A 115,343-nucleotide genomic window follows, 5' to 3' on the forward strand; every position below is an offset into this window, starting at 1 on the left:
TGACAACTTTTAAGATACAGGAAAGGGGTCTTCAGGTGGTCAACTTTTTTTTGAGCGTTGTACCACTAAGTGGTCAATAATTAGATTAGCATTTACAGGATTTTTCCTTCAAAAGAGTTATGCAACAACCTCAAATATATTTAAAGTAGAAGAAATAGACTTTATTAGATTTGCTCATACAGTTTTCCTTGCAACCGCCGATTTTCATCCTTTAATCGCTTATTTTCACTTTCTAGCTCCTTAATGCGATCCCGTAACAATTGTATCATTGCATCTTTGCTTTCATCGCTCATTTGACGTTTAAGACCTTTGGAGACTTTACCCGCTGCTGTTGTGCAACTGATCCAATATTTCTGTAGTTTTTTCTGTCATAACCTTTGGTTGGCAGGCAAGGCTACTTGTTAAGGTTTCTGTTCCTGATGTTGAAACAAGCATCAATCAATGTTTGCACCTGATCAGATGACAATATCTTTAATCTCTCTTTTGAAACCTTGAGTTTGAGTATCTTGATGTTTTTCGTCTTATTCTTGAGTGTATGATGAAGGAAACTCTTGAACCTCCCCTTGAAGCAGCTTGTTTTTTGAGTCGTTCTGACAAATTCATGGAGCAATCTTCATGTCTCATTATGTAGTCGTAAAACGCATATATCTTGTCCAAGTAGATATTGATTGTTCTAGCTTTGCGCTTCTTTGAAGTGCTATCAATACTTGTCACTTTAACATTCTGGAATGGATTTTGAAGCCATCGAACAAACAAAAGTCCAGCTTTGTAACAGCTGAACTTTAGAGTGTAACCTTTGTGAGAGCCATGGAAGTTACGACAGTTGATTGACTTGCTGTGCAGATTGACGGTCTACTTGTACCTGTTTGCTGAAGTCCTTTGCATTATAAAGACCTTTGTTTTCCATATAGGTGTAAACATCTGCATGGAATTGAATGGCTTTTTCCAACTGTTGATGAAGAACACGGCGAACCTCGGGCGAGGAAGCCTCCGTCAGTGCAAAGGCTAAATCGCGAACCCCCGTTTTTGCGCTTAATAATAGGTCAGTCGCAATGATATTGTCATTCATTGCGGGAGTTGTTCCTGCTCCTGGCACATTATCCAAAATGCTCATTTCTCCATACCTCCTTATTGTGCATAGTTTGAGTTGGTCAAAAATCTCTGGTATTCACTAATCGCCTCGCGGGAACTATTCAGTTCCCTTTGAATAAGGGATTTCAGCTGTTCATCTTGTGCCATATTGACCAGCATGGAACATTTCGCAACGGTGCAAGTCTTTGCCATCGATAATTCATGGAGATCGGCGGCTTCATGCATTCCTAACTGCATCTTGGTCACCTCCTAGCTTGTGCGAAAAAGGAAAAAATATCCCTGTCAACAATTTTGTTGCTTATCAGCCCGGTTCGTGACAATTTGCGTCTACAGTTCTGCATGAGAATTGTACTGCAGCTTCTTCGTGTGGAAAAACATTGGATCACTCCTTCAGGGTTTGCATCTCATTCCACCTGTTTACTATACTCTCTTTTTAATACGAATCTGTCTCATGCCCCTTGTTTTCAGCTTGTTTGACGGCCTCTCCGGTACCGGTTGCCCCGATGGGTCCATGGCTTGATTCATCCTTTTCATGATGCTGCTTCAACCCCTCAGCCACACGCCGGCCATAATCCTCATCACACTTTGTAAACATCTCAATCATCTTCTCCTGAATCCGGGGGCGGCAGGTTTTGAGGGAGTTCACCAGGTTCAAGATCAGGTCATCACGCTCAAAGCCACTAAATGCCCGGTACGTTTCGCCGGCTTGTTTAAAGTTGCTGGTCCGGTCTATGCTCTCGCGTACAAGTTTTCCTTCCACATGAGGAGTATATTCTTTTCCGGATGGCCGCGCTTCCTTGAGACCGTTTAAGGATGAAGGCTCGTAGTTCACATGCGGGTTCTGTCCAGGTGCAAGATCAACGTAATAGGTCATTTGACCGTCACGCTGGTTCGTGGCCACATGCTTTTTCGGTGCATTGATCGGCAACTGCAAATAGTTAGCTCCAACCCGGTAACGCTGTGTATCTGAATATGAGAATGTCCGTCCCTGGAGCATCTTGTCATCCGAAAAATCCAATCCGTCGACAAGGACACCTGTTCCAAAGGCAGCTTGTTCCACTTCTGCAAAGTAATTTTCCGGGTTTTTGTTCAGGACCATCCGTCCGACAGGCAGCCACGGAAATTGATCCCTCGGCCAAATCTTCGTATCGTCCAGCGGATCAAAGTCAAGTTCGGGATGTTCGCCGTCACTCATAATCTGAACGTACAGCTCCCATTCGGGATAATCACCGCGCTCTATCGCTTCATACAGGTCCTGTGTCGCGTGATTAAAGTTCTTTGCCTGGACTTCCTCTGCTTCTTTTTGCGTCAGATTTTTAATTCCTTGTTTTGGTTCCCAATGGTATTTGACAAGCACAGCCTCTCCATCTTTATTTACCCACTTGTATGTATTGACACCTGACCCCTGCATTTGCCTGTAGTTTGCCGGGATTCCCCACGGTGAGAACAGAAAAGTAATCATATGCATGGCTTCCGGCGTATTGCTGATGAAATCAAATATCCGTTCGCTGTCTTGTATATTGGTCACCGGATCGGGCTTGAAAGCATGAATCAGATCCGGAAACTTCATGGCATCCCGGATAAAGAAAATTTTAAGATTGTTTCCGACAAGATCCCAATTGCCGTCCTCAGTATAAAATTTAACGGCAAAACCGCGGGGATCCCGCAATGTTTCCGGAGAGTGAATCCCGTGAGTGACAGTTGAAAACCGTACAAAAACAGGCGTCCTTTTTCCCGCATCCTGAAATACTTTGGCGCGGGTATATTTGGATATCGGTTCATCCCCCACTTTGCCGTACGTTTCAAAAAATCCATGGGCACCCGCACCGCGGGCATGAACCACCCGCTCGGGAACGCGTTCACGGTCAAAGTGGGAGATTTTTTCAATAAAATGATAGTTCTCAAGCGTAGCCGGTCCGCGATTTCCTACAGTCCGAATGTTTTGGTTGTATTTTACCGGATGGCCCTGGCGGGTCGTCAGTGTCCGCTCATCTTCACCTTCTGCCATTCGTTTATCAAGTGAATCACCGGCTCCTGTTACTGATATGCCATGCTCCATGGCATCCTGGCGGTTTTTTTGTTCTTCATTCATGTTTGTGCTGCACTCCTATAATTCAAATCTCTTTGCTAACGGTATTTTTCCCATCATTCACCATTTCATTCATAAAAAATTGTACCTGTTGCCAGTGGAAGATTTTTGACGCCCGTGTCCCGGTTATGCCCATTCATATAATCAATCACAGCGTATGCAAGAACAAGGATCGTCACAACCACGATCAGAGCCTTTTTCGTCATATTCATTCTTCCAGCTTACGGGATGATCACTTGCCAATATTTTTTCTCCAGCTTGGACTTTATTATGCAGTCACCCGTGTACCATCCCCCACGATTTGGCAGATCATCCTGTATCAAAAGGCCGGAAAAGCCGATTTCCCAATATCTACGGGGCAAAGTCCCCGGTGATGATCGGGAAACCGGCTTTTAAATGATCAGGGGGTTCAGCATTTATATTTTTGAAAAAAGCTTGCCCGGTCCATAGGGAGCGCCCTCTTTCTCCCCCTATAATTGCAGATTTAATCGCCGAAACGGTTAATATCCAAATCCAAATCCCCCAATAAATATAAAGATTGTTGCAATGACCAGGAGGTAGATTAAGAGAGTTCTCCAACTGAAACCAATTCCGTAACCACCACCGCCAAAGATAGCCATGATACTCACCTCCCTGTTTTTTTTCATCAACAATATATGCAACATGTTTGTTTATGAAAGGACTGTTAACTACCATTTCAAAAAATGTTTGATTGTCCCTATGCGGCTGTTTGGTTGCCGGATCATCGGGTTTCCGCTGGAACATCCCCCAAAACCTTTTTAATCTTTTACATGGGTAACAATTGCTCTTTCGATTCGGGGGATCAAAAATTGGATCAGGGGCCCGCTTAAAAAGGTATAAATCACTGTCCCAAGGCCAATTGGTCCGTCAAGCACCAGCGCAAAGGCCAGTGCACAGGAATCTCCGATCGTTTTTGAGGCGGTCAGGCTTAAACCTAATCGCCGGCAAAGAGCAATCATCAGTTGATCAGCGGGAGTAAGGGCAAATTCACCCTGCAGATACATCCCGGTACCCGCAGATGTAATGATCAGCCCCAGCCAAAAAGTGAACACCTGCATCTCTGCACCCTTTTGTTCCGGATGGATCACATACAGCCAAACATCAATGCACAGCCCCAGAATGATCACCGTGATGAGCGAAAGAAAGTCCGGCCTCCTCTTCATCAGATAAGAACTGCAAAAAATAAAGATAACCCCGAAGATAATCAGCCAGAAGCCCACGGTTAAGCCAAAATGGCTGCACATCCCTACATAAAATCCGTCCCACGGCCCGGTCCCCAAGTCAGAACGAATCATCAGCGCCAGACCCAGTGCTTGTATAATCAGTCCTGCTATGTAAGCAATGATTCTGATGATGGTTTTGTTCGTCATAAAATGAACCAACCTTAAAAGAAGAAGTTATCCATAAATATATGTACAAGTTCCGGGAAATAGGCATTGGGATTTTCAGCTTGTGGTTTCATCCGAAAAAATAACAAATCCAGCCGTTAAGGGGTGGTGGTAGCGAACATCGATTTTGGGTTCATTTGCCCAATAAATGAAAAAATGACTTGAGATGCCACGTCCAGGCCTCAAGTCATTTCGTGTTTATACAGGAAACTCAGAGATGACACGTTCATAAAAACCTAGCATTATTAGGACCAATTCCAAATGGCAATATACGCTAGGAGTACAAGTATTACGATGGCAAAGCTAATCAAAATCATGATCCGGCACTGCATCTTTTCGGGAAAATTGTACGTATAGACATATTTATTAATAACAGCGAACAAGCTCACTGCGAGGACAGTAAGCCTGTCAACAGATGATCAACACCACATTGATATCAACAATTTACTACATTTAGGCTTAAAGTGAGCCATGTTTCGTTTAAAGAGCTTATACTTGCAATTCAAACTGCTTGGAATACAGGTGTGCATACGCTCCATCGTGTGCAAGTAACGCATCATGTGTACCTTGTTCCACAATACCGTCCTCGGTTAATACGATAATCCGCCCTGCATTGCGGATAGTGGAAAGGCGATGGGCAATAACGATGGTTGTACGCCCATTAGCTAACGATTCCAGTGATTCCTTGACGATACTTTCACTCTCGTTATCTAGCGCGCTCGTTGCCTCATCGAAAATGAGAATGGGTGGATTTTTTAAGAATACGCGAGCGATACTTAATCGCTGCTTTTGGCCGCCGGACAGTTTGACACCTCGCTGTCCGATCTCGGAGTGGTAGCCGTTTGGCAAGCTCATGATGAAGTCATGGGCATTGGCTCGCTTGGCTGCCTCGATAATTTCTTCATCGCTTGCTGCCGGATTTCCGTAGCGGATATTTTCCATTACCGTTCCCGCAAAAAGATAAACATCTTGCTGTACAATACCAATGTTATTTCTTAATGACTGCAGGTCGATATCACGGACGTTGATCCCGTCTAGTAACACCTCCCCATCTGTCACATCATAAAAGCGAGGGATGAGCGAGCATAATGTAGTTTTCCCCGCACCAGACGGACCAACCAACGCAACGTACTCCCCCGGTTGTACATGAAGCGACAGGTTTCCTAATACATTGTCTAAATGGTTCTCGTAGCGGAAGGAAACTTGCTTGAACTCAATTTCGCCATGTACCTCTCGCAGGGTCACGGCATTCGGTTTGTTTTCGATTGCCGGCTTCACATTCATGATTTCCATAAAGCGCTGGAAGCCAGTGATTCCTTCTTGAAACTGCGTGCTCATATGAGTTAAGCGTTGAATTGGCTCAATCATAAAGCGGATATACAGTAAAAAAGTAATTAAATCAGCTAACGCTAAAGTGTCGTTGACGATACTGGCACTGCCAAAGATAATCACCGTGATCGTCATCAGTTGCAGAAACGTTTCAACTCCATTGAAAAAGTACGCTTCAGCCCTGTACGTTTTCTTTCGGCTATCGAGGAAACGATTATTCTCTCGGTTAAACTTCTTAATCTCTACCTGCTCATTGGCAAACGATTTTACCACGCGAATTCCTGATAGACTATCCTCTACCTGTGCATTAACGTCCGCAATTCGCTCTTTGTTTCTTCTTAATGCCTGGTTCAATTTCCTATTAAAGTACAATGTAAAGACACCCAAGAATGGTAAGAAACAGAATACGGTGATCGTTAATGGAGCGTTAATAAAATACAAAATGACAAACGCTCCAATAAAGCGGACGAGATATTTAATGTAGTCTTCTGGACCGTGATGGTACAGTTCGGAAAGCAGTAACAGGTCGTTCGTTATTCTAGACATGAGCTGACCTGTCTTTTCCTTATCGTAAAAACTAAAGGAAAGCTTTTGCATGTGCTCAAACAGCTCGCTGCGCATATCACTTTCCATACGAGCACCGACTTCATGACCTTTATAGTCCACAAAGTAGTTCCCGATATTCTGGATCGCGGCTAAAACAAGCATCAGCCCACCAATCCAATACACTTCACTTAGCGCAGTGGACAAGTCTCCTTCCAGAACATCTTTCGTAATATACCGAACGAGCAACGGAAAAACCAAAGTCACAGCAGATACGATAAAGGAGCACGCCAATACAGAAAGAAACAACGTTAAATACGGTTTATAATATGAGAAAAATTTTTTTACTGGAAAACAACGCATGATTTACCCCTTTTTTTGTGTTATTAAATAAACACATATAAGGGGTACACCGTTTACAATTAAGAAAGTGTTCCGCCCTTATATGTTTGTGCGATTGGGATCGTTATGTTTTTCATGTGAATTGCCTCCTTGTTCGTTAATACTTTCAGTATAAATGATTTTATGTAGGAGTAAACAGTATATCCCATAAAATTGACACTACACAAAATTATCAATAAAATATTGTTTTACTTTATGGGAATCTATCACACTACACCTATTTTTATACATGCACATCTTCAAGAAGTATTCCGATCTGGCATGGTCCAATCTATTTCACCGCATAAGTTACGCCACTTCTTGTTAACATGGCTAAAGAAACAGGACATTGACGATGCACTCATCCAGCCTTATTCTGGACATGCAAGCGGTAAGCCGCTTGAAGTGTATTCTAAATTGGCCATTACCGATGCTCAGGATGAATATGAGCGTTGTCATTTCTGAGTTTCCTGTATTAAACGAAATGACTCGAGTCTGCATGCGTAGCAACTCGAGTCATTTTTCCATTTGTTGGGCAAATGACCCCAAAATTTGACGTTCTCTACCACCACCCCGTTAAGACAGGTTTCTGTCCAGCTGGATGGTCAAAAAAATATAAAAGAGGTTGAATCCATAGACGGTTATACCGTTACATTTTAATCTTTTGGCTCTCGTTTTTTTCCCACAGAGCCGCCAGTAATTCCCACTTGCCCCCATGATTCCAAAATTGTGTCTGTCAGCGGAGTACTCACTTCAACGCCATACAGGTCAAACTTGTTAACGGCCGGATTTTGACGTCTCTGCACCTTTTCTTCGTTCTTTTTTTCTTTTTTTCCCATTCTGCATCCCTCCAGTGTCGGGGAATTACAGGTTAGTATACCTTTATGGCCGATCATGCATGTACGGGCTAGTTGGCCGTTTTTTGCGATAAGTATGTGTAACCAAAAGAGTGAGATTTCATAAATAATCCTTCCCTTACCAAAAAAAAACGGAATGATTCTAATCCCCCGCTTCCACCCGGTATCTTATTTAAACATGATGTATTCTTTCCTTTTGTTCCTGCCCTGTCGGGGAAGGAGCGGCACGGTGATTCACCAGCCAGACTCCGAGAAGCATAAGGGCGGAGCCGATCAATTGAACCGGTGTCGGCACATCATTTAAAATCAGCCCGGCCAACACCAATCCGGAAACTGGCACAAAGTACATAAATACGGCGGCTCTTGGTGCCCCGATTCCTTTAACGCCAATATAATAGAACCAATTTGCGATCACCGTGGGAAACAGAGCGAGGTAGAACTGATTGGCCCAAAAACCGGCACTGAGCCCGGACCACTGGACCTTACTCAGATCGGAGATTGCAAAAAATCCGAGTGCGATTGAGCCGAAAAGCATCGCATAGGCTGTTGCAGGCATGGGATCGACCTTATGCAGCAACTTTCTGCCAAGAAGTGTATAGACCGACCAGCACACGGCAGCGGCTAAGAACAGCAGGTCACCCGTCATGCGGCGGATGTTCACAACTTCCCCCAGACCGATGGCAGAAAAGAAAACAAGTGATCCGATTAAAGCGAGGCATAGTCCGCCCACTTGTTTTCTGCCCAGTTTTTCCTTGAGAAAAAGAGCTGCCAGCAACACGGTAACCGCCGGGCTCAAAGTGGGAATAATCATGGTTCCGTCCGATGCCCGTGAAAAGGCTAGCCCCCAAAAGAAAAGAAGATTATAGACGGCAACACCCAGAAGCCCGAGGATGGCAAGGCCAAACCAGCTTTCACGGGGGACTGTGCGGATCTCTTTCCGGCGGGTGCGGAGAAATAACAACATGAAAAGGGCTGCAAGACCAAATCGGATCAGAGCCGCTACCGATGGCGGAACCGAATCGATGGCGACTTTGGATGATACAAAGGCACTGCCCCAAAAAACCATGGTAGTGATTAGCACAAAGTAAGACATTCGGTGTCCCGGATCGGATGGATGAGTGGCGGAGCCTTTTGTCATAGGGAGCACCTCCTTTTTATCTTTAGCGGGGGAGAAAATCAGGCTAAATCAATTTGTAGATTTCTTCCATCGGGCGTAACCAGTTTTGCTTCATCACTGCCGCGGCTGTATCTTTATCTCCCCGTTCAAGTGCCTCAATCATCGCAGCATGTTCTGCAACAGACTCATGCCCGGCCGAGGCAGGTTGTTGCAGAAAAACGTACTTGAGCCGGCGGATATGCATTTGCAAATTGGAGATAAAGGAAACAAGGTACGGATTGGCAGCCGCTTCAACGATGATATTGTGAAACTGCTCATCCAGTTCCATCGCCTGAAACGGCTGATGCTGGCCGAGAATCCGGGCAAACTTTTCATTTACCTCCCGCAAGCGTTCAATCTGTTCCGGCAAAATCTTGGACGCCGCCAGTTCGGCTGCCAGAGCTTGCAAAGAAGCGAGAGGCGGATAAACCTTCAAAATATCTTCTTTTTCTATGGTTGTCACCCGCGTATCCCTTCCCCGGTGCATTTCGACAAACCCTTGCATTTCGAGAAGCTGCAATGCTTCGCGAACCGGAGTTCTGCTCATTCCCAATGCTTCTGCCAGCTCGGCATCATTCAGTTTTTCACCCGGTTGAAGCGTTCCGTCTATAATCCAGTGTTGCACCTGGGCAAAAGCGCGTTCTTTTGCAGACACTTGAATCGGCTTAGAGAAGCCTTTCGGTATCGGCATCAGTCATCACCCCTTAACGAAGAACTCCCATACGTCCCTATAAGGTAAGTCACCGTTTATTTGCTTCTTCAAAATTAATATATTACATATGAATGTGATATTCAAGAATAGTGATATAACTATTTTCATTTTTTTGCTGCATACAGACATAATTAAACCGACTCCCTGTATGCCGGGGAGCCGGCTCCTTCGATAAATAAAACTATACATATACATGAACATTTGCTGGCTATAGATCCTGTTCCAAACGACAGGCTAACACTATTTAAAATATTGCCAAACAGTCCCTTTGCCGCCTTCTGCTTCTACTTCGGCATAAGCTCCGTTGATCAAAGTGATTTGCGGAGGGACATGGCCACAATCAATGTCATAAATAATGGGTATTTGCAGCTCGTCAGAAAGTTCTTGATAAATGTCTTCAATTGTATAGTTCTCTACCGGATGATTGGCAGGACTCCGGCCAAACATAATTCCTGAACATTGTTCAAACCAGCCCGCTAACTTCATTTGCACAAGTGACCTGCGTAAATCCGTTGTTGTCATATCACAATTTTCAAAATACCATAAAACAGATTCCCCGTTGGTAAACTGTTTTCTGAAGCCTTGTACATCACCGAATGGTGTACCGATTAAGTGTCGAATGACATCTATACACCCGCCTAGCAAACGTCCTTGTATTTTCACAGGATTACTGGAAGCGGTTTTCCAGCAGGTTTGTTCCGTTAAATGAAAAACACATGGTGTAGGGTTATGGTGCTGCCATTCTCTTTGATATTTTGCTGAGGAATGTTGCCGTACGGACCCTCCGGCTTCAGTTGATAATACCGTCTGCCACATCGCTGTCGTATCGTCCCAATACTCTCCTCTTAAATCGACGAAATTAGGTCCATGGGCAGTTGCGACCCCCGTCTTTAAAGTGATTGCCAATAACAATACACTTGTATCCGAGTAGCCTAATAACCACTTTTTATTTATATTTTCAAAATCTACATATTCCAGCATCTCAATCAATAAATGCCCGCCCCAGGGAGGAATGATGAGATTGACCTGTTCGTCTTGCATCATTTGATTAAATTCATCGGCACGTTTTTGGGCAGGCGATGATTTCGCCTTGTTTTGCGTCCAGACCGTATCTCCGCAAACAACTTTAAATCCTCTCTTTTCCATGCGGCTTAACGCAAGTTTAAACATATCATGCAACTCAGCCTGTACCCCGGATGAGGGGGCTGTTACTCCAATTGTTGCCCCTTTTTGCAAAAGCGGATATATGATCATCCTTCTACCCCCCAAACATTTTCTATGATTTTATCAAGCCAAAGTTATTTGAACAATAGTTCTTTCATAATTCTTACTCAACAAATCGCCCTTAATAGGAAGGATCATCCCTCTCATTTAAACATTTCAAGCTGTTGTATTACGCATACTTTTTATTCGGCAATGTCTTGTTTTCCTTGAATCCGGCGTTATAGTGCGATGACGGATGATTTGTCGAACTTGACTAATGGGATGAATAGTGTAAAATAAACTGAAATAACCGAATATAGTGGGAACAGGTACTTCAGGAAGAGTTCCTGAAGTTTAAAAGGGAAACCGGTGAGATTCCGGTGCGGTCCCGCCACTGTCACAGGGGAATCAGCTAAAGGGTAAAGCCACTTATGTTACATAGGGAAGGCATTTAGCTGATGTTGATCCTGGAGCCAGGAGACCTGCCTGTTCTGACAACACTGTCAGACCTACGGTAGATAGGAAGGTGTTGAAATGTAAGAGCTGAAGTCTTGCCCATCACTTGACTTTGATCACAAAGGCATTTCCACTTTTTTACTATTGCGTGGAAGTGCCTTTTTGTTTACGGAGGGAAACCATTTGAAAAAGATGAAAGTGAGCAATCTGGGATATCCGCGAATCGGGGCAAAACGAGAATGGAAAAAAGCACTGGAATCTTTCTGGGACGGGAAATTGGATGCACCCGGGCTTGAAAAAAGAATGAAAGAAATCCGGCTGGATCACCTTCAAACGCAACGATTAAAAGGGGTCGACCTCATTCCGGTCAATGACTTTACCTGCTATGACCACATGTTGGACATGGCAACCATGTTTGGCTGGGTTCCAAAACGTTTTAACCATCAGGGAGGGCCTGTCCCACTCCAGGACTATTTTGCTATGGCACGCGGGAAACAGGATGCCGTTGCATGTGAGATGACCAAATGGTTTAATACCAACTACCATTACATTGTTCCCGAATATGAAGAAGAGATGGAATTCAGCCTTTTGGAGAACCGGCCTCTCAAAGCTTTCAGGGAAGCGAAGGAGGAACTCGGGATCGATGGCAAACCGGTGATCATTGGTCCTTACACTTTTTTAAAACTGTCTAAAGGTTATTCTTCAGGACAATTTGAAAATCTGTTAAACAGGCTGATTCCTCTCTATATACAAATGCTTGGAGAATTGGCGGAGGCGGGCTGTAGTTGGGTTCAGATGGACGAGCCTGTCTTCGTTGCTGATCTTTCCAAAGAAGATATGAAACTTGCCAAAGAGATATATAACCAGTTCAAACGTGCGGTCCCTGAGATTCATTTGATCATTCAAACTTATTTTGACTCGGTTGAGCATTATGAGGATTTAATATCCTTTCCCGCAGCCGGCATTGGCCTTGATTTTGTGCACGGGAAAACAGGAAACTTAGATTCAATTCGCAAATACGGTTTCCCTGCTGACAAATGTTTAGGGATTGGTTGCATTGACGGAAGAAACATATGGCGGAATCATTTACAAGAGACGATCCGGTTTATTCAAGAATTGGACGATTTTATTTCCCCGAGAGAATGGTTTTTACAGCCTTCTTGCAGCTTATTGCATGTTCCGGTACGGAAGGATCAGGAAACCGATCTGGATTCGGTTCTCTATCGCTCTTTGTCCTTTGCCGATGAGAAACTGGAAGAATTACATTTGCTCAAACAGGCACTCTCCCATGGCAGTGAATCGATCTCCGAACAGCTGAATGCCGCAGCCGAAGCACTGGATGACCTCTCCACCCATGAAATGCGCCATCGCCCTTCGGTGCGAAAACATTTGAAACATTTAAGAGAAGAAGAATTTAACCGCAAGAGCCCTTTTCAAATCCGCCAGCAGATCCAACGGGAATATTTACAATTGCCACTGTTGCCAACAACCACAATCGGCAGTTTTCCGCAAACGCCGGAAGTAAGAAAGGCACGGAGAAAATGGAGGATCAAGGAGTGGACACAGGAACAGTACGATGAATTTATGCAAACAGAAATTCAAAAATGGATGCAAATCCAGGAAGAAATCGGATTAGATGTGCTTGTACACGGAGAATTTGAGCGTAATGATATGGTGGAGTTTTTTGGCGAACGGTTAGGCGGGTTTGCTTTCACGAAACACGGTTGGGTACAGTCTTACGGTTCAAGATGTGTAAAACCTCCTATTATCTATGGAGATATAGAGTTCAGGTCTCCGATGACGGTGAAAGAAAGCAAATTTGCCCAGTCTTGCACAGAGAAGCCGGTGAAGGGAATGTTGACCGGTCCTGTCACCATCCTTCACTGGTCCTTTGTGAGAAATGATCTGTCCAAAAAAGAGGTTGCCGCGCAGATTGCACTTGCCTTACGTCAAGAGGTACAATCACTCGAAGCAAATGGAATCCGCATCATTCAGGTAGATGAGCCGGCCCTCCGTGAAGGATTACCTTTAAAGAAAAAGAATTGGAACCATTATTTAGAGTGGGCGGTTCGATCGTTTCGTCTAGCCACTTCAGCGGTTGATGACCGGACCCAGATTCATACCCATATGTGTTACAGCCAATTTGACGATATCATGGAATCGATTCAACAACTGGATGCTGATGTGATTTCCATTGAAGCTTCGCGAAGCCACGGGGAACTGATTCAGACGCTCAGAAATCATTCCTATAAAAAAGGAATCGGTCTCGGTGTCTATGATATTCACAGTCCCAGAATTCCCTCAGCAGATGAGATAAAAACGCAGATCGAACATGCTTTGCTGGTCTGTGACAGGCAATTATTCTGGGTTAATCCTGATTGCGGGCTAAAAACAAGAAAACAAGAGGAAGTGATCCATTCTTTAACCCACATGGTTACAGCAGCGAAACTTGTCAGGAGCGAAATTGCCCGGAATGTATGATGTTAACAAATCATGAATCCCGTCCCCGCCTTCATTGGCGGGGATTAAAGGTCTTGAGATTACTCTTTTTTGATTAAACGGGCGATGAAAAAGCCATCACTGTGAAAATGATGCGGCAGGATTTGGACCCAGCCTTCTCCCGTCAGAGCTGTCTCCCGCACAATCGGCGGCAACAGCCGGTTCATCTCGGGATCAGGTTCAAATTCCGGGTGGCGCTGCAAAAACTGCCCCACTTGTTCACTATTCTCCCGGAGTTCCCAGGTGCATGTACTGTAAAGCAGGGTTCCTCCGGGACGCAGCAGGGAAGCCACTGTGTCCAGGAGTTCTTTTTGCAGCCTGACCAGGGAATCTATTTGTTGCGCTTCTTTGCTCCATTTGATATCCGGTTTGCGGCGGATCACCCCCAGGCCTGAACAGGGGGCATCCAATAAAATAGCATCAAATAGAAATCCCTGTTCCAATCGGGCAGGCAATTCCCTGGTATCAAGAGCTTTCGTCTCCACAATGGCTGTTCCCAGACGATCCGCGTTGGAGCGAATCAGGTCTATTTTATGGGGGTGCAGGTCACACGCAATAATCAAACCTTGATTGTTCATCTGTTCGGCCAGATGGGTGGTTTTCCCCCCGGGAGCAGCACAGGCATCCAGCACGGTCATGCCTGGTTGGGGGGCCAGCAGACGTCCGACGAGCATGGAGCTTTCGTCTTGCACCGTACAAAACCCTTGCTGGTACAAAGAGCTGTAAGCAGGGTTTCCCCCGCCCTGGATAATCACTCCATCCGGCACCACTTCTGAAGGAACTGCTTCTCCTTCCTGCTTTTCTTTCCACTTGCGGATGAAAGAGTCGCGGTCCGTTTTTAAAGTATTGACGCGGACAGATATTTTGGGCGGGGTATTATCGGCTTCCATGATTTGTTTTGCCGCCTGGGCACCCACCATTTGCTCCAGGCGTTTGACCAGCCATTCGGGATGAGAATAAGCAATTGCTTTTTCCGAGGTTGTTTGCGGGTCAGCGGGTAGTGCCAGCTGTTCTTTTTGCCGCAAATACGAACGCAAAACACCATTGACTAAACTGGTGATTCCTTTGTGCCCCCTTTTTTTGGCGATATGTACTGTTTCGTGAACAGCGGCACGCACTGGTATCTTATCCAGATAAACAAGCTGATAGATTCCCAGTCTGAGAAGTTGTCTGACCCAGGGTTGCAGGGAAGCAATCCCTTTTTTAACAAGTTGGTTTAAGATCCAGTCCAATGTGTTTAACCGTTGGATTGATCCGTAAACCAATTCGGTGACCAGCCGCTTGTCCCTCTGGTCGAGACGGCTGATCTGTAATGCCCGGTTTAACAAGAGATTGCTGTAAGATTGGTTTTGTTCCACTTGCAAAAGAATATCCAACGCCCACTCACGGGCCGTTTTACCAGCCATCATTCATCACCCAGCCGTTCTCCTGCCTCCATCTGGCGTCCACGCGCAAACTCCTCCACCGCCATCCGTTTTTTACCCGCCGGTTGAACTTCTGTGAGCAGCAGTGACCCTTCGCCGGTTGCCACAACGATCCCGTCTGTCCCGATCCTTTTGACGGTTCCCGGTACTTCCCGGGCCGGTTCATCCAGCGGCTCTGCCCACCAGACTTTAAATGGCTTCCCTTTCCAGAGGGTAAAGGCGACAGGCCAGGGGTGAAGTCCCCGGACCTGTTGAGCGATCGCTTTCGCGGAACGGGACCAGTCAATTTTTTCATCCTCGCGGCGGATATTGGGGGCATAGGTTACTTTGCTCTCATCCTGGGGGACAGCGGTAATCTCCCCTTTAACCAGACGCGGCAGTACTTCTTTCAGCAAGTCTGCCCCTGTCCGGCTCAATTTATCATGCATGGTGCCTGTGTGGTCTTGTTCGGTAATCGGTACCGACCGCTGGGCAATCATATCCCCTGCGTCCAAGGCTTTCACCATGTACATGATCGTAATCCCTGTCTCTTTTTCACCGTCGATGATTGCCTTGTGAATCGGCGCTCCCCCGCGATATTTCGGCAATAGGGAAGCATGTACATTGATACAGCCCAAGCGGGGAACATTTAAAATCTCCTCTGGTACGATCTGTCCATATGCCGCTGTAACGATCAGATCTGGCTTATATTCCAGAACTTTTTTGATGGCCTCCGGATCGCGTAATTTTTCCGGCTGATAGACAGGAATACCATAATTCTGTGCCGCCACTTTTACCGGGGGCGGTGTCAACTCTTTTTTTCTGCCCTTGGGCCGGTCGGGTTGGGTAACAACCGCAACCACCTGATATTTTTCTTCCACCAGTGCCCGCAAAGAGGGCACCGCAAAATCAGGGGTGCCCATAAAAACAATTCTCACTTGATCACTCATCGCTGTCCTCCTCATTCTCTTCCGGTCGGAACACTCGTTCAGCGATATCGATAAATAAAACTCCATTCAAATGATCGATTTCATGCTGAAAGGCCCGGGCCAGATAACCGTCAGCCTCAATTTCGATCGGCTCGCCATTACGATCTTGCCCGACAACTTTAATGCGGTTGTACCGGCGCACCTCTCCCAATAAGTTTGGGATGCTTAAACATCCCTCCGGCGGTGAGATTTGCTCTCCGGATTTCTCTGTGATTTCGGGATTAATCATCTCAATCAATCCATCTCCAACATCGACAACGATCGCTCTTTTTAAAATCCCGACTTGCGGTGCAGCCAACCCGACACCCTGCGCGTCATACATGGTTTCTGCCATATCATCGAGCAATTTGTGCAAACGGGCATGAAATTTCGTGACTGGTTTTGCTTTTTCTCTCAAAACAGGATCGGGATACTGGACAATCTTCCGTATCGCCATCTTTATTTCCTCCCTTTATTCAGTCATCAATTCCGGAGTTCCAATCCTTCCCGGTCAATGCTTATGCGCAACTCTTTATCATCAAAAAGGGTGTCCATCTGTTTCAAAGCGCTTTTTACCTGTGCCAGCCGTTCTGAAGAGGGTTGCAGCTTGATCAGCATCTGGATCCGAAACCGGTCTTTGATCCTGGGAACCGCTGCCGGAACCGGCCCAAGCAGCTGACAGTCGGCCGGGAGATGCCTGCGGATAAACTGAGCCGCGTCCTGAACAGCCTTCATCAGCAACACACGATCCGGATGGCTGAACAGTAAAGTAAACATACCACAAAACGGTGGATACCGGTGCTGTTTGCGGATGGAGCATTCCTGGCGGTAAAACTCATCCACTTGCAGGGTTGCCGCCATTTCCACACTGTAATGGTCCGCGCTGTAAGTTTGGATCACCACTTTTCCCGGTTGCTCATGGCGGCCTGCCCGCCCGCTCACCTGTGTAAGGAGCTGAAAGGTACGCTCCGCAGCCCGGAAATCAGGCAGATGCAGCATGGTATCGGCGGCAATCACACCCACTAAGGTGACTTTGGGAAAATCCAATCCTTTGGCAATCATCTGGGTTCCCAGCAAAACATCGGCCTTCCCCTGGCCAAAGGCGGTGAGCAGCTTTTCGTGTGCCCCTTTCCGGCTGGTTGTATCCACATCCATGCGAATCACCCGTAAGCCGGGAAAACGGCGGACCAACTCTTCTTCGACCCGCTGTGTCCCGGTGCCGAAATGGCGAATATGCCTGCTCCGGCAATGCGGGCATTCTGACGGCACCTTCTCGGCATAGCCGCAATAGTGGCAGCGGACAGTACGGTTGGTCTGATGGTAGGTGAGTGAAATATCGCAGTGCGGGCACATTAATGATTCTCCGCATTCACGGCACATCACAAAGGTGGAAAACCCGCGCCTGTTTAAAAACAAGACCGCCTGCTCCCCCCGATTCACGCACTGGATCAGGGCGTCTCGCAGTGAGGTGCTGAACATAGTACGGTTTCCTTTGCGCAGTTCCCGGCGCATATCAACGATTTCAACCTGCGGGAAGGGGCGACCGTGAACGCGTTCTTTTAATGTAACCCATTCATGGACACCAGTACGGGCAAGGTAATAGGTGTCAATAGCCGGAGTGGCCGATCCCAGTACAAGGGTTGCTCCATGCATCTCCGCTCTCCATGCCGCAATTTCCCTGGCGTGGTATTTGGGGTTCTCTTCCTGTTTATAGGATGATTCATGTTCCTCGTCAATAATGATCAAGCCCAGATTTTGAAAGGGGGCAAAAATGGCCGACCGCGCACCAATTGCCACTTTCACCTGTCCTGAACGGATTTTCCTCCATTCATCATAACGCTCTCCATCTGATAACCCGCTGTGCAAAACAGCTACTTTGGCCCCGAAACGCCCTTTAAATCTCTGCACCATCTGCGGAGTGAGCGAAATCTCGGGAACCAGTACGATCGCTTCTCGCTCCAGGTGCAACACTTCTTCAATCGCCTGCAAGTAGATCTCCGTTTTTCCGCTTCCTGTGACCCCGTGAAGAAGAATCGATTGATAACGACGGTCGCGCAGAGGAGCGAGAATTGAAGTGAAAGCCTGTTGCTGTTCCGCGGTCAGCGGCAAAGGTTGCGTGGATTGAAACTGGTGATGCCCGTAAGGATCACGGTATTGTTCTCTCTCTTCCCACTCCAGCCACCCCTGCTCGACCAGTTTTTTTACCGTGGAACGGGCCGTTTGCATCTGTGCCAGTAAGGAAGGGAGCATGATTTCTTCGGGATGGTCGATAAAAAAACGGATGATTTCCCGTTGGCGGGTGGCCCGTCCCGGAAGCTGTTCCAGGACTTCCGGGAGTAAATCCGGATCTTTTGGCCAAACCCAGGTGCTTTTTTGCCGGGTCACACGGTCTCCCACACGCTCCTCCACCAGGATTCTCTTTTCCTCTGCCAGCTGTCTGAGGAGAGAGCGGTTGATGTGAGGCATTTGAAGTGCTTCCTCCCAGTCGCACTCTCCATGCTCCTGCAAATACCGAAACAATGCCTGTGCCGAAATGCTTAACAGGGTTTCGGGCTGTTCCAAAGCGGAGGGATGAAGCCGAACGATCTTCCTGTATTTGCCCTTAAGCACAGCCGGAACCATTGACTGTAATGAGGTAATGGTATGGCACAGATATTCATTGGCCATAAACAGCCCTAATTGAATCAATTCAGGAGTCAGCGGCGGAACCAGATCCATCACATCGAGAACAGTCTTTAACCGCCCGGCGGAGGAATTTTCTTTTATGTCCACCACGTAGCCTATCAGTTTTCTCGGCCCAAACGGTACTTGTACCCGGCTGCCCACCTGCACTTCACCCGCCAACTCAGGGGGAATGAAATAATCAAAGGGGCGGTCAGCCGTGCTTGAAGGAACATCGACAATCACTTCGGCGACCAGGTTCTGTTCATTGGACATGAAGTCGTTCTCCGATCAGGGCAATGATCCGCCGGGCCACATCTATTTTATTCATCTCCGGAAGGGAGAGCACTTCTCCTTCCCGATCATAGACGGTTACAATATTGGTATCTGTTCCGAACCCGGCTCCCGGCAGAGAAACATTATTGGCAACAATCAAGTCCATTCCCTTGCGCTCCAATTTGGACCTGGCGTGCCGCTCGATCTCTTCCGTTTCTGCCGCAAAACCGACAAAAAACTGGTGCGGCTCTTTTCTTTTTCCCACTTCTAAAGCGATATCGGGCGTTTTTTCCAGTTCGATCGTCCATGCATCAACTGTTTTCTTCATCTTCCGGTCAAGCATCTGACTGGGGCGATAATCAGCTACCGCGGCTGCCTTGATAATCACATCCATTTGCGGCAGATAATGGAGAACTGCCTCCCTCATCTCTTCCGTCCGCTTTACATCAATCCGCTTCACCTGCTCCGGGGTCGGAAGCGAAACCGGTCCGCTCACCAGGGTGACTTCCGCTCCGGCTTCCCGGGCTGCCGCTGCCATCGCATATCCCATTTTTCCTGAGGAATAATTAGAGAAAAAACGAACCGGATCAAGCGGTTCTACCGTTGGTCCTGCCGTAACCAGCACTTTTTTCCCGGCCAACGGCTGCTCCTGTGAGAAAAACGCCTCCACCCATTCTACAATTTGCTCAGGCTCCGCCATCCGCCCACGACCAACATATCCGCAGGCGAGCTGGCCTTCTCCCGGCTCAATAAAAGAAACACCCCGTTCTCTTAAACTCATGATGTTCTTTTGGACCACAGGGTTTTCATACATATGTACATTCATTGCCGGTGCGATCACAATCGGGGCGCGGGTCGCGAGCAGGGTTGTCGATAACATATCATCTCCCAAACCGAGTGCCAATTTGCCGATCAAGTTCGCCGTGGCCGGAGCCAGAACAAATAAATCGGCATGATCGGCTAAATCGATATGGGAAACAACAGCCGGGTCACGTTCTTCAAAAGTGTCAACCGCAACATGGTGGCGGGATAACGTTTGTAATGTAAGCGGGGTAATAAACTTGGTTGCCGAGGCAGTCATAATAACCCTCACATCTGCCCCGCGCTGTGACAATTGGCTCACAATCGTTGCTGCCTTAAAAGCGGCTATCCCCCCTGAAATTCCAACCACCACACGTTTGCCTCTCATATTTGGACCCCCTCCCTCTGATTGAAAAGTTTACAGTTAAAGCTGGCTGAAAGACAGCGTTGCTCGGCATCCCTTTTGAGGGATGGTAAGAGCAACCAATTTGATGGATAATCGAACGTATGAGCGGTGCTCATCCCACTGGTAGTGGGTTTGTTCCTGTACGTCATGGTATGAGGTTCCAGTGGCGAATTAGTCTCTCCCACCGGTTGAAACCATGAGAGTGAGTGAATATAGACCAGCACGCTGGTAACAGGCGTTCCGCCCATGCGGGTACATGCAACATGAGTTGTAGAACTGCATGGGAAGGGCTGAGGAGACAGTCCTGAACTTGGGAGTTGTCCAAAGCAGAAATGAGTGGCGGGCGTTAACTACCCAGGAATCCTACGGCGACCATCGGAAGTGCCTATGGTGCTTCAGCCGTGCGGAGTCTCAACACATAGAAAAATAACAACCTTTCAGAGGTTGTTATGAAAGCAGATGACAAACATGCTTTTGAGGGATGTTTCCGACACGTCTACCTTTTGGCTCAGACATTCCCGTGAAACATCCCTCTCTTCGAGAAAACTTGTCAACAAGCTGAACAAACAACCTGCAGGAGGTTGTTATTTTTCAAGATTGACGCGATGGTGTGACAAGGATATCTGCTGCGATTTCTTCCAGAGCAACTCCTACATATTTTTTTGAGTTGGGGTTTAATTGAGCCTCTTTCCCGTCTAACAGCTGTCTGGCCCGTTTCGCCGCCATAACCACCAGTGAGTATTTGCTGTCTGCTTTCTTCATTAACTGATCAATAGATGGATAAAGCACCAAAATCCCTCCTACCCTTGACTGAGAATCAATCTGTCTTTGCGACAGTGCTCGGCCATGATAATCGCCTCGATCCGGTCACAGGCCCGTTCCACTTCATCATTAATGACAACATAATCGTAATGATGGATCTGCTTAAATTCATCAATGGCTACACCTAACCGGTCTGCAAGCGATTCTTCCGTTTCTGTTCCGCGATGGAGAATACGTTTTTTCAAATCTTCCATGGTCGGAGGTAATAAAAAGATAAAAATGCCCTTGGGAAAACGCTGCTTTACCTGGAGTGCCCCCTGAACTTCAACCTCCAGGACAATATCTTTGCCCGACTTCAGGGTTTCCTCCACAAACCGCCGAGGCGTACCGTAATAATTCCCCACATATTGAGCCCATTCAATCAGCTCATCATGTTCAATCATTTTTTTGAACTCAGGAACCGTTTTAAAGAAATAGTTGACCCCCTCTTTTTCCCCTTCGCGCGGAGCACGGGTCGTTGCGGAAACGGAATAGGTCAACTCCGGCAACCTCTGGCGCAGTGCCGAGCAGATGGTACCTTTTCCTACACCTGACGGCCCTGAGATTACGATTAACAAACCATCTTTTTGGTAATCAGCTCTCATGATATCCTTCCTATTCCATCATCTCTTCCGGCTGCTCCTTGCTTGCCAGGCGGTGGGCAACGGTTTCCGGCTGGACGGCAGACAAAATGACATGGTCGCTGTCAGTAATAATTACGGCTCTGGTTCGACGACCATAAGTAGCATCAATTAAAACACCGCGATCCCGTGCTTCCTGAATAATGCGTTTGATCGGGGCAGAGTCTGGGCTGACAATGGAAACGATGCGATTTGCAGAAACAATATTGCCAAATCCGATATTTATTAATTTGATACCCAAACCTGAGTACCTCCTCGCCCTTTAGCTTCTGAATGGTATAAATTTCCCCAGCTTGCTGTTTTATTTTCACCCTACTACGCTATTTTAGACGGTTTTCCCCAATGAATCAATGATTTACTCGATATTTTGCACCTGTTCTTTCATTTTTTCTAATTCACTCTTGCAATCAACAACAAGGGAACTGATGGATTGTATATTTGCTTTTGAACCGATCGTGTTTGCCTCGCGGTTCATTTCTTGAATAAGAAAATCAAGCCTGCGCCCTACCGGTTCTGTTGAAGAGAGGGCCAGCAAAAATTGGCGGGCGTGGCTCTCCAGCCTTATCAACTCTTCCGTGATATCAGCTTTATCGGCAAAAACAGCCACTTCCGTCAACAGCCTGTTTTCATCGAACTCTCTTCCTGCCAATAATTCCTGCATGCGAGCGTGCAAGCGATTTTGTATATGTTCCACGGCAAGAGGCGCTTTTTGCTTCATTTTGTCCACCAGCCTGACGATCGTCTGTACACGCCCGGACAGATCCCCGGCCAAATGCCTGCCTTCCCTTTGTCTCATCTTTTTTAAGTCCTGACAGGCCTCCTCCACGGACTGGAGCAATGCCTCCCGGTATTCATCCACATCCCATTCGGGCTCTTCGATGATCCAACACTCAGGTTTGTTGATCAGATCAGCGATGGTGAGGCTGCCACTGATTCCCAAACGCTCTTCCACCTGCTTGCCCACCTGTACAAAGCTTTCCACGATCCCCCAATCAACTTCCACTTTTCTCTCCGATTGCAGGTTTCCTTCCGCTGTGATAAAAACATCGACCCGCCCACGCCTAATCACTTGCTGGACCTGTTTGCGTATTGCTTCTTCCAGCGACAACCATCCATGCGGCAGCCGGACAACGATCTCCAAAAAACGATGATTGACAGAGCGGATCTCTGTCAAAAAGCGAATTCCGTTGTTATCAATTTCTCCACGGCCATAGCCTGTCATACTCATTAAACGACTGTTTTTTTCCATACTATTATTTTGTTCCTCTCCATAAGAAATTTCAAGTTGGCGTTTTTTTGGGGAACATTCCTGGCCCAAACCCCTGTTTTTTCTATAAATTGGAGTTTCTGAGGTGGGATTTACTCTGGGAACCTGATAGAATAGAGAATGTTGCAATATTCATGACTGTCACTTTTACAGATAAAAAACGAATCTTTTTGCAAAGGAAGTTGTCTTCATGGCAAACAAACTGGTGAAAGGCACTCTGATACTCAGTGTTGCCACTTTATTTACAAAAGTGATCGGGAGTTTATTCTGGGCTCCTTTTCAAAATATCGCCGGTGACGAAACAGTAGGCCTGTACCGCATTTCTTTTCCTTTTTATTCTATATTGCTTATGGTGGCTTCTGCCGGAATCCCCATTACAGTATCCAAATTTGTCGCGGAAAGGCTGTCCCGGGGAGACCGGATGGGAGCCCGGCAAGTGTTGAAAGCCGCTTCACTCATTCTTACCATCAGCGGCTTATGTGCTTTTTCCCTGCTTTTCTTTGGGGCTGATTTTATTTCCCGCGTTTTGCTGGAAAATCCGCCTACCAAGCCCTCTTTGCAAATGCTGGCTTTTGCCATTCTGATCGTCCCGGTCATGGGAGTTTACCGCGGCTATTTTCAAGGCCATCAACAGATGATGCCAACAGGGATCTCCCAGGTTGTGGAACAAATCATCCGGGTGGGAACAGTGATCGGATTAACCTACTGGATGGTACAAGCCCACTTTTCAAAGGAGATCGTGGCGGCCGGTGCAACGTCAGGGGCTTTCGCAGGTGCGATCGGCGGACTCTTTATTGTGCTCTGGTATAACCATCGTGATCGTAAACAAGCGCTGATTTCGGACAGGCAGCAGGAAACATTCAAGCCTGAGCCGCTGCGGCCTTTAGCAAAAGAGATTATCCGCTATGCAATTCCTATTTCACTGGCCACACTGGTACTGCCGCTCATCGGACTCATTGATTCTTTCTCTGTTCCCAGACTTTTGATGGCCCGGGGATTTGACGAAGAGATGACCAATACATTGTTTGGCATCTACAGCCGCGGAGAGCCTTTTGTCAATGTCATCTCCACTTTTTCGTCTGCGCTGACGCTGGCACTGATCCCGGCGATCTCCGCCCATGTGGCCAAACAGGAGATGGAAGCGGTAGAACGGAAAATCTCGCAAGCATGGTTGATGACTCTGGTCATCGGACTTCCTTGCAGTGTAGGTTTAGCCATTCTGGCACGTCCGCTCAATATTATGATGTACAAAAACGGGGACGGTACGACTACACTCGCTGTGCTTGCCTTCTCAGCCATCTTTAGCACATTGGCGGTGACCAGTTCGGGAATTCTCCAGGGACTGGGCTACAACAAACTTCCGGTGCGCCATCTTTTAATCGGTGCGGCGGTCAAAATTACAGCAAATATCATCTTTATCCCTGTTTTCGGCATTGCCGGTTCCGCGTTGGCCATGGTTATCGCTTATCTTGTGGTTTGCTGTCTCAATATGTGGATGGTTATGCGCAAAACGAAAGTTCGCGTCCATATCACCGGGAATTTTATCAAGCCGCTGTTCTGTACCCTGATTATGGCAGGCGCCCTTTTCTGTATTAACACCGGAATCCACCACTGGATGGACCTGAATGGCGCCACCCGGTTAACCTATACATTCTTGAGCCTCCTTTTATGCGGCTTTGGGGCGGTCATCTATGGAATTGCTCTCTTACTCACCGGCACCATCGGGGAAAACGAACTCCGTCTGTTACCGATGGGAACCCGCCTGGTGCAACTGTTTAAGAAACTGAAATTAATGAGACCTGCTGAGAATACCATTTCCTCATAACCTATATGTGGAAGTCAACTGCACGGAGCTATCTTGGATCACAGATAGCTTCTTTTTTCTGTGAAAGTGTGTGTCTAATGGGGAAGGCAGAATTCTACCTATCATCCCCCGGTTGGTTGGTAAGTCATAAAATTATTTTGCTTCTCTCTAACACTTCCTCCTGAAAAGAATAAGTTGAGAATAAAAAGAAGATAATATATACCTGTAAATATCTTCTAAACGGAGCTATCCAAATGGAAATCAAGAAAATAGAGACATTTCCTTTACTGTACAGACTGAAGCGGCCTTACGGAGATGCCAATGGTTACAAAAACTATCGGTCCTGTTATTTGTTCCGTGTGACCACAAAATCGGGCATTGAGGGATGGGGGGAAGTAATTGATTGGCTGCCTACGCTGGATAAAGGATTTCAAGAACGGGTGATTCCTTTTTTAATCGGGAAACAGGCGACCCAAAGAACTGAGCTTGTCAAAGTATTGAAAAAGTGGAACCAACGGGCGACAGCGGGAGTGAGTATGGCTTTAACGGAGATTATTGCCAAAGCGTCCGGCTTGTCCGTATGTGACCTGTGGGGAGGCAGATGGCGGGACACTGTACCGGTCTATGCCTCCTTTCAATCCTACAGCGAAGGAGAAGATTGGGTTAAGCATTCCCTGCAACTGGTTGAACAAGCGAGCCTTGCAGGATTTCATCAGATGAAAGTAAAGGTTGGCGGCCGATCCTTGCAGGAAGATCAAAAACATATCCGGCTGCTGCAACAGAAGTTTGAAGAAGAAATCCTGTTGGCAATCGATGCCAATCAAAGCTACGATTATGCTACCTCTTACAAGTGGGAACGCTTATTTGCAAACTGGAGCAATCTTCTCTGGTTTGAAGAGCCCCTTCCTCTTTATCAGATCAAGGAGTATAAGATGCTGCGGGCAAATCTGTCTGTTCCGCTCGCAGGCGGAGAAAATCTGCAAACTACCAGGGAATTTCTCACATTGTTATATGAAGGGGCCCTTGACATCATTCAACCGGATGTCAGCCACCAGCCCGGAATTGACGGGTACAGGGAAACATTACAATTGACCCGCACTCTGGGGTTGCAGGGGTCGCCCCATGCTTTTGACGGGGCTCTTTCCCGCTTATATGCTTTGTTTGCCCAGGCATGCCTGCCTCCCTGGACGAAGATGGAGGAGAATTGCATTGAGCCGGTAGAATGGGATGTAATGGAAAATCCCTTTACAAATCTGGTGCCGCTGCAACCGGTGAAAGGTTTGGTTTCTCTACCAAAAGGAAATGGGATTGGAATCGAAATCAATCACGAATTAATCAAGAAATATTTATGGGATGGGAGTGTCTACTAACGTTTACAAACCTGGTTTAGAACCCTTTCCATTGCAAATGAACATCAAAGAGAGACACTTTCCATTGCATCTCGCACAAAAACCCCGTCCTTCAACGGGACTGTTTTTCAAAAACCGGTCACTCAACTCAGAAAGCTGAGGGAGACCGGTTTTTAGCCTTTAATTGTAAGGATTCACTGTTAATGTTCTGCCTGATTTAAAACAGCATGTTTTCTTGAATAGCTGAAATAGACCACAAGTCCGATGGCCATCCAGATGAGGAAAGCAACCCAGGTAATCAGTTGCAGCCGCGACATCAAGTATAAATTGATGAATACTGACAGAATGGGTACAACCGGCACTCCCGGAGTACGGAATACCCGTGGCAGATCGGGCCTTGTTTTGCGGAGGACAAGTACACCGACCGAGACCAGTGTAAAGGCAAACAAGGTTCCAATGTTAACTAATTCGGCCAGATCACTCAGCGGGATCAGGGCACCAACCAGTGCAGCAACTGTTCCCAGAAACCAGGTGGTGGAAAACGGTGTCTTATATTTTGGATGAACTTTGGAAAAAGCCTTCGGTAACAATCCGTCACGTGACATAGCAAAGGAAATTCGCGTTTGTCCGTACAACATAACAAGCATCACCGTCATCATTCCCAGGATGGCACCCAGGTCAACAATGCCGGCAGCCCAATTTTGCCCCGCTTTTTGCAGGGCAAGAGAAACCGGATGGGCAAGATCAGCCTTAAATTCCCAGTATGGAACAACTCCTGTCATCACCAGCGTGACAACGATATAGAGCAAAGTACAAACTCCAAGCGAGAACAACAGGCCTATGGGCAAATCTTTTTTCGGGTTCCGTGTTTCCTCGGCCGCAGCGGCTACGGCATCAAAGCCGACATAAGCGAAAAAGACAGTGGCCGCTGCTGTAATCACGCCATTAAATCCGAAGGGAGAAAACGGAGTCCAGTGATCCGGTTTTACGTAGCCGACTCCCACTGAAATGAACAACAGAATAACAAGAACTTTGATCAGGACCATGATATTATTTACACGTTTCGACTGAGTGATTCCACGGGAGAGCAAGAAGGTGATGGCAATAACGATCAGAAATGACGGAAGATTAAAGTAGGTAATCATTCCTGCCTTTGCTCCGGGTGCCCCTCGCAAGGCGGTGGGCAAATGAATGCCCAATCCGTCAAGCAGGGATTGGAAGTATCCCGACCACCCGACTGAAACTGAACTAACGGCAAATAAATATTCCAAAACAAGGTCCCAACCGATAATCCATGCGACAAATTCACCTAATGTCGCGTAGCTGTAAGTATAAACAGAACCGGCTACCGGAACGAGAGAAGCATACTCCGCATAGGCCAATGCAGCCAGCGCAGCAGCAAGCCCCGCAATGATAAAGGAGATCACAAGTGCCGGCCCGGCTGTAACGGATCCCGTACCGGTCAGCACGAATATTCCCGTGCCAATAACGGCTCCAATCCCCAGCAGAGTTAAATCCCAAGAGGTGAGCTCTCTTTTCAATTTATTTTTGCCTTTCGTTTCCCGGATTAAATCAGCGATATTTTTTGTGCGAAACAACCCCACAAATTCCCACTTCCTTGAGTAAAATGGATTTAGTCAGATATTTTATATAAATTCAAAAAATAGATACCTACTCTTTATTTCCCGATCCTTCAGTCTGTCCTTAAAGTTAGATTTAAACAAACGGTTAAAAGATATGCAGAAAAAAATAGTATATATTTACCATTTAAGTAGACAAGCAAAAAAATGAACCCACCTTCCGGATGAATCGGGTGGGTTCATCAATTCTCTTCGGTAGAAGGGTTACACAAAAATACCCTGCCTTCAGGCATCGGGAGTGGTCAGCAGATAGCTAAAAAGCATTTCTTCTGCTTCGCGCCAGACGTTTTGGTACATTTGTTCATCCCCTATGACAGAAAAATGCAATAGACTCCCGTCACGCAAGATCCAAAATAATGAACCAACAAACTGGTCATTTACATCCCGGCGAAACTCACCGTTTCTCTGTCCTTCCGCAATCACTTCACCGATCTGGGAGATGGCATGCTGGTAACGATGATCCATCAATCTTTGCAATTCATCTTTACGGGAGGAATACAACCAGAATTCATAGTAAACCTTGCCCAGTTGCCGCATACAGTTAAAGGAACGTTGACGAAAATACCGAAAGAGAAAGTGCAGCTTCTCCTCCGCCGTAGGAAGGGTTTGAAACTGTCCGCGAATCTCATTGTTAGAATGGCGGGTTTGTTCTTCCATAAGCTGAATATATATCTCTTCTTTACTGGAAAAATAAGTATATATGGCCCCTTTACTCAAATTCAGATACTGTGCGATATCATTGATTGTCGTTGCCTGATACCCCTTCAGAGCAAAACAATGGAGAGCTCCCTCTAAAATCTGACTGCGTTTCTCTTCTTTATATTCGTCAGTGACTTTTGGAGACAAATCGTGATCCTCCTCTGCAAAGCATTAATGTGCAAATAACTTTTGCACTGTATCATGATCAAGCTTTTTGATCAAGGCTGTGAGCAGGGTGGCGGCTTGCTCAAAGTCGCTGCGTGACATGAGAGAATTATGGCTGTGAATATAACGGGTTGGAAATCCGATCGCAACGGTAGGGCAACCGATTCCGTTCAGATGGAATCTTCCGCCATCCGTTCCTCCCTGCATCAAGGCATCATATTGCAATGAAATCTCCAACTCATCGGCGGTATCAATCACTAAATCCCGCAGCCCGATATGCGGAACCATGGTAAAATCCATCAACATAAGAAGAGGTCCCTTTCCAATATCAGCCTTTGCCTGATAAGATTCAAAACCCGGAGTGTCATAAGCAGCCCCCACATCCAGAGCAAAAGCGATATCCGGTTTCACCAGGTTAGCGACGGTTGCCGCTCCCCGTAAACCTACTTCCTCTTGAACCGTGGCTCCACTGAAAACGATATTTGGATGGTCTTCCCCTTGCAACCGTTTTAACACCTCTACTGCAAGCGCACATCCGGCACGGTTATCCAGCGCTTTTCCTCCCCATAACTCCCCGTTGCGCATGGTGAAAAAGTCAGATAACGGCGTCACCGGGTCTCCAAGACGGATTCCCATCTCTTCCACTTCTTCCCGGCTCCCGGCCCCTACATCAATAAACAGTTGTGTGAGAGGGATTAATTTGTTTTGTTCTTCTTTCGTTAACACATGGGGAGCCTTACAGCCGATAATTCCCAGGCGCTCTCCTTTTCGTGTTTTAATCATGACGCGCTGGGAAGGCAGAGTATGGGTCCACCACCCGCCCAATTGCTGGAAGCGAAGGAAACCCTGATCGGTAATATGGGTAACCATAAATCCAATTTCATCCAGATGACCGGCAATCAAGACGCGCGGCCCGTTTACATCTCCCGTTTTCCTGGCAATCACACTACCGAGGCGGTCTTTTAAGATTTCTTCTGTCAACGGTTCCAAATATTCTTCCATCTTTCTGCGCACTTCACTCTCAAACCCTGACGCTCCATGGATTTCCGTTAACTCTTTCATCATTTGCGCCATTGAATCCATCCGGCATTCTCCTCTTCTTTTATGTACTCTTACAGATCCAGCTCTTCACACAAACAGGAAAAAAACCATTATACGGTATCCCATCACCTCCTTTATATCCAATCATTTTGCATTTGATTGCACCGGCGGTCCCTTTACCAGCCCGAACCGTTTTCTCCGTTCAATCACTACTGAAAAAGCTGTATGAAAGCCCACCGGTTTCCAAACGCGGGATGAAAGCAAACATCAGCTTTAGAATGTAGTTGTGCACACCGGCTTTTCCTGTTTGGAAAATATCTGCTCCAGCCGGCTTAGACAGGCGGGATCAGACAATTTTACCAAACCATAGCCGACCAGGCTTTTAAAGGAGACAGATCCCATCATGAGAGAGGAAAAATCAGAAATATCCAGATCAACTTCCACCTCTGCCTCTGAATGATCCATAACCCGCGGAAAGCCGTCCCTAAAGCTGACCACGCAACTTTTTTCATTTTCCGGGAGAAAACTGTCACGAATCTTAAAGTTCACTGTACAGCTCTGATTGCCAAATCGGCGCAAAGTTAATTGGGAAAACAGATTTTTGAGGTTAATCACCCGGTACATCAGTCCGACACCTGACACATAACTTTCATGAAAAAGAGAGGGGATCATGCGGTTGGATCCATTCCGGGGATCGGTCAGCAAATGATAAAAATCTTCATCCTGGGTGTTAAACACAATTCTTTGGAACTGATCGAGCTGGCTGTGTAAAAAGGTAAGCAACTCGCTCAGAGACTCGGGCGATTCGTAAATCATTTCTTTCACATGTAAATCATTAAAAAACCGGTTTTCCTCATGAGCGCTTTGAGCTTCCAGCACAAGGTAGCCCCGGATTTGCCCGTCCTGTTTAAAAGCTGCAATCCAGTGACGCTTATTTTCAAATAAAGCATCCAGCTCTCCCTGGGTTTTATCGATCATTCCGTGGGTTTTTTCCATAAAACGCCGGTAACAGGCAAGGAGATTTTCTTTTTCCGCCTCTGTGACAAAAAAGACATTCTCCTTGGACTTTCCTCTGGGTAAACAATCCGGCAAAACCCGGTATTGATTTACCTTTGTTCCATACCCAAATCCCATCTTTTTATAAAAATCGGGCCGAAATGGATACAGTAATGCCAGGCAAGCCCCTTTTTCCCGGCAATACTGTAAAAAGAAGGTGACCAGCTCTTTGGCGATCTTTTCTTTTTTATGTAAAAGGTGTACGGCAACCGTTCCCAGCCCGCCTGCTAAAACTTTGGTTCCATACAAATTCATGGAAAAATCATAAATTTTCATACAACCCAGCAATTGGTTTCCCCTGTAGTATCCGTAAAAATCTGAAAAAAGATCCTCTGTTTGTGTTTTTAAAAAAGCTTCCCGCACTTTTTCTTCAGACATATTTAAACCCGGATATGCATTGGCCACCAGAGGAACAAAATGCTTCACATCTTCAACCGGTATTTTCTTTATGAAGCTCATCATTGTCTCTCCATTCTTGTCATCTCTTTAAAAAATGACCAGTCAGTCTTTTTTATTATGGCATAGTCATTATATAATTTCAAGTAGTCCGAAAATTATTTTTAATATTCATTCTCATAGACCCCTAGTTAAGTGAAAAAAAAACACTCTATTCTCTTTAAAAGAAAAGGAGTGTATCAATGATCTTAAATAATATCATTAAGTAGTTAAATTTATAGGATTCTTTTTTTAATATAATTATTTTTAAATATATAAAATTATTCTATACCCATAGATTATCGCTCATCGTCAAGTCTTATATGAAAGAAGGATTACTGACCGATTTTGGCGTGACTTCATTTTTCCTTCTGCTTCCACAGAATTAACAACTCCCGCTCCTGCTCTCGAGACACTCCTGTTTTCCATTCTCTTTTTTGCTCTTCCCGCAACCACTTGAGCAGATCGTCAACTGTTTCCGACAATGGACGAAAGACAAGCCCCTTTGCAACGGCCCGGGATGCATCCACCCGAAAAAAGCCGAGAAACGGCTTTTCCTCTTCCGTTAAACCTGTCCTCTCAGGCAACCACAACGGCAAATCTGTCCATGGCTGCACATGATTTTGCAATAAAAACTTTTCATCCACCCATGTGAAAAATGCATCACTTTCGCTCACCTGCTGGCATTCGGCTAAGAATTCCTTCATTGTCAAAGGTTTATCAGGTCCCGTGGCGTTGAAAATACCTGTTTGTCTTTGCTCAGCCATGTCTACTACCCAACGGGCCAGATCCCGGACATCGATAAATTGAATCGGTTGTTCCGGCCGGCCCGGAGCCAGGATTTCCCCTCCCTCTGCTACTCGCTGCACCCAGTAGGAGAAGCGGTCGGTATAATCATGAGGACCCACGATTAAACCGGCACGAACATGTAACACACGTCCGGGCATTTCTTTTTCTAGCAACTGCTCGCACAAAAATTTCATCGCCCCATAATGTTCCCCGTAGGGTCCGTAACCATGTTGCTCAAGATCTCTTACTTTTTCCGGCGGGAGAGTTGCAGCAGGAGTTTGTTCATCCACTCCGGGAGAACTGAGATCCTGGTAGACCGACTGACTGGAGATATAAGCATAATGCCCGGTTTTCCCCGACAAAAATTGTATGGAAGGCTTTATTGCCCAGGGAACAAACCCACAAGTATCAATAACCGAATCAAAGTTCCTGCCTCCCAGCCGTTCAATCTCTTTGACACGATCCCCATAAATCGTTTCAACCTGATCAAACAATCCACGATTTGTCAGCCCGCGATTAAACAGAGTAACTTCGTGGTTTCGCCTTAACGCCTCTTCCGTTATAAATCGTCCCAGAAACCGGGTTCCGCCGATTACAAGCATTTTCATCCATGTCTACCTCCATGTAAAGGATTTACCAATCAGGGCATTGATTGTAGGCCAGTTTTCACAAAAATTATTTATATCGTAAAAATATATTATTATGAAAATGTACTATTGTCAATAGTCCTGGTATAACATGCCGATCTGTTTCACTTCGTTTTTTGAAATAAAAAAACCGCTACCTGATTCCAGATAACGGGTGTACAAAGTAATATCCGCATCACTTGTAGATCCCGCATGTCCATTTATGAAGGAGCGGGGGTAAATAACTTTTTTAATACAAGGGTAAAAGCACCGATTACCGTTGCCTGTTTCCCCAGGTTGGAGGAAACGATGGACACTTGCCGGGCAGGTACTTCCAGGGAGCGTGCGTTCACTACCTCTTTCAACGGTTCCGTGATAAACGAACCGGCCCGGGAAACTCCTCCGTGCAAAATGATCCGTGAAGGGTTCAGGGTGTTGATCAAATTGGCTAAACCGATTCCCAGATAGCGCCCGGTCTCTTTTAATAATTCAATTGCCAGGGGGTCCCCTTTCCGAGCAGCCTGATAGATGATTTCCCCGGTCAGCTGTTCCAAGTCTCCGTGTACCATCTCTGACAATGTTGTTTCCTTGCCCGAATGAATCGCCTGTCTGGCCCGCAACACAAGGCCGGACCCGCTGGCAAACGCCTCTAAACAACCAATATTCCCACAGCTGCAGAGAGGGCCGTTGGCATCAATAGTTGTATGTCCAATTTCACCGGCTGAATAGGAGGTTCCGTGATAAAGCTGATGATCGATCATAATTCCGGCACCAACCCCTGTTCCAACATTTACACAGATGAAATTGGACAGATTCCGCCCTTGTCCAAACCAGCTTTCTCCGAGAGCGATCGCCCGTACATCGTTTTCTACTTCAACAGAAATTTTAAATTCTTGTTCAAGAAATTCTTTAATCGGAATTTGCCGCAATTTCAGATGGGGAGCATAGACGGATTCCCCTTTTTGCGGATCGACCAGTCCGTGCATGCCCACTCCGATTCCCAGAACGGGCTGGTTGTCTGCTTCAGCCAACTTTAAACAGTCTCCCACAAGGCTCTTAAGTGTTTGCAAGAACTCTTCCATCGTGGGGAAAGGCGGAACCTTGCTCCCCAGCTGATGGATGATCTTTCCATCCAGGTTGGCAATGGCGGCATTTATTTTTTTCGCCCGTGCGTACACTCCCACTACGTAAAACCGGGAAGAGTTGATTCTCAACATGATGGGTTTGCGGCCGCCTGTGGAAACTCCCAGGTCACTTTCCACTATAAGCTGTGATTCCAGCAGTTCTGCGACGATATTGGTAACCGTCGGAGGGGTTAATTTCGTCATTTTGGCAATTTCCGCCCGGGAAATCGGACCATGGAGGCGAACCATATTTAGGATTGTTGACTTATTGAGAGACTTCATCCATTGAAAACTGCCTGTTTGCAAGCCTGAGACCTCCTTTCCTTTCCGGGAATTTGCCCATTCATTCACTGCACATTGCTACCGAATAAGGATATCGGGACGTTTAAATTCTTGTCCATCCTTTTTAATTGTAATATATATCCACTCATCGGTGTGAGTAAGAATTTCATTGTGTTCTTCTTTGACTAAGATGGTATCCTCTGATTTTAAACCACGAATGGAAGGATTCCATGCAAATGCCTGGTTTAGTTGAACCACTCCTTCACAATCCGGCGTCGCCAAAAATTCGCGCGTCGCATATCCGGTTGGCCCGCCCTGATGCAAATAGTGCCAATCTTCTCCATGACCGGCTTCTTGATAAGCCCGGATTCCTGATTGAAATACCTGTTTAATCTCTGTGCCTGGGCGGGTAGCGCTATTCATCGCCACATCAATCTGTGCCAATTTGTATCGATTTTCGCTCAACTCCGGGGACAAGGGACCGAAGTGGACAAAACGGGTCATGTTGGCGATCAGTCCGCTCTGCTCTGCGCACAATACCAGCATCGCATATGTTTGCAAGCGCTTCGATGTAGGGATCGGATGGCGAAAGCGGTAGATCCTTTCATCGGTGGCTACAAGCATGACAACAGGCCGCATCCCTCTGGTAAAAACTTTTTTCGCCAGTGTAGCCTGAATCTCAAATTCAGTCATATCGGGTTCAATTTCCCGGCAGGTTGACTCCAGGGCTTTTGCTGCGTTTAAACAGATGTTCCGGTATCTGGCCGCTTCCTCATCCGTGAGGGCATAACTTAGCCGGGCGATCTCTCTATCCAGACAGATCCCCTGATCCAGCCCTATTAATTCCGGAGAAACATCAGTGGCAATTTTTTTACCCCGGCACAGATGCTGAATTGTTTTTTCTCTACCTTCGATCCATTCGGAAACCACCATTTCAAAACCTAAACCGTCCAGCTCCTCACTCGCAATTCGCTCCGCTTCCATCCGGGTGGTAATACAGATAGCGCGGTTTTGAGTGATCAGCAGATCAGCCACACCCTGCTCGGTATTTAACTCAATATGATTGGCCTTTCCACAGGTCAGCCAGGAAAAGTTTCGTTTTTTACACAATAAAACACCGTCCAACCCCTTCTGGCCAAGCCAGTGCCGAATTCGGTCCAGCTTCTGATTCACCCATTTTTGTTCACTCATGCAGTTTCTCCCCCTGTTATTTTTTAGTAAGAACTGTAACATCCTGATAGCCATCCGGGTGGGATTGATGCCATTCCCAGGCACTTCGGATGATCTCCTCCAGCTTTTCATATTGCGGATGCCATCCCAATTCACGTTTCGCTTTGCCGGAAGATGCAATTAATACGGCAGGGTCACCTCCCCGGCGCGGGACCATAATAGCAGGAATCGCATGCCCGGTCACTTTTCTGGCGGTGTCGATCACTTCTTTAACCGAATAACCGTTCCCATTGCCTAAATTATAAATAGCACTCCCTTTCCCCCGGCGCAAGTGATCAACGGCCAGCCAATGTGCTTGTGCCAGATCCGTTACGTGAATATAATCACGGATACAAGTTCCATCCGGAGTGGGATAATCGTCACCAAAAATGGAAATGGCCTCTCTTTTTCCAAGAGCCACCTGTAAAACTAAAGGGATTAAATGGGTTTCGGGATCATGGTCTTCTCCGATATGGCCCTTTGGATGCGCTCCTGCGGCGTTGAAGTAACGAAGGGAGATATACTCCAATCCGTATGCTTTTTCAGACCACTCCATCATTTTTTCAATCACCCGTTTGGTTTCTCCGTAAGGACTGGCTGGTCTGGTCGGGGAGTGTTCCTCAATCGGTACTTGTTCAGGTTCGCCATAAACGGCTGCTGTGGACGAAAAGACGATTTTCTTGACCCCGTGTTCAACCATTGCAGTAAGAAGCCGTTGTGCTGACACAACATTGTTGTCATAGTACTTCAGCGGATCCTGGACGCTTTCTCCAACTAATGAATCAGCAGCAAAGTGAAGAACCGCATCCACTTCATGTTCACTGAAAATGCGTTTCAGCAGGTCCTGGTCCCTCACATCCCCCTGATAGAATGGTTCAGCCAGAACTGCCGCATGATGCCCTTTTTTCAATGAATCGAGAATGATCACTTTTTCTCCGCGGTCCAATAATTCGGCCACGGTATGGCTGCCGATATACCCGGCTCCGCCCGTTACCAAGATCGCCATCCCGCATCCCCCTCGCTTAATTCTCTTGCGCCCGCACCGATCTCGGCGACATAAAATGCCGGAGCCAATCCTGTCTCCCGGCTGTAACCCACCTGAACCTGCTGTCGGAATAAATTCAGGACATCCTGATGAACCAGACTGACTGTGCATCCCCCAAATCCTGCCCCGGTCATGCGTGAACCAATACATCCTTCCGTTTGACGGGCAAGGTCTGCCAGTGTATCTAATTCATGGCCTGTCACTTCATATAAATCACGCAAAGATTGGTGAGACTGGTTCATCAATTGCCCAAAACGACTCAGATCCCCCGCCCGCAATGCTTTTGACGATTGCCGCACTCTGTCATTCTCCTTCACCACATGTTCGACCCGTTTCGCAATTGTTGGATCAGTAATCGCATGGCGTACTTGTTCCCATTCCTTCAGCGTTACCTGCCCCAGACACTCCGGTCCGGCCAAATAAGGGGACATCATACGAAATCCTTCTTCCACTTCCGCCCGGCGCTCGTTATACTTAGACTCAGCCAGGTTGCGAGGCTTGTTCGTATTGGTAATCACAAGCTTATATTCTCTCAGATCCAAATTTGTATATGAATATTGCAAATTCTGGCAATTTAATAAAATCGCATGCTTTTCCTTTCCCATCCCGACAGCAAATTGATCCATAATTCCACAGTTAACTCCTACAAACTGATTCTCTGCCTGTTGAGCGATTTGAACCAGTTCAATCATCGAAAATCCGGTCTGATAAATCAGATTCAAAGCGACAGCCGTCACTAGTTCGATGGAAGCCGAAGAAGATAAACCAGCTCCGGTGGGAATATTTCCGTCATATAAGATATCTAACCCCTGCAGGGGTACTCCTTTATTGATAAATCCTTTCAACACACCCTTGGGGTAATTGGCCCAACTGTCTTCATCATGGTACGTGATATCATCAGCATGGCATTCAAACCGGCCGGCAAAAGAAGTAGAGGCAAAGCGAAACAGCCTGTCATTTCTCACCCGAACCCTGGCCCATGTACCAAAGCTGAGTGCTGCCGGGAAAACCCATCCGCCAGTATAGTCCGTATGCTCTCCAATCAGGTTCACCCGGCCGGGAGCAAAAAAGAGTCTCGTTTCCCAGGCGCCTTTTCCGAAGATCTTTTCAAACAGTTGCCGGGTCAAGTTTTTCATTCCCTTCTTTCTCCAGATAACGCTTATAAGCTTCGCGCAGGTGCCCGGCAGTTTCTTCCACGGAATGTGGATTACAGGCAGCCCAGGCCCCCATCTCGGAGGAAGCGTAATATTTGATGCGGTTCCGTTCTCTGAGCGGAGGATAAAACTCAATATGAAACCGATAGTAATCTTCAACCTTTTCTCCGTTAACCGGACGCTGGTGCAGTACCATCATATAGGGGAACTGCCGGTCAAACAAATGATCCATCGCACCCGTCATCTCTTTTAAGATTTCTGCCAAACTGCGCTTTTCACGGCTGGTAAAATCACTGAGAGCGGTTTTCCCGCTTTTACTGACAATAAAAAGACCGTAAGGATAATCAGTGAAAAAGGGGATAAAGGCGATAAAATGTTTATTTTGGGTGATGACCCGCTGTTTAAAACGTAATTCTTCGCGGATTATCTCTTCAAACAGATTTTTGCCAGTCTTTCTAAAATACTTTTTACAGTTAGCCAGCTCAGTGCGAATTTTGAGGGGCATCCGGGAATAAGCATAAATCTGCCCATGCGGATGGGGCATGGTTACTCCGCATTCCTCACCCCGATTTTCAAAGATCATCACGTATTGATGCTCAGGGTTTTTACTCAATTCCACAAACCGCTCCGTCCACAAATCAACCAGTTTTTCGATATGATCCACGGAAAGCTCGGGCAGGGTCTTTGTATGCTCAGAAGAATATAAAATCACTTCGCATTTCCCGTAAGCCTTTTTAACCTGATACAGTTCGGAACCGACCGGGTCCGGTTCAGGCGGTTCTTCCATTAACGTTGGAAAATCATTATCATATTTATAAACATCATAATGGTCAGGAACTTTGCCCGAGCCCGGACAGAATGGACAGAAATCTTTTGGCAGATTGGGACGATGCTGCCGGTTTGAGGCAACCATTGTCCAATCATCCAGTAATGGATTGTATCTTAATTCCACTTGATATCCCCTCTATCTTAAATTATTTAATTATGTATCATCTTAATATTAAATCGTTTTCCTCTCCTTGTAAACCGGTTATTGCCAATGAATCTCAAGGAAAAATTAGAACATTTCATATTTATTGCCAATATTCTGGTATAATCAATTTAGTTTTGTTCTTACCGGAGTATGTCACCAAAAATCATATTGAACCCATCAATCATGGAGGGACCAACTATGAAATAAAGATTACCGGCGCTGGATCCGTCCCTCTCCTTGTGCTGGGACTGGTCCGGTAATGGATCAAAATAGGCAGGAAATCCAACTCCCTGCCTCTATCTGCTTGTATTGATTTATGGGTTCAGGCGTTTCAGCAATTGTTCTCTTTCCGCATCAAATCCCGGCTTTCCTAGCAGTGCAAACATATTTTTCTTATATGCCTCTACTCCCGGCTGGTCAAACGGGTTGACTCCCAGCAGGTATCCGCTGATTCCGCAAGCTTTTTCAAAAAAGTAAACCAACTGTCCGAACGTATGGGGAGAAAGTTCTTTCACTTTGACTGACAAATTGGGGACACCGCCATCCGTATGGGCGAGCATCGTACCTTCAAAAGCTTTGGTGTTAACAAAGTCCAGATCTTTCCCGGCCAGATAGTTAAGTCCGTCTAAGTCCGCGGGTTCCGGCCGGATCGTGACTTGTTTTTGGGAGCGCTCGACAAACACAACCGTTTCAAAGATATTGCGTAATCCCTCTTGAATGTATTGCCCCATTGAATGCAGATCGGTGGTAAAATTAACGGATGCCGGGAAGATTCCTTTTTGATCTTTGCCTTCACTTTCGCCAAATAACTGTTTCCACCATTCGGAGAAATAATGGAGAGCCGGATCATAGTTAACCAGCAATTCTGTTGTTTTTCCCTTCCGATAAAGGGCATTGCGCACCGCAGCATACTGGTAGCTCGGATTTTCGCTCAATCCGGGAAGGCGATAGGCTTGAGAAGCTGCCCGAGCCCCTGCCATCATCTCATCAATATCGATCCCGGCTGCAGCGATTGGCAATAAACCCACAGCAGTGAGAACGGAATACCGCCCTCCCACATCATCGGGGATGACAAAGGTTTCATATCCTTCTTCGTCAGCCAGCTTTTTAAGTGCCCCTTTCTCTCTGTCCGTGGTGGCATAAATGCGGCGGCGAGCCTCTTCTTTACCATAACGCTTCTCCATGTAATCGCGAAAAATCCGGAAGGCGATGGCTGGTTCGGTAGTGGTACCCGACTTGGAAATAACATTTATACTAAAATCTTTATCTTCAAGCAAGTCGAGCAAGTTGGCTGTATAGTTGGAGCTGATATGATTTCCGGCAAAGTAAATCACCGGCGTTTTGCGTTTTGTCTTTGGAAGTTGATTGTAGAAGGAATGAGTCAGCATCTCGATGGCGGCACGCGCTCCCAGATAAGATCCTCCTATTCCGATCACAATCAGGGCATCTGAATCGGACTGAATCTTCTGAGCTGCTTTTTTGATGCGGGCAAATTCCTCCTGGTCATATTGGGACGGGAGATCGATCCAGCCCAGAAAATCAGATCCTGAACCTGTTTTGTTATGTAACATATCATGCGCCAGGCGTACCGCGGGCTCTAATTGTGCCACTTCATGTTCCTGCAGAAACTCTTTTGCATTGGAATAGTCAAATTGGATATCGTTGCTCATAATTCCCTCCGTCATGGCGCTGCAAACAAGCACCGTAAAATGTAATAGGCATCTCAAAAAGCATTCACCCATCGAGGTTAAACATCATTTTAAACCAATTAAATCACGATTTCAAAGTAACAGGTTTTTTTCTGTCAAAGAATGAACCTTTTTGAGGAGAATGTGATTGAAAAGACAATCTCCATTTTCCAAGTCCATCCTGTTGCTAATTAACCTCCTGAATTGACTTAATTTTTGCTGTAATGATGTGAGAAAGAAAAACATAGCCTTGTTCGCTGATATGAAGCCCGTCCTCCACCAGCAACTCACTATAATCAGGTAAATCTTTCATTTCCGTAAACAGATCGATAAAATGGCTGCCCGTCTCCCGGGCTACTTTTTGCACAATTTGTGCATACTTTGCCAGGGTGGCATTATCCCGGTTATTGATCTGGGCAGCCTCTACAACCGGGGGCGGACTGATTAAAATCGTTTTTTCAGGTGAAAGTTGTTCAACGATCAATCGCAGATTTTTTTCGTACTCTTCCAATGATACATCCCGATTTCGAGCCGAATCGTTAGAGCCAAACAGGACGGTAACGAGTGAAGGATAGTAATCTGCAACATCTTTTTTAATTCGGGCTAAGGCGTCCCGGGTGGTTTCACCGGATATTCCTGCGTTGATCACTTTCCAGCCGTTTAATGAATCGGCAATCCGGGGAGTTAATCGAGGGGTTCCATTTGCATCATATGAATCCGCAGTATTACTGTCTCCAAAGCAAACAAGTGTTGGCATCTGATCATCTCCTGTGCAAATATTATATAATTCCAAAAAAAGGGTTGTTTCTATTGTAAGGATTCAATATAAGAAGCGTCAATAAGACTGATTTACGAATGCGCAAACCCAGTACAGCCGGCAGGGGCTAAACTATCTTATCTCCTGACCATGATTTTGTTTTATACTAGTAGAGAAAAAAAGGTACTTTTTAAAGGAGTTAGTTCGCAATGAAAAAAAAGAAAACAGTTAAGATTCTGCTTGTCGCAATAGCGATGGCATTGATCCTGACCGGCTGTGTAGACGCTCATATGCATGTGACGATTAACCTGGACGGCTCCGGTACATACGAGGTAAAAATTCTTTCCAATAAGATGATTGCCTCCCAATTTGATGATTTAAAACAGCGTCTCGCACAGTATGGTTATCAGGTGAAAGAGCTGGATGAAGGCAATAAGAAAGGGTGGGTTGCCACCAAAATTGTGGACAATGTGGTTGAAGAACCACCAGGCAAGGAATTTCAAGATGGAGCCAATGCGGCGCTGGAGTTCTTCAGCAAGCGGACAGCATCAGCCAACACAACGGATCTGCAGTACGCCACTCCTTCCATCTCCGGATTGGGAAAAGAGTTTAAAGTGGAAAACAGCTTATTTACTACTACTTTGATCTTCGATACAAACGTTGATTTGACTGACCTAAACGAAGGGTCAGATACTTTGGGCAGTCTGAATCAGATGATCTTAGATCAGATAAACCTCAACTTTATTCTGACTCTCCCGGTAGAAGTGGATAAGCATAATGCCACCTCTGTCTCGGATGATGGTAAAACGCTTACCTGGAAGATCAAACCCGGCGAGAAAAATCCGATCTATATGGCGATTGATATTCCTAACTTTCTTACCTGGGGGATTATCATCGTTCTCGGGATCATTGTACTTATCATCGTGATCATCGTGTTGGTCAGCCGCAGAAAGAAAAAGAAGCGGTCCGATGATGACAATCGTTTCCCACCCGGCAGCGGTGATTCTCATCAACCCACAACAGCCTTTACATCACCGTCCAACCATTCCGACTCTTCCTCTTCACCCGATTCATTCAGATGGGATTAAGATTGTACATGTTCCTGCCTGCGCAAAGAGGCTGGCCATTATGTTCAGCCTCTTTGCTTTGTTTTGCGTTTTTCAAAAAAGTTAATTTTCTTTTGGTATGAGTTCTGTGACTAATTCCTGCAAAAAAATGGGTCAATCGAGATAGGCGCGATATCATGCTATTTACTTCTTGTGCGGCGGAATCAGGCAAAAAAACATTCCCTGCAATTAATGGATCACCGTCACTGTTTTTTTATATGGATATTGGACAGATCAGGCCCTGATCAGAGCCGTCCCTGCCCAATCCCCTTTTTAGCAGCAAAGCTCTTTTTCCTGTCGGTCACCGGTTGCCCGTTCCGTCCGAAAATGTTTAGCTCTCATCCCATTTCCCTTCAAATACAAATGTTGCCGGTCCGGTCATGTATACATGGTTATCGTCAGCATTCCAGTCAATGTGAAGATCGCCGCCTTTAAGGTGGACGGTGGCTTGACGGGAGCATTTTCCCCGGAGCACTCCGGCCACCACCACAGCACAGGCACCTGAACCGCAGGCCATGGTTTGCCCCACTCCCCGCTCCCATACTCTCATGGTGATCTCTCCAGGGGAGTGAATGGTGATAAACTCTACATTTGCTTTGCGCGGGAACAGTTCATGGTTTTCCAGCAGAGGCCCCCATGTCTCAACCGGGAAGGAGACTGCATCTTCCACTTCAATGACCACGTGTGGATTCCCCATGGAGACACCGGTAAAGTGAAAGGTTTTTCCTTCAGTTTGAACCTTTTGATTCACCACTTTATCTGCTGTCACGTTGATCGGGATTTGCGCCGGATTGAGGATAGGTTCATCCATGTCAACACACACCTGAGAGACTTCACCCTGATCCACCCGGTTCCAAACCATCTGTATACCTCTTTTGGTTTCAATGGTGATTGCCTCTTTTTTCGCTGAAATCCGTTCATAGTAATACTTCGCCACACAGCGGACGGCATTGCCACACTGATCAGCCACCGTTCCGTCGGCATTGATAATGCGCATCGCAATATCTGCATGGTCGGAAGGGTACACCCAGACCAGCCCGTCAGCTCCGACTCCTGTATGTCTGTCACACATTTGCATGGCTAAACGGGAGCTTTCGCTGTCCGGCGGCTCAGTATTTCGATAAATAAGAATAAAATCGTTCCCTAAGCCGTGCATCTTCGTAAATCGCATTGTCTGTCCTCTTTTCTGTAAAAATGTGTACCAGTGGGGGGAAGACAGAATTCTGTCTCGCTCCAGATCGGCACCCTGCAAGGAGGTAAAAGTGGCCGCTCCAAAAACTCCACAAGGGGCTCGGCAAAAAGCAGGGAAGTAGATTCAATGAAAAGTTGCCTCGCATTTTCCCTTGTTCCGTTTTTTCCGCTCGATCGGGCGCCAAAAGGTCGCTCCCCAGATTTCTGCTTCCCCGGCGTGCTTTCATCCCCAGGGTTGTGTCGCTCAGGTCATGGGTTTTCTGTGAAAATGCTTTTGTCAGTCCGAAGGCCGGGCCAGTCATCCGTTTTCCCGCCTTACCCCTGCACTGCTTTTTTCAGACTGGCCGGCCGGATTTGATCCAGGAGTCCTGCTATCAATACGGGCAAGGTAGATGTAACCAACACCAGAATCCACTCTCTAAAGCCGAGGGGAACCGTGTGGAAAATCGGCTGCAACGGCGGATAGTAGATCACTCCCAACAGCAGGAGCGCGGAAGAGATCACCGCCAGTACCAACGCTCTATTGTCAAATGGAGTACGGTTAAAAATCGAGCCGGTTGAGCGGCAGTCAAATACATAAATCAATTGGGCGAAAACCAGAGTCGAAAAAGCAACGGTTTGCGCTTTGACGAGGTCATCGGGAAATTCACTATAAGTAACCCAGAAAGCGGCTAAAGAACAAAGGCCGATCAGCAAGCCGCGGGTGACAATCTTCCATCCCACGCCTCGGGCAAAGACACTTTCCCGGCTGTTCCGCGGGGGCCGGTCCATGCTGTTTACCTGTGCCGGGTCTACTCCTAGCGCCATTGCGGGCAATCCGTCCGTCACCAGATTGACCCACAAGATTTGTATCGGGACCAGAGGCAAAGGAAGCCCGGCCAGCATAGCGAGGAACATGACCAATATCTCCCCCACATTACTGGCTAACAGGTAACTGATAAACTTACGGATATTATCATAAATGCTTCTTCCTTCTTCAATCGCGGCAACAATCGTTGCAAAGTTATCATCTGCCAGGACGAGAGAAGAAGCTTCTTTTGACACATCTGTACCGGAAATGCCCATTGCGATTCCAATATCCGCCGCTTTAATCGCCGGGGCATCATTGACCCCGTCTCCGGTCATAGCCACTACATGTCCTGTCTTTTGCAAAGCCTTCACGATCCGCAATTTGTGTTCTGGCGAAACGCGGGCGTACACGTCGATATCATTTACTTTTTTCAGAAATTCCTCATCGTTCATATTGTAAAGATCCCGCCCGTTCAATGTCAATCCGCCGGGGCGCAGGATCCCCAGTTCTGTGGCAATCGCCATCGCTGTTGCCTGGTGGTCTCCGGTAATCATGGCTGTTTTAATCCCGGCCCGGTGGCAGATACGAATCGCCTCTTTCACTTCCTCCCTCGGCGGATCAATCATCCCTGCCAAACCGACAAATGTCAGCTGGCTCTCCGCGGAAAGATCACTGTGAACATCCCTTTCTTTACCCGTGATCTCCCGATACGCGAAAGCGAGGTTACGGAGAGCCATTCCGGCAAACTCTTCATTCAGCCTGAGGATTTCCGCACGCAGGGAATCGGTAAGCGGCACAGTTTTTTCCTGGTAAACGATCCGGGTACACTTGGCCAGCAAAATATCCGGAGCCCCTTTGGTATATAGCACTTGCCGGCCGTCTTTTCTTTCCAGCAACACAGACATCATCTTTCGTTCTGAGTCAAACGGAAACTCCTTTACCCGTTTCCATTCCTCACTGAGGTATTCTGACGTAAGACCCGCTTTGGCACCTGCAACCAGCAAAGCCCCTTCAGTAGGGTCCCCGTCAATCAACCAGTTCACCTGTTTTTTTATTTTCAGAAGACCCCCTTTTTCTTTCTCCTGAAGCAAAGAGGCGTTATTACAGAGGACGGAAATCTCCAAAATCCTGCGCAGGGGTTGGAAATCAGACGGATTTATTTCCCTTCCCTGACAGGCAAACGCGCCCTCGGGAATGTATCCGTTTCCTGATACTGTTACTTTCCGTCCGTCAGCCCAGATGCGGGTAACCATCATTTTATTCTGTGTCAATGTCCCCGTCTTATCGGAACAGATCACTGTTGCACAGCCAAGTGTTTCCACAGACGGCAGTTTACGCACAATCGCTTTGCGTTTAATCATGCGCTGGACGCCGAGTGCCAATGCAATTGTAACAATCGCCGGAAGCCCTTCAGGAATAGCTGCCACCGCTAAACTGACCCCGGCCAGGAACATTTTGTACACATCGTGGCCGTGCAAAATCCCTGTGATCACAACAACCGCAGTCAGGATTAAGGCGACGACAATCAATACCTTCCCCAGTTGTTCCAGACGGCGTTGCAGCGGGGTTTCCGCTGTATCCGTACTTTCGATCAAATGGGCGATTTTCCCCATCTCTGTATCCATTCCTGTATGTACAACCACTCCCACTCCTTTTCCGCGAACAGCCATTGTCCCCATATAACCCATATTTTTACGGTCACCCAAGGAAACATCCTGCCGGGGCAATCGAGCCGGGTTTTTGGCAACCGGAACAGATTCACCAGTAAGGGCAGACTCCTCCACATACAGATTTTCCGTTTTGAGAAAACGAACATCGGCAGGGAGACGGTCCCCGCTTTCCATATGGACAATATCCCCCGGAACCAGCTTTGATGCATCAAGACGCAACCATTTTCCATTTCTCAGCACCCGCGCCGTAGGGGCAGATAATTTTTTCAGCGCGGACAATGATTTTTCCGCACGAACTTCCTGTACAAAGCCCAGGATGGCATTGAGCAACACAATGGCAATAATCGCAATGGCATCTGTATACTCACCCAGAAGCCCGGAGATTAGTGTGGCAGCCAGTAAAACCAGTACCATAAAATCTTTAAACTGATCGACAAACAAGGCGAGCAAAGATATTTTTTCTCCTTCGGAGAGTTGATTGGTCCCCACCTGTTTGAGACGCTTCTGTGCTTCTTCCTCACTTAAGCCGACAGAGGGGTCCACCCGAAAATGAGCGGTAACCTTTTCCGCCTCCCAGTCAATCCAACGAGCTGAATCCGACAAGTTTCTTTCCTCCCTTTGTCCCAACTGTCTGTTGTAAATGTATTCAGACGAGCCTGCAAACATGCGAGAAAGAAACTGCCAGGAAAAAAGACGGACTGTCTCAATTCCGCAAACTGCCCCTTTTGGTGTAAGATGAATGAGTGGAAAATGCTTTAAATCGTTACTTAGAAAAGGATGAAATAAATTATGTCATTTGATGGAATTGTCACCCGTGCCATCGTGCGTGAACTTGACCAAACATGTACCGGCGGACGGATTACGAAAATATATCAGCCGAGTGATCTTGAGCTTATTCTTCATATTCGTTTCCGCGGCCAAAACCATAAATTGCTCCTATCTGCCCATCCTGCCTACCCGCGGGTACAGCTCACTGATACACCTGCAGATAATCCCAAAGAGCCGCCCATGTTTTGCATGCTTTTACGTAAACACGGGGAAGGGGCCATTATTCAATCAATTCAACAAGTCGGTCTGGAACGAATCATTCATCTTGACTTTCTCACCCGTAATGATCTCGGCGATGAAGTCCCGCGCAGACTGGTAATTGAAATTATGGGGCGGCATAGCAATATTATTCTTGTCAATCCCGAAACAGGAGCCATTTTTGACGGTATTCGGCGGGTCACCCATGCAATCAGCCAGTATCGGCAAGTCTTGCCGGGAATCACTTACATGGCGCCCCCGAAACAAAACAAGCTGAATCCCATGGAAGTGGATCCAAAGACATTTATCGCCGGATTCGACTACAATAGCGGCCGTCTGGATAAACAGATCATGAATCGCTTTACAGGTATCGGCCCTCTGGTGGCCAGAGAAATTGTTCATCAGGCCGGCCTGGGCAGCCGGGAGCGATTGTGGGAGTCCTTTCATGATGTGATCACCAAAGTTCGCCTGCATCAATACCAGCCGTCAATCATCCGGAGTAAAGGCAAAAGTGTTTTCTCCGTCTGGCCGCTCACCCATTTGAAAGGAGAAATCCGAACCTTTGCATCAATGAGTGACTGCCTGGAAACCTTCTTTCGTGGCAAAGCCGAACGGGACCGTGTCCGGCAACAGACACATGACCTTATCCGGAAGCTGAAAAATGAGATTGAGAAAAACCGGAAAAAAATAGACATCTTAAGCAAAGAATTAGCTGAATCGGAGCGTGCGGAAGAGTACCGTATCCGCGGCGAACTGCTCACCGCCTATCTCCACCAGATTCGCCGCGGGGATCAAGAGGTACAGGTGACCAATTATTACGACCCGGAAAGTCCGCAATTAACGATCCGATTGGATCCGACATTAACTCCTTCCGAAAATGCGCAGCGCTATTTTAAAAAGTATAACAAGATGAAAGCTGCTAAAAAATGGAATATCGAACAGATTCAAAGAGCCGGAGAAGAAAATCAGTATTTGGAATCCGTGCTGGTACAGTTGGAAAACTCCTCACTCCGTGAAGTAGAACAGATTCGGGAAGAATTAGAGGAAGAAGGCTGGCTCAAGGCCCGTCCGCAAAAGCATAGGCGCAAGAAAAAAGGAATCCCTTCGCCCACGACCGTTTATTCCTCAGACGGTACAATTATTTTAGTGGGCAGAAACAATAAGCAGAATGATTATCTTACTCACCAGCTGGCATCACCGACCGATACCTGGCTGCACACCAAAGACATACCGGGTTCGCACGTGGTTATACGGACCAGGAACGTTAGTGAAACCACTCTTAAAGAGGCAGCCATGCTTTCCGCTTATTTCAGCAAAGCCCGCGATTCCAGCCAGGTACCCGTTGACTTCACTTTAATTAAACATGTAAAAAAACCGTCAGGTGCCCGTCCCGGATTTGTTATCTACGAAAATCAACAAACTTTGTTTGTCACTCCTGACGAAGAGGTCATACAGGAATTGTTAAACAGAAAGAATCTGGAAGAATAAGGAGAGGCAACCCCGGCATTTAAACCATCACAAAAGATCCGCAAAAATGAAAGCGAAGAAAGTAGAAGGAGCTGATGTTGAAATTGGAGAATTCAGTAGAGGACACTACCGAGGAGGGGAAAAGGATGCTCGAAATGACAAAAGTTCGTGAGGAATTGTGGGATGCTGTCTCCGGCTTGTCTGACGAGGAGTTAAACCAGCGGGTATCAGCGGAGAAGTGGACCATTGCCCAGGTTTTAGAGCATCTGTATCTGGTGGAGAGAGCGGTCGCTTCACAAATAAAACATGGTTTATATGATGAAAGTGACCAGCCGTATGAAGTGAAACCCATTGACAGGGTTTTGAATCGCTCTGTCAAAATAAAGGTACCCAATCCCGCCCTGGAACCGAAAACCAACTTTCAGTCCCTGGAAAGCTTAAAAGTAAAACTGGATAAGTCCCGCCACCAACTGCTTGAAGCAATGGAAAACCTTGACCCCGAACTGTCGGAAAAGAGAGCCCTCCCCCACCCGGGCTTTGGGCGCTTAAGCATAAAGCAATGGACCGAATTCATTCCTTTGCATGAAAAAAGACATATCCATCAGATCAAGGAAACGAGAAAAGAATTGAAATTGCCCTAAAAAAGGAAGAAAACTCTCCCCCCCATCCGCACAGACAGAGCCGGAGGGCACAAAATGGTTTATCTGTCACCAAGCATAAGATTCAAATTTAATAATTTGGAAAAATACACCTTTCCAACATCCCTTTCATCTGCTGAGATCTTGTGTAAAACCTGATTTCATATACAAAACCCGGCTGTATTTACTGGCTGGGTTTATTTTAGGATCCTAAGATGATTGCCGGGGGAATATTTATCTTTGGTAAGTGTAAAAGTTTCGCCAATCATTACATTAATGATCGGGGTCGCAAATTGCAGCACATGTGCAACCGCTTCCTGCCCTTCCGGAGATAACATAGCCTGCTGAAAGTTCTCGGCATCTTTAAAAATCAGGTCTACTTGTAAATAGTACGGAGGCGTAAAGTCACCGCCCTGCAATGCCAGTAAAGGTGATGAGGATAACCGTGTGAACTCGGCTTTTTGCAAGCCTGGTATTTTCATGATTTTAGGTACATGCTCATTAAAATAGATATCATCAAACGCTTCAGGGTCCTCAGGCTGGCTAAATAAAACAAGCATTTTAACCATTCTTTCCCCTCTTTCCAGTTGTGTGCTAAAACTATTTTAATAATTCTCTATTAAAGTGTGTTTCACCTACTTCTAAATGAAATTTTTTGTAGCATAATTATTAACTTTTGTTTTCATACAGTAATTAACCCGTTACAACAGAATAAGCTATGATAATATTCTCTTCGCAATAAAACTACAATTATCATATCTATTAAGTTTAGAACTTAAACTAACCAGATGAGGAGATTATATTCATGACAACCAATCTCTATCTCGTTCAAACAATTCCCATTCAGTTTATACAACGGATGATCTGGGCAGGCGTTATCCGCTAGCGGTTTGATAGATGCATAAAAAGTGACTGACCTGCTGCAAAAAGAATCAATAGAAAGAGTTTGAGGAAAAGCTATTATTTAATAAACAATAAGCCCCCATTCCATTCGGGGACCTATTCTTTTACAGTCTTTATCAGATTAACCGTTTACCGTTGCACGGCTGCCTGGTTTTACTGCCGGCAAACCTTCCTTGCAGAGCGGACAATCCTCAGATGTGTAACTTTGAATCTCTATAGCGGTTAAGGCACGGTAGGGATATTGAAACGGAGTTTTTCCGCCACTGCGGTCCACGATGGAACCGATTCCGGCTATTTTAGCGCCCTTTGCCTCAAGTAAGTTTACGACCTCCTGAACGGAGCCACCGGTGGTGACTACATCTTCGATCACCAGGACACGTTCGCCTGGTTGGACGGCAAAGCCGCGGCGCAGTTCCATTTTGCCTTCTTTGCGTTCGGCGAAAAGACAGCGGACGCCTAAAGCGCGCGCTACTTCGTGCGCAATGATGACACCCCCGAGTGCAGGACCGACGACCACATCCACCTGCTCATCGCGGAAAAGAGCAGCTAAAGCTTGTCCGGCTGCTTCAGCATCGCCGGGATATTGCAGAAGTTGTGCGCACTGCATATATTGGGCGCTATGGCGGCCGGAGGTGAGAAGAAAATGCCCTTCCTTTAATACACCGGTACGTCTGATCGCCTCGTCTAAATTCCACTCTTTATTCATCAAATCCCACTCCTAGCTGTTGGATTTCTTCTACAATCGCCCAAAATGATTTCACGGGATCAGCGGACCGGGTAATGGGGCGGCCTACCACAAGATAGTCGGCCCCATCCCTGATCGCTCTCGCTGGAGTTACCACTCTTTTTTGATCCTGGACATCCTTGCCCAAGGGCCGAATGCCCGGAGTGACCGCAAGGAAAGACGGAGATGTTGCCTGTTTGACACGGGATACTTCCTGTCCTGAACAAATCACTCCGTCCGCTCCGGCCTTTTGGGCAAACTGAGCATAACGGCTGACACACTCCTCTACCGTACCCGGGATTCCAATCTCTTCATTTAACATTTGCTGATCTGTACTGGTCAGTTGAGTCACCGCCAGCAGCTTCATTCTCTCCCGGCCGGCTGTTGCTTCAGCTGCCAACCGGGCCGCTTCGATCATGGTTCTTCCCCCGCTGGCATGAATGGTGAGGAAGTCAATCCCCAGGCGTCCGAGGGACTCAATTCCTTTTGCGACTGTGTTGGGAATATCGTGCAATTTTAGATCTAGAAAGATAGGGTATCCTTCTTCTTTCCGTTTCGCAATCCACTGGGGGCCTGCCGAATAAAAGAGCTGATAGCCTACCTTAATAAAAGGCTTCTGTTCTCCACGCCAATGATCAAGAAACTGCTCTGCCATTTGAGCAGCCGGAAAATCAAGGGCAATGATTACCCGGTTATGCATGTCAACATTTGTTCTCTCCATCCGTATCCTCCTGAGCCATCCGAATCAGATAAACACCGGTTCACCCATTTTTTTGCGGCGGGGAACAGAAGGCTTGTTGATCGGCTCCGCATTCATGTGAATCGATTCCAGTGTGGTCAGCAATGCGTCCACTGTATCCAGAGAGGTTAAGCAAGCGATACCGTGTTCCACAGCTTCACGGCGGATGCGGAAGCCGTCCCGCTGAGGTGTTTTGCCGCGGGTCCAAGTGTTCACTACCAGATCAGCTTCTCCCTGGCGAATTAAATCAAGGATATGTGGCGAGCCTTCTTTCAGCTTATTGATCCGCTCCACCGGCAACCCGGCTTCTTCCAGAACCTTCGCCGTCCCGCTGGTGGAGATGATGCGGTAACCGAGTTGATAGAAGCGGCGCATGAGCGGAATCGCTTCTTCTTTCTCCTTATCTCCCAAAGTAGCCACAACCGTACCAAAACGGGGCAGGGAAATGCCGGCTGCCAGCAAACCTTTGTAAACAGCACGTGCATAGTCGCGGTCGCGGCCCATCACTTCACCGGTTGATTTCATTTCAGGTCCAAGGGTGATATCCACGCTGCGCAATTTGGCAAAAGAGAAGACCGGTACTTTTACCGCCACTTCCGGGCTTTCCGGCCATAAGCCGCCCTCATAGCCCTGTTCTTTCAGCGAGTCCCCCAGCATGATATTGGTTGCCACTTGCGCCATCGGAATACCAGTCACTTTACTCAGAAACGGTACAGTCCGTGAAGCACGCGGATTTACTTCCAGTACATAAACTTCACCTTTATGAAGAACGAACTGAATGTTTATCAGCCCTCTGGTATCAAGGGACTTGGCAATTTTCGCAGTGATCTCCACCAAGCGCTGTTTTTGCTCGTTCGCGATCGTCTGTGGCGGATAGACGGCAATGGAGTCTCCCGAGTGAACCCCGGCCCGCTCAATATGCTCCATAATTCCCGGAATCAATACCTCTTCTCCATCGCAGATTGCGTCCACTTCCAGTTCTTTTCCCAGAAGATAGCGGTCGATCAGTACAGGGTGTTCCGGGTTTACTTTTACTGCTGCTTCCATATAGGAACGCAGTTCTTTTTCTGAATAGACGATCTCCATCGCCCGTCCACCCAGAACATAAGAAGGGCGAACCAGAACCGGATATCCCAATCGGGAAGCTGTTTCAACTGCTGCTTCAACAGAAGTGACCGCGGCACCCGGAGGTTGGGCGATTTTGTTTTCGCTCAGCAACTTTTCAAATTTTTCCCGATCCTCAGCCCGATCAATCTGTTCCAGGGAGGTGCCGAGAATTTGAATCCCTTCTTCACGCAAGTCGCGCGCCAGATTAAGTGCTGTTTGTCCGCCAAACTGGACGATCACCCCAAAAGGATTTTCTTTCTCAATGATGTTCATGACATCTTCTTTATACAGCGGTTCAAAGTACAAACGGTCGGAGGTGTTAAAGTCAGTGGATACGGTCTCAGGGTTATTATTGATAATGACTGCTTCCAGGCCCGCCTGGCGAATCGCCCAGATCGCATGAACCGTTGCGTAGTCAAACTCTACCCCCTGCCCGATGCGGATCGGCCCTGATCCCAGTACCAGAACTGTTTTCTTACCGGTTTTGACCACTTCATCTTCTTGTTCATAAGTGGAGTAGTAATAAGGAGTTTCTGCTTCAAACTCCGCCGCACAAGTATCTACAATTTTATAAACCGGTTTGATGCCAAATTGCCGGCGGAGGGCTGCAACTTCTTTCTCTGAAAGCCCGCTCAGGCGCCCGATCGTCCGATCAGTCAAGCCCATTCGTTTTGCTTCCAGCAACAATTCTTCGCTCCATTCACCCACTTCTTGCAATACCTGTTCAAACTTGATGATACGCTCGATTTTGTACAGGAAAAAGCGGTCAATGCTGGTCAACTGATACGCTTCCTCCAGCGAATGTCCGCGGCGGAACCATTCTCCGAGCAAGAAGAGACGTTCATCATCCGCACGAGACAGTCGTTCCCTGATCTGTTCATCTGACAGGCTGGCTGCCTCCGGTAGATCAAAATAATCCAACCCGATTTCCAGTGAGCGAATCGCTTTCAGCAGGGATTCTTCCAGCGTACGTCCGATCGCCATTACTTCTCCGGTCGCTTTCATCTGGGTGCCCAGCCTGCGGTTGGCAGAAACAAATTTGTCAAAGGGCCAGCGTGGAATTTTGCTCACCACATAATCCAGCGTCGGTTCAAAACAGGAATATGTTTGACCTGTAACCGGATTTTTTAATTCATCCAGGGTATAGCCAATCGCAATCTTCGCAGCAATCCGGGCAATCGGATAACCTGTCGCTTTCGATGCCAGAGCACTGGAACGGCTCACCCTCGGGTTTACTTCAATCACATGATATTCAAAACTGTAAGGGTTCAGGGCATACTGGACATTACATCCGCCGCGGATATCCAGCGCACGAATAATTTTCAGTGCCGATGAGCGCAGCATGTGATACTCGCGATCAGATAAAGTCTGGCTTGGCGCAAAAACAATACTGTCTCCCGTGTGTACACCAACCGGGTCAAAGTTTTCCATGTTGCAGACGACGATGCAATTATCGGCAGCATCCCGCATCACTTCATACTCAATCTCTTTGTAGCCGGCGATGCTTTGTTCAATCAGGCACTGGGTAATCGGGCTGTAGCGGAGACCATTCTCCACGATCTCCTTCAGTTCATCTTCATTGTTCGCAATGCCGCCGCCTGTTCCCCCCAGGGTATAAGCCGGGCGAACAATCACCGGGTAACCGTTCCGACCGGCAAAGTCAACTGCCTCTTCTACGGTGTTGACAATGGCACTGTTCGGCACGGGCTCTCCAATCTCTTTCATCAAACTGCGAAATTGCTCACGGTCTTCAGCGCAGGTAATCGCACGCAAATCGGTTCCCAGGAGGCGTACCCCTTCTCTTTCCAGAACCCCTTGCTTCGCCAGTTCAACAGCAAGGTTAAGCCCCGTCTGTCCCCCCAGTGTCGGCAGAAGACCATCCGGGCGTTCTTTGCGGATCACCTGGGTAATAAACTCCGGAGTCAACGGTTCAATATAAACACGGTCGGCCATGTTGGTATCTGTCATAATTGTTGCCGGATTGCTATTGGCCAGAACAACTTCGATCCCTTCTTCTTTTAATGCCTGGCAGGCTTGCGTACCGGCATAGTCAAATTCGGCCGCCTGGCCGATCACAATGGGACCGGAGCCGATCACAAGGATTTTCTTCAATGTGGGATCTTTAGGCATAATTACATTCTCCCTTCCGTGCACACGAGTCCATCAGTTCAATAAAACGGTCAAACAGGTAGCCGGAATCCAGCGGTCCCGGCGCAGATTCCGGATGGTACTGGACAGAGAAGGCCGGCAGTTTTTGATGCTGGAGTCCTTCAATCGTTCCATCGTTGAGAGCAACATGGCTAACGGTAAGCTCTGTACCTTTGACTGAATCCGGACTGACAGCGTAGCCGTGATTTTGCGAAGTGATCACAGAACGTCCGGTAGCCAGTTCTTTCACAGGATGATTTCCGCCACGATGCCCAAACTTCATCTTTTCCGTGTCTGCGCCGCAGGCTAAGGCAAGCAACTGATGGCCCAGACAAATTCCAAACAACGGAACTTTACCGAGCAATTGTTGGATCGTTTCGATTGCTTCCGGCACATCTTTCGGGTCCCCCGGTCCGTTGGAGAGCATCACGCCATCGGGACGAAACCGTAAAATTTCTTCTGCCGTCGTATTGTAGGGAACGGAAATCACTGCACAGTTGCGTTCCACCAATTCGCGCTGAATATTGTGTTTGGCCCCGAAGTCCATCTGTACCACGCGCTTCCCAAAGCTGGGCGAGATGTGAATGCTCTTTGTGCTGACCCGGGCTACCTGGTCATGCATGAGCGGGGTGTTCAAGCGCTCCTTTAATTCTTCAAGAGGTTCATTCCCTGTTGTAATGATACCTTTCATTGTTCCGTGCAAGCGGATTTTTCGCGTCAACATCCGCGTGTCAATTCCGGAAATACCGAGGATTCCGTACTCCTTTAGAAAGTAGCTGATTGAGTACTCATTGCGCCAGTTGCTGGCAAATTCGGCGTGTTCCCGCACGATGAATCCGTGGGCATAAGGCCGCAATGATTCATAATCATCACGGGATAATCCGTAGTTCCCAATCAACGGATAGGTCATGGTAATGATTTGACCACAGTAAGACGGATCGGTTAAAACTTCCTGGTAACCGGTCATGCTGGTGTTAAAAACAACTTCCCCGATTGATTGTCCTTCTGCTCCGAAAGAAGTACCGGTAAACAGGGTTCCATCTTCCAATAACAACCTTGCTTTCATATTGATTCCTCCTGCACCATTCACATCTCTATTCAAAATCACCAAACGTTAAAGCAGTGTCCGCCTGATTCCAGGTTATGTTTCCATTCATGATCGTGAGTACCGGCCAACCTTTTACTTTCCATCCGGCAAAAGGAGTATTCCGCCCTTTGGACAGGAATGTATCCGGATCAATTGCCCGTTCTTCCTCCAGATCGATCACTGTCAGGTCGGCCGGCAGCCCTTCTGCAAGAACCCCGTATGGCAATCCGAAGATTTGAGCCGGTTTTCGGGTCATTTTATCGATCAGCTCTGCCAGGGTGAGTACCCCTTTTAGAACCAGATGCGTGTATAACAGCGGGAAAGCTGTTTCCAGCCCCACGATTCCAAAAGGTGCCCGCTCCATTCCCATTGCCTTTTCCGCTGCGGTGTGAGGGGCATGATCGGTAGCGATGATATCGATGGTCCCGTCTTTGAGTCCTTCAATCAGCGCCTCACGATCCTTTCTTGAGCGCAACGGGGGATTCATTTTCCAGAGGGCGTTTGGTTCCGGTATATCTTCATCACATAAGAGCAGATGATGCGGTGTCACTTCTGCCGTTACTTTTTGCCCCCGCGACTTTGCTTCACGAACTAAACGCACTGACTGTTCTGCACTGATATGGCACACATGATAGTGAACTCCGATATCTTCAGCCAGCAGAATATCTCTGCCTACATGGATAGATTCCGCCTCGCTCGGGATTCCCTGCAAGTGGTAACGGCTGGCAAACGTTCCGTCATGGACACAACCGCCTTTGGCCAGGGTGTCATCTTCACAGTGAGCCACTACGGGCAATCCGACCTGACAGGCCTTGCGCATCGCTTCTTTCATCATTTTGCTGCTTTGGATTCCGACGCCGTCGTCCGTCACTCCGATGACCCCGGCTGCTTTTAAGGCCGCCATATCGGTCAGTTCCTGCCCTAATTCCCGCACCGTAATCGCTCCGTATGGAAGTACACGCGCACAGCCTGCCTGCTCAGCTTTTGCGAGGATCTCCCGCACCACTTCCACTGAGTCTGTGACCGGACGGGTATTGGGCATACAAGCCACCGTAGTAAATCCGCCTCTGGCTGCTGCACGGGTTCCGGAGGCAATGGTTTCTTTTTTTTCAAAACCGGGCTCACGGAAATGGACATGCATATCGATCAAGCCCGGCGAGACAAACTTTCCCGAAAGGTCGATAACTTCTGCATCCGGATCATTGACGGGAAGATGAGTATCGATTTTTTTTATATATGTTCCTTCTATCAAAATATCTATCTCTATTAAATCATCTGAAACCGGATCCAGAACACACCCATTTTTTAACAATTTTTTCATCTTTGTACTCCCCCTAAAGCTCGTTCTAGAACAGCCATCCGAATAAAAACCCCATTTGTTTTTTGTGCGAAAATTTTTGAACGGGGATGTTCCACCAGCTCATCGGAAATTTCCACATTCCGATTGACCGGGCCCGGATGCATGATGATCGCGTCCGGTTTCATGGTTTGGAATCGTTCAATGCTTAAGCCATAGTTTTTAAAGTACTCGCCTGCCGAAACAAATAATTGTTCATGATGGCGCTCCAATTGAACTCTGAGCATCATCACCACATCAGCTTCACGAATTGCTTCTTCAAAAGGCAGATAGGAGGCGATTTTTTCCAACTCGTGATCTCTCATGGACTCCGGTCCGCTAAAGATGACCTGTACCCCGAATTTTCCCAGGGCCCAGCAATTGGAACGGACCACACGGCTGTGCTTGATATCTCCGATCATGGCTACTTTTAACCCGGACAGGCTGCCAAAATGCTTTTTCATCGTGTAGAGGTCCAATAACGCCTGGGTGGGATGAGCCATTTTGCCTGCCCCTGCATTGATAATCTTACAGCCGGTATCCTCTGTTAACAGTTCTTGAATGGCTTCCGGCTCCCGGTGGCGCACTGTGACAACTTCCACACCTAATGCAGATAACGTTTTAACTGTATCGCAAAGCGATTCCCCTTTGGTTGTACTTGACTCCTCCATATTTACGTTGAGGACATGAAGGCCTAATTTTTTCTCGGCGATCTCAAAGGAAAACCGGGTGCGGGTACTTGGTTCAAAGAATAAATTTGCCGCAAACCGGCCGGCAAAAGGGGCTTGTCCCGGCCGCCAGTTTTTTTCCCAAAAGGCGGCTCTCTCCATGATCTGCTCCAATTCCCACTTGCTGAGCTCCACCGTATCAAACAAGTGGTCAGAACGAATCAGTGGTTGTGTAGCCATGTTCCATCACCTTTTTCTGTGAAAGTGTGTGTCTAAGGGGGAAGGCAGAATTCTGTTCGCTCCCCAGATTTCTGCTTCCCCGGCAAGATTAAACTTTCATCGACTTCCATCCCGGCATAAATGTTTTGTATTACGCCGCCCCAACCCTGGCGTATGTCTCTTTTTCTTCCTTCTGTTTCGGCAAGACAAGGTTGAGGACAATCCCGACCACTGTTGCAAGCGCCATTCCTTCCAGTTCAAGGTGAATGTCCGCAAATCTGAGCACAGCGCCCCCGATTCCGATCACAAGAACAACCGCAGCAATCACCAGGTTGCGCCGGTCATTGAAATCAATGCGATTTTCGATCAACATGCGCAACCCGGCGGAAGCGATAATGCCGAATAGGAGGATGGACACCCCACCCATCACCGGAGTGGGTATTGTTTGAATCAGTGCTGCTAACTTTCCGACACAAGATAAGCCGATCGCCAGTACAGCGGCGCCGCCAATCACCCATACGCTAAAAATGCGAGTGATTGCCATCACTCCGATGTTTTCACCGTAGGTTGTCGTTGGAGGTCCGCCGAGCAAAGCAGCGATGGAGGTGGCGATTCCATCCCCGAGCAAAGAGCGGTGCAGACCCGGATCTTTTGTTAAATCCCGATCCATAATGGTACCGGTCACCACTAAATGTCCAATGTGTTCAGCAAGAACCGCCAGGATCACCGGCAGGATGACCAGTGCCGCTTTCCAGGAGGGAGTTGGGACCGTGAATTGTGGAAGATCAAACCATTTCGCCTGCTGAACCGCCGTAAAATCAACCATCCCGGTAAAATAGGCAACGATATAACCACCGATAATTCCGATCAAAATGGGGATGATATTCAGAAATCCGCGGAAAAACAGACTTGCGATAATGGAGATTCCCAGTGTCGCCAGGGCTACTCCGAAGTTTTCCAGAGAGTATACATGCATAGTAATCTTCCCGTGCTCCGTATCCACATTTTTAATAGAACCGTCCAAGTGCTGCCATTCCGCCGCTGACCGGGGCATCTGCTGAACAACATCTTTCATGCTGGCCATATCGACGGCAGTCCCAGCCAGTGCCAGGCCGATCACGATCACTACAGAACCGATGACGACCGGAGGCAGGATATAATCGAGCCACTTCACTCCAAAGCGGTAGACAAAGAGTGCCACCACCCCGTACATAATCCCGACCAGCAGGCAGCCGAATAATGCTTCCCCAATGTGTTTCCCGCCCTGAGAAACGGTAATAATCGGAACGATAAAGGCGAAAGAAGAACCGAGGTAGGCGGGAACTTTGCCACGGGTTACAATTAAATAAGCGATTGTACCGATTCCGCTTGCCATCAGGGTGACGGACGGACTTAAACCCGTTAAAACAGGAACCAGGATCGTTGAACCAAACATGGCAAAGAGGTGTTGAAAACTGAGAGCGATCCATTTCCATAACTTTGGTCTTTCATGAACATCCATGCGGATGAATTGATGTTTGTTCATTTTTTTCACTCCTTTTCCATCATGAAGGTAAAAAAAATCTCCTTGCCCGTACGGCAAAGAGACGCAATTCACCCATTAAAGCGTGCGTTTTCCCTTTGCCGGCCTCACGGGACCGTCTTAAAAGGGGACTATTCATTTGTTTTTATGCAAACTTTATCTTGTCCGTCATCCACTTCCGTCAGTGTTACAGAAACGGATTCATTTCTGGAAGTAGGTACATTTTTACCAATATAATCAGGACGAATCGGCAATTCACGGTGCCCGCGGTCAATGAGTACTGCAAGCTGGATCATCTGGGGCCGGCCGTGATCGATGAGGGCATCCATCGCCGCCCTTACCGTTCGGCCCGTATAAAGTACATCATCAACCAGAATGACCTTTTTTCCGTTTATATCCGGTATTTGCGTGTCTTTTATTTGCGGGTGCGGATGTTTTTCAGTCAGATCGTCTCTGTACAGGGTGATATCCAACTCCCCAATAGGGATGCTTCGGCCCTCAATCTGCCGGATGCGGTCCCCAAGTCGTCTGGCAAGATAAATGCCTCTGGTTTTAATCCCTACCAATAAACAATCTTGAACGCCTTTGTTGCGTTCTAAAATTTCATGCGCAATCCGGGTCAACGCCCGACGTATAGCCGCCTCGTCCAAGATCGTTTTTCCGACTCCCATCCCTCTGCTCCTTTCGATTCTGTTCAGGCCGGAAGATAAAAAAAGCTTCTTGTCCGCAACTGGACAAGAAGCACATAGGCAGTTTTCACCTATCTAAAATCATCCGTGCCCTTGCCAGCCTCTCCGGACTGGATTTAAAGGTTCTATCATCACTAGATGTTATTATGACCTACTTTAAAGAGGTTGTCAAATGAAATTATGATTGGGAGCGCAAAGTTTGCAACAACCGCTCCATGTCCCGGGGAAGCTCTGCTTCGATGCGGATTTGCTCTCCAGTTCGCGGATGGGCAAATCCGATCACTTGTGCATGCAGGGCTTGCCCCTCAATCGGATAAATATTTTTCTTTGGCCCATATACGGGATCCCCGACAAGCGGAAACCCAATATATTTCATATGAACGCGGATCTGATGTGTTCGCCCCGTTTCCAGGCGGCACTCGATCAATGTTGTCCCGGCAAAACGCTCACGCACGGTAAAATGAGTTACCGCATGCTTGCTGTTTTTGTGAACAACCGCCATTCGTTGACGGTGAACGGGATCTCTTCCGATCGGGGCTTCAATCGTTCCATTTTCATGGGGAATTAATCCATGTACTACCGCCAGATAAACCCTCTCCACGGAGTGTTCTTTTAATTGGGCCACCAAAGATTGATGGGCCAGATCGTTTTTAGCGATCATCAACAAGCCTGATGTATCTTTATCAATCCGATGAACAATTCCCGGACGGGCAACGCCCCCAATTCCGGATAACTCATCTTTACAATGGGCAAGCAAGGCATTAACCAGCGTCCCGGTGTGATTTCCGGGGCCGGGATGAACCACCATTCCTCTCGGCTTATTCACAACCAGAACATCCTCGTCCTCGTAGCGGATATCCAGAGGGATCGGTTCCGCTATAACTTGCAGCTCTTCTGCCGGAGGAACTTGAATCTCAACCGTTTCCCCATGCTTTAAACGGTAATTTCCCTTTTTCGCACTGCCATTGACGCGTACGAGTCCATCCCTGATCCACTCCTGAACGCGGACACGGGACCATTCTTCATTGTATAAAGCAATCGCTTTGTCCAGACGGGTCCCTGCCAGGTTCTCCGGTACTTGCCATTCATGATGCTTCAAGATGTCTAACGAATCTTCCATCAGGAGTCACTCGCTTCGGATAACTTTTCGTTTGACTCAACTTCGGAACTGAATAAGGTGATCAGAACCAGAATACAAACCCCTACCACAATAGCTGAATCCGCCACGTTAAAAATCGGAAAGTTATAAGTACCAAAGCGAAAATCTAAAAAGTCAACCACTTCACCGGTCTTGATCCGGTCAATCAAATTACCGACAGCTCCCCCGAGAATGAGGGCAAATGAAAAAGACATCCACGGCCGTTCACTTTTTAATTGCCAGAGGTAGTACAAAATAATCATGATCACAATAAATGTGATGGTGATAAAAAGCCATTGCTGATTTTCCAAAATCCCAAATGCTGCACCGCGATTCCGGTGGGAGGTAATATGAAAAAATTCGTCGATAACCGGAATCGATTGAAAAAGAGACATATGTTTTACAACCAGCCATTTGGTCCACTGATCTGCGATCAAGATGATCAATGTGGTAAAAAAATATCTCAAGCGTCCTCCTCCTGTCTCCCGCAGTCAAACATCAACATTTTTCCATCTGATTGTAGCACAGCCGCTGAACTTAGCACAAGTTAACGGCTAAACGGTAGTATCCCAATCTCCGGTGAAATCTGTATCTGTTTCTTCCAGGGCCTCTTCCTGGTCTTTTTGCCGGTATGCCTGGTTGTGGGTGATCTCGGTAATATCATCTGTATGACCGTCAATGTCAGCAATGGAAAAACCCTCAACCAGATCAATATATCCCCGCTGTTCATTATGATCGATGGTGAGTTCATTATAGTTGCGCCCTTCCGCGAAATAATCGGGCGGGTTAGAAGTCCCGTACTGCTCCACTTCTTGCCAGGCATCCTCGGCATCATAGGCATTATAATTTCGGTTATCCAAAAAATATAAATCATAACTGGTTGACCGTTCTTCCACAGGGCGGCGGGCAGACGGGTGTTTGTCCGGGTAATGTTCAAGACAATACTCAGTAGTGGGAACAGCCTCAAGCCGCTCAAAGGGGATTTCTTGATGACATACTTTACACAACCCGTATTCACCCGTTTCCATCCGTTTTAAGGCACGATTGATGTCCTGTAAGTGATGTTCATCTTTATCGTTTAAAGCAAGATCCTTTCCCCGTTCGTACATTTCCGAACCCAGGTCAGCCGGATGATTGTCATAACCGGATAATTCACCGAGAGAATCATTCATCCCTATTTCCAAGCCATAATCATCTGTTTGCTTTAAACGCTGTTCAACCTGTTTTTTTTCTTCAATCAGTTGTTGATACAGCTGGTTTCGCTGCTGTTGATTCATCTCCTTTAGCCTCCATCCAATGGTTCTCCATGTACCAGGCATCCATTAAGGACCTTTTTTATTTCGTTTTGTTTTTTAGATTGTCCTGTTAAACCATTTTCATGTCACCACAACGCTAATGGTAATGAATACATAAAAGCGTTATACAGTGGTATCAAACAAAGGGCTAAAATCGTTTTATATTTTTTCTGAATTCAATTAAATTTTTAATTAACCTTTTCTTATTCCTTTATTGCTGTTATGCTTTTTTGTATTAAAGTGAGGAGCTGGAACTGAAAATGTCTGAACAATTAAAACGTGGTTTATCTCCCCGGCACATACGAATGATGGCGATCGGGGGAACAATTGGAGCAGGAATTTTTAAAGGCAGTGCAGATTCATTGTCCCTTGCGGGTCCGGGAGTCATTTTCGCTTATCTGTTTGCCGGCTTGTTATTGTTTCTCGTTATGGGAGCAATGGCAGAAATGGCCGGGGTTTACACACAAACAGATCTGCGCGGAATTATTAATAAAGCATTTGGATCCCATGTCTCGTTTGTCATGGGTTGGTTGTACTGGGTCAATTGGGTCTTAGTTATGGCCGTAGAGATCGTAGCAGCAGGCAGCTTTTTACAATACTGGTTTCCCGAGCTACCCGTCTGGTTTCTCAGTCTTATCGTGGCCATCTGTATCCTGGTCGTAAATGTAGCCAGTGTCCGCTTTTTCGGGGAAATTGAGTTTTGGCTATCCGGCATTAAAGTGACAACGCTCATTCTGTTTATTATCATCGGAAGTTCACTTTTACTTGGCATTGGGGCGGCGGACAGCGCCCCTCAATTACAACATTATACTTCACATGGCGGCTTTTTTCCTATGGGATGGACAGGAGTTTTCTCTTCCTTGCTCATTGTTATTTTTTCCTATGGAGGCACGGAACTGATCGGCTTAACACTCCGGGAAGCAAAAGACATGGAGCGCGTTTTGCCGAAGATTATCAGAGGGGTGGTCTGGAGAGTTTGTCTCTTTTATGTATTGCCGATTCTTGTGATTTGCGGGCTGCTTCCGTGGAATGAAATAGGGGATCATGGGAGTCCTTTCGTTCAGGTGTTGTCCTCGGTGGGACTTAAGGGGGCTGCACATGTCATGAATCTGGTGTTGTTAACTGCGGTCGTCTCCGCTGCCAATTCCGGAATGTATGCCACATCAAGAATGCTCTATTCCCTGGCAAAAGACGGAGAAGCACCATCTGTATTCACACGACTTTCCAAAAAAGGAGTCCCCTCTTACGGACTGCTCGTAAGCGGCATTAGTTTATTTATTGGTTCATGGGCCGCATTTATGACTCCCGAACATGTTTTCCAATATTTAATGGGAATTCCGGGATTTACTGTCCTGTTTGTCTGGATTACCATTTGTCTTGCCCAGTTGAAAGTACGTTCCAAATATCCAGTCACTCCGTCTTACCAAACTCGTTTTTATCCTTATGCAACTATTTTTGCTGTTGTTTCTTTATCTGTCATTCTCGGAATGGTGTTATTAAATATAAAAAATATAACCAGCTCGATCATCAGCCTCAGCGTCATCCTTGTTCTTTTCCTTCTTTCTTACCTTAAAAAGAGCCCGGCTGATCAAAAGGACTCAAAACGATTTGCCGCTTCATAACAGCATGTCAGTCTTCATAAATCATTCAAATCCACAAGCGACACCTGGCTGCGCACAATGCAGTCAGGTGTTGCGTTTTCTGTGAAAGTGTGTGTTAGGGGAAGGGATTTTGGGGATGGTCCGGCCGGTTAAAAAATTCTCTACTTTGTGGTAAGCTAATTTTAGACGATTCAGTCGATACTTGGTTCATTAAAGGAGTGATGGCTATGACTGAAACCTTATTTGCCGAAAAAGTGATGATCTGCTAAACCACAGGGCTTCTTTGATGAATAACTGAAATCACCAGGGATCCTCTGTGGTTGATTAAAACCACCGGGAGGAATCCAATTTGAACATAAATAATTATGGATGGAACAAAACCCAGGAGTTGCTGGAAGTACAATTAAAGGAAGAAGGGTATGTACTGGGGCGCGTTTTGTTGGAGCATCAAAGACTGTATCGCGTGATCACCAGACAGGGGGAAGTTTTGGCTTCGATTTCGGGAAAGTTTCGCTATGAAGCGATCCGACGCACCGACTATCCCTGTGTCGGAGATTGGATTGCACTGGTGGTTCGCGAACAGGAACAAAGGGGAACCATTCATCGCGTCTTGCCCCGTTCCAGCCGTTTTTCCAGGAAAGCTGCAGGAACCGGTCACGATGAACAGCTGGTGGCTACCAATGTTGATACGGTATTTTTAGTCCATGCCTTAAACCAGGATTTCAATATCCGAAGATTGGAGCGGTATTTGGTGATGGCCTGGGAGAGCGGGGCATCCCCCGTGATTGTCTTAAACAAAAGCGACCTTTGTGATCAAGCAGAAGCCAGGCGGGCGGAAGTAGAAACAATTGCTCTCGGTGTTCCTATCCATACGATCAGTGCCGAAAAAAATATGGGTTTGGAAGAGTTGGCGCCCTATCTGCAAAGCGGGAAGACGGTGGCATTGCTCGGCTCTTCAGGTGTCGGTAAATCGACGCTGACAAACAAACTGACAGGAAAGAAACGGCAAATGACTCAATCTGTACGCGAACAAGACGGAAAAGGGCGGCATACAACAACATACCGCGAATTGATTCCCCTTCCCGGCGGAGGCTGCATCATCGATACCCCGGGGATGCGTGAATTGCAGCTTTGGGATGCTCCTGACGGTTTAAATGAAACCTTTGGGGATATTGATACTCTGGCTGAACAATGCCGTTTTAACGATTGTACCCACCTTCGTGAACCCGGCTGTGCCGTCCAGGCTGCCCTGACAGAGGGAAAGCTCTCCCGTGAACGGTTTGACAGCTATTGCAAGCTGCAGAGGGAACTTGCTTATCTCACCAGAAAAGAGAACAAACAATCACAATTGGCCGAAAAAGCGTTATGGAAAAAGAGAACCATTCAAACAAAAAAACATCCAAAACGGAGATAATCGATTTATTTATGAACCAGATGGTGACGCTGATTGCCCCTCACTGTTTGGTTCTTTTTTCTATGAAAGTGTGTGTCAGTGTGGGAAAGGCAGAATTTTGTCTTTCTTCCGATCGGCGATCCGCATTTGGCAACATCTGATTTTTTGGTTTATTTTATCAGGAAGATAGCCAAGTCAAACTATAACAGCCAATAATAATATATTTTCAGGGAAACTGGTTATCAACATAAAGAAGAGAGGGAATATTTGTGAAAATGTATAAAAAACACGAAACGGACGATGATATCATTTTTTATTTTAAAATCCCCGGATTAAGCAAAGATAAAAATATTAAAGTTTTCACCTGCAACCAGACCCTCACAGTTAAAGGAAATTTTAGTGTGGAAAATTCTTATCGTCATTTCCAACATACTATTTCCATCCCATCCAATACAGATGTCGATGGCATAAAGAGTATATATAAAAATGATATCCTTGAGATACGCCTTCCAAAGGAGGAAGAGCCTGCAAATTTAACCAAAAATATTAATATTGAATTTGATGACTAAATGGAAAAATGCTTCGGGTTCACCCCATAAAATTCATATTGAGTCAAAGCAGAGCGGGTATATCAGTCAACCCTCGCTGTTTTGCGGTTCTTTTTTAGCAATAAAGCTTGGGCTAATGAACACCCAAGCTTTATCTCTATATCAATCAAATTATACTGTTCCTACTCCTGCTTCCGGGTAATGCTCACGCACAATGGGAGCACAGCGGTCGCACAGGGTGGGGTGATCTTCCTGTTTCCCCACTGATGGAGAAATGACCCAGCATCGTTCACATTTCTCACCCTCGGCCACGTTCACTTCCACCAGCACTTTTTTATCAGCAGGAACTTCATTTGCAGGCGGATTAAGATGTACATGGGAAACGATAAACAGTTGATCCAGTTCGTCTATTTGACTTAACAATTGATAAGTCTTTTCATTCGGGGTCAACTCAACCGAAGCTCCCAGGGAATTGCCGATTACTTTCGCGGCTCGCGCATCTTCCAGTGCTTTTAATACTTCGTCACGAACAAGCAGCATCTCGTCCCATTTGTTTTCCAACTGCTGATCGAGGAACTCTTCATTAACTTCCGGGAACAGTGTCAACTGGACACTTACATCTTTCACACCCGGAGTATGTCTCCACACCTCTTCAGCCGTGTGCGGGATCAACGGGCTGACCATTTTTACCAGGGAGACCAGCATCTCATACAATACAGATTGCGCGGAACGGCGTACCGGTGAAGCAACCGGCAATACATAAAGCCGGTCTTTCAACACATCCAGGTAGAACTGACTCAAGAAGACGGTACAGAATTGATGCACCGAAGTGTAGACTTGATGGAATTCATACTTATCATATGCCCGGGTAACACGTCCGATAAGGCGTTGCAGTTTGGTAAGCGCATACCGGTCCAACTCGCTCATCTCATTAAAGGCTACCCGGTCTTTATCCGGATCAAACCCATTCAGGTTCCCGAGCAAAAAGCGGAATGTGTTGCGCAGTTTACGGTACACCTCGGCGATTTGTTTTAGAATCGCATCCGAAACACGTACATCAGATTGATAATCGACAGAAGCGACCCACAGGCGCAGGATATCTGCTCCGTACATTTTAACCACTTTTGCCGGATCGATCACATTACCGAGTGATTTGGACATTTTGCGGCCTTCTCCATCCAGGGTAAAACCATGACTTAACACCTCTTTGTAAGGAGCCTGCCCTCTGGTGGCAACAGCAGTGGATAAGGAGGAGTTAAACCATCCACGATATTGGTCAGACCCTTCCAGGTACATGTCGGCCGGCCAGCGCAGATCTTCGCGTTGCCCCAGAACTGCTGCATGACTGCTGCCGGAGTCAAACCAGACATCCATGATATCAGTTTCTTTGCGGAAGCGTTCACTGCTGCAATTGGAACATCTCTGCCCTTCCGGCATCAGCTCTTTAACCTCTCTGGCATACCAGACAGAAGATCCTTCTTTGGCAAACAGATCCGCAATATATTCAATCGTTTCATCCGTGATATGCGGAGTTGAACATTCTTCACAGTAGAAAATGGGCAGCGGTACGCCCCAAACCCGTTGTCTGGAAATGCACCAGTCCCCTCGCTCGGCAATCATGTTATGCAAGCGAACTTCTCCCCAGGATGGTGTCCATTTCACTTTTTTGATCTCTTCCAACATTTCTTGGCGGAAGCCGTCAATGGAGGCAAACCACTGTTCCGTAGCCCGGTAGATCACCGGTTTCTTCGTTCGCCAGTCATGCGGATACTGGTGTGAGATAAATGTCAACTTGAGCAAACATCCGACTTCTTCCAGTTTTTGTGTCACAACTTTATTCCCGTCTTCATAGAAAATGCCCTCAAAGCCAGGTGCCTGAGCTGTAAAGACCCCTTTTCCATCCACAGGACAAAGGACACCTAAATCATACTTTTGTCCCAGCAGGAAATCCTCTTCCCCGTGTCCGGGTGCGGTATGAACACATCCGGTTCCGGCATCCAGATTGACATGATCGCCAAAGACGATGGGGCTTTCACGATCATAGAACGGATGGCTGCAAACAACCCCTTGTAACTCTTTGCCCTTAAAGGTAGCAACCGTTTTGTATTCTTCGATCTCCGCTGTTTTCATCACCTGATCTACCAGTTCGGCCGCCATCAACAGTTGGCGCTCACCTGTTTGCACCAGGCTGTAATCAAAATCTTCGTTCAGTGCAATCGCCAGGTTGGCCGGAATCGTCCAGGGGGTTGTTGTCCAAATAACCACATAGGTGTTGTTTTCGGGAAGGAGCCCGTTACCGTCTTTTACCGGAAAAGTGACATAAATGGACGGAGAGCGTTTATCATAGTATTCGATCTCAGCTTCTGCGAGAGCAGTTTCTGAGGAAGGTGACCAGTAAACAGACTTCATACCCCGATAAATGTGTCCTCTTTTCACCATTTCCCCAAAGACGCGGATTTGTTCCGCTTCATATTGCGGCTTTAATGTGATATACGGATGATTCCAGTCCCCGCGTACACCCAGCCGTTTAAATTGTTCTATTTGGCTTTCAATAAAAGAGAGGGCATACTCTTTACACATTTCACGGAACTGAACAGGGTCAACATTTTTGCGGTCTACTTTTTTCTTTGTCACAATCGCATGTTCAATCGGTAAACCATGTGTGTCCCATCCGGGTACATAAGGTGCATCAAAGCCCTTCAACGATTTATACCGTACGATAAAGTCTTTCAGCGTTTTATTTAAAGCGTGCCCGATATGGATATTCCCATTGGCATAAGGTGGCCCATCATGCAGGATAAAGCGGGGCTGCCCTTTTCTTTTTTGTTGTACTTGTCCATAGATATCAATCTCGTCCCACCATTTTTGCATTTCCGGTTCCCGATTTGGTAAGTTGCCCCTCATGGGAAAATCAGTTTTGGGCAGATTCAGCGTTTTACTGTAATCCGGCATATGATCAACTCCTTTGTCAAAAATAAAAAAAACCTTCTTCATCCTCTAGGGACGAGAAGGTTTCCCGCGGTACCACCCTAATGGTTTCAATTTGACAAAAAGCGAAATCGAACCACTTGTTTCATCCGTAACGTGGATGACGCGGTCTACCTTACTCTATGTTCAGGTGACAGTTCCAGGGTGATTTTCGATAGAAACCCGGATTAGGCTTACACCCTCCCTAATTCGCTGAAACGCGAGTCCCTCTATCTACTCTTCCCTTTCCTTACCTTTAACCCTATATGCTTGTTCTCATTATACACGAGAATGTGGATGTTGGTTCAAGGTTGTTTCATCAGAACATTGCTTTTTTCTTCAGCTTGCGCGAAGTTCTTCTGAGTTCCCGGCGAGGCTCGTCCTCTTCTTCCATATAGGATGCAGCCACTTCATCAATCATGTTGGGATCTTCCATATTACGGTATTCCTGATTGTGGTATTCCTGATTATGATATTCCTGATTGCGGAATTCCTGTGTTTGTTGATGATCCATCAGCAACTCCGGCGTTTGTGTACGGTCAGCATATTGCTCCAATTGCTTTCCGGTCTCCTCCAGATTGCTTTCCAATTCCTCAAGAGATTCCCAATCGGAATTTTCCAGAATATCCAGATGAGATTGGACAAGAGTACGGAAGCGAGCGCGATAAACAGTTGCTTTTTGCTTCAGATCAAGCAGCTCGCTGTGTACGGCACGTGCTTTTTGCAAAGCTTCGTTGATAATCCGGTCGGCATTTTTTTCAGCCTCCTGGACGATCAGTTCTGCTTCTTTCTTCGCATTCAGCCGTACTTCATCGGCCACTTCCTGTGCCACCCGAATCGATTTGTGAATACTCTGTTCCATCGAAGTAAGGGCAGCGGCAGACGGTTGTAATGCATTCATCGGTTCTGTCGGTTGCTGATAACGAGGCTGCAATTGTTGTTGTTGCGGCGGCTGCTGCGGTTGTTGCGGCGGCAAAGCCGGTTGGGGGCCGCTTTGGAACATTTGCTCTCCTTCCATGACACGTTCCAATTCGGCTTGCAAGTCCTCAACTTGTTGTTCAAGTTCCAATTTTTCCCTGGTCAGCAGTTCGAAGTCTTTAATAATCTGATCCAGAAAATCGTTCACTTCATCAACATCATACCCACGAAATGATCTTTTAAACTCTTTATTGTGTATATCGTAAGGTGTTAGCGGCATCATCCGCACCTCCTGGATAAATTGCATTCTCTTCTATTCGACAATATTACCAGATATCCTTCAGAAATTCTATAAGCATCGCCCATAAATAGGTAGATTGGTCTAGATAAAGGATGCTATTTTAACCAAATTTCTCCTTTTTTTAGTGAGTCCGTCCAAACTCATGATACGGATGCGTCCATAACCTCGCAATGAAATCAAATCTCCTGCCTCAACGGGATAATCTGGCTGGTCGACAACTTTCCAATTTACTTTACATTTTCCGTTTTTGATCCAGGCTGCTGCTTTCGCTCTGGAAATACGATATCCTTCAGACACCAATGCATCCACACGCAACGAAGGGAGTGTAACCGCGCGAACAGAATATTTTTGCTCTGTTAGAATGAATTCATTCCGAGCAATCTTACTTATGTTAACATGTTCCCTCCCCACTTGTCCAAGCTGGTTGTGAACAAACTCACACATTTCCTCGGCAATAACGATGTCACAACCTGATTGGTGAGGATGGAGATCTCCAACTTTTTCTCTTTTGATTCCCAGCCCGAGGATCGTTCCCAAAACATCGGAGTGTTCCAGAGGCTTTCCACTCTTCGTTTCCAGCCGTAAAAATGAGAGGCGGAACAGTCTTGGATCATTTCTGAGATAAGAGGACGGCCCCACTACAGCCCTGCACCTTTCCGCCGATGAATAACCCCCGTCCAATAACAGGAGAAGTTCAGGTTCTCTCTGAACCAGCGTACGCAAAATGTACTGTTCCCGCGGATCTAAAAAGGGCGTTGTCACTGGCTGGTATTTATCCAAAGCGCGCTCAATCCAATCCAGGGAACGTTCGACAAACGGCTTTTCATCCCGTCGGAAATGTGCGAAAATCGCAGATTCACGGTTCGTCATCAAAATAACCTCAAAATCCAGGCCAGAATAGCAAAAACTCCAATTCTAATAAAATGAAGAGCAAACAGAGCTACAATAGGCGATAAATCAATCACGCCGATCGGCGGGATAAAACGCCGAAATACAGATAAATACGGCTCAACCAGGCGTCCCAGCAGAGTGCCTACCGGAGATCCCTGTACATTTGGAAACCATGAAAACAGAATGTAAACAAAAATCATGATGTAGTAGATATTAAATGCCCAGTCAATGACTTTGAAAATATCCATAAGAAAATGGTCACCTCAATCTTTTGCCTCAGTCATCTTGCATAAGCTCTGTAATGGTTCCTTGAATATCGACGTTTGCAGGTGTACAGATGAAGATATGGGGACCCAGCTTTTGAATGTTTCCTCCAAGAGCATAGACGGTACCGCTTAAAAAGTCAACGATCCTCATCCCCTGATCCCTGCGCACACGTTGCAGATTGACTACGACTGGGCGGTGACTTTTAAGGTTATCGGCGATTTCTTGTGCATCTTCATAAGCCCTTGGCTCATACAGAACCAGTCGAATATTTTTTTGAGTATGCAATGACACGATATTACTTCTTCCTTTGGCCGGAGGAGTCGTGGTGTCAGTATCCAAATCATCTTCATACAGATCTTCTTCATCACTCACACCAAAGAAACCCATGATTCGATTCATTAAAGTCACTGGGAGTCGCCTCCTTATAAGGTTACCCTCCCCGCATTCCTCCTCCAACCAACACAGATCCGAGGCGGACCCATGTAGCCCCTTCCTCAATGGCTACGTCAAAATCCCGGGACATACCCATTGACAAATGAGGGATGCGTAAACGGGGCTGGTTTAACCGTTGGATTTTTTCTTGCAAACGCTTTAGCTCACGAAAAACAGGGCGTACTTCTTCCGGGTTATCCACAATAGGTGCCATCGTCATCAGCCCGATAATCTCAATAGAAGATAAATTCGCCACTTCCCGTGCAAACTCTTCTAATTCGCGAGGAGGAATTCCAAATTTTGTAACCTCACCTGAAACATTGACTTGAATAAAGCAGCGAAGGGGTTTATTTTTCTGCCGAATTCTGCGGTCAATTTCCTCGGCTAAGGAAAAACGGTCCAGCGAATGCAGATATGTAAACCGCCCCACCACCTCTTTCACTTTGTTGCGTTGCAGGTGCCCGATAAAATGCCAGGTACCCCGATCACCCAGCGATTTCCATTTTGGCACAGCATCTTGGACCCGGCTTTCACCGATATGGTCCAAACCCAAATCGAGTACACGGCTTGTCCGTTCCGAATCCACGTACTTCGTTACTGCCACCACATGAACCGTATTTGGATCTCGACCGACTCGGTGACATGCTTTCTGTATCCGCTGTTGTATATGTTCCCACCGATTTGTAAGTTCGTCCATCAAGATCCCCTTTCTCTTTTTCCGATCCAGGCAACCATCCGCCCTGTCTTCCCACGATCGCGGCGATGTGAATAGAAGTAGTCTTTATCGCAGCTGGTACACCACTTCGTGAGCTGAATGTGCCCGGGTGACACTCCCTCACGTTTCAATAGTTCAGCGTTAGCCTGTCTTAAGTCCAACTGCCATTTGCCCGGAATATGGCTAACTGCGATTGTTTGCAAAGTGTCAGCTTCTGAAATGACCTGTTGAAGCGGTTCGATCACACGCTCGTCAACCTCATAACAGCAAGAGCCAATCGACGGGCCGATTGCCACCCGAATTTCCTCCCGTTTGGCTCCTAGCTGAAGCAGCTTTTGCACCATTTGAATGCCGATCCCCTGAACAGTTCCTTTCCAGCCGGCGTGTGCCACCCCGACAAAGTCAATATCCGGACTATAAAAATATAAGGGTACACAGTCTGCATAATAAGAAGCGAGCAAAATATCCGGTTCTCCTGTAATCATCCCATCGGTCCCGGAAAAGGCCGATTCACGGGAGTCACACCCTTTTCCACGATCCGCAGCTGTTACCTGTTCCACATGTGTCCCGTGTACTTGTTCCCCACAGGTCCATGCGGTAAACGGTATTCCCAGCTGTTTAGCCAGGAGTTTCCGGTTTTCAATCACTTGCTCTGGACGATCCCCCACATGGAGTGCATAGTTGCGGCAATGAATATCTTCCCCGTTTCTTCTGGCGCTGAAACCCACAACGAGGTGCGGGAATTCCTTTTCCCACAAATCAAGGGAAAAATAGGGAATATTTAGCATATCGTGATATTTAAATGGTTCCATACACTCTCCTCCTCGTATCATATTACCATATCTTTGCTTATTGACAAAGTGTCAGATGCTGCTCTCTTCATGAGGGACGTTTAACCATGGACGATTTCCGTGACCAGCATCCGCTGCCCGCCCATCCAGACGAACAAGAATCACGTCTGAACCAATCTTTACAATTTGCTTCCACGGGATAATCCACTCCTGCCCTCCGGCCAGCCAGCCAAACAACCTGGTTTCTCCCGGTACCACAATCGCCTTGATCTCCCCTTGACGCAAATCAAGCTCCAAATCATAAATCTGCCCCAATTTCCGGCCATCTGATATATTTACCACATCTTTCGCTTGCAACTCTGAAATTTTCATCGCCGTTTTCCCCCGCTTATCACCCATCTTTTATTTTTATGTATATGTCCGGCTTTAACAAAATGTACAAGAGACGAATATACCACCGTTCCGGATATTATGAGAAACTACCTATACAAAAAAGCCGTAAATCCGACAGAACCCGAATTTACGGCTTAATTAAGATTTTATTCTTTAATTGCTTCTTCCGCTTTACGGAACGCCTCTTTTACTTTCTCCTCTTCTTTGTCCCAACGGTCTGAGAAGTAATTTGAGATCAACTCTCTCCGCTTGTTCAGTTTATCGTTTAGAGTCCCATCATAACCTCCTACACCTTTTGCCAGCTGATTATTTTCCTCTAAAAACTCAGCGGCAGCGTCGAGGCGTTCGCTCTCCTTTTCCATTATATTGTAAACCTTGCCCGGGAGGCCCGGATTTTGGCTGAGGACAGATCTTAAGTAGTTATCATATCTCATCTGCGTCTGAACCGAATTTAAAGCGTTGTTTGTCTGTCTGTTCAAGTTTTCCAACAATACACCCAAATCGGATAAGGCCTCCAAACCACTCTCCATCTCTGCGGAGGATTCAACCGCTTTAAATTCCCCTCCCCCTGCCTTTGCCACTTGTTCCAACACTTTTTTGCTCTCTTCATCGAGATCAAAACCGATAATGTTCACAATCGCTTCAATATCCGATTCATGCAGGGCTCTCGCTTCTTGTTCCGGGTTTCCTCCGCAGGTTTCAAGTCCGTCACTTACAACATAAACTACTTTTTTCGCATCCGGGTCGCCTTGTTTCAGGTCTTCCCCCGCTTGTTTAATCGCCGCAGCCAGCGGTGTCCAGCCGACAGGTTGAAGTTGACTGACGGCACTGTCAAAAGAGGAGGGGTCATAAGGCTTCAGTGAATAAATTTCTTCTGTGCTGGCACAGGAGACCGCTTTATCTTTTTCTTTATTGCTTCCTTTATGGCCATAAACCCTCAGCGATACCTTCGTATCTTCCGAAAGATTGGAAGCAAAATGTTTGACCGCAGTTTTGGCCTCATCCATTTTGGTATTGCCGTTCACTTTGCCCGCCATACTTCCGCTCGAATCTACCAGAATAGCAATATTGGTCTTTTGTTTCTTTTCTTTTGTACCATTGCCGCTTTTATTGCCATCTGAATCAGAACCTTTAACGGGACCGAGCAGTTCCAATTCCGGATTAAATTGATCTAACTCTTTTACGATTGACATATAATCTTCAGCCAGTAAAGGAATCAGAGCCTCATATGCCTGGTCAGCCGTTAAATTATTCGGAAGCTTTGACAGTTCAGACTGCAACTTCTTAGAATCGTATTGATCTCCGGCATATTTGCCCGGACCGTCCCTCAGCATCTCCTCCGCCGTTGTTCCTGCCTTTTTCTTTGGAGGAATCTCTTTATTCTTTTCTCCTGTCTGTAATGAACACGCCGCTGTGAAGTTCAATAATAAGACCGCCAGGAAAAAAAGAATGGATCTTTTAAACAACCTTCTCCCACCTGTTCTGTCTCATGATATGCAGTAGCATGAATGGAAACCGTGTTTTACAGGATTCCTTTATGCATAAAGCAAATCCAATATATAAACAATTCCAGTAAAAAATAATATCATAAATCATTTTATTTAAATAAACATGTTTTTGAAGATATTTTAACCATTTTGTAAACTTTTTAATTTTAACCTTTTTGCTTGCGTTATCAAAAATAAAAAACCCAACTACCTTCACCACAGGTTATTGGGTTCAATTATTGCATTCTAATTAATAAATTTATTCATCTGGTTAATAGCTGCTTTTTCCAGGCGGGAAACTTGCGCCTGTGAAATTCCGATTTCATCTGCCACTTCCATTTGCGTCTTTCCTTCAAAAAAGCGCATGGATAAGATCATTTTTTCCCGGTCATTGAGTCTTCCCAGAGCCTCTTTTAAAGCGATTTCTTCGACCCACTGCACATCTTTCGTCTTATCATCGCTCAGTTGATCCATGACGAAAATCGGGTCGCCTCCATCCTGATAAACCGGCTCAAACAGCGAGACAGGATCCTGGATCGCATCCAGAGCAAATACAACATCCTCTTTAGGTACATTTAGCACCTCAGATATTTCATGAATTGTAGGTTCACGGGAATGCCGGTTCGTTAATGTATCTCTTACTTGCAGAGCTTTGTAAGCGATATCCCGGAGCGAGCGGGATACCCGGATTGGATTATTATCCCTCAAGTATCGCCGAATCTCCCCGATAATCATGGGAACTGCATAAGTGGAAAACTTAACATTTTGCCCCAGATCGAAGTTGTCAATGGCTTTCATCAACCCGATGCAACCGACTTGAAATAAATCATCCACACATTCCCCGCGATTATTAAAGCGCTGGATTACACTCAAGACCAGCCGCAGATTTCCGTTGACCAACTTTTCACGGGCAGAACGGTCTCCTTCCTGTAGTTCTTTAAACAGTACACGCATTTCCTGGTTTTTGAGTACAGGGAGCTTTGATGTATCTACGCCGCAAATTTCCACTTTGTTCCGCGCCATGAATTCCCCTCCTCAGGATGGATTCATGTTAAGTATCTCCTGAGTTGGGAAATTTATAATGGGCAAGAAATTAAACCATTTTATTGAATTCTTTACGCAATCTCTTAATAATTCTTTTTTCTAAGCGTGAAATATAAGATTGAGAAATACCGAGAAGATCTGCGACATCTTTTTGGGTTTTCTCTTCTCCCCCATCCAAGCCAAACCGGAGAACCATAATTTTGCGCTCTCTATCAGACAGATTTGATAGGGCCATTCGCAAAATCTTCTTGTCTACTTCGTCTTCAATATCCCGGTAGATGGTATCATTTTCTGTCCCCATTACATCTGAAAGCAGAAGTTCATTTCCATCCCAATCCGTATTAAGTGGTTCATCAAAAGAGACTTCGGAACGTATCTTGTTATTACGGCGCAAGAACATCAGAATTTCATTTTCGATACAGCGGGAAGCATAGGTGGCCAGTTTGATTTTTTTGGTAGGATCAAACGTATTGACAGCTTTAATAAGTCCAATGGTTCCAATGGAAACAAGATCTTCGATGTTGATTCCCGTATTCTCAAACTTACGTGCAATGTATACGACAAGCCGTAAGTTTCGCTCGATTAACATTGCCCGAACCGCGGTATCCCCACTCGGCAAGCGTTCGAGCAAGTGTTCTTCTTCTTCGCGCGAAAGTGGGGGCGGCAATGCCTCACTTCCGCCGATGTAGTACATTTCCTCGCCTTTTAAGCCGATCTGGATCAGAATTCGATACCAAAATAGCTGGATGAGCAACTTCCACTTGACGATCATAAATTCGCCCCCTCATCAGTTTTCGGTTTTTTCCGTTCATACAGACAAGCAGGAGGGATGAATAATCGCTTGGTAAGTCCCGTCGGATGAGAGACGTCCGACATCTATACCTATGAGAACTTTCCCAACATTATTCCACTGATTTTCTTTTAAAATTTTAACCTGGTCCGGTTTTAAAGCGATCATCATTTCCCCTTTATTTCCCGCGACCCGGTAAGGGATGACCCTCACTTTTGTCATCCATTCCGGCGGCAACATGAGCCAGCCTTTCTCCCAGTCTTTCTCCTGAACCATTTGCTTCAGTTGAAGAGGCAATCTGCTTTCCAGCTGCTCCAGTTCAACCATCATGACAGGAGTGCGGGTGACGGGATCACGCAACTGGTTACCCGTATCAATGAGACCTGTACACTCAACTTCTTTTCCGCCTATCGACAATTTAATTTGTGTAAGATATTGGTTTACGGTTTGCCTTTCTTCTAAAGAGCGGAGCGAGTATTTGGTATAACCCCAGACCAGGGGAAAACCACAGATGATCAACAATAAAGAAACGGGAGAGCCCCAGCCGTTCGCAGACTGGGTTAAAAAAATTCCCCCGGCCACCTGGCTGTCCCCTGTAAACACATAGTGCAAAGCGATCAACGCTCCTCCGGCAATAAAGCAAACAAGATAGAAAACCCCCAAGTTTCTGAGGTAGGAGGTTGGATGGCGGAACCCGTAAGCAATCCATACCATGACCATAGACACCAAAATCTTTATCGGGAAAAAGAAAGCCAGAGCAAACTGGGGCCACAGCTGCAGCATTGAATACATTCCGCCCACAGCGGCTGCCGACAGAAGGCGCCACATGCTCGTTTTCTGTTTGCGAATCCCTGATGTCAGCCATAGCAGCAAAAAATCTATGTATCCATTGAGGAGGAATATCAAATCCGCATAGACAACCAATCGAGAGTCCCTCCTCAAACTGAAGTGAGATTAGTATATATTAATCTTTATTTCAAAGTCTGTCTAAACTTGCCAGTTGCGAATGACTTTTTTCGTCGAACCATAAAAAAGATGCCCCTGTTGGGAGCATCTTTTTACCTTTGCCGGTGACTGCACAGTCCGTTCTATTTATTTTTGCCGAATTTATTGCGCAGGAAGGTAGGGACTTCCAGGTGATCATAATTAGAACTGTCCGTTTTTGATTCATCTCTCTGGTTACGGCCATTAAAGGGAGTAAACAACTGCTCACGATCTTTATAGCCGGAATCATTTCCAAATATGGGCTTGCTGCTTTTACCAGCCTGTGTTGCTGCTTTTTCCTGCTGTTTATGATCAAAGCCCGTGGCAATAACCGTAACTTGAATCTCATCTTTCAGATCTTCATTGATAACTGCCCCGAAAATCATGTTGACTTCCGGATCGGAGGCGGAAGCAACAATATCGGCTGCTTCGTGCACCTCGTACAGACTGAGGTTGGTCCCCCCCGTAATGTTCATCAAAACACCGCGGGCACCATTGATGGAGGTTTCCAGCAGGGGGCTGCAAATAGCTTTTTTCGCCGCTTCGGCCGCCCGGGATTCACCAGTGGCTGTACCGATTCCCATTAAGGCAGAACCCCGCTCAGTCATAATCGTTCTCACATCGGCAAAATCGAGGTTAATAAGACCCGGTACGGCAATCAAATCCGAAATACCCTGTACACCCTGGCGCAGTACATTATCTGCTTCGCGGAAAGCCTCTAGCATCGGTGTATTTTTTTCCACAATTTCCAACAGGCGATCGTTGGGAATCACAATTAATGTGTCCACACTCTCTTTTAAGGCGGCTACTCCCTGTTCTGCCTGGTTGGATCTTTTTCTTCCTTCAAAGGTAAACGGCTTGGTCACAACTCCTACCGTCAGGGCACCCAGATCGCGGGCAATCTGAGCAATCTCCGGGGCAGCTCCTGTCCCGGTCCCTCCGCCCATTCCGGCGGTCACAAATACCATATCGGCACCTTTTAACACGTTTTCAATCTGTTCCTGGCTTTCTTCCGCCGCTTTTTTACCAATCTCAGGTTTTGCCCCGGCTCCTAAGCCACGGGTCAGTTTTTCACCGATTTGCAGACGGACAGGTGCCTTGGAACGATTCAAAGCCTGGGCGTCCGTATTGACGGCAATAAACTCCACTCCTTGAACTCCGGCTTCTATCATCCGGTTCACGGCATTGCTACCGCCGCCCCCAATACCGATTACTTTAATCTGGGCAATTTGTTCAATATCGTCCAAGTCAAAATTCAACATAACTAAGTCCCTCCATTAACTCATTGAACATAGATAATGCTTGCCGCACCCTAGATAAATTCGCTTAACCAACTCTTCACACGTTCAAATGTGGAAGGGCCTCGCTGGTTTTTTTGACGGGGTGCGTGTGCTGATCTGGGTTCAGCAATTTGAGGAATGCCGCGTTTTTGAAGATATTGAATCATCCCAACGCCACCGGTATAGGAGGGCTCTTTCATCCCTATATTCTTCGGTGTCGCAATCCGAACGGCAGTACCCAGTTGTTTTTGAGCTACGTCAATAATTTTTGATGTTGCCATCACACCGCCCGTCAAGACATATCCCCCGGCAGGTTCATCAGAAAATCCCATTGCTTTCACTTGCTGTCGAATCAAATGAAACATCTCTTCGACACGCGGTTCAATAATTTGTGCCAATTCAAGCTGAGAGACTGTTCTCTCCCGGCTTGTCCCAATCGTTTGCACTTGAAAGGTTTCTTTCAAAGAAGCATGTTCGCTACTGGCAATTCCATGTTTGCACTTAATCTTCTCAGCGGCTTCGGTATGAGTTCGTAAACCGATAGCAATATCGTTGGTGATGTACTCACCGCCAATGGGGATGACCGATGTTCCAACAAGATGACCCTGTTGGAAAACTGTCAGCGTAGTAGTGCCTCCTCCAAGATCGGCCATGACGACTCCGAGATTTTTTTCGTCGGCTGACAGGCATAGTTCGCTGACAGCCAGAGGTAAGAACAGCATTCCTGCAATGCTCAAGCCTGCTTTTTCAACACAGCGCAACAAGTTGTGGATGATCGTTTTGGTTCCGGTCACAATAATAGCATCAACTTCGAGCCGAACCCCAATCATTCCGTTTGGATCGCGGATATCATCTAAACCGTCAACGATAAATTGCTTGGGGACAACTTCTATAATGGCACGTTCCGGTGGCAAGGCAATAACTCGAGCAGCTTGCAATACGCGGTCAATATCATGAAAGCTAATCTCTCTGTCTTCACTGGATACCGCCACTACTCCGTGACTTGATTGCAAAGACACATGATTTCCCGATACTCCCACGTAAACCTCTGAAATCTCTATACCAACCATCCGCTCAGCATGATCTACTGCTTTGCGGATAGATTGCACCGCCTGGTCGATATTGATGATGGCTCCCTTCTTCATCCCCTTGGATTCTGCTGTTCCGACACCTACAATGTGTGTAGTTCCTTCCGAGTTGTATTCTGCAACGATAACGCGTACTTGTGAAGATCCAATGTCTAAACAAATGATGAAATCTTCAGTGCTCAATCTTGGGCACCTCCTTGCCCGAGAGTCGATTTCATGATGAAAAGTGGCTGTTCTTTTTTTACCAGATAGGGATAGGGAGGAAATCACTTACAAACCATATTCAACAATGGGTAAGTGTTACCCTTTTTAGCTCCCAACTTTTCTATACCACTGATTTGTATATTTTTACATTATTAACAAGATTCACCATAAATTATTCACTTTTGCCACTGATCGCTTTGTCAGGGGCGAACCAGATGCTTTCCAGTAAATACAGGGTACCACGGGGATGGTTCATCAAAGAGGGATAGTAGCTCATCTTTTCATTTAGATCAGACGCTCTCACAAAGATCTTGTGGTTTCGCCTGCTCCAGATTTCCACTTGATCGGCTTGATCAGGGACGGGCTTGACTGTCTCAATCTCGCGCCGGATCCCGGCTGGCAAGTACGCCAGCTGCCGGACTGCTATTTTTAAAAGCGGATTGGAAGCCGTCCATCCCCTGAACACCGGAATGGAAGTAGGCACTGACGAAACAGGACGATGAGCAAGTATCGAGCCGTCTGCAAGTATCGGAAGGAGTTGTTGGCCTTTTATGCTGAGAATGGCGGTCGAAGGTTTCTCTTGCACATGTATGTATACTTTATTGGGAAAAACCTTTGTCACTTTCACTTGTTTGACTTCTGGTAAAGTTCTCAGGGATTGCTCGGCTGCTCTGCCGCTGACCGTGAAGTAAGAGACTCCTTTGGCAATATGGGTTCGGTCCAATATTTCACGCTCCGACAGCAGTTGATTACCGGTTATCTCAATCCGCTCAATCTCACTGAGTGGAGAACGCAAGAACAGGACAAACAACATTCCCATAAAAAACAAGAAGATGAAACCAAAGACCCAAGGAGACGGGGAACGTTTTTTACCTATCCGCAAAGGAAAAGGTGGGACCCGCCTTTCCATGGCTAACTTCCCCTTTCTTCTTCCTCGCTTGTCCATTCAGATGTTATAGATCAAAAACTAAATCTTCCCTATATATTACCACAAATTAAAAAGGTTAAAAGAACTTTTGTCACAAAAAGAAATTGTAGCAATATGCCTATCTGAGCACCTGATTTCATCATAGCAGATATGAAAGCTTTTCTTACAGTTTGTTGACAAAATTTCCTTTAAGAACAGTGACGGATATTCCCTTTCAAGGGGAAATAAAAAAACAGCGGCACTGTCAAGTGCTACTGTGTCACCCGCTCCATCTAATCGAAGTGAGCTCCGTATCGGGTAAGTAGTGCCATTAAAGAATCCAACAAAAAAGAGCATTCCTCCCCGACCGGCAATCATCGAGGAATCCTGCTAATTTACCGCCAACATCCCCGGCAGTACAAACCTCTTTTTTAGAATGATGATCCATCAGAGGCTTTGACAATCCCCTGCCTCCTGTAAAGGCATACCAGTAAGAATTATGCGTCCTTTACACAACAATTTTCTCATCATTCGGATTATATCCCTAATCATTGGTCCTGCAAATAAACATAAACCCCGCCCCGCTCTGTCAGTTATTTTGAAGTTCAAGGGGAGTCTGTTTCTTTACGGCTAATCTCACCACCCAGTTGCCTAAATACTTTTTCCAATTGGGCATAGCCGCGATCAATATGTTTAACTCCACTCAAAATCGTAGTCCCTTCAGCTGCCAACCCGGCCATTGCCAAAGCGGCTCCTGCACGCAAATCAGTAGCAGATACATGAGTTCCAGACAATTTTGAAACTCCGTGAATGATAACCATATGGCTGTTCACTTGCAAATCTGCACCCATTCTTACCAACTCACGCACATGTTTGAGCCGTGATTCAAAAATTTTCTCTGTCAATCTGCTGGTTCCCTCTGCCAGTGACAGGAGTGTCAACATCTGTGGCTGCATATCTGTAGGAAAACCAGGGTAAGGTTCTGTCATCACATGCTCCAGAGCTTTTAAACGAGCAGGTCCCCGGACCCAGAGACGTCCAGGTTCAGCCTCTATTTGTAAGCCGGTTCGCTTCAAATGGCCCAATACACTGCTCAGATGTTCGGGAATGACATGTTCTAAAATAGCCTCTCCGGCTGTTGCTCCAACTGCTGCCACCAACGTTCCCGCCACAATCCGATCCGGTATAATCTGGTGTGATACAGGTTTGAGCTTCTTGACTCCTTTTATTAGAATGACTGAACTGCCAGCGCCTTGGATCTTTGCGCCCATCTTGTTTAAGAAATTTTGCAGGTCAATAATTTCGGGTTCACGAGCTGCATTTGTGATGATTGTCTGCCCTTCTGCCAGCACTGCCGCCATCATCACATTTTCAGTTGCCCCCACACTTGGAAAGTCCAGCTGTACTTCTGTGCCGGTCAGTTGCGATGTCGAACAATGAATCACTCCATCGTCCTCGATGATCGTTGCGCCCAGCCTGGCTAACCCTTTTAAGTGGATATCAATAGGCCGGCTGCCGATCGCACATCCTCCCGGACGTGTCACACTGACTTGCTGCAAGCGTGCGAGTAATGGTCCCATAAGAAAGATCGAGGAGCGCATCTGGCTCATCAATTCATCCGGAATATGAGTATTTTGGATGGAATAGGTATCTACTTGAATCGTTGTACCGGTTCGTTTGATCTTGGCTCCGAGCGCCTCAAGGATGGAGCACATGGCAGCAATGTCCGTAAGGTCGGGTACATCACTGATTTCATGTACTCCTTCCGTTAATACTGTTGCTGCCAGAATGGGCAAAGCAGCATTTTTTGCTCCTTGAACACGAACGGAGCCGGACAGAGGCTTTCCACCTTTGATGACGAAGTGCTCCAAAGTGCCACCTCCGTTTTACCCTTCACCCACCACTTGAACTTCCGGTTCTAATGTGACATGATACTTTTCTTCGACCGTTTTTATCACATGCTGTATAAGGTTGAGAACGTCGTTTGCTGTCGCCTGTCCCCGATTAATGATAAAGTTGGCGTGTAAAGTTGAAACTTCCGCATCACCGATCCTGAATCCCTTTAACCCGGCTTCCTGAATGAGCCGCCCGGCATGGTCACCCGGTGGATTGCGGAACACACTGCCAGCACACGGAAATTGCAGTGGTTGTGTTTTTCTTCGACGATCCTTGAAACTGGCCAGCGCTGAAGTGATTTCCTTCCTGTCACCAGCCCTCAGTTTAAAAGTGGCCTCGGTTACAATGCCACGCAATTCATTTTGCAAGATGGAGGTGCGGTAGCGAAATTTGAGGTCTTCTTTGGAAAGAGTCACCCATTCTCCGTTCCCGAGCAGGACTTCTGCTGACACAAGCACTTCAGAGATTTCAGAGCCGTGGGCACCTGCATTCATATAAACGGCTCCTCCTACATTACCCGGAATTCCGCCCGCAAACTCTAAACCGGTTAACCCGTGTTTGGCCGTCATCGACGCCAAGAGGATCGTAGAGTAACCCCCACCTGCGATCATTCGGGTACCGTCTGCTTTGATGTAATTAAAACCCTCATCCAGTTTAAAAACGACTCCCCGAATTCCGCCATCCCGGACCAACAAATTAGAACCCCGTCCGATAACTCTCCAGGGCAATTGATACTGGTGCACAATTTGCATTGCCCGTTCCAGTTCCTCTTTGTTACGGGGGTAAATCAACAGATCGGCTGGTCCGCCAACTTTCCATGTGGTATGACGGGACAATGGTTCATTGACTCGCACATTGTTTACTCCGCATTTAGCTAATTCATCTGCAATTTGGTTCTTCATATTCGTCCCTCCTCACTGGATCAAGCGCGGATTGATTCCACCCGAGATTGTTTTAACATAGTTTATGCCAGTAAGCATTTTATGTGACGCGCGCCCACTGGCACCAGATTCATTTTTATGAAACTCGTGTAAGAGCGATTTTTTCCAATTCATCCACTAACACCTCAGCTGCTTGCGGTCGCCCCAGTCGGCGGGCGGCTTCGCTCATTGCATGGTGTACTTCCGTATTTTCAATAATTTTCTTCAACTCTTCCCAAAGGCTTTCGCCGTTACACTCGCTTTCCAACAGCATTTTGGAAGCACCTTGTTCTTCCAGCCAGCGAGCGTTGGCTTCCTGATGATTATTGGTTACATATGGGGAAGGAATAAGGATCGACGGCAGACCAAGGGATGTCAATTCTGCCAGGGTGGAAGCACCTGCCCGTCCAACCACCAAATAGGTGGCCGCCAACACATCGGGCATGTTATAGATAAATGACAGTACATCTAAATTTGGACAATCATCATGAGGAATCTTCGCACGGATCTCTTCATAATGAACTTCTCCGGTTACATAGACAAACTGGACTTGAGGCAGTTCCTTCATGCGGGGAATCATTTGCAAAACTGCTTCATTGATCGCTTTTGCCCCCCGGCTCCCGCCAAAGATCAGAATAATGGGCCGATGGGGGTCTGTGATCCCCAGTGATTTCCTTCCGGCAGCCGCATTGGCTTGTACCACTTCAGTTGCCCGCGGGTTCCCGGTAAAGAGAATCCGATGAGCACGGCTCAGATATTTTTGTGACTCCTCCAAACTGATGGCGACCACATCGACAAAACGGGACAAGAACTTCGTCGTCAGCCCCAGAACAACGTTTTGTTCATGAATTAACGTAGGGATTCCCATCTGATGAGCGGCATAAACGGCCGGTCCGCTTACATAACCGCCCGTTCCCACGACGACATCCGGTTTAAACTCATCTATGTATTGTTTGGATTTTCTCACGGCACGAAGAAACTTCCGGATCGTGTTTACATTTTCCCAGGAAAGGCTTCTTCTAAATCCTTGAATCTCCACCGTATAAAATTGAATATTCCCCTCTTTGGGAACGATTTTAGATTCTAAACCTTTCTCTGTTCCAATATAAGCAATCTCTACGTCAGGATATCTTTTCTTGACAGCTCTGGCAATAGCCAGTGCCGGATAAATGTGACCACCCGTTCCCCCACCGGAAAGCATGATGCGCTTCACAATTTTCCCCTCGCTTTTTTCAGTTCATCTTCTTGTGTAACGGGATAAATTGAGCAGGATCCCGACCGCTGCCAGTGTGAGTGTAAGAGACGAGCCTCCGTAACTTAAAAATGGCAAGGTAATGCCCGTTACCGGAAATGCCCCCGAGACAACACCGATGTTAATGACCGCCTGGATCATGATCATCGCTGTAATTCCTGTTGCCACCAGGCTGGAAAACAGATCAGGTGCACTGATTGCAATCCGGAGTCCCCTCCAGACCACAACGGCAAATAAGATAACGACTGTTCCTGCCCCCAGGAAACCAAGCTCTTCAGCAAAAATGGAAAATATAAAATCCGTATGCGGCTCTGGCAAATAAAGATGTTTCTGCCGGCTCATTCCCAGTCCCAATCCCAATAATCCGCCCGGGCCAATCGCATAGAGAGATTGAATGAGATGGTAACCTGCACCACGCGGGTCCTGCCAGGGATTGAGAAATGCAACGATCCGTTGAATGCGATAGGGCGCAGCCAAAACCAATCCGATAAAGCCTGCCGCTCCCAACATCAGAAATCCGGCAATATGCTTCATTCGCGCCCCAGCAGCAAAGATCAGAATCAGACCGGTTCCGACCAGGACGGTTCCGGTTCCCAAATCCGGCTGCAGCATGATCAGGGCAAAGGCGGCTCCAAGAATAGCCAGACCGGGTAAAAAGCCCTTTGTGAACCGGGTAATTTGAAAGCCCGGCCTGGAAAAAATTTTAGCGAGAAACGCAATCATCGCCAGTTTCATAAACTCCGACGGCTGGATGCTAAAAGCCCCGATCCCCAGCCAACTTCTGGCGCCATTCCGCAAAATCCCGACGCCGGGAATTAAAACGACAGCCAGCAGGACAAAACAGAGAATAAGACCCGGTGCAGCCCATTGCTCAAACTTTTTTCGGTCAATATTAGCAATCAGGAACATCAAAAAAACGCCCAAAGCGGCAAAGAGTAACTGTCGCTTTGCAAAGTAAAAGCTATCCCCGTATTTGTGGTAAGCAAAAGCCGCACTGGCACTGTATACCATTACGACTCCGATCGCCAGCAACAAAAAAATGGCTGCGACAATCACAAAATCGGGCGCCGTTCTCATTTTGTTCATGGGCGTTTCACCTCTTACAAGATTGGGCAAGCTATCTATATTTGAAGACTATGCACCGCTTGTTTAAATATGCTTCCCCGTTCTTCAAAAGAGGTGTACAGGTCCCAACTGGCACAGGCCGGGGACAGGAGAACCACATCTCCCGGCCCGGCAAGGCGGCTGGCTATCACCACAGCCTCTTTCACATCCTGCACCATCCGGCGTTCGTCAATTCCAGCCTCTTTCGCCCGTTCCATAAAAATCGATTTAGTCTGACCGTAAGCGACAACAGCTTTCACCCGTTCCTTCATGACGGGAACGAGCTCCGCAAAGTCAACTCCGCGATCCAAACCGCCGGCAATCCAAACGATCGGTTCATCAAAGGATTGTAATGATTTTATTGCCGCTTCCGCATTTGTCGCTTTTGAATTGTTATAATAAACGGCTCCGCCGATCTCAGCAACATATTCCAGGCGATGTTCCACTCCGTGAAAGGTACGCAGTGTTTCCCGGATTGCATCAACCGGACAGCCGCAAGCCAGGGCGATTGCTGTGGCAGCCAGCGCATTCTCCAGATTAAAATCCCCGCGCATGGCTAACTCGCTCACTGGTAAAATGGGTTGCTCATCCGGAGAAACTTCCTCGGAATGATTATACCACTTCAACATTTTTTCTGTGACAGTCTTCATCTTTTCAACCTGTTCCGGTCTGCGAACCATAATCCGTCCATTGCGGACAAATACACCATGCTGTAATTGCTGAGTCCGGCTGAACCACCAGATGGTGCTGGCAATATTTTCGCTCATTTGCCGGCAAATTTCCGAATCAGCATTTAACACAGCTACATCATTGCCGGTTTGATTTTGGAAAAGACGCCCTTTAGAAGAGATATAATCTTCCATCGTTTGATGGTAGTCCAGGTGCGCGGGAACTACATTTAACAAAGCAGCTACCCGGGGATGAAAGTGGCGGGTTCCTTTCAATTGAAAACTGCTGAGTTCTGCCACCAGCCACTGGTCAGATGTTAATTCTTCCACCACTTCTGTCAACGCTTGTCCGATGTTTCCGGCAACCACGGCATCGATTCCCCCGGCCTGCAACATTTTGCCTACCAGGGTTGTGGTTGTCGTCTTCCCGTTGGAGCCTGTAATCCCAACCAGATGCCCTCTGCTTAAACTCCCGGCAATTTCCACTTCCGTAATTACCGGGATCCCTTTTTCAAGAGCTTGTTGAACCGGTTTTGCCAGGTAAGGGATACCCGGATTTTTTACCAGCAGATCCACTTCCTTATGGATCAGGTTGTCAGGATGCTCCCCACAGATCACCGGAATCCCGGATTGCTCCAACAAACTTGCTTCCGGGCATTGGGAGCGGGGCTTTATGTCGTTGGCAATGACTTTGGCCCCCAGTTTATGCAATAATCTGGCTACGGCTACCCCGCTTCTGGCCAGCCCCAGTACCACCACACGACGGCCTTTCCAATTCTCCGTTTCCTTTATCATCTAAAAAGCCACCTTCAGAAAAACTCCTAATAATGCAAGCAGGAAGCTTGCAAACCAGAATGTTGTCACAACACGCCACTCTGACCAGCCGACCAGTTCAAAGTGGTGATGAAGCGGACTCATGCGAAACACCCGTTTGCCCCGAAATTTAAAAGAGGTTACTTGTATCATGACAGAAAGAGTTTCCACCACAAAAACCCCGCCAATAATGGGCAACAGCAACTCTGTATTGGTGATCACCGCCAGAGCCGCAATTCCGCCTCCGAGGGCAAGAGACCCGGTATCCCCCATAAACACTTTCGCCGGATGGGCATTAAAAACCAGAAACCCGAGCAATGCCCCGACAACAGAGATTGAAAAAATAGTAACGGTGGTATTGCTCTGCAGATACCCGATAATGGCATATGCACCATAAGCACAGGCGGCCGTTCCCGCAACCAGCCCGTCTAATCCGTCCGTCAAATTAACCGCATTGGACGCTCCGATCATCATCACAAGCAGGAGCGGCAAGTATAGCCAGTTTAAGTGGATCGTCCAATCTGTTCCAGGAAGATCGACACTAAAAATGTAAGGGTCCGACGCCTTGGGGCTGGTGCGAACCTCGAGGAGTACCCAGAATAAGACCAGACCAATAAACAGCTGCCCCAATAATTTCTGGTTCGCCGTCAGCCCAAGGCTTCTTTTCATAACTACTTTAATGTAATCATCCAAAAATCCTATAATACCGTAACCTAATAAGGCAAACATTAAAAAGAATAAATCGAAATTAATCATTTGATCCCTGGAGTCCAGCAATGCATAACTGCTAAACGGAACCGCAGTAAGTACGATCGAAGCGAGGATAATCACTCCACCCATCGTAGGGGTGCCCGCTTTTTTCAAATGTGCTTCCGGACCTTCTTCCCGAATGCTTTGTCCAAACTTCAGACGCCTCAAGGTGGGGATAAACATCGGTCCCAGAATCACCCCGATTCCGAAAGCAACAGCGAGCGGAATCAAAATTAAACGAATATCTAATAAATTATCCATTTTTGCTTCTCCTACTCTCCTTCTGTTAAATTCTTCACTACTTGATCCAATTGAACCGCACGCGAAGCTTTAACCAGCAATAATACGCCGGAGTTTCCCTTCTGGTTTAAAACTTCACCAGCTTCAGCCAGGGAGGCAAAATGCTGAATCCATCGTGCTGAATCCCGATTTGCCTCACGGGCACCTTCGGAAATCCAGCGGCCTCGTTTCCCGACTGTATAAATGCGAGAAATCCCTTTTTGAATTGCATAAGCTCCCAATTCTTTGTGGTAATTCTCTTCAAGGCTCCCTATTTCGTGAATATCACCTAACAAAGCCCATTTTTCAAGTTGCGGTTCCAATTCAGCCAACAGATCAAGGGCCGCCCGCATAGAGGTCGGGCTTGCATTATAGGCATCGTTAATTATCTGCATTCCGTTTTGGGCCGTTACCATCTCCAGACGCATTCCTGTCGACTGAACCCGGGACAGCCCTGCGGCAATCTCTTCTTCAAACAGTCCGAAATGACGGCCGACAACTATGGCGAATAGAGCATTTTTGATATTGTGTCTGCCTAACAAGGTAAGGCGGAAGAGAGTTTTTTTGCTTTTAGAACGAAAGGTGAAGCCTGCCGCCCCTTTCATCTCAATGTTTTCAGGGCTCTCATCCATGTCGTTTCCCCAACCGATTCTTACGTGCGGATGTGTATCATCCGTCAGGTATTTTTCTAACAGTGGTTCATCCCCATCGAAAATGAGAGGCCCGTCAGACCGCAATCCTTCTTTAATTTCCAACTTTGCTCTGGCAATTCCTTCCCGGCTGCCGAGATATTCAATATGAGATTCACCAATATTGGTAATCACCGCTGCATCCGGTTTAGCTAAACGGGAGAGCAGAGCGATTTCACCCGCATGATTCATTCCCATCTCCACTACGGCAATCTCAGCCCGTTCAGGCATGGATAGCAGAGTGAGGGGAACTCCTATATGGTTATTAAGGTTGCCCTGTGTTTTATGCACTTGATATTTGGATCCCAACACGGAGGCGATTAAATCTTTTGTCGTCGTTTTTCCATTGCTTCCCGTTACGGCGACGACCGGAACAGCCGACTCCTCGCGGTAAGCTTTTGCAAGCTCTTGCAAAGCTGTAAGCGTATCTTCCACCAGAATAAACGGAACCCGGCTTCGTTCCGGCAACGGCCGGTCCTGTTGCCAGAGAATTGCGGCGGCCCCCCGTTCAATTGCCTGTCCCGCGAACTGGTGACCATCAAACTTTTCTCCCGTCAGCGGAACATACAGCTGGTTCTCTTTGATTTGGCGGGTATCGGTGGAGACACCACACACAAGCAGATTTTTGTCGGAAGGCGCACCGATCAGCCTCCCCCCTGTCACCTTTTCAATCCAATCACATCTGCGTTCCATCATGATCCCTCGTTTGACTGCCGATTAAAAATAGCTGTTCTGGCTACTTCCCGATCATCAAAATCATAACGAACTCCATGAATTTCCTGGTAGGTCTCATGCCCTTTTCCGGCGATCAATACCACATCCCGAGGTTCCGCCTGCCCAATCGCGTAATGAATAGCCTGTTTTCGATCCGTGATTGTTACAAAACGGCTCTTTGCCACTCCTTTTAACCCTTCAACCATATCTGCAATAATCGCTTCCGGATCTTCCGTACGCGGATTATCGGAGGTAATCACCGAAAGGTCACTGTACTTTTCAGCAATTTTCGCCATCAGTGGCCTTTTGCCACGGTCACGGTCTCCACCGCATCCCACCACGCAGATTACTCTGCCTTGAGCAAATTCACGAATCGTGGTCAGGGCATTTTCCAGACTATCCGGAGTGTGTGAGTAATCGACGATCACGGTAAACGGCTGTCCGGCCTGAACCGGTTCAAAACGCCCATTCACTCCGGAGATTGATTCCAGGCTCTGCTTGATCTGCTCCAGACTGATTCCCTCAAGAAGAGCAGAACTGATCGCCGCCAAACCATTATACACATTAAACTTTCCCATCAACCTGAGCTGAATTTCTGCAGAGCCCTGGTATGTATGCAGAGTAAATGCCGTTCCCGCCGAAGTGACGCGAATGTTTTCAGCTCGGACATCAGCCGGTTTTTCAATTCCATAAGTGATCACTTGAGCCGGAGTGACACGGGTAAAATAGGCGGAAGCATCATCATCCGCATTTAAAACGGCAAACGAGTTTTCATCGGGAAGGTCCGCGTAGTTGTTGCCTAACTGGCTAAACAGCAATCCTTTTGCTGCCCGGTATTCCTCCATCGTCTCATGATAATCCAAATGGTCTTGCGTCAAATTGGTGAAGACAGCCGTGCGGAACCGGCAACCACGTGTCCGCCCCATTTCCAGTGCATGTGAAGAGACTTCGATGACTGAATAGTCACAACCCTCATCCCGCATCAACCGAAAACTTTTCTGCAAATCGACCGCTTCCGGTGTGGTGTTGTTCACCTTATAGGTACGGTCACCGATTTTCATATGGATCGTACCAATTAAGCCCGATTTGTGTCCAACATCATTAAAAATCCGGTGAATCAAATGGGATGTTGTGGTTTTACCATTGGTTCCGGTAATTCCGATCAGTTTTAATTCCCGGGTCGGATGGCGATAAAAAGTAGACGCCACCACCGCCATGGCCCGGCGGGAGTCCGGGACTTGTACGACAGGCACTCCCGGTGAAACCGGTTCTTCCGCAAGTACCGCAGCCGCCCCTTTTTCCACCGCCTGGGCAATAAACCGATGCCCGTCCACGGTAAAGCCACGCAAAGCAATAAATAAATCACCCGGTTTCACCTGGCGCGAATCAATCTGAATTCCCTGAATTTCCGTATGAGGATCTCCGGTCAGCTTATGTAAGACGAGCGGCCGAATTAAATCTTTCAAGAACATGATAAACCTCCCCAGCCACGTTCCAAACTAGCGTCATTTAATTCCTTGAAAATTGAAAAGACAAGATAAAATGCCAGGCATGCTCCTGGCACGAGAAGATATAAACTATTTCATCTGCTACCTTGCACGTGGATAAGGTTCTGCCTTAACTACTGCGGTGGCGGCTGTATCCTTACCAGCCATCACACAAATGAATAACCTCATCCTGCGCAATTCTCGCAACTAAGATTCTAACATATTTCGCGTAGCATTTACACACCTGACAAGTAGCAGATTTTTAACTGTTTTTCTGCATTTCTCATGCTTGCCAAGCATCCGATTATATTTCTTCGAGCGAGTCTCCCCCCCCCCCCCCCGATTCACCTATGGGGATGAAAGCGAGCGTCGGACGAGGGAGGGTGCTAACCCTCTCAGAAGTCTGACATTTTTTGAAAAAACCAGGAATTACTCAAGAATCTCCTGCGTGTACGCATGGGGAGTGGTCAATTGTCTCCTAAATAGATCTTAATCGCTGTCCCCTTTTTCACCCGTTGTCCGGGATGAGGGATCTGATCGATCACAATCTGCCCTTTGCCGTACACTTTAAGAGGGAATGAATACAAACTGGATCTGAGTTTTTCAACATCTTGTCCCAATAAATCGGGCACAGCCACGATCGGTGTCGTGAGCGGAGTTGTTTCAGGGGGTATCTGATTGGTTCTCTTTTTCACCCCCAGATAGCGTAAACTATCATGCAGAATATCACCAACAATCGGTGCCGCCACAACTCCGCCGAATTGGATGCCTTTGGGGTTATCCACTGCAACATAAACAACCAGCCTGGGGTCATCAGCCGGAGCAAAGCCAATAAAAGAAACAATGTGGTTGTTTTGCAAATACCGTCCGTCTGGCCCCACTTTCTGCGCAGTTCCCGTTTTCCCCCCAATCCGGTAGCCATCGACAAATGCCTTGCGCCCGGTTCCTCTCGCTACCACACTTTCCAAGGCGTAACGAATTGATTTTGAATTCTCCTCTGAAATCACTTTGCCTTTGATTTTCGGCTTGATCGTATCAATCGTTTCTCCTGTCTCGGGGTCTATCCAAGCCTTGGCCAATTGGGGCTCCATCAATTTCCCGCCGTTAACGGCTGCCGCTACTGCCGCTACCTGCTGAATCGGTGTCACCGATACTCCCTGTCCGAAAGAAGTTGTTGCCAGTTCGACGGGACCTACCCGGCTTTCCCGAAAAAGAATCCCTCTAGCCTCACCATTGAGATCAATTCCGGTTTTATCACCGAATCCAAACTTTTTGATATAGGAAAAAAGCTTTTCTTTGCCCAGCCGTTGCCCAAGATTGACAAATCCGGGGTTGCAGGAATTTTCCACCACTTCCAGATAAGATTGATGACCATGGCCCCCTCTTTTCCAACAATGCAAGCGTACACCGCTCACACTGATAAATCCGGGATCTGTAAAACCCTCTTTAAGATTTACTTTTTTTTCTTCTAAGGCGGCAGCAAGGGTGATGATCTTAAACGTAGATCCCGGCTCATATGTTTTCCAGATCGGCAAATTGCGGTTGTAGATGAGCGGGTTGGTTGTTCGGAATTGGCCGGGGTTAAACGTCGGACGGCTGCTCATCCCTAATATTTCGCCTGTTTTTGGATCCATGGCAATGGCCAGCACATTTTCCGGCTGATACTGGGCAACAGCCTGATCCAGTTCTCTCTCCAGAATGGCTTGAATGGAATAATCCAGGGTTGTCATTAAATCAAGCCCGTCTCTTGGCGGAACAAAGTGATCCGTTCCTCCCGGCAACTCTTCGCCGCGTGCATTGGCACTAAAGGAAACATATCCTTTCGTTCCTCTCAATCGTTGGTCATAAACAAGTTCCAGCCCCGCCAATCCCTGATTATCTATCCCTGCAAATCCCAGAAGATGGGCGGCAAATGTTCCAAAAGGATAATATCTTTGACTGTCTTCAGTAACCACAATTCCGGGCAATCTCAGCCCTTGAATCTCCTTCGCTTTCTCCTCTGTAATTTTTTTGCCCCAAGGGGTGATCCATTCCTTTAAACTTCGTTTTGTGATCAGCTTATAGATTTCATCCTCCGGTGCCTGCAAAATTCGGGAAAGCTTTCTGGCAGTGCCCGCAGGATCTTTAATTTGTGCAGGAATCGCGATAACCGATGGAGAGCTGATATTATAGGCCAACTTTTTTCCGTTTCGATCAAGAATCCTCCCCCGTTTTGCCTCAAAGGGGATATCCCGGTTCCACAATTGCTTTGCCTTTTCCGTAAGCCAGATCCCTTGAAAGAACTGGACATAGGCCAGCCTTCCCAGTAACGCAGAAAACACTAAAAAGGCGATCAAAAACACCACAAACAGGCGTTTTCGAACTAAAGAATTTAACCCCCGCACTCTCTTTCCCACCCCCTCACCTCAAGGATGTCTTATGACAAGCCTATTCGGCGGAAAGGAAAAAAATGACGCGAATACCCTAATTAAAAATACACATTAAAAACATTTATTGGACACAATCATGAACAACTTATTTGAAACACTTATTAAAAACACTCATTGAAATACATATTTAAAACACATGTTTGAAACAATCATAAGATAGTTCCTTTTCTTCAAACAAAACTCCCAGACTCACTGACCAAAAGAAAGCCACAAAAATAGCACCTGAAGAGATTCAGGTGCCCGCGATCCTTTATTTTAACAAATCGACGATTTGCTTATTCGGTTGGATCTGCCTGATCTGCAATGCATTTTTCAGAATATCCCTTGCAACCGGAGCCGCTACCGTTCCACCTGACACATTTCCATAAGCAGAAGAAGGTTCATCAATGGCCACATAAACAACGATATCAGGATGATCATACGGAGCAAAACCGATAAATGAGACCACATACTTATCCTTTAAATAACCCCGTCCGTTCGGGTCCGGCTTTTGGGCCGTTCCTGTTTTTCCAGCCACCCGGAAACCGGGCACCTCTGCTTCTTGTGCAGTCCCGCTTTTGACGACATCACGTAATCGCTCACGTACCTGTTTGGCTGTCTTTTGACTGATAATGCGATGTTTTGTTGGTTTAAAAGTTTTAATTCTTTTTTTCTGTTCAGAATCCCAAACTTCTTTCATCACATGCGGCTGACACCAAACGCCACCGTTAGCGATCGCCGAGACGGCTGCCACCTGTTGAATCGGCGTCACCGAAATTCCCTGTCCAAACGCTGTCGTCGCTAATTCAGCAGGGTAAGGAGGACGATTGAAAAAGTATCCGTTTCCTTCTGCCGGCAGGTCGATCCCTGTCTTCCGGCCAAATTTGGCTGTGATATCTCCAAATCCGAATTTATCAATGTAATGGATCAGGCGTTCCGCTCCCAGCTGTTGTCCAAGCTTTACAAAGGCAACATTACTTGACAACTCTACACCTTCACCATATGTAATCGTTCCCCAACCACCAGGGTACCAATCACGAATCGTTTGATCCCCTACCCGAATCGAACCTGATTGAAAGGTTGCATTGGGATTGAAAATGCCTTCCTCAATTGCTGCCGCAAGTGTAACAATTTTAAATGTTGATCCGGGCTCAAACTGGCTTTCCACTGCCTTGTTGCCCCTGTTTTCTTTGGTAAGGGTTGAAGCATACCGATGGGGGTCAAAAGTGGGCCGGCTGGCCATGGCAAGGACTTCTCCAGTTTTCGGATCAGCGACAATCGCCGTTCCGCCCGTGGCTTCGTAGTTTTTGATCGCTTCATCCAGTTTGCGCTCCACCTGACGCTGAATCTGGGAATCCAGGGTTAATACCAGATCTTTTCCGTGCTCCGGGGGGCGGTCTTCCTGAGGTTGATCGGAGAGCATCACTCCGTCTTTCGACTGTACATACTTAATATAGCCTTCCTTTCCCCTCAGCCATTTGTCATACTTTGATTCAACCCCGCCAATCGCCTTATCATCCATGTTCAGATAGCCCAGCACATGGGCAGCCTGAACACCATTGTACTTGCGCTGGGAAGTAGGTAAGGAGTAAATACCGGTAAGGGTCCCTTTCTTTCTCAAATCTGTAATCTTTTTGTAAACACTTTCCGGATACTTGACCTTTGTACCGTGTTTTAACTCCACCCATTTTTTCTCCTGGGTCAGCTTCTCAAGCAGGACATTCTCATCAATCTGTAAAAGCGGAGCCAGGATTTGAGCTGTTTTTTTGGGATTTTTGACTTCTTCCGTTGCAGCGCCAAACTTATAAGCGTCCACTTCCCAAGCCAGCTGTTCTTCTTTGGTTCTGTCATAAATCTTTCCTCGATGTGGCCGTAGTTTTTCCTCTTTGACCCAATTTTCTCTTGCTTCAGCAATCCACTCATCGGAATTGATAGTTTGAACCCACAGTAACCGCAGAATGATGACACCCAGGCAAAGTGTCCAAACGAGCCCGATCAGAAGAGAACGCTCTTTGCTCTTCTTAAGTGGACCCATAGATTCAGCCTCTCCAATCTACAACATTTTCTAATTAGACTTGTAAACAACCATTGAGTATGTCATGGCTGAACCGAGGGCAAAACTTTTGGAGGTTTTAACTTGAGACCTTTGCTTTCTGCAAACTTGCTGATGCGCTCGGTACTTCCCAATTCCTCTTTTTTGGTTCTCAAATTTTCATTGACCTTTTTTGTCTCCTCAATCTTCTTCTCCGTTTTGTGAACGGCGACATTTAATTCTGTAATGGCGACGTATCTTGAAATAACCGCGATGGCAAGTGCCACACAGATAAATATGCTGAAAAGATACAGCAATTTCTCCCCAACCGTGAACCCCTTCAAAAGTGGCTTTTTCTCTCTCTTTGGACGAACCGCAGAGGCGGGTGCTGACAAAGATCTGGCTACCGCGACATTCCCTCGAGCCTCTCTCATATATATCATCCTCCTTACACTACCGGCTTTCCTTAACCCCTAAATCTTTTCCGCGACCCTTAGCTTTGCGGAACGCGCTCGCTGGTTTCTCTCTATCTCTCTGTCTGTCGGCAGAATTGGCTTCTTCGTAATCACTCGAAGAGTCGCCTTATGCTGACATGTGCATACGGGAAAATGCGGAGGACAAATGCACTCTTGAGCTTGTTCCTGAAAAAACTTTTTACAGATTCGATCTTCCAGTGAATGAAAGGTAATTACACTGATGCGCCCCTGTGGCTGCAGTATTTCAACCGACTGTTCGAGAGCACAGCGAAACGCATTCAGCTCATCGTTCACGGCGATACGGATGGCTTGAAAGGAACGGCGGGCTGGATGAGGTCCCGTTCTTCTGGCTGGTGCAGGAATGGCATGTTTGATGACTTCGACCAATTGCAGGGTCGTTGTGATTGGTTCTTCTTCTCTCTGCTTTACGATCTCTTTAGCAATTCGCCGGGAAAATTTCTCTTCACCATATTCAAACAGGATTCGTGCTAACTCCTCTTCCGGCCAATGATTGATGATTTCATAAGCACTTAACTCCTGATCCACGTCCATTCTCATATCGAGCGGGGCATCCTGATGATAACTAAACCCTCTTTCCCCGTGGTCCAACTGTGGGGAGGAAACACCCAAATCAAACAATATTCCGTCTACCTTTTGAAACCCGAGTTCCTCCACCACTTGTTTTACCTTTCGGAAATTCGCTTTGATTAAATAAAGGTTACAGTCCAGATCTTTTAAGCGCTCTTTGGCGTGATCAAGAGCGGTTTGATCCTGATCTAAGCCGATCAGTGTACCGGCTTTACTGAGCCGTTCGGCAATGTAACGGCTGTGCCCCGCCCCACCCAGTGTACAATCGAGATATACTCCGTCAGGCTTGATATGAAGTGCGTCTGCTGCTTCTTCTCTTAATACAGTCTCATGGATAAACAAATGATTTCATCCTTTATCTACAGATCCAGGTCTACGATGCTTTCCGCAATTTCGTTAAACGACTCTTCGGAGCTGGCATAATAATCTTCCCAAAGCTCCTTACTCCAGATCTCAATACGAGTGGAGACACCAATGATCACGCAATCTTTTTCCAGCTTTGCAAAATCGCGCAGATTGGCCGGAAGCAATATTCTTCCTTGTTTATCCAGCTCGACTTCACATGCACCCGAAAAAAAGAATCGCGTAAACTTGCGGGCATCCGCTTTGGTGAAAGGGAGAGCTTTCAATTTCTGCTCTAATTGTGTCCACTCTGAGCGAGGGTATGCAAACAGGCAGCTGTCCAGTCCGCGGGTGATGACAAAAGCATGTCCCAATCCTTCTCGGAACTTGGCCGGGACAATGATTCGTCCTTTCTCGTCTATAGAATGACGATATTCACCCATGAACATACACAAAGCCTCCCTCGCTCCCCTTCCTCCCCACTTCCCTCCACTTTCCACCACATTGTAAATTATACCACACGGCAATTAAAAAATCCTGCACACACGTGCAGGATTTAACAGATCAAGATGAATTTTTTGGAACTATTTACAATTTCCAGCTGGCCAGGTATTTCTCCTGTGCCTCGGTCAGATCATCAATTTGAATTCCCTGTGATTCGAGGAAGAAACGAGCTACTTGCTCATCCAAATGATAAGGGACATCAATCACTTTTGGACCGATTTTCTGGTGATTCTCATTCACATATAACAAACACAAAGCTTGCAAGGCAAAGGTCATATCCATGATCTCGGCCGGATGTCCGTCACCAGCCGCCAGATTCACCAGCCGCCCCTCGGCCAGCAAGTGCAATTTACGGCCATCTTCCATAACATACTCTGTAATATCCTTGCGTACAACCCGGGTATCAACTGCTTGTTGTTCAAGAGCCTCAATGTCGATTTCTACATTGAAATGGCCGGCGTTGGCAAGAAGAGCTCCATTTCTCATGAGCGGATAATGGCTGCCATTGATAACGCCTTTATTTCCCGTGGTAGTGACGAAGAAATCACCATACTTGGCCGCTTCGGCGATCGGCATCACGGTAAACCCGTCCATATGTGCTTCAGTCGCTTTAATCGGGTCCACTTCAGTTACAATCACCCGGGCCCCCAGGCCTTTTGCCCGCATGGCGACCCCGCGACCACACCATCCGTATCCCACTACGACCACCGTTTTTCCGGCTACAACCAGATTGGTGGTCCGGTTGATGCCATCCCAGACAGATTGGCCCGTTCCATAACGGTTATCAAACAAAAACTTGGAGTAGGCATCGTTTACCGCAACCATCGGAAAACGAAGTTCAGCGGATTTTTCCAGGGAACGCAAACGCAAAATTCCCGTGGTCGTTTCTTCACAGCCACCCTTCACCTGTTTCAATAAATCAGGCCGCTCAGAATGGAGGATACTGACTAAATCCCCGCCGTCATCAATGATCAAATCAGGGGCTGTTTCCAGAGTTTGAATCAGATGATATTTATATTCATCCGGTGACGGATTATATTTGGCAAAAACAGTTACGCCTGAAACGGCAAGTGCAGCACATATGTCATCCTGAGTGGACAGGGGATTGCTCCCCGTGATGGTTACCTCCGCCCCTGCATCGCGAATCAGCTCGGCGAGGCATGCCGTTTTAGCCTCCAAATGGAGCGAAATGGCCACTTTTTGTCCCGCCATAGGCTTTTCGACAGATAACTGCTCACGCAAACGATTTAAAACAGGCATGTGCTCCCGAGCCCAGTCCATCTTCAGCCGGCCCTGCGGGGCCAGATCAAGATCACGCACAATACTTCTTTCCGCAGAGTTCATTAAGATCCTGCTACTAAAACATAGACAAATATGTCCATATCTAGAGTTTTCCTGTTTCAACCAGCCCTGCCTCGCCGCTTACTCGCTACTACAGTTTGCTATGGCTGTCCACAGGCGTAAATTCCCGACCAGCCATCGGTACATATACATGACTTTGTTATGTGATGGTCATGTATGGATTTTAGACTTGGTTTTTGTCTAAGGACATGTCTTTCTATATTTCGTAGCAGATTTCCTCCTTTCAAATTTAAAATGATTGAGCATGTTTTCCACATTGGTCTGCATTTGGCTATATTTTGGGGTGCTGTTAACTACCTCCTTCATTCTCACTATATGTAATCGCAAATAAAAGCTATATTCAGTGCTTAACAAAGATCAACGGATAAGGAAGGTCGTTGCCGTGGTTTATTATACCTGATACCAAAAAAAAGAAAAAGTCATTTACAAGATGATACATCGGTGTTTTGTTTCCTCCCCTTTAGCCAGAAGAGACGCTTGCAGCAGTTGGTCGACCCATTCCAGACCATATTCATTCCATAAATTAACAAAATTATACACTCGTTCTTGCGGCTTATGGAATGGCGTACAAGAGTTAAATATTTCATCCCAGTGTTTTAACCTGGTTTGATATTTGTTTTCAATGGCCTTTTTTGTATAGGCATAAAAAAAATCTACTTGCTCTAAGATTTTCTTTTGGTTCTTTTTCCCCATCACATTTAGATCCATACCAATTTTTTGAGTCAGGGTAGAGATAAGAGGCTGGTAAATTTCCATCACTTGCTGTTTAACAGGCAGAAAAAGAGCATCTAAGTCAAGAGAGTGCTGATTCTTGAGCCACTCATCCCTTTTCTGTTCCAAACGTGAAAACAGATCACTCCAGGAAAGTTGAAATTCGTCCATTCTTTTCCTGACAGTGCGATTGATCAGAGTAAGATGAAGACGCGGATAGACGATCGGCATCTCCAGCCCGACCTCTTGGAATGCATGCTTAAACAAGGCCCAGTAGGCAATCTCCCCCGGTCCTCCCACAAAGGCAAGGGTTGGAAACAGATACTCCTGCATCAAGGGGCGTGTAACCACATTGTTACTGAACAATTCCGGGCTCTTACCGGCCAGAAGAAGCAGTTCGTTCGTGGTAAAACGGGCTTTCCCCTCTCCGGTTACCCATTGGCCGTGATCCCGGAACAGCGGTAAACGCTCTCCGTCTTGCTGTATAAATAAATGCCCCTGATTCTCTTTCAAATCAACAGGTGAAGGATACCCCAACTGATTCAGATGACCGGTCGCTTCCTGTACACGCAGATGGATCTTCTCACTCTTTTCGATCAAAGCTTGAAAAAAAGGGGCTTCCAGGCGGCGCAGGGGCGGATAGGCAGAGTCAATCAGCAGCAGCCCCCATTTTCCGAACAGATGGTGCATCACCCGGGCAAAGAAACGGCTCCAGGAAACAGACCCCGCAGACAAGACCTTCAACTTTTCCAGCCATTTCTTTTTATTTTCACGGTCGGGCAGGATTTGGCTCAGTTCATCCAGCCAGCGATGAAACTCTTTCTCTTCCAGGAGTAGTGAAGAAATGGAGCGCTTCTTGTCATCCTTCGTTGAAAAGCGGTGTTTGACGGGGGTTCCATCACCCGATTGCACCCAGACGTGATCCACTTCATTCCGGTCATGATCTTCTCCGGCAATCCAGAACACAGGGATGACGGGACGTTTTAAGCGCTCTTCTTCCCGTCTGGCCAATTGGATAATTGTAATGGCTTTATAGAGAGTGTATAAGGGGCCGCCAAGAAGACCCGCCTGTTGGCCGCCGATCACAACAATGCTTTCTGCCTGGCCTAAACGGTTCAGATTATGAACCACATTCGGATGAAGCAACTCCGGTTTATGATATGAGTGCAGTATGCGGGCAAGTTGTGCCCGGTCGTACCGCTCCTGTCCCGAGTCTAAATATTTGGCCCGGCGGGCAAAACTCCCCTCCTCCATCGGATGGTATGAAAACAGTGAATGAACAGGGTGTGTCTGTTGATGATAGTTATCTACCAACGGGTGTGACCCCAGGTAGGATACAGCATCTATTTTCATATGGACTCCTTCTTTAATCCTGGAATAAAAATTAGTATATCATGAATGAAGCAGGCACAGAAAACCCCTTTCACCTCCGGTTATGAATGGGCAAAAACAGACTCAGCACCAAACCTACCCCGGAAGCCCACGCCGCGAGAACCATCACATGATGCTGTGCCATAATAACCAGTGCTTCCTGAATGCCGCCAACAATAAACCAGTTGTTGGTCAGCGGGTGAAAGGAGCTAAAAAACCGTGCCATCGCCACCAATCCCAGCGCGCCGCCAGCTGCCCGAAACATACCAATTGCCATTAAAGCACTCTTGATCTGGCGGGGAGGAACCCAGCGAAATAAAAGACGATGGGCCGGAGCTGCCTGTGTCAAAGTTAAGCCCGCTCCCAGAATCGCCAGAGTTAAGAGATGAAACCATCCGGCGGGCACCCATGCGAGAACCGCATACGAAATGGCAGCACACATAAATCCAAGAACAGAAATCCCTTTAAAGCTCCATTTCGCTGTAAGGCGAAGCACGAGCGGCAGTGACACCACCGAACATAGCAGAATATAGGAAAGAACGGCTCCACTTAGGATATGATGCAGGGGATATAAGTGAATCATCCAGGCGGGAACCAATACCAGCGCCATCCAGATGAACCCCGTCAGAGCAACCTGGAAGTATAACAGCCAAAGGCGCCAATGGGCAAAGAGATGCGGTTCAAAAAACGGTTGCCGGCTCTGTCTTTCAATCATAAACAGGGGGACAACAAGACCCAGAGCTATAATCCACAGCGGAATCACGTGGGGCTGAGTCCATGCCCTCCATCCATGAAGCAAATCCGTACTCGTCACCGCTGTCATCAGAAAAAGAATCATCGCCCCAAAAAAGAAAATCCCTTCCCCGTGAATCGGGCGGCTCCTCCCCGGCCTCTCAACTACCATCCAGCGTCTCGACAGGACAAACAAAAAAATGGAGAGAAGGAAATAGAGATAAAACACTGATCTCCAACTAAACAAGTAGACAAGTGCAGCGGTGAAGAGAGGGGTAAACACCAAACAGCCTGCAAGCATCAAGATCACAAACAGCTTCTGATACCGGCTTCCCTTGCTTATCATCCGCCTTGCCTGCACAGCGACATACGGAACGATTCCACCTGCTCCAACAGCTTGTATTACCCTTCCCCACATCATCCAAACCCACATATTTGAAAAAGCAATCACTAACGATCCAAAGGCAAACAAAAACAAAGACACATGAAACACTTTGTAACGCCCGGTGTTGGCCGCCCAGCTCTCCATAATCGGCAAGGAAAAAGAAAAAAAGGCTAAATGAAGCGAAATAATCCATACACTCCAATGAATGGAATGATGATGATATTCAACCATGATGGAAGAGAGGGCAGGCGAAAGCGCCACAATATCCAAGGTGCTAAGCAGGATTGCAATAACAAATGTTTCCACCGATAACTTCTGAAAAAGAGACAAAGTACCGCCTCCACGACTCTTTACGGTTCCGCCGCTTGATTCAGCACCATTATAACATCACAAAAAAGCTCATCCTAATCCCCATCTTTCCCCAATCCCGGCTTGTGAAAAGCCCCCCCGAAGTGACAACCATCAGCTTTCTATCCCGTTTCTCTGGCATGGATGAGACGAACCATCTCTTGATTAATGGGCGCGTCGATTCCATTTTTTTTGCCCAGCTCGACCACCGCTCCATTGATAAAATCAATCTCTGTCCGCCTCCCTTTTTGCAGATCCTGCAACATCGAAGAGTAGTTCCCGGCTGTTTTCCGGCATACCATCCGCACTTTTGCCATGGTGTCCTCCCGGTCCAGCACAATTCCCTGTTTCGCAGCCACTTCAAGGGTTTCACTCAGAATTTCTTCCATTATGACCGTATACTCCCCAGATAACAATTCCCCATTTTTCACCTGATCAATCGCGGTTAGAGGATTAATCACACAGTTGATCGCCATCTTTTCCCAGATCCTTCTTAACACTTGACTGTCATAATTCAGGGAAATGCCGAAATCCTGTCGCTGCCCTTGTATCATGTCCAGCAAAGATAGGAGCGCCGGATGGGGTTGACCCGCCTTCGGAAAAGCCCCGATCCACGTTTCCCCGAGACCCGTATGCTCAACCTCGTTACCTCTTTTCTTCCAGGCCCCTTCAGTTGTCACCGCCGCATAAGTCCAGGGGCGGCGACGGAGCCTGGCGATTTGATCTCCATGCCCCAGCCCGTTCTGCCAGAACAGGATTTGTGATTCGGGATGTGTAATGGTTTGAAGCAAAGGAATGACATCGGCAAGATGGATTTGTTTAACTGTTACAAAAACCACATCAAACGGGTTATTTACAGTTATTTGTGAACTTTGCTCCGCCCGTACGGGAATCCTCCGGGTCTGATGGCGGAAAGATGTGAAAATCAGCCCCTTTTCACAAAGACACTGCTGTTGCTCCCCGGTGCGGGTGATCAGAACAGTTTCCAAATTTTTGAGTTGTGACAATCTGGCTCCCCATAACAGCCCCAGTGCCCCGCAGCCCAATATAGCTATCTTCATCTATTTGACCCCTTATAACAAAAAATGAAAAAAATGAGCAGGCCTTTCATTATATCAGACAGAACCCATCCTTCATTATCTATGATGTACCCTAATCGACTCAGATCATAGCACAGATTCTCGTCCAATTTAGGGTAACAGATCAATTGAAATCCGCTAAATCAAAAAAGACCGCGCGAAAGCGGTCTCAAGAGAATGAAAAATGCTTTGACCTCTCCACACGGCTAAAGCAGTGGGATTCTGCTTGCGACCACCCAGTGAGGTACGATCGCTGAACGGTAAGCAGTACCAGTGGAACCCCTTTACGCAATTCCTCGGCCCGAGGATGTCCGTTCAAAAGAAAATTTTACCAAAAAGATTGTCAGACTTGCAAGGGGATGAACCCTCCTTCGTCTGAGCTCGCTTTCATCACAATCCTGAAGCAAAGGGTTTTCCCGCTCGCATTTTATAAGATGTAAACCAACATAGGATTTCCCTTTTCAGCAGCGGACTTATAATAATCAACCATATCTTTATAATTGCCTAATAAATAGTCAAAATCATCGTCTATCCAGTTGTTAAAAGAAGGATAGAGCTTCAATTCATTCATTTCTTCCGTATTAAATCTATCTTTCAGTTCTTTTTCTGAAATTCCCCGCAGGGCTTCTGTGACCTCTTTTACTTCATCGGAAGTCAAAAAACTGGCAAATATGTAATCACTTGCATTTTCAAAGACCGTTCCCCCCAGAAGGGCATTTGCCAGAGGCGGGTCACCTCCCCCAACTTCACCTGTTAGCAAAAAATGTATCCCTTGCCATGTTTTATCAATATCTAATGGTTCCTCAGGATTTTCTTCCGAGTTTATCACGGATGGCAATAAGGATGAATCATTTTTTACCGCTTCTAATCGTTCAGGTGTTATTTGCTGCAAATAACAGGTCATTCCCATGATGTTCTCCTCCTTATACTCTGGTAACCATGCAGAATTACTCCCATTTACCATCTGTTCGGTTGAGGGGGTGCGAGCAATAATCACACCAAAAATATTGCACTTGCAGCTCAACTTCATGCGATTGATCACACATCGGGCATTTTACTGTTTCAACGGGAAACTTAGCTCTTTTTTTGTGTAAATAGGGCAGAAGCAGCAACGGAACGATTGCAAAAAGTCCAAGAATAACGGTCATTATGAAAAAAGCGGCAAGAAGCCAACATAAAACAATCTGTTCTGTATACGGGGCACGCCGGGGCTGTTTATCTCTCAAATTTTTTAAAATACCTATAGGCCAGATTTATACCCTCCCCCTTTCCTGATTGAACATCAAAACATATAAATTTTCAATAAAGTTAGGACTCAGTATAAATATAATATAATAAAATCACCCGAACAAATACTGATCTAACTCTCTCTTTAGTGTATAATAGCTTCTAATATAAATATTTTTGAACGCTAAATATTCGACTTTGCAAGGTCCCCCGCCATCCTATCGGGCGGGTTTTTTCCATTTTGGATTCGTCTTTGTCCCGCTTTATTTTTTTGTTATAAAGGGAGTATGTTTTATGAAAAATCGCTCTATTACAACACCGCAAACCATCACAGGAAAAAAAGTGCTATTGGTATTGGGAATTATCTTTGTTGCTTTTAATTTGCGGCCGGCGATTACTTCGGTGGGGCCGTTGATCGGACTAATCCGGGAGGATTTGGGAATATCCAATGGGGTGGCCGGATTTATTACCACTTTGCCGCTGATCGCCTTTGCGCTGTTATCGCTGTTGGCTCCCGGATTTGCCCGGAGATGGGGCAGTGAAAGGGCTGTTTTTTTGGGATTGCTTATTTTGATCATCGGAATCACCGCCCGTTCAACCGGGGCAATCACGGGGGTATTTTTGGGAACGGCATTGGCCGGGATTGGAATTGCGGTTGGCAATGTACTGTTGCCCGGCATTGTCAAACAGAAGTTCCCCGGAAAAGTCGGACTGATGACAAGTGTGTATACTACTTCCATGAGTATTTTTGCAGCTCTTGCATCGGGGTTGAGTATTCCGCTGGCACAGCGGCTCCATTGGGGATGGAAAAATTCCCTCGCGTTTTGGGCCTTTTTTACTGTGTTGGCTATTCTGATTTGGATTCCCCAGTTGCGCAATCAGAACAAACCTGCTTCCATTCAGGCATCTCAGCCTGAGGCCGATACCGGAGCCTTATGGCGTTCACCGCTTGCCTGGCAAGTTACGCTCTTTATGGGACTGCAATCGTTTTTGTTTTACTGTACAGTAGCCTGGCTCCCCGAAATTCTGCAAAACCGTGGAATGAATGAAGGTGAAGCGGGTTGGATGCTTTCGATCATGCAATTAATCGGTTTGCCGGTCACATTTCTTACCCCGGTCCTTGCAGATCGTCTTGCTAACCAGAAAGGGATCGCTGTTTTAATCGGCGTCATCCAATTTCTCGGCACGTTGGGGCTTTTTTTCCACAGCTTCGCCATCCTGGTAGCCAGTGTGGTTATGATCGGGATTTCTCTCGGCGGCTACATCAGTTTGGCACTCTCCTTGCTGGGGTTACGGACGCGTAATGCCATCCAGGCAGCCCGGCTTTCCGGTATGGCTCAATCGGTTGGATATGCATTTGCCGCGGTCGGTCCCAGCTTGATGGGCTTTTTATTTGACCATTTACACACATGGATACCATCATTGGTTATCTGGTTGATTATAACCATCTGCTTAATTTTTATCGGAATTGGGGCCGGACGGGATGAATATGTGTCTTTTGAGAAAAAGGCTTAGGGTCTTGCCATGCCTATTGAGTTAGTTGTCCGGTGGAAAAATAACTTTTAAATACTAAAGATGACCCCGGCAACCTGACAAAAGGGCGCTTGCCGGGGTTTGTCACAAATATCCGCCTATACCGGATAAACCGGATGTTTGCGCTCACTAAATACCACTTGTTTGCTTTCATATGCAGTAAAGCGGCGAATCAGTTCATCCCTGAGCTGGTCGGGGTCAACGATGCCGTCGACGATCAACTCGCTGGCTAACCGGTAAATATCGATATCCTGTTTGTACTCTTCCCGTTTTTGCATAACAAATTTGGTTCGCTCCGGCTCTTCCAGTTCGGCGATCTTGTTACTGTATACGGCGTTGACGGCGGCTTCCGGGCCCATAACGGCAATTTGCGCAGTGGGAAGGGCCAGGCAGCAGTCAGGCTCAAAGGCGGGGCCGGCCATGGCATACAGACCTGCTCCGTATGCCTTGCGGACAATGACAGAGATTTTGGGAACAGTTGCTTCGGACATGGCAGAGATCATTTTGGCTCCGTGACGGATGATACCGGCTTTTTCCACCTGGGTGCCAATCATAAAGCCGGGCACATCAGCAAGGAAGAGGAGCGGGATATGATATGCGTCGCAGAGTGTGATAAACCGGGCCGCTTTGTCAGCTGTATCGACAAATAAGACACCGCCTTTCACTTTGGACTGATTGGCAATAATCCCGACTGCGCGACCGTCGATCCTGGCAAATCCGGTGATGATCTCCCTGGCAAACAACTGTTTCATCTCATAGAAAGAATTTTCATCCACCAGGCTGGTGATCAATTCCATCATGTCAAAAGGAGCGTTTTGATGGTCGGGAACAATCTGTGAGATGGGACGCGCGCCGGCTGATGGTTTTTTTGCGGCTATTTTTGCCGGTTTGTGCCTGTAGTTGGCAGGAAAATAACTCAGGTAACGCCGGGCAGAAGCAATCGCCTCTTCTTCACTGGCGGCCAGGACGTCGCCGCAGCCGCTCACGGTACAATGCATACGGGCACCGCCCATTTCTTCCAGGGTCACTTTTTCCCCGATCACCATTTCCGCCATTCGCGGGGAGCCGAGATACATGCTGGCGTTTTTATCCACCATGATTACCACGTCGCAAAAGGCGGGAATATAGGCTCCCCCTGCGGCTGAAGGGCCAAACAGGATACAAATTTGCGGGATCATGCCGGACAGCTTCACCTGATTGTAAAAAATCCGCCCTGCACCACGCCGTCCGGGGAACATTTCAATCTGGTCAGTGATGCGCGCCCCCGCGGAATCAACCAGATAAAGAAGAGGCACTTTTAATTTTTCGGCGGTTTCCTGAATACGGATGATCTTTTCCACCGTACGGGCTCCCCAGGAACCGGCTTTCACTGTGGAATCGTTCGCCATGACACAAACCGTTTGCCCGTGAATTTTTCCAATCGCGGTAATCACACCGTCTGCCGGCAGATCTCCGGCCATGAAGTTGGCAAACAGGCCGTCTTCCAATTGGAAATCGTCATCAAATAAAAGTTCTAACCGCTTGCGGACAAACAATTTCTGCTGCTGTTCCAATTTTTCATGGTATTTGGGAGCACCGCCGCTCTGTATCTTTTTCACATTTTTCTCAAGCTCTTTCATCCATGATTCTTTCATATTAACTCCCCTCACTATTCACCCAGATAGATCGGTTTCCGTTTTTCCTTAAATGCCTGTAAGCCTTCCAGGCGGTCTTTTGTCGGAATCAGTGTTTCATATGCTTTGGTCTCCAGAGCCAAACCGCTTGCCAGATCCACTTCCATTCCCTGATCAATGGCAAATTTGGCCTGAGCGAGGGAAAGGGGGGCATTTTCACGGATGATAGCCGCCAGTTCCAGCGCGGCTTCCATCACTTTTCCTTTCTCCGCCACCCGGTTTACCAGCCCGATTTCCTCTGCAAGAGCAGCAGAAATCTTTTGTGCTGTAAAGATCAGTTCCTTTGCTTTCGCCTTGCCGATAATGCGCGGGAGCCGCTGTGTCCCGCCGGCTCCGGGGATAATCCCCAGTGATGTTTCAGTTAAACCCAGCACGGCCGTCGGATCGGCAACCCGAAGATCACAGGCGAGCGCCAATTCCATTCCCCCGCCCAGTGCCAATCCGTTTACAGCAGCAATCACCGGTTTGGGCAAACGTTCGATCCTGGTAAATGTCTCTCGGATCAGAGTGATATACCGCCGTACCTGATCCTCTGAAAAAGTGTACCGCTCTTTGAGATCCGCCCCGGAACAGAAAGCTTTTTCACCCGCTCCTGTGATGATTACAACCCGTGTTTCCCTTTCATGGGCCAACTCGTTGGCGATTTGGGATAATTCCTGCAAAGCGGGAAGGTTCAGAGCATTATAAACCTCCGGCCGGTTCAACCTAACGACTGTGATTCCATCCTGTCTCTCCCATTTCACAACGGGCATCTCTTTCACTCCTTCCGCTTACGCTCTTTGACGCCCACATAACTTTGCAATACTTTGGAGGGGAGTTTTTTTCCGAGTAGTTTCCCGGCAAAAAGGCTCGTTTCACAAAGAGCGTCGAGATCAATTCCGGTTTCTACACCCATTCCGTGTAACAGATAAATAAGATCTTCTGTCGCCAGATTTCCGGCCGCACCGGGAGCATACGGGCATCCGCCCAGGCCGCCAAATGAACTGTCCAGAGTGGAAATTCCCATTTCGAGAGCCACAAACGCATTGGCCAAGCCAGTGCCGCGGGTATCATGAAAGTGACCGGCCAGGCGTTCAGCCGGAAACTGGGTCAGCAGATCGCCCAACACCTCTTTTACCCCGGCGGGAGTGGCTACCCCGATGGTATCTCCGAGGGAGACTTCATATACCCCCATTTCAAACAGCTTTTCACAAATCATGCTTACCCGTGAAACGGAAACTTTCCCTTCGTACGGACAACCAAAAACGGTTGAAACATAACCGCGCACTTTTTTCCCGTGTTGTTGCGCCAGGTTGACCACATCAGCCAAAACTGGAAACGTTTCATTTATGCTTTTATTGATATTTTTAAGATTATGCGTTTCACTGGCAGACATAAAAACAGCAAATTCGTTGACGGGAGTCGGGAGTGCCCGTTCCAGCCCTTTACAATTTGGAACGAGCGCTCGATAGGTAACTGCCGTATTTACAGGCAACTGCGAAACCAATTGCTCGGCATCGGCCAGTTGCGGAATCCAGCGGGGATGTACAAAGGAGGTAACCTCCAGATGGCGAATGCCGGCCCGAATGAGTTTTCCGGCAATCTGTTGTTTATACGCCGTAGACAGGATGGTTCGCTCATTTTGTAATCCGTCCCGCAAACCCACTTCGACAATTTTTACCTTCATAAAACCCCCTCCGTTTAGCCTTCCAATTCCATTAATGCTTCACCGTCACTCACAAAAGAGCCGACCTCCACTTTGATTTCTTTTACTGTACCGGATTGATCCGCCTGGATGGGGACCTCCATTTTCATCGACTCCAAAATAACCACATCCTGCCCGGCCTCCACTTGGTCTCCGGGAGAAACCAGGATTTGCAACACCGTACCTGCCATGCTTGCTTGTACTTGTACCATGCTTTCACCTCATCGCTTTGTTCTGTTGGCTAAAATGTGTGTATCATAATGCCCGTCTATAAAGACCGGGTCGTCAAGCACTTCCAGAAGCAGCGGTATATTTGTCTTTATGCCCGCAATCCGGAATGCCTGCAACGCTTTCCGGCTGCGCGAAAGAACTTCTTCACGAGTGCAACCGCTTACAATACATTTGGCAATCATCGGATCATAAAAGGGCGAAATTGTATTACCGGTCTTCACTCCGGTATCGATGCGAATCCCTTCCCCCTGTGGCGGATGAAATTCTGTCAGCTTGCCGGGGGAAGGCAGGAACGTCTGCGGGTCTTCTGCATAGATGCGAAATTCCATTGCATGCCCGTGTAAAGGAACCTCTTCCTGCCTGACGGGGAGCTGTTTCCCCTCAGCCAAATCAAGTTGCAAGGCTACGATATCCAATCCGGTGATACATTCGGTAACCGGGTGCTCCACTTGTAAACGGGTATTCATTTCCAGGAAATAAAATTCTTCATCGGGACCAACCAAAAACTCAACCGTCCCCACTCCTGTATAGTGAACGGCCTGAGCCGCACGAATGGCTGCCTCGTAAAGCCGCCGGCGCGTTTCGGAATGGATGGAAGGGGACAAACTTTCTTCGATCACCTTTTGGTTACGCCGCTGAACGGAACATTCCCGTTCGTACAAGTGAATCACGTTTCCCTGCAGATCGGCGGCAATTTGTACTTCCACATGACGGGAACGCTCGACCCACTTTTCCAAAAAGAGAGTATCATCTCCAAAATAAGCTTTGGCCCTGCCCTGAGCTGACGGGAACAGTTTTTCCATCTCAGCGGCATCTTTCACTACATGCATCCCGATCCCGCCCCCGCCTGCGCTTGCCTTGACCATTACCGGAAAGCCGATTTTTTCCGACGCCGTTACGGCATCTTCTTTGCTTTGCAATCCTTCCGTTCCCGGCACCACGGGAACACCGGCTTCGATCATCGCTTTTCGTGCAGTCACCTTATCGCCCATCTCCGCAATCACACCAGGCCCGGGTCCAATCCACACCAGCCCCCGTTCCATCACTTTTTTGGCGAAGGCAGCATTTTCCGAAAGAAATCCGTATCCCGGATGAATTGCATCAGCTCCTGTACTTTCGGCTGCTTGCAGGATGGCGTCCATATTTAAATAGCTTTTAGCCACTGGCGGCGCTCCGATACAGACGGCTTCATCAGCCATGGATACATAAGCGAGGTCACTGTCTGCTTCTGAATAAACCGCAACGGTTTTACATCCCCGCGACCTGCAGGAGCGAATAATCCGGCTGGCAATTTCTCCGCGGTTCGCGATCAGTACTTTTTGAATGTTCATTGCGTCACCTCAGCAGGTTTTTTAGAATAGGGGCACGGAATAAAGATCTCTCTTTTTGCAATATTTTCTTATAAAATTACATAAAGGCTGGAGCCAAAGTAGAGATCTATTTCAACTGGTTCGACAGGCCCACATTTTTATCCTGCTCAGTTTTAATTATGATAAAATAAGATCAAATCATGACTAAATGAGGGACAGGGGGACTTGCCCATGCAAAGGCCTAAAGTCGAAAGATTAAAAATTAATTATAAGACATTAGAGGAATTCCAAAAATTCCACGAATATGGACTGCCTGAGCTTTCTATGCTGGAAGACCTGGAAGCTAATATGGTGGAAAACGACAGTAACTCCCCCTTTTATGGCATTTACCGGGACGGAAATCTGGTTGCCCGCATCAGCCTGTACCGGATCGATGCCAAATATGACCGCTATTTTTCTCCTGCACAGGATTATTATGAAATTTGGAAGTTGGAAGTGTTGCCTCAATACCGGAATCAGGGGCTGGGAGGCGCTCTTGTTTCCTACGCCAAAAGCTTGTCACTGCCTGTCAAAACCAACGCCCGTCACCGGTCTGATCCTTTTTGGATCAAAATGGGCTTTCAACCTGTTCGCTATGACCCTCAGAGAGACCGCGGCGAAAGCCCCTATGTCTGGCTGCCTCCCGGTGTCGGATTAAAGGAATGATTCCCGAAGATTATTTTTGCCGGTCTGTGACAACAACATCTCACGCACAGAAAAAGACCCACTTTCTTCAGGACGGTGGGTCTCATTACAACTAAGAAGTTATCGTTGTGAAGCGGGAAACTTCTCGTTTCAACGGGGCAGATAAATGCAGGTTTGCCCAGTTTTCCGTTTAGAGAATTTCTAGAGCAGACAGAGGATCATTTAAAGGCTCATTAAAACAAGAAGCTCCTGTCATTTTAAGGGAACTGCTCATTTGTCCACTCTTTCCAAATTCCCGTTCTCTTCCATGCGGAATTTTGTTTTGCCGGTTGAATCCTCTTCATCCAGCAGAGCCATTTTGCGGGCTCGCTCCATAATTTGCACAAGTGTCCGATAGTCATCGTTCACCAGGCGGTAATCACTCTGCACATGATTCAGCTGATTTTTCATCTCCATATTTTCGCGCTCCAGCTTTTTCATGTGGACTTCCCGCTCTTCCAATTCTTTCTCCATCTGCTTTTGTTGTTTGCGAAGTTCATTTACTTCGTTTTTATGTTGTCTTAAAAAGCGAATGATATTATCCAGTGAATAGACAGAGTCATTCGTTGAGGAAAAATCTTCTTGAAAGGAGCGATAAGCAGAGATTCTGCCTCTCTCTTGACTCTTTTTCTGCCTCTGCGATTTGGCAATTTGAATAGCCGCTTCATATTTTTTCCGCACCGAACTATTCCAGCGAAAACCGCAGGCGGCGGGAGTTCTTCCCAGTTTTTCAGCTACTTCTTCAAATGCGGACAGTTGAGTGCTTCCATCGCGAATATGGCGCAGAGTAACTTCAGCCAATATCATATCATCCTCATCTGTCCAAGCATCCTGGCGTTTTACGGCCATGCTGGTACCTCCTATCCTTCTGCTAGCATACATCGTCTAATAACATTCCGTACTTTACTGTATGCAAATGATATAAGTGATAGTATATGGTTCTACTAAATTTTATTACCAACAGGAAGTGGAAGTATACCTCACTTTTTTATGGTCACTTAACAAAAAAAAGCCCCTGTTAAAGGGCCTTTTATCTCGCTTTTTTCCGACTCTACCTAGTATCCCGGCCCCGGGTCCGGCTTAAAAAAGATTCGACGGCCTGCCGGTGCTCTTCCGTTTCCCAGCATTCGGAGCAGCTTTCGGCTTCCACAGGATAAAGGGCTGATGAAGGCACTCCGCGCTCCACCTGGCGTGCAATGTGTTTATATGTTTTCATCACTTTGGCCGGTGCATCTGCTAGACGTTTGGCAAAAGTTGCAACCTCTGCCTCAAAATTTTCGTATGAAATAAGTTTGTCTGCCAATTGGAGTTCTTTTGCCTGCTGAGCAGTGATGCGATCCCCGGTCAGGAGCAGTTCCAATCCGCGGCTGGTCCCGATTTTGTGCAATAAGCGGCCGGCTCCGCCCCATCCCGTCGTGATTCCCAGCTTTACCTGTATCATTCCAAATTTCGCCCTGTCTGAAGCAAGACAAAAATCACAACTGGCCGCAATTTCACAGCCGCCCCCCACTGCTGCCCCTTCTACGGCGGCAACTGTGATTTGATCCAACTGGTATACTTGTTCCAGCAGTCTGCCCATCCTTTCCATCACCGGATAAATCTCCTGTTTGCTGGTGAGTTGATGAAACTCCTCCACATCTCCCCCGGATACAAAAGCACGTTCATCCCCTTTAAACACAATCACCTTTATTTTTTCATCACGCGACCATTGATCAATAATCAGTTCCAGTTCTTCGATCATTTGCAGATTTACTGCATTTCTGACTTCCGGACGGTTAAAACGTATCCAGCCGATTCCATTTTGCTGATCCACAAGAAGTGTCTGCATTTTGAACATCCTCTCCCCATCGCTTGATACACATGTAGGCGGAGGGTATAATAAATCTGTGTTTGATCTATGGCAGATATTTGTTGGTGCTTGACCGGCATCATACAGGAAGGAGTGTGGCGCATGGACCGCATGTTTCGCGTATTAGGATTCTGGACTTTTGTCATTGCACTGATGTTTGCAGCGGGTCATATGTATATTCCAGCCGCCCTCTTTGCGGTGCAAACCCTCTTGTTCGTTTTGTTGGGTTACCTTCGTTTGACCGAGAGAACCTATATGTACTTATTTGGCGGATATATGCTCGTTTCTTTTGTTGGAATGGTGTGGTATTCCACTTTCATGATGCATTAAAGCAGCCAGATTCACAGCAAGCTCCCGGCAAAAAGGGGGCTTTTTTATTTGAAAAATAAAGGGAGCGAAGGTCTGTAATAACCCCTGGCTCCCTGCCATTTGCATGCTTATTCTGCAGTTATGCTGGGAATTTGAACATCAGGGTCAACATCTGCTTCGTAATCAACACCTTCTGTCTCAAATCCAAATAACTGGAAGAAATCTTTGCGATAGCCTTCAAGATCGGAAATCTCGTTTAAATTATCGCTGTCCACCTGGTTCCACAAAGACAATACCTGTTCCTGAACATCTTCTCTCATTTCCAGGTTATCGATGCGGATTCTGCCTTCTTCATCCACGTTTGCAGGAGCGCCGGAGTACAATTCCTCTGCGAAAAGGCGATACATTTGTTCAATGCATCCCTCATGAAGCCCCTTCTCTTTCATCGTTTTAAAGAGCAGGGATATGTATAACGGGACAACCGGAATAGCCGAACTGGATTGGGTAACCACTGCTTTATTGACAGAGACGAAAGCACGGCCGCCGGATTTCTTGAGCTGGGCATCCAATTCACGGGCAGTGGCTTCCAGATGGTCTTTGGCTCTTCCTACGGTTCCCTCACGATAAATCGGATGGGTAATTTT

The 115,343-nt window shown here is 47.0% G+C and carries 100 protein-coding genes, 1 riboswitch and 1 other annotated feature (1 of these 102 running past the window's edge); of the genes, 13 read left to right on the forward strand and 87 right to left on the reverse strand.

The features are described from left to right. Positions 1-814 precede the first annotated feature (814 nt). The 6 genes from I8U27_RS04460 to I8U27_RS04485 all read right to left on the reverse strand — a co-directional run bounded on the left by I8U27_RS04460 (position 815) and on the right by I8U27_RS04485 (position 6,825). Positions 815-1,114 (reverse strand): spore coat protein, encoded by a 300-nt coding sequence (locus I8U27_RS04460; RefSeq protein ID WP_181751424.1) that lies wholly within the window; start codon positions 1,112-1,114, stop codon positions 815-817. 14 nt (positions 1,115-1,128) lie between these two features. Next, complete coding sequence (locus I8U27_RS04465) at positions 1,129-1,329, reverse strand: spore coat protein (protein WP_181751425.1); 201 nt, start codon at positions 1,327-1,329, stop codon at positions 1,129-1,131. 196 nt (positions 1,330-1,525) lie between these two features. Next, positions 1,526-3,100, reverse strand: a complete 1,575-nt coding sequence (locus I8U27_RS04470) for a catalase (RefSeq protein ID WP_374057919.1) — start codon at positions 3,098-3,100, stop codon at positions 1,526-1,528. Positions 3,101-3,249: 149 nt separating this feature from the next. Next, positions 3,250-3,387 (reverse strand): hypothetical protein, encoded by a 138-nt coding sequence (locus tag I8U27_RS04475; RefSeq protein ID WP_181751427.1) that lies wholly within the window; start codon positions 3,385-3,387, stop codon positions 3,250-3,252. Between the two features lie 573 nt (positions 3,388-3,960). After that, a complete protein-coding gene (locus tag I8U27_RS04480) occupies positions 3,961-4,572 on the reverse strand; it encodes a YczE/YyaS/YitT family protein (RefSeq protein ID WP_181751428.1) in 612 nt (203 codons plus the stop codon). Between the two features lie 507 nt (positions 4,573-5,079). Next, complete coding sequence (locus tag I8U27_RS04485) at positions 5,080-6,825, reverse strand: ABC transporter ATP-binding protein (protein ID WP_181751429.1); 1,746 nt, start codon at positions 6,823-6,825, stop codon at positions 5,080-5,082. A 300-nt stretch (positions 6,826-7,125) separates the two neighbouring features. Here I8U27_RS04485 and I8U27_RS20495 point away from each other — a divergent pair, with 300 nt between their 5' ends. After that, a complete protein-coding gene (locus tag I8U27_RS20495) occupies positions 7,126-7,308 on the forward strand; it encodes a tyrosine-type recombinase/integrase (RefSeq protein ID WP_232345247.1) in 183 nt (60 codons plus the stop codon). A gap of 191 nt (positions 7,309-7,499) precedes the next feature. Here the strand turns inward: I8U27_RS20495 and I8U27_RS04495 are convergent, their stop codons facing one another. From I8U27_RS04495 to I8U27_RS04510, 4 genes are all read right to left on the reverse strand, one after another. Further along, complete coding sequence (locus tag I8U27_RS04495; RefSeq protein ID WP_181751430.1) at positions 7,500-7,682, reverse strand: hypothetical protein; 183 nt, start codon at positions 7,680-7,682, stop codon at positions 7,500-7,502. Between the two features lie 190 nt (positions 7,683-7,872). After that, positions 7,873-8,838, reverse strand: coding sequence for a DMT family transporter (locus I8U27_RS04500; RefSeq protein WP_181751431.1), 966 nt, complete (start codon positions 8,836-8,838; stop codon positions 7,873-7,875). A gap of 43 nt (positions 8,839-8,881) precedes the next feature. Further along, positions 8,882-9,547 carry a GntR family transcriptional regulator gene (locus I8U27_RS04505; protein ID WP_181751432.1) on the reverse strand — a complete coding sequence of 222 codons (666 nt, stop codon included), beginning with the start codon at positions 9,545-9,547 and terminating at the stop codon, positions 8,882-8,884. 261 nt (positions 9,548-9,808) lie between these two features. Beyond that, positions 9,809-10,822, reverse strand: a complete 1,014-nt coding sequence (locus I8U27_RS04510) for a S66 family peptidase (protein WP_181751433.1) — start codon at positions 10,820-10,822, stop codon at positions 9,809-9,811. Positions 10,823-11,081: 259 nt separating this feature from the next. Continuing rightward, positions 11,082-11,275, forward strand: a riboswitch (cobalamin riboswitch). A gap of 144 nt (positions 11,276-11,419) precedes the next feature. Between I8U27_RS04510 and metE the strand changes: the two genes are divergently transcribed. Further along, positions 11,420-13,708: a 5-methyltetrahydropteroyltriglutamate--homocysteine S-methyltransferase gene (gene metE, locus I8U27_RS04515; protein ID WP_181751588.1), complete on the forward strand. Its 2,289-nt coding sequence runs from the start codon at positions 11,420-11,422 to the stop codon at positions 13,706-13,708. Positions 13,709-13,767: 59 nt separating this feature from the next. Here metE and rsmB read toward each other — a convergent pair whose 3' ends face one another. From rsmB to I8U27_RS04560, 9 genes are all read right to left on the reverse strand, one after another. Further along, positions 13,768-15,132 (reverse strand): 16S rRNA (cytosine(967)-C(5))-methyltransferase RsmB, encoded by a 1,365-nt coding sequence (gene rsmB, locus I8U27_RS04520; RefSeq protein ID WP_232345248.1) that lies wholly within the window; start codon positions 15,130-15,132, stop codon positions 13,768-13,770. Next, positions 15,132-16,079, reverse strand: coding sequence for a methionyl-tRNA formyltransferase (fmt, locus tag I8U27_RS04525; RefSeq protein WP_181751435.1), 948 nt, complete (start codon positions 16,077-16,079; stop codon positions 15,132-15,134). Before fmt ends, rsmB begins: the two co-directional genes overlap by 1 nt. Beyond that, positions 16,072-16,554, reverse strand: a complete 483-nt coding sequence (gene def / locus I8U27_RS04530; RefSeq protein ID WP_181751436.1) for a peptide deformylase — start codon at positions 16,552-16,554, stop codon at positions 16,072-16,074. The genes fmt and def overlap by 8 nt, the downstream gene beginning before the upstream one ends. Before the next feature lie 26 nt (positions 16,555-16,580). Beyond that, positions 16,581-19,034 carry a primosomal protein N' gene (gene priA / locus I8U27_RS04535; RefSeq protein WP_181751437.1) on the reverse strand — a complete coding sequence of 818 codons (2,454 nt, stop codon included), beginning with the start codon at positions 19,032-19,034 and terminating at the stop codon, positions 16,581-16,583. After that, complete coding sequence (gene coaBC, locus I8U27_RS04540; protein ID WP_181751438.1) at positions 19,024-20,223, reverse strand: bifunctional phosphopantothenoylcysteine decarboxylase/phosphopantothenate--cysteine ligase CoaBC; 1,200 nt, start codon at positions 20,221-20,223, stop codon at positions 19,024-19,026. The genes priA and coaBC overlap by 11 nt, the downstream gene beginning before the upstream one ends. 609 nt (positions 20,224-20,832) lie before the next feature. Next, on the reverse strand, positions 20,833-21,030 hold the full coding sequence (gene rpoZ, locus I8U27_RS04545) for a DNA-directed RNA polymerase subunit omega (RefSeq protein ID WP_181751439.1): 198 nt from the start codon (positions 21,028-21,030) through the stop codon (positions 20,833-20,835). 11 nt (positions 21,031-21,041) lie between these two features. Beyond that, positions 21,042-21,647: a guanylate kinase gene (gene gmk / locus I8U27_RS04550; protein ID WP_181751440.1), complete on the reverse strand. Its 606-nt coding sequence runs from the start codon at positions 21,645-21,647 to the stop codon at positions 21,042-21,044. A 10-nt stretch (positions 21,648-21,657) separates the two neighbouring features. Next, positions 21,658-21,924: an extracellular matrix/biofilm regulator RemA gene (gene remA, locus I8U27_RS04555; RefSeq protein WP_181751441.1), complete on the reverse strand. Its 267-nt coding sequence runs from the start codon at positions 21,922-21,924 to the stop codon at positions 21,658-21,660. A 114-nt stretch (positions 21,925-22,038) separates the two neighbouring features. After that, positions 22,039-22,932, reverse strand: a complete 894-nt coding sequence (locus I8U27_RS04560) for a YicC/YloC family endoribonuclease (RefSeq protein ID WP_181751442.1) — start codon at positions 22,930-22,932, stop codon at positions 22,039-22,041. A 208-nt stretch (positions 22,933-23,140) separates the two neighbouring features. Between I8U27_RS04560 and I8U27_RS04565 the strand changes: the two genes are divergently transcribed. Beyond that, a complete protein-coding gene (locus I8U27_RS04565) occupies positions 23,141-24,775 on the forward strand; it encodes a putative polysaccharide biosynthesis protein (RefSeq protein WP_181751443.1) in 1,635 nt (544 codons plus the stop codon). Between the two features lie 233 nt (positions 24,776-25,008). Beyond that, positions 25,009-26,124: a mandelate racemase/muconate lactonizing enzyme family protein gene (locus I8U27_RS04570; protein ID WP_181751444.1), complete on the forward strand. Its 1,116-nt coding sequence runs from the start codon at positions 25,009-25,011 to the stop codon at positions 26,122-26,124. A gap of 179 nt (positions 26,125-26,303) precedes the next feature. Here I8U27_RS04570 and I8U27_RS04575 read toward each other — a convergent pair whose 3' ends face one another. From I8U27_RS04575 to I8U27_RS04630, 12 genes are all read right to left on the reverse strand, one after another. Continuing rightward, a complete protein-coding gene (locus I8U27_RS04575; protein ID WP_181751445.1) occupies positions 26,304-27,707 on the reverse strand; it encodes an amino acid permease in 1,404 nt (467 codons plus the stop codon). Positions 27,708-27,968: 261 nt separating this feature from the next. After that, positions 27,969-28,589 (reverse strand): TetR/AcrR family transcriptional regulator, encoded by a 621-nt coding sequence (locus I8U27_RS04580; protein WP_181751446.1) that lies wholly within the window; start codon positions 28,587-28,589, stop codon positions 27,969-27,971. 24 nt (positions 28,590-28,613) lie between these two features. Further along, positions 28,614-29,690 carry a M42 family metallopeptidase gene (locus I8U27_RS04585; RefSeq protein ID WP_181751447.1) on the reverse strand — a complete coding sequence of 359 codons (1,077 nt, stop codon included), beginning with the start codon at positions 29,688-29,690 and terminating at the stop codon, positions 28,614-28,616. A gap of 231 nt (positions 29,691-29,921) precedes the next feature. Next, complete coding sequence (locus I8U27_RS04590; protein ID WP_181751448.1) at positions 29,922-31,163, reverse strand: GNAT family N-acetyltransferase; 1,242 nt, start codon at positions 31,161-31,163, stop codon at positions 29,922-29,924. Between the two features lie 335 nt (positions 31,164-31,498). Continuing rightward, positions 31,499-32,536: an NAD-dependent epimerase/dehydratase family protein gene (locus I8U27_RS04595; RefSeq protein ID WP_181751449.1), complete on the reverse strand. Its 1,038-nt coding sequence runs from the start codon at positions 32,534-32,536 to the stop codon at positions 31,499-31,501. Between the two features lie 239 nt (positions 32,537-32,775). After that, positions 32,776-33,984 carry an ROK family transcriptional regulator gene (locus I8U27_RS04600; RefSeq protein WP_232345249.1) on the reverse strand — a complete coding sequence of 403 codons (1,209 nt, stop codon included), beginning with the start codon at positions 33,982-33,984 and terminating at the stop codon, positions 32,776-32,778. Between the two features lie 54 nt (positions 33,985-34,038). Further along, positions 34,039-35,151: a M24 family metallopeptidase gene (locus tag I8U27_RS04605; RefSeq protein WP_181751450.1), complete on the reverse strand. Its 1,113-nt coding sequence runs from the start codon at positions 35,149-35,151 to the stop codon at positions 34,039-34,041. 16 nt (positions 35,152-35,167) lie between these two features. Then, positions 35,168-36,175: a UDP-glucose 4-epimerase GalE gene (galE, locus tag I8U27_RS04610; RefSeq protein WP_181751451.1), complete on the reverse strand. Its 1,008-nt coding sequence runs from the start codon at positions 36,173-36,175 to the stop codon at positions 35,168-35,170. Beyond that, entirely contained in the window at positions 36,160-37,350 is a 1,191-nt protein-coding gene (locus I8U27_RS04615) for a galactokinase (RefSeq protein WP_181751452.1), read from the reverse strand. The genes galE and I8U27_RS04615 overlap by 16 nt, the downstream gene beginning before the upstream one ends. Beyond that, on the reverse strand, positions 37,322-38,320 hold the full coding sequence (gene galT, locus I8U27_RS04620; protein WP_181751453.1) for a galactose-1-phosphate uridylyltransferase: 999 nt from the start codon (positions 38,318-38,320) through the stop codon (positions 37,322-37,324). Before galT ends, I8U27_RS04615 begins: the two co-directional genes overlap by 29 nt. A gap of 335 nt (positions 38,321-38,655) precedes the next feature. Beyond that, entirely contained in the window at positions 38,656-40,011 is a 1,356-nt protein-coding gene (locus tag I8U27_RS04625) for a glucose-6-phosphate isomerase (RefSeq protein ID WP_181751454.1), read from the reverse strand. Positions 40,012-40,216: 205 nt separating this feature from the next. Further along, on the reverse strand, positions 40,217-40,786 hold the full coding sequence (locus I8U27_RS04630) for a GDSL-type esterase/lipase family protein (protein WP_181751455.1): 570 nt from the start codon (positions 40,784-40,786) through the stop codon (positions 40,217-40,219). A gap of 209 nt (positions 40,787-40,995) precedes the next feature. On the opposite strand from I8U27_RS04630, the gene I8U27_RS04635 reads away from it, so the two are divergent. Continuing rightward, positions 40,996-41,874, forward strand: a complete 879-nt coding sequence (locus tag I8U27_RS04635) for a DUF3153 domain-containing protein (protein ID WP_181751456.1) — start codon at positions 40,996-40,998, stop codon at positions 41,872-41,874. Positions 41,875-42,223: 349 nt separating this feature from the next. Here the strand turns inward: I8U27_RS04635 and dapF are convergent, their stop codons facing one another. Further along, positions 42,224-43,063 (reverse strand): diaminopimelate epimerase, encoded by an 840-nt coding sequence (gene dapF / locus I8U27_RS04640; RefSeq protein ID WP_181751457.1) that lies wholly within the window; start codon positions 43,061-43,063, stop codon positions 42,224-42,226. A gap of 335 nt (positions 43,064-43,398) precedes the next feature. After that, the gene (locus I8U27_RS04645; RefSeq protein WP_374057917.1) at positions 43,399-46,146 is read right to left on the reverse strand and encodes a calcium-translocating P-type ATPase, SERCA-type; all 2,748 of its coding nucleotides are present in this window, start codon (positions 46,144-46,146) and stop codon (positions 43,399-43,401) included. 186 nt (positions 46,147-46,332) lie between these two features. Between I8U27_RS04645 and I8U27_RS04650 the strand changes: the two genes are divergently transcribed. Further along, positions 46,333-48,057 carry an Rqc2 family fibronectin-binding protein gene (locus I8U27_RS04650; RefSeq protein WP_181751459.1) on the forward strand — a complete coding sequence of 575 codons (1,725 nt, stop codon included), beginning with the start codon at positions 46,333-46,335 and terminating at the stop codon, positions 48,055-48,057. 125 nt (positions 48,058-48,182) lie between these two features. Continuing rightward, positions 48,183-48,677 carry a DinB family protein gene (locus tag I8U27_RS04655; RefSeq protein ID WP_181751460.1) on the forward strand — a complete coding sequence of 165 codons (495 nt, stop codon included), beginning with the start codon at positions 48,183-48,185 and terminating at the stop codon, positions 48,675-48,677. Between the two features lie 194 nt (positions 48,678-48,871). On the opposite strand, the gene I8U27_RS04660 is transcribed toward I8U27_RS04655, so the two are convergent. From I8U27_RS04660 to I8U27_RS04715, 12 genes are all read right to left on the reverse strand, one after another. Further along, positions 48,872-49,243, reverse strand: a complete 372-nt coding sequence (locus I8U27_RS04660; protein ID WP_181751461.1) for an EthD family reductase — start codon at positions 49,241-49,243, stop codon at positions 48,872-48,874. Positions 49,244-49,698: 455 nt separating this feature from the next. Beyond that, on the reverse strand, positions 49,699-50,283 hold the full coding sequence (gene pyrE / locus I8U27_RS04665; RefSeq protein WP_181751462.1) for an orotate phosphoribosyltransferase: 585 nt from the start codon (positions 50,281-50,283) through the stop codon (positions 49,699-49,701). Continuing rightward, positions 50,276-51,022 carry an orotidine-5'-phosphate decarboxylase gene (pyrF, locus tag I8U27_RS04670; protein WP_232345250.1) on the reverse strand — a complete coding sequence of 249 codons (747 nt, stop codon included), beginning with the start codon at positions 51,020-51,022 and terminating at the stop codon, positions 50,276-50,278. Before pyrF ends, pyrE begins: the two co-directional genes overlap by 8 nt. 24 nt (positions 51,023-51,046) lie before the next feature. Then, the gene (gene carB, locus I8U27_RS04675) at positions 51,047-54,277 is read right to left on the reverse strand and encodes a carbamoyl-phosphate synthase large subunit (protein WP_181751463.1); all 3,231 of its coding nucleotides are present in this window, start codon (positions 54,275-54,277) and stop codon (positions 51,047-51,049) included. After that, positions 54,270-55,361 (reverse strand): carbamoyl phosphate synthase small subunit, encoded by a 1,092-nt coding sequence (locus I8U27_RS04680; RefSeq protein WP_181751464.1) that lies wholly within the window; start codon positions 55,359-55,361, stop codon positions 54,270-54,272. The genes carB and I8U27_RS04680 overlap by 8 nt, the downstream gene beginning before the upstream one ends. Before the next feature lie 28 nt (positions 55,362-55,389). Next, positions 55,390-56,703 carry a dihydroorotase gene (locus I8U27_RS04685; protein ID WP_181751465.1) on the reverse strand — a complete coding sequence of 438 codons (1,314 nt, stop codon included), beginning with the start codon at positions 56,701-56,703 and terminating at the stop codon, positions 55,390-55,392. Continuing rightward, positions 56,700-57,626, reverse strand: a complete 927-nt coding sequence (locus I8U27_RS04690) for an aspartate carbamoyltransferase catalytic subunit (RefSeq protein WP_181751466.1) — start codon at positions 57,624-57,626, stop codon at positions 56,700-56,702. The genes I8U27_RS04685 and I8U27_RS04690 overlap by 4 nt, the downstream gene beginning before the upstream one ends. Positions 57,627-57,756: 130 nt before the next feature. After that, the gene (gene uraA / locus I8U27_RS04695; RefSeq protein WP_220185915.1) at positions 57,757-59,130 is read right to left on the reverse strand and encodes a uracil permease; all 1,374 of its coding nucleotides are present in this window, start codon (positions 59,128-59,130) and stop codon (positions 57,757-57,759) included. A 128-nt stretch (positions 59,131-59,258) separates the two neighbouring features. Then, positions 59,259-59,798 (reverse strand): bifunctional pyr operon transcriptional regulator/uracil phosphoribosyltransferase PyrR, encoded by a 540-nt coding sequence (pyrR, locus tag I8U27_RS04700; protein WP_181751467.1) that lies wholly within the window; start codon positions 59,796-59,798, stop codon positions 59,259-59,261. A gap of 196 nt (positions 59,799-59,994) precedes the next feature. Beyond that, positions 59,995-60,915 (reverse strand): RluA family pseudouridine synthase, encoded by a 921-nt coding sequence (locus tag I8U27_RS04705; protein WP_374057920.1) that lies wholly within the window; start codon positions 60,913-60,915, stop codon positions 59,995-59,997. 20 nt (positions 60,916-60,935) lie between these two features. Beyond that, positions 60,936-61,421 (reverse strand): signal peptidase II, encoded by a 486-nt coding sequence (gene lspA, locus I8U27_RS04710; protein ID WP_181751469.1) that lies wholly within the window; start codon positions 61,419-61,421, stop codon positions 60,936-60,938. A gap of 87 nt (positions 61,422-61,508) precedes the next feature. Then, the gene (locus I8U27_RS04715) at positions 61,509-62,231 is read right to left on the reverse strand and encodes a TraR/DksA C4-type zinc finger protein (protein WP_181751470.1); all 723 of its coding nucleotides are present in this window, start codon (positions 62,229-62,231) and stop codon (positions 61,509-61,511) included. A 278-nt stretch (positions 62,232-62,509) separates the two neighbouring features. On the opposite strand from I8U27_RS04715, the gene I8U27_RS04720 reads away from it, so the two are divergent. From I8U27_RS04720 to I8U27_RS04730, 3 genes are all read left to right on the forward strand, one after another. Further along, entirely contained in the window at positions 62,510-63,871 is a 1,362-nt protein-coding gene (locus I8U27_RS04720) for an amino acid permease (RefSeq protein WP_232345251.1), read from the forward strand. A 328-nt stretch (positions 63,872-64,199) separates the two neighbouring features. Then, entirely contained in the window at positions 64,200-65,264 is a 1,065-nt protein-coding gene (rsgA, locus tag I8U27_RS04725) for a ribosome small subunit-dependent GTPase A (protein WP_181751471.1), read from the forward strand. A 254-nt stretch (positions 65,265-65,518) separates the two neighbouring features. Next, positions 65,519-65,812: an Hsp20/alpha crystallin family protein gene (locus tag I8U27_RS04730; protein WP_232345260.1), complete on the forward strand. Its 294-nt coding sequence runs from the start codon at positions 65,519-65,521 to the stop codon at positions 65,810-65,812. Positions 65,813-65,962: 150 nt separating this feature from the next. Here the strand turns inward: I8U27_RS04730 and ileS are convergent, their stop codons facing one another. The 34 genes from ileS to I8U27_RS04900 all read right to left on the reverse strand — a co-directional run bounded on the left by ileS (position 65,963) and on the right by I8U27_RS04900 (position 105,070). Then, entirely contained in the window at positions 65,963-68,743 is a 2,781-nt protein-coding gene (ileS, locus tag I8U27_RS04735) for an isoleucine--tRNA ligase (protein WP_181751473.1), read from the reverse strand. 44 nt (positions 68,744-68,787) lie between these two features. Further along, positions 68,788-69,018 (reverse strand) — a binding site (T-box leader). 59 nt (positions 69,019-69,077) lie between these two features. After that, positions 69,078-69,956 (reverse strand): DivIVA domain-containing protein, encoded by an 879-nt coding sequence (locus I8U27_RS04740; RefSeq protein ID WP_374057918.1) that lies wholly within the window; start codon positions 69,954-69,956, stop codon positions 69,078-69,080. 102 nt (positions 69,957-70,058) lie between these two features. After that, a complete protein-coding gene (locus tag I8U27_RS04750; protein WP_181751474.1) occupies positions 70,059-70,847 on the reverse strand; it encodes a YlmH family RNA-binding protein in 789 nt (262 codons plus the stop codon). Beyond that, complete coding sequence (locus tag I8U27_RS04755; protein ID WP_181751475.1) at positions 70,847-71,116, reverse strand: YggT family protein; 270 nt, start codon at positions 71,114-71,116, stop codon at positions 70,847-70,849. Before I8U27_RS04755 ends, I8U27_RS04750 begins: the two co-directional genes overlap by 1 nt. 28 nt (positions 71,117-71,144) lie before the next feature. Beyond that, complete coding sequence (locus I8U27_RS04760) at positions 71,145-71,543, reverse strand: cell division protein SepF (RefSeq protein ID WP_181751476.1); 399 nt, start codon at positions 71,541-71,543, stop codon at positions 71,145-71,147. A gap of 22 nt (positions 71,544-71,565) precedes the next feature. Beyond that, positions 71,566-72,264 (reverse strand): YggS family pyridoxal phosphate-dependent enzyme, encoded by a 699-nt coding sequence (locus tag I8U27_RS04765; protein WP_181751477.1) that lies wholly within the window; start codon positions 72,262-72,264, stop codon positions 71,566-71,568. Then, positions 72,264-73,094, reverse strand: a complete 831-nt coding sequence (pgeF, locus tag I8U27_RS04770) for a peptidoglycan editing factor PgeF (RefSeq protein ID WP_181751478.1) — start codon at positions 73,092-73,094, stop codon at positions 72,264-72,266. The genes I8U27_RS04765 and pgeF overlap by 1 nt, the downstream gene beginning before the upstream one ends. Before the next feature lie 51 nt (positions 73,095-73,145). After that, a complete protein-coding gene (locus I8U27_RS04775) occupies positions 73,146-73,445 on the reverse strand; it encodes a YlmC/YmxH family sporulation protein (protein ID WP_181751479.1) in 300 nt (99 codons plus the stop codon). A gap of 167 nt (positions 73,446-73,612) precedes the next feature. After that, the gene (locus I8U27_RS04780; RefSeq protein WP_181751480.1) at positions 73,613-74,932 is read right to left on the reverse strand and encodes a vWA domain-containing protein; all 1,320 of its coding nucleotides are present in this window, start codon (positions 74,930-74,932) and stop codon (positions 73,613-73,615) included. A 267-nt stretch (positions 74,933-75,199) separates the two neighbouring features. Continuing rightward, entirely contained in the window at positions 75,200-75,976 is a 777-nt protein-coding gene (sigG, locus tag I8U27_RS04785) for an RNA polymerase sporulation sigma factor SigG (RefSeq protein ID WP_181751481.1), read from the reverse strand. A 70-nt stretch (positions 75,977-76,046) separates the two neighbouring features. After that, complete coding sequence (sigE, locus tag I8U27_RS04790) at positions 76,047-76,769, reverse strand: RNA polymerase sporulation sigma factor SigE (RefSeq protein ID WP_181751482.1); 723 nt, start codon at positions 76,767-76,769, stop codon at positions 76,047-76,049. A gap of 36 nt (positions 76,770-76,805) precedes the next feature. Beyond that, a complete protein-coding gene (gene spoIIGA, locus I8U27_RS04795) occupies positions 76,806-77,711 on the reverse strand; it encodes a sigma-E processing peptidase SpoIIGA (protein WP_181751483.1) in 906 nt (301 codons plus the stop codon). A gap of 164 nt (positions 77,712-77,875) precedes the next feature. Then, the gene (gene ftsZ, locus I8U27_RS04800; protein ID WP_181751484.1) at positions 77,876-79,033 is read right to left on the reverse strand and encodes a cell division protein FtsZ; all 1,158 of its coding nucleotides are present in this window, start codon (positions 79,031-79,033) and stop codon (positions 77,876-77,878) included. 50 nt (positions 79,034-79,083) lie between these two features. After that, positions 79,084-80,322, reverse strand: a complete 1,239-nt coding sequence (ftsA, locus tag I8U27_RS04805) for a cell division protein FtsA (RefSeq protein ID WP_181751485.1) — start codon at positions 80,320-80,322, stop codon at positions 79,084-79,086. Positions 80,323-80,515: 193 nt separating this feature from the next. Beyond that, positions 80,516-81,253, reverse strand: coding sequence for a cell division protein FtsQ/DivIB (locus I8U27_RS04810; protein WP_181751486.1), 738 nt, complete (start codon positions 81,251-81,253; stop codon positions 80,516-80,518). Between the two features lie 328 nt (positions 81,254-81,581). After that, positions 81,582-81,713, reverse strand: a complete 132-nt coding sequence (locus I8U27_RS20910) for a hypothetical protein (RefSeq protein ID WP_258567759.1) — start codon at positions 81,711-81,713, stop codon at positions 81,582-81,584. A gap of 142 nt (positions 81,714-81,855) precedes the next feature. Continuing rightward, positions 81,856-83,121, reverse strand: coding sequence for a UDP-N-acetylglucosamine 1-carboxyvinyltransferase (murA, locus tag I8U27_RS04815; RefSeq protein ID WP_181751487.1), 1,266 nt, complete (start codon positions 83,119-83,121; stop codon positions 81,856-81,858). Positions 83,122-83,136: 15 nt separating this feature from the next. Next, positions 83,137-84,048, reverse strand: a complete 912-nt coding sequence (gene murB / locus I8U27_RS04820; RefSeq protein WP_181751488.1) for a UDP-N-acetylmuramate dehydrogenase — start codon at positions 84,046-84,048, stop codon at positions 83,137-83,139. 115 nt (positions 84,049-84,163) lie between these two features. Continuing rightward, positions 84,164-85,279 (reverse strand): undecaprenyldiphospho-muramoylpentapeptide beta-N-acetylglucosaminyltransferase, encoded by a 1,116-nt coding sequence (gene murG / locus I8U27_RS04825; RefSeq protein ID WP_309506114.1) that lies wholly within the window; start codon positions 85,277-85,279, stop codon positions 84,164-84,166. A gap of 24 nt (positions 85,280-85,303) precedes the next feature. Then, positions 85,304-86,404 carry a stage V sporulation protein E gene (spoVE, locus tag I8U27_RS04830; protein WP_181751489.1) on the reverse strand — a complete coding sequence of 367 codons (1,101 nt, stop codon included), beginning with the start codon at positions 86,402-86,404 and terminating at the stop codon, positions 85,304-85,306. Positions 86,405-86,439: 35 nt separating this feature from the next. Then, positions 86,440-87,885, reverse strand: coding sequence for a UDP-N-acetylmuramoyl-L-alanine--D-glutamate ligase (gene murD, locus I8U27_RS04835; RefSeq protein WP_181751490.1), 1,446 nt, complete (start codon positions 87,883-87,885; stop codon positions 86,440-86,442). Beyond that, on the reverse strand, positions 87,886-88,914 hold the full coding sequence (mraY, locus tag I8U27_RS04840; RefSeq protein ID WP_181751491.1) for a phospho-N-acetylmuramoyl-pentapeptide-transferase: 1,029 nt from the start codon (positions 88,912-88,914) through the stop codon (positions 87,886-87,888). Between the two features lie 11 nt (positions 88,915-88,925). Further along, positions 88,926-90,314, reverse strand: coding sequence for a UDP-N-acetylmuramoyl-tripeptide--D-alanyl-D-alanine ligase (locus I8U27_RS04845; RefSeq protein ID WP_232345252.1), 1,389 nt, complete (start codon positions 90,312-90,314; stop codon positions 88,926-88,928). Then, entirely contained in the window at positions 90,314-91,807 is a 1,494-nt protein-coding gene (locus I8U27_RS04850) for a UDP-N-acetylmuramoyl-L-alanyl-D-glutamate--2,6-diaminopimelate ligase (protein WP_181751493.1), read from the reverse strand. The genes I8U27_RS04845 and I8U27_RS04850 overlap by 1 nt, the downstream gene beginning before the upstream one ends. Before the next feature lie 482 nt (positions 91,808-92,289). Further along, positions 92,290-94,206, reverse strand: a complete 1,917-nt coding sequence (locus I8U27_RS04855; protein ID WP_181751494.1) for a stage V sporulation protein D — start codon at positions 94,204-94,206, stop codon at positions 92,290-92,292. Positions 94,207-94,501: 295 nt separating this feature from the next. After that, on the reverse strand, positions 94,502-96,265 hold the full coding sequence (locus I8U27_RS04860; RefSeq protein ID WP_181751495.1) for a peptidoglycan D,D-transpeptidase FtsI family protein: 1,764 nt from the start codon (positions 96,263-96,265) through the stop codon (positions 94,502-94,504). 62 nt (positions 96,266-96,327) lie between these two features. Beyond that, positions 96,328-96,696, reverse strand: coding sequence for a cell division protein FtsL (gene ftsL, locus I8U27_RS04865; RefSeq protein WP_181751496.1), 369 nt, complete (start codon positions 96,694-96,696; stop codon positions 96,328-96,330). Between the two features lie 39 nt (positions 96,697-96,735). Next, the gene (gene rsmH / locus I8U27_RS04870) at positions 96,736-97,668 is read right to left on the reverse strand and encodes a 16S rRNA (cytosine(1402)-N(4))-methyltransferase RsmH (RefSeq protein WP_181751497.1); all 933 of its coding nucleotides are present in this window, start codon (positions 97,666-97,668) and stop codon (positions 96,736-96,738) included. A 17-nt stretch (positions 97,669-97,685) separates the two neighbouring features. Then, positions 97,686-98,117 (reverse strand): division/cell wall cluster transcriptional repressor MraZ, encoded by a 432-nt coding sequence (gene mraZ, locus I8U27_RS04875; RefSeq protein ID WP_181751498.1) that lies wholly within the window; start codon positions 98,115-98,117, stop codon positions 97,686-97,688. Positions 98,118-98,256: 139 nt separating this feature from the next. Then, the gene (locus I8U27_RS04880; RefSeq protein ID WP_181751499.1) at positions 98,257-99,516 is read right to left on the reverse strand and encodes an adenosylhomocysteinase; all 1,260 of its coding nucleotides are present in this window, start codon (positions 99,514-99,516) and stop codon (positions 98,257-98,259) included. Between the two features lie 441 nt (positions 99,517-99,957). Then, on the reverse strand, positions 99,958-101,598 hold the full coding sequence (gene bshC / locus I8U27_RS04885) for a bacillithiol biosynthesis cysteine-adding enzyme BshC (RefSeq protein ID WP_181751500.1): 1,641 nt from the start codon (positions 101,596-101,598) through the stop codon (positions 99,958-99,960). A gap of 70 nt (positions 101,599-101,668) precedes the next feature. Beyond that, on the reverse strand, positions 101,669-103,063 hold the full coding sequence (locus I8U27_RS04890; protein WP_181751501.1) for an MFS transporter: 1,395 nt from the start codon (positions 103,061-103,063) through the stop codon (positions 101,669-101,671). 140 nt (positions 103,064-103,203) lie between these two features. Continuing rightward, positions 103,204-104,142, reverse strand: a complete 939-nt coding sequence (locus I8U27_RS04895) for a ketopantoate reductase family protein (RefSeq protein ID WP_181751502.1) — start codon at positions 104,140-104,142, stop codon at positions 103,204-103,206. Positions 104,143-104,587: 445 nt separating this feature from the next. Next, positions 104,588-105,070, reverse strand: coding sequence for a YfbM family protein (locus tag I8U27_RS04900; protein WP_181751503.1), 483 nt, complete (start codon positions 105,068-105,070; stop codon positions 104,588-104,590). A gap of 626 nt (positions 105,071-105,696) precedes the next feature. Between I8U27_RS04900 and I8U27_RS04905 the strand changes: the two genes are divergently transcribed. Continuing rightward, the gene (locus tag I8U27_RS04905) at positions 105,697-106,902 is read left to right on the forward strand and encodes a CynX/NimT family MFS transporter (protein ID WP_374057921.1); all 1,206 of its coding nucleotides are present in this window, start codon (positions 105,697-105,699) and stop codon (positions 106,900-106,902) included. Between the two features lie 116 nt (positions 106,903-107,018). Here I8U27_RS04905 and I8U27_RS04910 read toward each other — a convergent pair whose 3' ends face one another. Genes I8U27_RS04910 through I8U27_RS04925 form a run of 5 tightly spaced genes read right to left on the reverse strand, consistent with a single transcriptional unit; the run spans position 107,019 to position 111,833 of the window. Beyond that, positions 107,019-108,554 (reverse strand): acyl-CoA carboxylase subunit beta, encoded by a 1,536-nt coding sequence (locus I8U27_RS04910; protein WP_181751505.1) that lies wholly within the window; start codon positions 108,552-108,554, stop codon positions 107,019-107,021. Positions 108,555-108,568: 14 nt separating this feature from the next. Then, on the reverse strand, positions 108,569-109,345 hold the full coding sequence (locus I8U27_RS04915; RefSeq protein ID WP_181751506.1) for an enoyl-CoA hydratase: 777 nt from the start codon (positions 109,343-109,345) through the stop codon (positions 108,569-108,571). Positions 109,346-109,350: 5 nt separating this feature from the next. Continuing rightward, positions 109,351-110,259 (reverse strand): hydroxymethylglutaryl-CoA lyase, encoded by a 909-nt coding sequence (locus tag I8U27_RS04920; protein WP_181751507.1) that lies wholly within the window; start codon positions 110,257-110,259, stop codon positions 109,351-109,353. A gap of 14 nt (positions 110,260-110,273) precedes the next feature. Beyond that, positions 110,274-110,489 (reverse strand): acetyl-CoA carboxylase biotin carboxyl carrier protein subunit, encoded by a 216-nt coding sequence (locus I8U27_RS20500; RefSeq protein ID WP_181751508.1) that lies wholly within the window; start codon positions 110,487-110,489, stop codon positions 110,274-110,276. Positions 110,490-110,498: 9 nt separating this feature from the next. Next, a complete protein-coding gene (locus I8U27_RS04925) occupies positions 110,499-111,833 on the reverse strand; it encodes an acetyl-CoA carboxylase biotin carboxylase subunit (protein WP_181751595.1) in 1,335 nt (444 codons plus the stop codon). Positions 111,834-112,049: 216 nt separating this feature from the next. On the opposite strand from I8U27_RS04925, the gene I8U27_RS04930 reads away from it, so the two are divergent. Then, complete coding sequence (locus I8U27_RS04930) at positions 112,050-112,523, forward strand: N-acetyltransferase (protein ID WP_181751509.1); 474 nt, start codon at positions 112,050-112,052, stop codon at positions 112,521-112,523. Positions 112,524-112,772: 249 nt separating this feature from the next. Here the strand turns inward: I8U27_RS04930 and I8U27_RS04935 are convergent, their stop codons facing one another. Next, on the reverse strand, positions 112,773-113,390 hold the full coding sequence (locus tag I8U27_RS04935; protein WP_181751510.1) for an RsfA family transcriptional regulator: 618 nt from the start codon (positions 113,388-113,390) through the stop codon (positions 112,773-112,775). Between the two features lie 202 nt (positions 113,391-113,592). Further along, positions 113,593-114,369, reverse strand: coding sequence for an enoyl-CoA hydratase/isomerase family protein (locus I8U27_RS04940; protein WP_181751511.1), 777 nt, complete (start codon positions 114,367-114,369; stop codon positions 113,593-113,595). A gap of 123 nt (positions 114,370-114,492) precedes the next feature. Here I8U27_RS04940 and I8U27_RS04945 point away from each other — a divergent pair, with 123 nt between their 5' ends. Next, on the forward strand, positions 114,493-114,720 hold the full coding sequence (locus tag I8U27_RS04945; RefSeq protein ID WP_181751512.1) for a DUF2626 family protein: 228 nt from the start codon (positions 114,493-114,495) through the stop codon (positions 114,718-114,720). A gap of 107 nt (positions 114,721-114,827) precedes the next feature. On the opposite strand, the gene fabV is transcribed toward I8U27_RS04945, so the two are convergent. Next, on the reverse strand, positions 114,828-115,343 hold the end of the coding sequence (gene fabV, locus I8U27_RS04950; protein WP_181751513.1) for an enoyl-ACP reductase FabV. Its footprint extends 681 nt past the window's final position; only the last 516 of its 1,197 coding nucleotides appear in the window; its start codon lies beyond the right edge, outside the window; it ends in the stop codon at positions 114,828-114,830.

It is taken from the genome of Paenactinomyces guangxiensis (genome assembly GCF_016055185.1).
Lineage (GTDB): Bacteria > Bacillota > Bacilli > Thermoactinomycetales > Thermoactinomycetaceae > Paenactinomyces > Paenactinomyces guangxiensis.

What these genes read in the sequence shown, in the direction of transcription:
- I8U27_RS04460 (WP_181751424.1), bottom strand. Translation starts at nt 1,114, where the DNA reads ATGAGCATTTTGGATAATGTGCCAGGAGCAGGAACAACTCCCGCAATG.
- I8U27_RS04465 (WP_181751425.1), bottom strand. Translation starts at nt 1,329, where the DNA reads ATGCAGTTAGGAATGCATGAAGCCGCCGATCTCCATGAATTATCGATG.
- I8U27_RS04470 (WP_374057919.1), bottom strand. Translation starts at nt 3,100, where the DNA reads ATGGCAGAAGGTGAAGATGAGCGGACACTGACGACCCGCCAGGGCCAT.
- I8U27_RS04475 (WP_181751427.1), bottom strand. Translation starts at nt 3,387, where the DNA reads ATGACGAAAAAGGCTCTGATCGTGGTTGTGACGATCCTTGTTCTTGCA.
- I8U27_RS04480 (WP_181751428.1), bottom strand. Translation starts at nt 4,572, where the DNA reads ATGACGAACAAAACCATCATCAGAATCATTGCTTACATAGCAGGACTG.
- I8U27_RS04485 (WP_181751429.1), bottom strand. Translation starts at nt 6,825, where the DNA reads ATGCGTTGTTTTCCAGTAAAAAAATTTTTCTCATATTATAAACCGTAT.
- I8U27_RS20495 (WP_232345247.1), top strand. Translation starts at nt 7,126, where the DNA reads ATGGTCCAATCTATTTCACCGCATAAGTTACGCCACTTCTTGTTAACA.
- I8U27_RS04495 (WP_181751430.1), bottom strand. Translation starts at nt 7,682, where the DNA reads ATGGGAAAAAAAGAAAAAAAGAACGAAGAAAAGGTGCAGAGACGTCAA.
- I8U27_RS04500 (WP_181751431.1), bottom strand. Translation starts at nt 8,838, where the DNA reads ATGACAAAAGGCTCCGCCACTCATCCATCCGATCCGGGACACCGAATG.
- I8U27_RS04505 (WP_181751432.1), bottom strand. Translation starts at nt 9,547, where the DNA reads ATGCCGATACCGAAAGGCTTCTCTAAGCCGATTCAAGTGTCTGCAAAA.
- I8U27_RS04510 (WP_181751433.1), bottom strand. Translation starts at nt 10,822, where the DNA reads ATGATCATATATCCGCTTTTGCAAAAAGGGGCAACAATTGGAGTAACA.
- metE (WP_181751588.1), top strand. Translation starts at nt 11,420, where the DNA reads ATGAAAGTGAGCAATCTGGGATATCCGCGAATCGGGGCAAAACGAGAA.
- rsmB (WP_232345248.1), bottom strand. Translation starts at nt 15,132, where the DNA reads ATGGCTGGTAAAACGGCCCGTGAGTGGGCGTTGGATATTCTTTTGCAA.
- fmt (WP_181751435.1), bottom strand. Translation starts at nt 16,079, where the DNA reads ATGAGTGATCAAGTGAGAATTGTTTTTATGGGCACCCCTGATTTTGCG.
- def (WP_181751436.1), bottom strand. Translation starts at nt 16,554, where the DNA reads ATGGCGATACGGAAGATTGTCCAGTATCCCGATCCTGTTTTGAGAGAA.
- priA (WP_181751437.1), bottom strand. Translation starts at nt 19,034, where the DNA reads ATGTCCAATGAACAGAACCTGGTCGCCGAAGTGATTGTCGATGTTCCT.
- coaBC (WP_181751438.1), bottom strand. Translation starts at nt 20,223, where the DNA reads ATGAGAGGCAAACGTGTGGTGGTTGGAATTTCAGGGGGGATAGCCGCT.
- gmk (WP_181751440.1), bottom strand. Translation starts at nt 21,647, where the DNA reads ATGAGAGCTGATTACCAAAAAGATGGTTTGTTAATCGTAATCTCAGGG.
- I8U27_RS04560 (WP_181751442.1), bottom strand. Translation starts at nt 22,932, where the DNA reads ATGGAAAAAAACAGTCGTTTAATGAGTATGACAGGCTATGGCCGTGGA.
- I8U27_RS04565 (WP_181751443.1), top strand. Translation starts at nt 23,141, where the DNA reads ATGGCAAACAAACTGGTGAAAGGCACTCTGATACTCAGTGTTGCCACT.
- I8U27_RS04570 (WP_181751444.1), top strand. Translation starts at nt 25,009, where the DNA reads ATGGAAATCAAGAAAATAGAGACATTTCCTTTACTGTACAGACTGAAG.
- I8U27_RS04585 (WP_181751447.1), bottom strand. Translation starts at nt 29,690, where the DNA reads ATGGATTCAATGGCGCAAATGATGAAAGAGTTAACGGAAATCCATGGA.
- I8U27_RS04590 (WP_181751448.1), bottom strand. Translation starts at nt 31,163, where the DNA reads ATGAGCTTCATAAAGAAAATACCGGTTGAAGATGTGAAGCATTTTGTT.
- I8U27_RS04595 (WP_181751449.1), bottom strand. Translation starts at nt 32,536, where the DNA reads ATGAAAATGCTTGTAATCGGCGGAACCCGGTTTCTGGGACGATTTATA.
- I8U27_RS04605 (WP_181751450.1), bottom strand. Translation starts at nt 35,151, where the DNA reads ATGAGTGAACAAAAATGGGTGAATCAGAAGCTGGACCGAATTCGGCAC.
- galE (WP_181751451.1), bottom strand. Translation starts at nt 36,175, where the DNA reads ATGGCGATCTTGGTAACGGGCGGAGCCGGGTATATCGGCAGCCATACC.
- I8U27_RS04615 (WP_181751452.1), bottom strand. Translation starts at nt 37,350, where the DNA reads ATGAAAAACTTGACCCGGCAACTGTTTGAAAAGATCTTCGGAAAAGGC.
- I8U27_RS04625 (WP_181751454.1), bottom strand. Translation starts at nt 40,011, where the DNA reads ATGAGCAACGATATCCAATTTGACTATTCCAATGCAAAAGAGTTTCTG.
- I8U27_RS04630 (WP_181751455.1), bottom strand. Translation starts at nt 40,786, where the DNA reads ATGCCAACACTTGTTTGCTTTGGAGACAGTAATACTGCGGATTCATAT.
- I8U27_RS04635 (WP_181751456.1), top strand. Translation starts at nt 40,996, where the DNA reads ATGAAAAAAAAGAAAACAGTTAAGATTCTGCTTGTCGCAATAGCGATG.
- dapF (WP_181751457.1), bottom strand. Translation starts at nt 43,063, where the DNA reads ATGCGATTTACGAAGATGCACGGCTTAGGGAACGATTTTATTCTTATT.
- I8U27_RS04650 (WP_181751459.1), top strand. Translation starts at nt 46,333, where the DNA reads ATGTCATTTGATGGAATTGTCACCCGTGCCATCGTGCGTGAACTTGAC.
- I8U27_RS04655 (WP_181751460.1), top strand. Translation starts at nt 48,183, where the DNA reads ATGCTCGAAATGACAAAAGTTCGTGAGGAATTGTGGGATGCTGTCTCC.
- I8U27_RS04660 (WP_181751461.1), bottom strand. Translation starts at nt 49,243, where the DNA reads ATGGTTAAAATGCTTGTTTTATTTAGCCAGCCTGAGGACCCTGAAGCG.
- pyrE (WP_181751462.1), bottom strand. Translation starts at nt 50,283, where the DNA reads ATGAATAAAGAGTGGAATTTAGACGAGGCGATCAGACGTACCGGTGTA.
- pyrF (WP_232345250.1), bottom strand. Translation starts at nt 51,022, where the DNA reads ATGGAGAGAACAAATGTTGACATGCATAACCGGGTAATCATTGCCCTT.
- carB (WP_181751463.1), bottom strand. Translation starts at nt 54,277, where the DNA reads ATGCCTAAAGATCCCACATTGAAGAAAATCCTTGTGATCGGCTCCGGT.
- I8U27_RS04680 (WP_181751464.1), bottom strand. Translation starts at nt 55,361, where the DNA reads ATGAAAGCAAGGTTGTTATTGGAAGATGGAACCCTGTTTACCGGTACT.
- I8U27_RS04685 (WP_181751465.1), bottom strand. Translation starts at nt 56,703, where the DNA reads ATGAAAAAATTGTTAAAAAATGGGTGTGTTCTGGATCCGGTTTCAGAT.
- I8U27_RS04690 (WP_181751466.1), bottom strand. Translation starts at nt 57,626, where the DNA reads ATGGCTACACAACCACTGATTCGTTCTGACCACTTGTTTGATACGGTG.
- uraA (WP_220185915.1), bottom strand. Translation starts at nt 59,130, where the DNA reads ATGAACAAACATCAATTCATCCGCATGGATGTTCATGAAAGACCAAAG.
- pyrR (WP_181751467.1), bottom strand. Translation starts at nt 59,798, where the DNA reads ATGGGAGTCGGAAAAACGATCTTGGACGAGGCGGCTATACGTCGGGCG.
- I8U27_RS04715 (WP_181751470.1), bottom strand. Translation starts at nt 62,231, where the DNA reads ATGAATCAACAGCAGCGAAACCAGCTGTATCAACAACTGATTGAAGAA.
- I8U27_RS04720 (WP_232345251.1), top strand. Translation starts at nt 62,510, where the DNA reads ATGTCTGAACAATTAAAACGTGGTTTATCTCCCCGGCACATACGAATG.
- I8U27_RS04730 (WP_232345260.1), top strand. Translation starts at nt 65,519, where the DNA reads ATGTATAAAAAACACGAAACGGACGATGATATCATTTTTTATTTTAAA.
- ileS (WP_181751473.1), bottom strand. Translation starts at nt 68,743, where the DNA reads ATGCCGGATTACAGTAAAACGCTGAATCTGCCCAAAACTGATTTTCCC.
- I8U27_RS04740 (WP_374057918.1), bottom strand. Translation starts at nt 69,956, where the DNA reads ATGCCGCTAACACCTTACGATATACACAATAAAGAGTTTAAAAGATCA.
- I8U27_RS04750 (WP_181751474.1), bottom strand. Translation starts at nt 70,847, where the DNA reads ATGACGAACCGTGAATCTGCGATTTTCGCACATTTCCGACGGGATGAA.
- I8U27_RS04755 (WP_181751475.1), bottom strand. Translation starts at nt 71,116, where the DNA reads ATGGATATTTTCAAAGTCATTGACTGGGCATTTAATATCTACTACATC.
- I8U27_RS04765 (WP_181751477.1), bottom strand. Translation starts at nt 72,264, where the DNA reads ATGGACGAACTTACAAATCGGTGGGAACATATACAACAGCGGATACAG.
- pgeF (WP_181751478.1), bottom strand. Translation starts at nt 73,094, where the DNA reads ATGGAACCATTTAAATATCACGATATGCTAAATATTCCCTATTTTTCC.
- I8U27_RS04775 (WP_181751479.1), bottom strand. Translation starts at nt 73,445, where the DNA reads ATGAAAATTTCAGAGTTGCAAGCGAAAGATGTGGTAAATATATCAGAT.
- sigG (WP_181751481.1), bottom strand. Translation starts at nt 75,976, where the DNA reads ATGGCGCGGAACAAAGTGGAAATTTGCGGCGTAGATACATCAAAGCTC.
- sigE (WP_181751482.1), bottom strand. Translation starts at nt 76,769, where the DNA reads ATGATCGTCAAGTGGAAGTTGCTCATCCAGCTATTTTGGTATCGAATT.
- ftsZ (WP_181751484.1), bottom strand. Translation starts at nt 79,033, where the DNA reads ATGTTGAATTTTGACTTGGACGATATTGAACAAATTGCCCAGATTAAA.
- I8U27_RS04810 (WP_181751486.1), bottom strand. Translation starts at nt 81,253, where the DNA reads ATGGAAAGGCGGGTCCCACCTTTTCCTTTGCGGATAGGTAAAAAACGT.
- murB (WP_181751488.1), bottom strand. Translation starts at nt 84,048, where the DNA reads ATGAAGAACCAAATTGCAGATGAATTAGCTAAATGCGGAGTAAACAAT.
- spoVE (WP_181751489.1), bottom strand. Translation starts at nt 86,404, where the DNA reads ATGAACAAAATGAGAACGGCGCCCGATTTTGTGATTGTCGCAGCCATT.
- murD (WP_181751490.1), bottom strand. Translation starts at nt 87,885, where the DNA reads ATGATAAAGGAAACGGAGAATTGGAAAGGCCGTCGTGTGGTGGTACTG.
- mraY (WP_181751491.1), bottom strand. Translation starts at nt 88,914, where the DNA reads ATGGATAATTTATTAGATATTCGTTTAATTTTGATTCCGCTCGCTGTT.
- I8U27_RS04845 (WP_232345252.1), bottom strand. Translation starts at nt 90,314, where the DNA reads ATGGAACGCAGATGTGATTGGATTGAAAAGGTGACAGGGGGGAGGCTG.
- I8U27_RS04850 (WP_181751493.1), bottom strand. Translation starts at nt 91,807, where the DNA reads ATGTTCTTGAAAGATTTAATTCGGCCGCTCGTCTTACATAAGCTGACC.
- I8U27_RS04860 (WP_181751495.1), bottom strand. Translation starts at nt 96,265, where the DNA reads ATGGGTCCACTTAAGAAGAGCAAAGAGCGTTCTCTTCTGATCGGGCTC.
- ftsL (WP_181751496.1), bottom strand. Translation starts at nt 96,696, where the DNA reads ATGAGAGAGGCTCGAGGGAATGTCGCGGTAGCCAGATCTTTGTCAGCA.
- mraZ (WP_181751498.1), bottom strand. Translation starts at nt 98,117, where the DNA reads ATGTTCATGGGTGAATATCGTCATTCTATAGACGAGAAAGGACGAATC.
- I8U27_RS04880 (WP_181751499.1), bottom strand. Translation starts at nt 99,516, where the DNA reads ATGAACTCTGCGGAAAGAAGTATTGTGCGTGATCTTGATCTGGCCCCG.
- bshC (WP_181751500.1), bottom strand. Translation starts at nt 101,598, where the DNA reads ATGAAAATAGATGCTGTATCCTACCTGGGGTCACACCCGTTGGTAGAT.
- I8U27_RS04895 (WP_181751502.1), bottom strand. Translation starts at nt 104,142, where the DNA reads ATGAAGATAGCTATATTGGGCTGCGGGGCACTGGGGCTGTTATGGGGA.
- I8U27_RS04900 (WP_181751503.1), bottom strand. Translation starts at nt 105,070, where the DNA reads ATGGGAATGACCTGTTATTTGCAGCAAATAACACCTGAACGATTAGAA.
- I8U27_RS04910 (WP_181751505.1), bottom strand. Translation starts at nt 108,554, where the DNA reads ATGAAAGAATCATGGATGAAAGAGCTTGAGAAAAATGTGAAAAAGATA.
- I8U27_RS04915 (WP_181751506.1), bottom strand. Translation starts at nt 109,345, where the DNA reads ATGCCCGTTGTGAAATGGGAGAGACAGGATGGAATCACAGTCGTTAGG.
- I8U27_RS04920 (WP_181751507.1), bottom strand. Translation starts at nt 110,259, where the DNA reads ATGAAGGTAAAAATTGTCGAAGTGGGTTTGCGGGACGGATTACAAAAT.
- I8U27_RS20500 (WP_181751508.1), bottom strand. Translation starts at nt 110,489, where the DNA reads ATGGTACAAGTACAAGCAAGCATGGCAGGTACGGTGTTGCAAATCCTG.
- I8U27_RS04930 (WP_181751509.1), top strand. Translation starts at nt 112,050, where the DNA reads ATGCAAAGGCCTAAAGTCGAAAGATTAAAAATTAATTATAAGACATTA.
- I8U27_RS04935 (WP_181751510.1), bottom strand. Translation starts at nt 113,390, where the DNA reads ATGGCCGTAAAACGCCAGGATGCTTGGACAGATGAGGATGATATGATA.
- I8U27_RS04940 (WP_181751511.1), bottom strand. Translation starts at nt 114,369, where the DNA reads ATGCAGACACTTCTTGTGGATCAGCAAAATGGAATCGGCTGGATACGT.
- I8U27_RS04945 (WP_181751512.1), top strand. Translation starts at nt 114,493, where the DNA reads ATGGACCGCATGTTTCGCGTATTAGGATTCTGGACTTTTGTCATTGCA.